The sequence below is a fragment of the Companilactobacillus bobalius genome, assembly GCF_002179915.1.
Taxonomy (GTDB): domain Bacteria; phylum Bacillota; class Bacilli; order Lactobacillales; family Lactobacillaceae; genus Companilactobacillus; species Companilactobacillus bobalius.
In genome coordinates this window covers 115,343-230,685 of record NZ_MYFM01000002.1, presented here as the reverse complement: position 1 = coordinate 230,685, position 115,343 = coordinate 115,343, and the positions used below count along the sequence as shown (strand labels likewise).

Sequence of the window (115,343 nt, the reverse complement as noted above, 5' to 3'; positions counted from 1 at the left end):
TGGCAAGGTGATGTTCTACCACTGAACTACTTCCGCATTATGACTATGCCGACTAGAGGATTCGAACCTCCGACCCCCTGTTTACAAGACAGATGCTCTGCCAACTGAGCTAAGTCGGCATTATGCCAAACGACATCTAACATAATACACAATAATTAATCCTTTTGCAAGACCAATTATCAATACGGGTGAAAGGACTTGAACCTTCATGTCCACTGGACACTAGAACCTAAATCTAGCGCGTCTGCCAATTCCGCCACACCCGCAAAAAACTAAATGATTTCCACTAAGCATTTTGCTTAATGGAGGATACAGGGTTCGAACCTGTGACCTCCTGCTTGTAAGGCAGATGCTCTCCCAGCTGAGCTAATCCTCCATAGTGTTCCTTGCTTGAAACAACTATATTATTATACCTATTGACCACAAAAATTGTCAACGAAAATTTTAAAAAAAATCCGATATAAAATTCTTACGAATTTATATCGGATTTTCTCGATTTTGGGGTTATAGCATTTTCTAGAAATTATTTAATATCGTTAGCACTGAGCCATTCATTTGTAGCAACACGATACATTGTTTGACCATCGATTGTGGCTGATTGGTCAGTTAACCAAGCTGTGTTATTACCTAAGACACGGTTAGTAATAAGTTTACCTTTTCCAGTGTATAGGTGCGCTTGTTTATTAGTAGTAATAGTTTGTTTAAGGGGATTAACTTCCAAACCATTATCTAACTTAACCCATTCGTTTGTAGCAACGCGTAAATAATTAACACCATCAAGTGACATTAATTTGTCAGCACGCCATAATGAATTACCGCCAAGAACACGATTAGTTAATTTACTTCCATTACCATCAAATAGAGTTACAGGATTATTTGGTAAGACATAGAAAGTTGTGACATGATCAGAAACTGACTTGTTTGGTGTTGTTTCTGTATTTGTATTGGTATCTGGTTTGGTAGAGTTATTATTGCTACTATTGTTGGTATTAGTATTTGTATTTGAAAGTGGCTCATTAGTATTCTTTACAGAATCAGGACCATTAAAACTACTTAATCCAACTGAAGCTATCAACTTAGTATTAGACTTTACCTTATTACCATTTTTATCAGTTACTTCGGCTGATACTAGTTTTGTAGCATCTTCGTTATACTTAACAGTTATAAATTCATTTCTGAATCTAAAGGTAACTGATCCACCTTTTAAGGCAGGAACACCAAATTGAGCTGTTGTTTCACTAAGGGTAATATCATTAGTATATTTATCAACGACAGATTTGGCTTCATCGCTTAAAGTATGTAGCGTCTTGGCATCGACATTTTCAGCAGAAACCTTATTTTGAATGGTTGTTAATTCTTGTTTATAACTATTATTAAGTTTAGCTAATTCATCTTTTTTATCAGAGCTTGTGTAGACAGTAGAAAGATATAAATCTTCATCAATATCTTTTTTCAAACTAGCTGGAGTAATAGTATCAACTACAGTTAAATTATTATTTTTATCTACATCACCGCTGAAAGTAACCTTTCCATCATTACTTACTGATACTTTTACCTCAGCCGAAATTCCTTTAGGTTGACTAACTGGAGCATAACCATTAGGCAACTCAACATAATTAGTTTGAGTCTCTCCAGCATACACAACAACTGATTTGGCTGGAATCACAACCTTTTCTTTTGTACCACTGACAATAGCATTAGTAGGCAATTCTACTGTATAGGCAATGTTATCATTATTTACTATTGAACTAGCAAGGTCATCATAAATGGCTTGTCTATCTTGATCATTTTTTGCGGTGGCTGCTTTCTTCGTATACTCTTCTTTTGCATTCTTAAGAGTAGTAATTTGTTCGGCTTTATAATTGCCGGATGAAATCATATCATCAATAGAAGCAATCTCTTGATTCAATTCTTTTTGAATATCACTTTCAACAGAAGTTTCGATTTGTTCTCCTTTATCCTCTGTCGTTCCCTCACTTTTGGCTGGAGTACCCACTTGTGTTCCTTCGTCGCTATTATCTTCAGCGTGTGCTGTCACTTGTGTTGTAGCAGCCCCGAGAGTCAATGCGGCTAAGCCCAAAACAATTGGTCCATAATACTTTTTCATATTTAAATCCCCTTATCAAATTATTTTAAATACAAATTTATCTTAGCGAACGCTAACGACAATAAATGTCGTTTACGTACTAAGTGGGAATTTTTTAAAAAAAGTCTTAAACTAAGATAACTTTATAGATCATCGTCGTCATCATTGTATAAACAATAAGTATCATAAAGTGTCTTTTTAATATCATCAGCGATAGCTTGGGGTTTCACAACGCGCAATATCGTAGTCTCACCCAGTAACCATAATTTAACTCCATCTGAATAATTAACTTCAATCTCAATTAAATTAACTGAAAAAGGAAATCTATTAGGTTTATCAAGTCGTTTAATTACGCGACAATTTGGAAATTTATCCTTGATATAACCAATATATCCGTAATATTCAAAATAAATATGTGTTCTCTTCCCCATGTATCCGTAAAGATTATGTTCAGCCTCTTTCCCATGATCCAATCGCTCACGATGTTCAATATTTAACCTTACTCTAATCGGTTCTATTTTATCCATCCAGTCAATTCTATAGGTCACATATTGATGCGTCTGCTTTTCCATTCCAGTCAAGAAGAAGTAGTAATTATCAAAGAAAGTGTGCACAGGTAAGATTTCAAACTTTTTAGTTTCAGCTTTTTCCAATCGTTCATGGTCAGTGTATTCAAATTCAATTTTCTCGCGATTAAAAATATATTGTTCCAATTCCCACAACTTTTTCTGTCGATCACTTTTATCATCAATATAGATATCAGACAGTAACTCACTAGTAACCGATGCCTTAACAAGTTTACGATTTTCAATTCCAGACATATTGACCATTTTATCAATCAAATGAGATAGTTCCCTTTTATTCAATGATCGACTAGAAACTAATATCTTAATAAGTAACAGAATCTCGTCTTCTTTTAAAAACAAATTCTGACTGACGGTATGATAACGTCCATCTTTTTTAAAATTGAAATAGTTGCTTAAAGAAATATTCTGATCAAAAGCCGATTCAATTTTTTCAATCGAACGTTGGACATTGCGAATGTTAGTATCCAATCTTTCTGCAATCTCGCGATTCAACATTGGCCTATTTTCCAAAAGTAAAAAGAATATCTCTAGTGTTAAATTCATATTCGATCCCCTCAAAACATATTTCTTAGCTATATTCTATACATCAAAGACGTCAAAATATGTCGTTTTCCTATAAACAATAATATCAACAAAAAAATACCAGTGCAGCAGCCTCTCTTTGAGATTGTTACACTGGTATTTTTATTAAGTAGATATTCATAAATAGATAACCATTGTTCTATATTGAATAGTGGAAACGAGTTACGCAGACCAGATTCCTGTGCTTTGCCTGACTTCACGAACCGTCTGCTACGCAGCCAATTCGCAAATTCCTGCAAATGCTCAGAATCTAAACGGATCTGCTTCACTCTCTATTGAAACGAGCTATGCAGGCCAATTTCTTCCGGTTTGCTACAGTACTGAAATTGCGCGCAAGGTACGCGTGCGATTCCAGTACTTAGGCAAATCCTCGGAAATTCCCAGGCCTGCTTCACTCTCTATTCTTCGCTATTGTCTTCGGGTCTCATTGTTGGGAACAAGATAACATCACGAATTGATGGTGCATCTGTTAGCAACATTACTAGTCTATCAATACCAATTCCTAGTCCACCTGTTGGTGGCATACCATATTCCATAGCTTCAACGAAGTCGTTATCAATATGTTCGGCTTCATCATTACCTTTTTCACGTTCGGCAGCTTGTGCTTCAAAACGTTCTTTTTGATCAATAGGATCATTTAGTTCAGTAAAGGCATTACCGAATTCATGGCCTAAAATGTAAACTTCGAAACGATCTGTGAAGTTAGGGTTTTCTTTGCTCTTCTTAGCAAGTGGTGAAACTTCCAAAGGATATTCGTAAACGAATGTAGGTTCCTTTAGAGTGTCTTCAACGAATTCTTCAAAGAATTCAGCAATGATATGACCAACGCCCCAGAAGTCTTCGTACTTAACACCCTTTTCATCGGCTAATTTACGAGCTTGTTCAAGATCCATATCTTGGCTGAAATCAATTCCTGTTTGTTCTTTGATTGCATCAACCATCTTGATACGTTTGAACGGCTTGCTCAAATCAATTTCTTCACCTTGATAAGTAACTTGTTGTGTACCATTGGCTTTTTGAGCAGCATGTCTGAAGAGTCCTTCGACTTCTTTCATAACATCTGTCATATCCCAATATGCAGCATATGTCTCTAGTGAAGTATATTCAGGGTTGTGTTGTGTATCCAAACCTTCGTTACGGAAAGCACGTCCAATTTCATAAACTCGTTCGAAGCCACCAACGATTAATCTCTTAAGTGGTAGTTCAAGAGCAATACGGAGATACATTTGCATATCCAAAGCATTGTGATGTGTGATGAATGGTCTAGCACTAGCACCACCAGCTTGTGTATTTAGGACAGGAGTTTCAACTGACATGAAGCCTTCACCATCTAAGTATTCACGAACAGCTGAAATAATCTTAGTACGTTTCTTGAAACGTTCAAAACTATCTTGGTTAGCAATTAGATCCAAATATCTTTGACGATAAATTTGTTCAACGTTTGTTAAACCATGGAATTTATCAGGTAATGGACGCAATGACTTAGATAGCATTGTTATATGAGTGGCTTTAACAGTTAATTCACCCATGTCTGTCTTCATGATTTCACCATGGATACCTAAATGGTCACCAATATCGGCACGTTTGAAGATATGATAGTTCTCTTCACCAACAACATCTTTACGAACATAAATTTGAATTCTGCCACTTCTATCACGGATATCAGCAAAACCAACTTTACCTTTACCACGTTTTGACATCATACGACCGGCAATAACAACTGGTAAGTCTTGTTCTTCAAGAACTTCCTTATCTTCATCACCGTACTTGTCATGAATTTCTTGAGCCAATGCAGTTCTTTCAAATCTTGAACCGAATGGATCAACACCTTCATCATAAAGTTCTTGTAGTTTTTCACGTCTGACCCTTAGTTGGTCATTCATGACTCTAGTCTTTTTTATTTCTTCTTTCGTTGGTTGCTTTTTCTTATTCTCGTTACTCAAAATTTTTCCCCCTGTCTACGAAATTCTTGAAGATCTCGCTTCTCTCTTCTCGTAACTTTCAACAAATTGATCTAATGTATCGAACACTTCCTGCATGGAATCTTCTTCCACTACTTTAGCACGTGTTCTTACTGCATGGGGAATCCCCCTTAGATAATATGCTGCCTGTTGACGAAATTCTGGAACACCAACATGCTCACCTTTTAAGTCTACCAGACGTTGGAGTTGAAGTTTAGCTATATTAATTTTTTCTGGAACGCTTGGTTCTGGTAATAATTCTCCAGTTTCTAAATAATGGTTCATCGCATTCAATCTCCATAGATTACCAAGTACGGCTCGACCTACCATGGCAGCATCTGCACCCACGTCTTCGATCATTGTCTTAGCATCTTGAGGAGTTTTAATATCACCATTACCCATAAACGGAATGGAAACACTTTGTGCTACTTCATGTAAGATATCCCAATTGGCATGTCCCATGTACATCTGGGCTTTCGTGCGACCATGCATAGCAATTGCGGAAGCTCCGCCTTCTTGTGCTGCTAGAGCATTCTCAACTGCCAAAATATGATCGTCATCCCAACCAGTTCTCATCTTCACTGTTAGAGGCTTGCTGATAGCTGAACTAACAGCCTTCACCGCTTCATATAGATGATCTGGATCTCTCAACCAACAAGAACCTGCACCAGTCTTGGTAACCTTCTTAACTGGGCATCCCATGTTGATATCGATAATGTCAGCACTAGTATTATCATCAACAAATTTAGCTGCTTGAACTAATGACTCAACACTGCCACCGAAAATCTGAATACTGACTGGATGTTCTTTAGGATCAACAAACATCATACCCAGTGTCTTTTCATTTCGATATTTAATACCTTGATCACTGATCATTTCGCAAACAGTTAAGCCAGCTCCAAACTCTCTTGCCGTAACCCGAAAAGCTGAATTGGTTATTCCAGCCATTGGAGCAACCACAATTTGATTAGGAATCGTTACATTGCCTATTTTCCATTCCATACTTTTTACCTCAAATTATTAACTACAACTTGCAATAATAACAAATTTTCTATTCATATGGCAAACATGATTAATCTTTAGTTGCAATAATTTCCTTTAATTCAGCTTCACTAAATTGATATTTATTACCACAGAACTTGCAGACTGCCTCAGCACCATGATCTTCATCAATCATAGCTTGTAGATTGGCAGTAGATAAAGTAGCTAGTGATTTAGAGAAACGTTCTTTAGAACAATCACATTGGAATTGAACTGGCATTTCATCCAAGACTTTCATCTCAACGCCATTCATAATCTTATCCAAGATTTCATTATTACTTAAGCCTTCGTTGAGTAAGGTTGATAGATTAGGGACAATCTTCAAATTAGCTTCAATTTTAGAAATATCTTTGTCGGTAGCTCCCGGCAAAGTTTGGACTAAGAATCCACCTGCAGCACCAACTTTTTCATTGGGCTCTACAAACACTGAAACACCTATAGCTGAAGGAATTTGTTCTGATTTGGCCATATAATAGGCAAAATCCATTCCGATTTCACCAGAAACTAATGGAACTTCACCAGTAAATGGTTTCTTCATATGCAAATCCTTAGTAATACTTAAAGTTCCTTTATTACCAACAGCAGCTTGAACATCAATATGACCATCTTCACGAGCCTTTAGACTCACATGTGGATTAGTAATGTAACCTTTAGTATTTCCTTTAGCATCAGCATCAACCACGATAGCGCCAACTGGGCCACCACCTTGAATTCTAGTTGTTAAAACTTCATCCTCTTTAAGAGTCGAAGTAGCAACTAGGATAGAACCAATCATCGTTCTACCTAATGCGGCACTGGAATTTCTCCAAGTGTCATGTCTCTTTTGTGCCTCTTGAATAGTTTGGGTAGCATTAACAACATAAACCCTAAACTTTCCGTCTTTAGAAACTGATTTAGTTAAAGTATCAGTCATAGTTTCCTCCGTTCAAAAAAGCGACTCATACGAGTCGCTCTTTTTTATTGATTATCATTATTGTTATTATCTTTGTCACTATTGTCAGTAGTATCTGTTGAATCTTTATCGGACTTATTCTCAGTAGATGATGGTGTAGTTTCATTAGAACTATTTGTGTCATCTGACTTAGTTTCGTCTTTTTCTGAAGGATAAACAGTTTCATCAATATTCTCATCTGACTTAGCTGTTTCATCTTTTGTTGAACCCTCAGTCTTTTGCTTTTCAGCATCCTTAGCTTCAACAGCCTTCTTTGATTCTTCAAAAGTAGCAGCACTTTCACTTGGGAATTCTTGGTTAGCATCATTAGCTGGCATCTTACCTGTATTATACAAACTCAAGATTTCCTTTTCATCAAGTGTTTCATACTTCAATAGAGCTTCGGCAATAATCTTATGTTGTTCACGATGTGTTTCAAGAATTTCTCTAGCACGTTCGTGATCTTCATCAATAATACGTTTAACTTCTTGATCAATTGCTTTAGCAGTATCTTCTGAGTAAGAAGGTAATTGACGATAATTACCACCACTAAATGGTTGACCATTCTTTTCAAGTTGAACAGTACCTAAACGATCTGTCATACCATATTCAGTAACCATTGTACGAGCAATTTGTGTTGCTTGTTCAAAGTCATTTGAAGCACCTGATGAAGGTTGGCCGACGATAATTTCTTCGGCAGTACGTCCACCAAGTAAACCAGTAATTTGTTCGTTTAGTTCCTTCTTAGTTGCAAGGTTTTGATCATCCTTAGGTAACATGATAGCGTAACCGCCGGCACGTCCACGAGGAACGATAGTAACCTTTCTAACAACACGAGAGTCACTCAAAACCAAACCAATCAAAGCATGTCCTGCTTCATGGTAGGCAACTGTGTGACGTTCTTGTTCAGGAACAACATGATTTCTCTTAGCTGGGCCGGCAATAACACGATCTTCAGCTTCATCAAGATCACTTGGATCAATCTTTTGCTTACCACGACGAGCAGCAACTAAGGCGGCTTCGTTAAGTAAGTTTTCTAGATCAGCACCAGCAAACCCTGGTGTTTGTTGTGCAATAGCTTTCAAATCAACATCATCTGTAAATGGTTTATTTCTAGCATGAACTTTAAGAATGGCTTCACGACCCTTAACATCAGGACGACCAACCAAAATCTTACGGTCAAAACGACCAGGACGTAACAACGCTGGATCAAGGACATCAGAACGGTTAGTAGCAGCCATAACGATAACACCTTCATTACCAGTAAATCCATCCATCTCAATCAACAATTGGTTAAGTGTTTGTTCACGTTCGTCGTTACCGCCACCGGTACCTGAACCACGTTGACGACCAACGGCATCAATTTCATCGATAAAGATAATTGATGGGGCATCTTTTTTAGCATTCTCGAACAAGTCACGAACACGTGAGGCACCGACACCAACGAACATTTCAACGAAATCTGAACCAGAAATTGAATAGAAAGGAACTTTAGCTTCACCAGCAACAGCCTTAGCTAGTAAAGTTTTACCAGTCCCGGGAGGACCCTCTAACAAGACACCCGCCGGTATTCTGGCACCCAAGGAAACAAACTTCCTTGGATCTTTTAAGAATTCAACAACTTCAACAAGTTCTTGTTTTTCTTCTTCAGCACCAGCAACGTCAGAGAATCTAACTTTATTTTTCTTAGGATCCTCTGGTTTGACCTTAGATTTACCAAAGTTCATGACACGGTTTGCGCCACCACCTTGGCCTCCACGGCCCATCATTGCAAAGATTACAAAGAAGAATAATGCAAATGGAACAACGACCGTCAATATCAAGGAAATCCATTGACCGGATTGTGACTTAGGAGCAGCAGTAGTCTTAACTCCCTTTGCCATAGCGGCGTTATTGATTCTCTTTAACGTATCATTGTTAGGCAAAACAGTCGAACTAAATGAAGTTACCTCACTAGAACCGCTAGATTGGGCACGGCTAAATAATGACACGGAACGTGTTGTATTAGCTTTTTGAGCTTTCTTGTATTCACCAGTTACTTGATAAGCTCCCCCAATAGGCTCTAGTTTGAAACTCTTCACTTTGCCTTGCTTCAATTGTGTAATGAATTGGTCTTGGCTTAGTGTTTTAGATTGATCTGAGGATTGACCACCAGCAAACCAACTTGCTGCCAGAACCAAAACAACAAAGAGCAAGATGTAAAACAGGCTATTATTAATTAACCTATTTCGATTATTTTTCATACATTTCCTCCTAAATTACTTAGACGTTACATATTGTAACATTGGTGAACAGTAACACAATAATAATTGTAACTCTATCTTAATTATTTTGTACTATATACCTCTGGTTTTAATACACCAACATAAGGTAAATTACGATAATGCTCATCATAATCCATTCCATAACCAACTACAAATTCATCAGGAATCTCCACTCCGATGTAATCAACCTTGACATGCTTAATTCTACGAGCTGGCTTATCCAAGAATGAAACCAATTTAATTGATTTAGCATGACGCGATTCAAATAGTTCTACCAAACGATCTAATGTATATCCAGTATCGATAATATCCTCAACAATTACTACATCACGATCACGTACTGATGTATCCAAATCTTTAATAATACGAACATCCCCGGTTGTAACGGTATTTTCCCCACCATAACTAGAAACATCCATAAAATCATATTCCATTTTGAAATCTAAACTCTTCACGAGATCCATCATGAACATAGCGGCTCCACGTAAAATACAAACGAACAAAGGATTCTTGCCTTTATATTCTTCCGTTAACTGTTTACCCAAACGTTGAATAGTTTCATTAATCTCCTCTTCAGAGACTAATACCTCTTTAATATCTGAATTCATGCTTTTACCTCAATCAAGTTTTATTTTGTAATGCTTACTGCCTTTTTTTAAATAATCACTCATATTATAAATTTTTTCAACCCATACTATCTGATTATCAAATAATAAAATTAAATAATTATCACGTTGATATTCAGGTATCTTTTCATTTATAAATCGCTTACTCAATTTTTGATGTTGACCATTCGACAAGAGTAACTTATCACCACTTCTACGAGTTCGTAAGGTTATTTTATGAGGAACATTTTCCACAGTCAACGTGAAATTCTTTTCATCTTCTAAAAGACTAAATTTCCTGTGATTAATTATTTGAGTTTGACCTATTTCAACGGTGGCAACTTGCAAATTCTGATCTTGTACTCGTTGAATCAAAAATTGATCATAGCTTTTAATGAATTGCCATGAATCCGCTAAATCAATTGAGGCATTAGCATGACCACTTGCGATAATTTCAATGATCTGTTCAATTTGACGATTGCTGATCGAAATACCCAAATTACTCTTAGTGAAAAAACTACCCCAGAAAAGTGTCTGTTGTTCTGAATTTAAAGTTTTAACTGGTTCTATCAATCCCGTTATCTTCTCAGGTGTCTTCACTAATTTCATTGAATCCTCAATTCGTGAGAATTCCTTTTGAGCCAAATCGAGTAACGCCATAATTTGTTGTTCAAAGAAATTAAAATGTGTCAGTAGTTGACCATTCTCTTTTTGTAATTCTGGAAAAATATTATTACGCAAGCGATTGCGCATAGTTATATTATCAAAATTAGTTTTATCCTGAACATGATGAATATCATGGATATCCGCAAAAACTGTGATATCCGATTTAGCAAATTTCAACAATGGACGTACGATTTGACCACTTGCGAATGGACGTTGTTCTTTCAAACTAACCACTTCGTAGGCATTGCCTGAACGAACCAGCTTCATCAAAATATTTTCAGCCAAGTCGTTAGCATGATGTGCCGTCAGTAATGTATCAAAATTATTATCCTGCATAATTTTTTTGAAAAAATCATATCTGAATGATCGAGCAGCTGCTTCCATTCCAATATCATCTTGCGGTTTATTCAACCATTTAGTCGTAAAAAATTGATAACCATTAGCCACACAGAAATTCTGAACAAATTCAACTTCTTTAGCACTTTCTGGACGTAAATCATGATCAACATTAACCACACCGAAAGATTCTTTAGGGAGAATTTCACCAACCACATTTAATAGGACCATCGAATCGACGCCGCCGGAAACGGCTACTAGAACTTTTTTAGAATGATACTTTTTCAAAACACTTTTAACAGTATTTATGATTCTATTATCTAACTCCATTACTCCTCCAAACACTTGAAACTAAAAAGGTTGAGACATTGTCTCAACCTTAAATTTTATTAACTGCGACGACCGCCACGGCCACCACGTTTTCCTTCTGTGTTCTTCTTAATAGTACTTAAACGCTCTTCACTTTCTTTCATAAAGCCTGACATCATATCATCAAAACTCTCAGGTTTATGTGGACGTGATTTATGTTCATTACGTTCATGAGAATGATGTGCATGATACTTTGGCTTAGGCTTATCAGAAGCCTGTTTGATTGAAAGTGCAATCTTATGATCTCTTTCATTAAGAACTAAAACCTTTACGGTATCACCGACACTCAAAACATCGTGAATATCTTTAACGTAACCATCAGCAACTTCACTGATATGTACCATTCCGCTTTGTCCTTCTCCAAGGTCAACGAACGCCCCAAAGTTTGTAATTCCAGTAACTTTACCTTCTGTTTTAGCTCCTACTTCGACTGTCATCTAATTAAAAATAATTCCTTTCCCTATTTTTGAATCGTAGTGGTCTTGACGTCACTAGGCAAATTATATATTTGTTCACCCGGTTTACTATACATATATTTTTCCCGAATATATTTTTCTAAATAATTCGTATCATGAAGTTGTGCAACTTCGAGTTTCAAATCGCTTTGAACAGCTTTTTGCTTACTTAACTTTGTCTTACTAACTTCAATCTGTCCCATTGTATTGGCATATGTTCGATGTGCATTAAAAATCTGAACACCAAATACAACCAGAATAATTGCAAAAACAATACCGATCACTGCCATACGCCGACGATGTACCTTTTTGGCATAATTATGAGGGCCTGGTTTTGGAGGCATTTGCGATTGTTTAGGTTTCAATACAGAAACATTGGAATTTAATTTATGTACTTCCATACCACTACTCCCCTAGAAATGATTACCTTGAGTATAACAAGTTTAAGCAATTATTTGAACAATAAAATTGCCAATTTTAATCTAATTCTAATTATTTACTAAATCTCTTCATACATATCTTCTGATTCATTCTTCTTGGTAGTTTCCTTAATATTAAGGACCTTTACCTTCATTGTTTTCTCACCAAAATGTAATTCAATCACATCACCGATAGACACGTCACTAGACGATTTGGCTACACGACCATTGATACTGGCACGACCATTATCGGTAAACTCTTTAGCCACCGTTCTTCTTTTGATAATTCTGGTAACTTTTAAATATTTGTCTAATCTCATTTTTTATCCTCTATCTTCATAAATCTCGTAATATATTTTCCCATGGGTAATATTTCCCATTCTTCTTTAGTCAATATATGCCAGCGTTTAGTTAATTTTAAATACACTAAAGCACCAATTGGTATCGTTATAACATTCAACAGAATACTCTTTGATCTAGTCATAACAAAACCTGATGACAAAATAATGACTGCTAGTTTAACAACGATTGCCATCACTAAACCAGCTTTAATTAATGCTTTGATAAAACCTTTATCCAATGATAAGAAGCTTCGATTGAAACCATATATAGTCATGATTCCAAATAAAATTACGCATTCACTGAGCACAGTTGCCAAAGCAGCCCCAGCAATTCCAAATTTTGGCACTAAAATAACATTTAAAGCAATCTTAGCTATCAAAGACATCCCAAACAGTATCAATTTGTGCAAGTTCTTTTCATCATCACCACTTGTTACCGCAATTAATAAATTAATGAAGGAAACAATAATAATTGAAAACATGTAAATACTCAAGGTTCTTGAACCATTAGTATTAGTGAACAGCATTGTGTTGATCTGTGGCATCAAAGCAATCAAACCCGCTGTTTCGGCACCTGACAACCACAAACAGACTCGCACCATTTTAGAAATAGTTCTCTTATTCTGTTCTAAACGATTACTTTCCTTCAATTGCGGCATTATCGTTGAAACGAATGAAAGTGAAATCACAATACCCAATTGCAACAAAGGTTGCCCTCGATCAAAAACACCCTTTTGAATCTCGGCTTGATCTAAAGAAATCCCTGAATGCATTAATAATCGAATCATTGAGAAAGAATCGATGAATTGATAAAAAATAGTTATTCCCGTAAATACAACGATCAAAACAATTTCCAGAGCTAATCCATGCTCCAATTTAATTGTGCCATCATCTCGATCAGCTGCTAGAAAACTATTCTTGTTTCTCACAAAGGTAATTATCAAAAGGCCAACTGCCAATAATCCACCAATAAAAGCACCGGCATTAGCCAATGTTCCCATATGGTAAACATCAATTACTCCGTGACCAAATAACAAGGCGCTACCAATAATAATCACAATTCTCAAAAACTGTTCTGAAACTTGTGAAATAGCACTAGGTGTCATCAATAAATCACTTTGAAAGTACCCTCTCAAACTGGCTTCAAAGGGTATCAATAGGAATGTTAAAGAAACTGCTCGAACTTCTAAATAAAGTCTCGGATCACCCATTAAAATAGCTAAGTATCTTGAAGACATCCACAGCAAAATTGTAACCACGCAACTAGCAATCATTAAGAGAATAAAAGTTCTCTTTAATAAATTATTTTTGGCGGCATTATTTTTTTGCTGTGCAAAAGCCTTCGATAGCACGACTGGTAAGCCTGACAAAGCTAGTACAGAGAATATTCCATAAATTGGATAAACCTGTTGGTAGATGAAGTATCCCCGATCATCTACGATGTTTTGCAGTGGAATTCGATAAATTGCACTCAAGAGTTCTGAGAACAGTGAAGCAATCGTCAAAACCCAAGTCCCCCTAATCGCCCTTGACACTTCTTTTTGCATATTAGTTTTTTATTTTTTCTTTCTTCAAATTATCAAAGTCATCGGCCATTTTTTCTGCGAATACCTTCAATTGATCGAACCATTCATCTTTTTTGACACTAGCTGAATCTAAAGTAATCGTGAATCCGCCATTCTTATTATTTACCTTAGCCTTCATAGTTGTGTTAGCTAGGAACTTGAAGACTAAATCTCCTGTTAAATAATCACCAGCTTTAGGTGAAAATTTAATTGTGATCTTCTTATCTCGCATAACTACGCTATTAACCAAGGACTCATCAAACGAGTTCTTTAACAAACTGACGTCTAACAAATTAGCAACTTCCTGTGGGTAATCGCCAAAACGATCCAACAGTTCTGATTTAACTTCTTGGTAATTCTCCAAGGAATCAATTTGACGAATCCGCTTGTAAAGCTCAACCTTTTGACGTTGATCACTAATATAATCCTCTGGCAGATATGCCTCTAAAGCTAAATTAATTTCTGAATTAGTCTTCTCAGCTTTAGTGTGACCACGTTTTTTAGCAACTGCATCATTTAACATTTGCGTATATAAGTCAAAACCAACTGAATCAATGAAACCGTGTTGTTGTTTACCCAAAAGGTTACCGGCTCCACGAATCGACAAGTCACGCATCGCAATCTTGAAACCAGAACCTAACTCAGTAAAGTTCTTAATAGCTTCCAAACGTTGTTCACCAACTTCGGTCAAAACTTTATTAGGGCGATACATCAAGTAGGCGTAGGCCACTCGATTTGATCTACCAACACGACCACGGATTTGATAAAGTTGTGATAACCCATAACGATCAGCATTCTCTACCACTAAAGTATTGGTATTGGGCATATCAACACCTGTTTCAATAATTGTCGTCGTAACTAGCACATCATAATCACCGGCCAAATAATCGGAAATGACACCTTCCATTTGAGTCTCATTCATTCGCCCATGAGCTGTTGCAATTCGGGCATCTGGTACTAAGGACTGCAATTGATCCGCTACTTGATCCATATCTTCCACTCGATTGTGCAAGTAAAAGACTTGACCACCACGAGCCATTTCTCGTTTAATTGCACCAGCAATCACCTGATAATTCTGTTCCATAACATAAGTCTGAACCGGGTAACGGTTGCTAGGAGCTGTTTCAATCAAAGAAAGATCACGAACACCTAACATCGACATGTTCAGTGTTCTTGGAATTGGTGTTGCTGTCAAAGTTAAAACATCAACGTTGCTCTTTAACTGCTTAATCTTTTCCTTGTGCTTAACGCCAAAACGCTGTTCCTCATCAATTATCAACAATCCGATATCGTGGAATTTAACATCCTTCGAAAGTAAACGATGTGTTCCCACAACAATATCAACCGAACCGTCTTCTAATTTCTCAATAATCTCTTTACTCTGTTTACGAGTTTGGAAACGTGATAACATCCCAATTTCTACTGGGAAACCATCGAAACGTTCTTTCATAGTTTCATAATGTTGTTGAGCTAGCAATGTCGTCGGTACTAAAAAGACTACTTGCTTACCTGCTTCAACGGCTTTAAAGGCTGCTCTTAATGCCACTTCGGTTTTACCGAATCCAACATCACCAACTAAAAGTCGATCCATCGGATGTGGTTTTTCCATATCACGCTTAATTTCGTCGACAGATCTCAATTGATCAGGTGTTTCCGGATATGGGAAGGCATTGTCAAAATCATTTTGCATCGAATCATCTTTAGGAAATGCAAAGCCCTTCTCAGCTTCACGCTTGGCGTAGAGATCAATCAAATCATCAGCAATATCTTCAATATTGGATTGAACTCGACGTTTAGTCTTTTGCCACTCATTACCACCTAGTTTGTTAATCTTAGGCGATTTACCTTCAGCTGAAACGTATTTCTGAACCATATCCAATTGGGTAACCGGAATAAACAAACGACCATCATCACGATACTCAATCGTAATGTAATCTTGATGTTTACCATCGACTTCCATTGTTTGCATACCGATAAACTTACCAATACCATGATTGACATGAACAACATAATCGCCTGGCTTTAGTTCGTTATAACTCTTTAATCTTTCAGCATTAGCCAAAGTTTGATGACGTCGTTTCTTCGGTTGCTTGTTGAAAAGTTCTTTTTCAGTAATAACGGCTAATTTTTGTTCGGGCATTTCAAAACCAGAACTCAATGTAGCATTCATAATTTGTGTCTGATCTTCAATAACTTTATCAGCAGTCGTCAACGTTGCCTTAATTCCAAAGTCAATCAAGGTATTATTGATTGCTGCAATTCGTTTTTCATTGCTAATAGTTAACAGAACAGTATATTTTTGCTTTTGCCAACGTTCAACTTCCGACTTTAACAACGGCATCTGACTGAAGAATTGTTGCATTGTTCGAACAGGCACATTTTGCAATTGATTCAAACGAATATGGCCCATTCCTTGTTGGAAGGCTGATAAATAAATTTGAGCCAACTTATTATCCTTGATCAAATCAGCAAAGCTCTGACGAATCTTCTGTTCTGGCAAAGCTTTACCAAATTCCAATTGACTAGCCAACCAAGACTGATTTTCAGCTTGACTATCATTTGATTGTTCAATTAAACGATTATATTCATTAAAGATGATGACATCATCAGAATCTAAATAATCTAATAAACTCTTTGGTTGCTCAAAAAGGTAATCAGCTATGCGACCAATATTTTCTGGACGAATCCCTTCTGATAATTCTTCAATTGTTTGACCAAAGTTTGTCCGCAAGTTTTCCTTTATATCTTTATCATCAGATGATTTCAATTGACGGTCGTAGCTCTTCTGTAACTTAGCTAAACCTGTTTCAACTTGTTCATCGGTAACAATTCGATCTTGCGCTGGCAAAATTTGAATTTCTTTTAACTCTTCAATACTTCTTTGTGTTTCAGTATCGAAGTACTTAATTTTTTCAACTTGATTTCCGAAGAAATCGATTCGTACTGGGTTATCAACATTCAGTGGATAAATATCGACAATATCACCACGAATGGCAAAATCACCTGGTTTGGCAACTAACTTATCTTTTACATATCCCATCTGAACAAATTGTTGATTCAAATCTTCTAGATCGTATTCTTCATTTACTTCAATTTTTAATTGGGCAGACTTAAAGAGCTCTTTTGCTGACAATTCATACTCTAATCCGGCAATTGAAGTTACAACTATGCCAGGTTTATCGTCCGCCAAAAAGCTTAAGGTATCTAATCGTTGACTCAGTTCATCTGGTGAACTGGTTGCTATTTCGGTTGAAATTGATTCTTCAACGGGAAAAATATGAACAGCTTCACTGTTCAATAAATTTAAGTCGTCATATAGCTTATTTGCATGAAAATTAGTGTTCTCAACAATCAAAATCTTCTTATTTAATTGTCTTAAAGTATCCAATGCAAAAAGGGAAATTGTTGATCCCGTCAAACCTGTTAATAAATTCTTTGTTTCAGGCTTAACTTGACTAATAAATTCCCCTAAGTCCAACTTATTTGTAATGAAATTTATTAAATTCAATTTTTGCCCCCTTTTAATCTTCTAATTATATTTATTCATTAATTGATCAATGCTACTACCGGCAACCCAATCTTTAACCATATCAACTGCCTGATCGATACCTGATAAAGCTACTGGTTCTTGATCTTTACTGAATGGTGTCAACACCCAATTGACTACTGTTTGACGATCAGGATGTTGTATACCAATCTTAATTCGTTTGAAATCTTTAGTACCCACAGCAGAGATTATACTCTTAATACCATTGTGACCACCAGCAGAACCCTTTGTCCGTAATCTGACTTTTCCGATAGGCATATCTAAGTCATCTTGAATTACCATCATTTCCTCAGGTTTAATCTGATAATATCCCATTAAAAAGTTAACAGCGCGACCAGATTCATTCATAAATGTGAGCGGTTTAACTAGAAAAACCGTTTCTCCATCGACTTTGAATTTGCAGTATTCAGCCTCAAAATCCTTTTTCATTTGTGTTTGACCATATTCATCCATCAATCTATCGATGGTCATAAAGCCCATATTATGCTTTGTACGATCGTATTTCTTTCCTGGATTTCCTAAGCCAACAATTAGTTTCATATTTAATATACCTCATTTCGAACTTACATTATATCATGTCAAAAATACTATTTTTTCACTTTTTTCACAATCAGCTTGTTTATTTACCTTAATTATTTGTATAATGGGTCAGGAACATATTATTTTCGAAGGGATGATATTTTATAATGACAACTCCAACAAACGAAAAGAACCACCAAAAAGTACTTCTAGTTGGTGACGGTGCTGTAGGTTCAACATTCGCCTATGCTATGACACTTCAAGGTATTGCTCAAGAACTAGTTATCTGTGATATCGCTAAAGACAAGATTAAGGGTGACGCAATGGACCTTGCTGATGCAATTCCATTCTCATTCCCAAAGAATATTCACGCTGGTGAATATTCAGATGCTAAGGATGCTGATATCGTTGTTATCACAGCCGGCGCTCCACAAAAACCAGGTGAAACAAGACTTGACCTTGTTAACAAGAACTTGAACATCTTGAAGACAATCGTTGATCCTATCGTTGAATCAGGATTCAATGGTATCTTCGTAGTTGCTGCTAACCCAGTTGATATCTTGACATACGCTACTTGGAAACTTTCAGGCTTCCCTAAGGAACGTGTAATTGGTTCAGGTACATCACTTGATACTGCTAGATTACAAAAATTCGTTGGTGAAGAATTAGATCTTGACCCTCGTTCAGTTCATGGTTACATCATGGGTGAACACGGTGATTCAGAATTCGCTGCATGGTCACATCTAACAATCGGTGGCGTTACAATGGCCGAATGGATGGAAAGCCACCCAGAAATTACTAAAGACACACTTGACAAGATCTACAAGAAGACTGTTAACGCAGCTTACGACATTATCAATACTAAGGGTGCTACATTCTACGGTATCGGTACTGCTCTTGCAAGAATCTGCAAGGCTTTGCTAAGCGACGAAAACACTGTTCTTCCATTATCAAACATGATGAGTGGTCAATATGGCGTTTCAGACATCTATATCGGTTCACCTGCTATTGTTAACCGTAAGGGTCTAAAACAAATTATCGAAGTTCCATTGAATGATGAAGAATCAGCACAAATGAAGAAATCAGCTAAGGAACTTGAAAAGATCCTTAAAGATGGCTTCGAAGCTACAGGTATCAAGGGTCGTCAATAATCCTTAATGCATGTATAAAAAAGACTGAAACAAATGAAAATTTGTTTCAGCTTTTTTTTTATTCTGAATTACTGTATTATTAATTCAATTATAGATAGATTGGATGTGAATATATATGTTAGTTAAGTCACTTGTACTAAAAAAGGACAAGCTTACGACAGTTAAAGAAACTGTCACACTAGAGGAAGCATTAAAAGTCCTAGAAGACTCAGGTTTTCGTTGTGTGCCAATTTTGGATGAAAGTGGACAAATATTTAGGGGTAACATTTACAAGATGCACATCTACCGTCACAAATCACGTGGCGGCGATATGAGCTTACCTGTAACTACACTTATGAAGAATGCTACTAAAACAATCAGCGTAGACTCACCTTTCTTCAAAGTATTCTTTAATATTAAGGATTTGCCTTACATTGCTGTTCTAGATGAAAATAATTTATTTTATGGAATCTTAACTCATGCAAGACTTCTCAGCATGTTATCAGATGCTTGGAACCTCGATATTAGTAGTTACGTTTTGACTGTTAGTTCTTCCGGCGACCGTGGCGACCTAGAAAAGATGTCAAAAATCTTTGCTAAATACGTTTCTGTAGCTGCTTGTATGACTTTGGATGCCAAATCAAACGAAGTTGTACGAAGAACTCTATTTACTTTACCATCAGGTACTGACATCGATACTTTAAAGGAAATTATCAAACGTCTTGAAAAGAAGAGTTTCGTAGTTTCAGAAATCGATGATTTGAAATCTGGTAAAATTCTAGATAAGAATACACTATAGTCCTTATCTAAAAAATATTTCTAAAACAAAACCTTTTCTAAAAACAAAACCTAAAAATCCGTTCTAGTTGAACTACGTCAACTTGAGCGGATTTTTTATAGTCTTTTGATTTTAAACGCTGGTTCAACACGATAGCGATTCAATTCTTCATCAACAGGGTGACTTTTGAAATACTGTAATTGATATTCCTCCATCAAGTCTCGTTGAAACCTGTCAACATAAGGTTTGTTACGATCAACAAGAATTTGATACCTCTTATACTCACCATTTTGCATGAATTTATACCATTCTTCATTAATCACGGTTGACACTTCTTTCCCTTTTTCTAAAATCTCAACCAGAGAATACTACTATTTTCATTTATGTAACAATTATTTGCGTTTAATTTTTATGGAATCCCATTAATCCTTTAACCTTTTCAACATTGTTTGCGTTGGTTAATCTCTCTAATAACCAAAAAGCCACATCTAAAGCCGTTGCAGGTGAAGATGAAGTCACAATATTATTATCCACAACTAATGGTTGGTCACGTACTACTGAAACTCCCATTTGAGCTAATTGATCTTGACGAGGATTTTCAGGATAAGAATAGGTTGTTGCTTTTCTGCCCTTCAAAATGCCACTATTACCGAGTGCCAAGGCCGCAACACAAATTGAAGCAATTGGTTTATTCTGAGAATCGAACTCACGAATCACATCACCAAACTCTGTACTGAAAGCATCTTGATAGAAACCTGCCTCCTCAAATCCTCCTGGTATAGCTAAAGCATCGTAATCCGCTAAATTGATTTCTGACAATTGACAATCAGGTATATTGGAGTATCCCCATGTACACTTCAATTGTGGATGCATCCCCACAGATACTAGTTCAGTCGTCTTATCACCTTCAAATAAGTTCCAACCTAATACATCGGTAAAGACACTGGCCTCATAAGATTCGAATCCGTCTGCTAGTAACAATAATGTTTTTGTGATGATGATTTCCCCCTCGTTATTTAATATTAAAGAATAAAGCACTAACAAAAAAATTCAAGTAGAAATTGTATTCTACTTGAATTTTTATTATTTTAATATTTATAAACTCGAGGTAATCTTTCACTCAAGCAGCAAAGAATTTCATAACTGATTGTTCCAGCATACTTTGATGCATCCGTTGCTGTAATCTCTTCATTGCCATCTTTACCAATCAAAGTAACCTTTGTACCAACTGGTAATTCCTTAGGCAAGCGAACCATGAACTGATCCATGCAAACACGACCAACACTCTGACAACGTTCTCCGTTGATCAAAACATCGCAGCCCTGCATTCTTCTCAACCAACCATCTGCATAGCCGATAGGAATTGTCCCGATCCACTCGTCTTCTTTACTAGTGTATGTAGCTCCATACCCAACGCTCTGTCCAGCTTTGATCTTTTTAACAAATGTGAGTTCTGAATACAAACTTAAGGCAGGTTCTAGTTCATATGGTAATTTCGTAATATCAGTTCCTGATGGATTCAAGCCATACAAGGCCAAACCATATCTCACCATATTGACAGCCAAATCTTTGTGCCACAAAGCTGTAGCGGAATTAGCACAATGAACATAAGTGAATTTAGTTGGTAAATCACTAGACATTTCTTTGAAATTCTTAACCTGTTTTTCAAAATAACTTTCATCAGGACTATCAGCAGTTGCAAAGTGTGTAAATAATCCTTCTGGGATAAATGCTTCTTTGTGCTCATTTAAATAGTTACATGCTTCAATCAAACTATCCTTATCTTGGAAACCAATTCGACCCATACCACTATCGACAGCAATATGAACTTTCAAATTAGTAACTCTTAATTCCACAGCTACCTTCAGCCAATCTAAACTACCGACTGTTAACGAAATATCGGCACGTGCGGCCACTTTAGCATATTCTACGGGAACTATACCCAAAACTAAAATAGGTGCTGTAACGCCACTATTTCGAATCTCTAGACCTTCATCTAATGAAGCCACACAAAGTCCAGATGCTCCAAATTCAATTTCAGACTGAGCGACTTTAACTAAACCATGACCGTAAGCGTTAGCTTTTACAACAGCAAAAACCTTTGTTCCTTCAGGAACAGCCTCTAGTTCATTTTGTAAATTTCTCTTTAACTTTGATAAGTCTACTTCAACATAGGCTGGACGATGAATTGATGGTAACATTTTACTTCTCCTCCTCTAGAATAACCTCAGTTATTACTAGTTCATCTGTATCTGATATTGATACATGAATATTACCTTTGAAAATTTCAGTTTTAATATAAGGTTGACCTGATTCATGATTCAAAACGCTCAAATCATGAAATCCTATTCCGCGAAGGCCAGTACCCATAGCTTTCGTAAAGGCTTCTTTTACAGAAAACCTTCCTGTTAAGTATGTCATCTTAGCCTTCTCAGTATTTAGGTTATTAAAGACTTCAACCTCATCTTCATTCAAAATTTTCTCTAAAAATCGAGGGTGACGACCATAAATCTTTCGTACACGGTCAATTTCTGCAATATCTATACCTAATCCTTTGATCATATTTTTTCTCGCAATCCATTTTTTTAATTAATAAATTGAAAAGTTTTCAATTGAAGTAAAGCATAGTTTTCAATTTTTTGCAGTTTCAATCAGCAATTAAATTAAAATTTGTTTGATTTAAGCTTAAATCATAGCATTTTTAGGCAACTTTTCAAGTTTATCGAGTTTCAACCATCTCGGCAGGTCTATTTTACTGTAAAAAAAAAGCCAAAGTAAAATAATTTACCCTGACCTCATTATTATAATTATATTTTCAATAATTATAATTCATATTCATTGATTATAGATTTGTTCTGATTTTGAATGACTTTTTGCTACGACCATTACGTTTGTTGTCATGTTCGCGGCGCTTGCCACCCTTGTCATCATGATGTCCATCACGACGATCACTATTACGACGTCTGCCATTACCACTGCCACCACGGTGATCTCCACCACCACGATGTCCGTTGAACTTACCACGACGACCGTGACCTGAGCGACTGTGACTTACCTTACGTGAAGGAAGTGGTCTTTCAGGAGCAATCTTAACAGGAACACTTTCAGCATCCTTGATTGATTCGCTTAAGAAAATACGAGCGATATCTTCGGCAGAATAATCTGCTAACAATTCTTGAACAGCTGAATCGAAACGATCCAAGTGTTTGTCATGTTCCAAAGTATCTTTAATATCTTGCTTAACTGATTCCAATTGTCCTTTAAGAACTTCTTTATCAGTAGGTTGAGCAAGTGGTTCCATACGCTTCTTAGTTAAGTTTTCAATTGTACGTAGGTAGCCCATTTCATTTGGTGTAACGAATGTTACAGAAACACCAGAATGTCCGGCACGACCTGTACGGCCAATACGGTGAACATAACTATCAGGATCTTGAGGAATATCATAGTTATAAACATGTGATACACCTGAAATATCCAATCCACGAGCAGCAACATCAGTTGCAACTAGGAAGTCCAACTTACCAGCTTTAAACTTACGTAAAACGCTAGTTCTCTTATCTTGTGACAAGTCACCATGAATACCTTCAGCATTGTAACCACGAGCTTGTAAGCCACGTGTAAGTTCATCAACACGACGCTTTGTACGACCAAAAATCAAAGCTAATTCTGGTGCTTGAACATCGAATAAACGAGTCATCAAATCAAATTTTTCAAATTCTTTGGCTTTAACAAAGTATTGATCAATCTTATCAGCAGTCAATTCTTTTGACTTGATCTTAACGATTTGAGGTTCTGTCATAAACTTATCAGCAATTTTCATGATAGGTTTTGGCATTGTAGCTGAGAATAACAATGTTTGATGTTTGTTTGGAACGTTTGAAAGGATACTTTCAATATCTTCAACGAATCCCATATCTAACATTTCATCAGCTTCATCAAGAACAACGGTATTAACGTTGCCAAGTTTCAAGGTATGACGGTTGATGTGGTCAAGCATTCTTCCGGGAGTACCAACCACGATCTGAGGGTGATTCTTCAAGGCACGGATCTGTCTTCTAATATCTGATCCACCATAAACACTTTGAACCTTAACCTTCTTGTCACTACCTAAGCGGTAAAGTTCTTCTTGTGTTTGAATAGCTAATTCTCTAGTTGGAGAGATAATCAATGCTTGAATGTTACTTGATTGAGTATCAACGGCATTTAAAATTGGTAAACCAAAGGCTGCCGTCTTTCCTGTACCAGTTTGAGCTTGGCCAATTACGTCGGCCCCACTCATAACTAGTGGAATAGTTTGAGCTTGGATGGGTGTTGTTTCTTCGAAACCGGCTTCATTAATAGCGCTCAGTAATCTGGGATCTAAATCTAATTCTTTAAATTTCACAAATGTCCTCCATTTTTTAAAACACGATAAAATAACAATCTATCTACTTTACCATGTTTTATAAACAATCACAATTGACAAGACTAAATTAGTTCATGTAAAACGTTTTCTAAATGAATTCCATGGCTACCCTTTAATAAAATCGTGTCATTGGGCTGTAATTCTTCTTTTAATTTTGTAGTTAATTCTTCTAACTGACTCTTTTCAAACCAGAAAAGATCGTTTGTATCATATTTAGCACTAAGTTTGTTGCGTAAATACTTCATATAATCGCCAACAAGATAAACTTTGGCAAAATCTTCTTTGTTAATATGACTTGCTAAAGACTCGTGAAGTGTTTCCGATGCTTGACCTAACTCTAGCATATCGCCTAAGACAATCAATTTACGACCTGTAGTCTTAATATCTTTCAAACTGTTAAGTACTTCGATGGCTGCAGTTGGATTAGAGTTATAAACATCACTCAAAATATCAGCGCCATTTTCAGCTTTCATCCATTCAGTACGGTTGGCTGTTACAAATAAATCCTTCAATGCTTGTTGCATAGCTTCTGGTTTAATATGGGACATTTTACCTACTAGCATTGCGGCTAAAGCATTATTGACATTGTACTCACCCATCATTGGTATTTCAAAATCTATTTCAGGCCACAAGTTAGTCTTAAAACTAGTTGTTGTTTTACCAGGATTAATTTCTGTCGCATACAAATCATTACTGTCATGATTACCAAAAGTTGCTTGTCTTTGACTTACCTTTTCAGCGCGCTCTAATAGCAGTGGTTCGTCCCCGTTATAAACGAAGGTTCCATCTTCATTAAGGTGATCGACGATTTCCATTTTTGCATCAGCAATTTTATCTCTAGTGCCAAAAAATTCAATGTGCGCTTCACCAATCATTGTAATAACGGAAATATCAGGGTTAGCAATATCGCTCAAATGGTCGATTTGACCAGGACGATCCATTCCCATTTCGACAACTAAAACTTCAGTATTAGTTGGCATATTCAAAATTGTGTATGGCACACCAATTTCATTATTGAAGTTTTGTGGAGTTTTAGCAACATTATTGCTTGTGCTTAAAATCTTAGCAATCATATCTTTAGTCGTTGTCTTACCGTTACTACCAGTCACAGCAACAACTTTAGGATTGACTTTCTTCAAATAATATTTAGCTAAATTCTCAAAAGCTTCTGAAACATTTTTTACAACAACGTAAGGTACTTCGTCGTTAGGAATTTCGTGATCACTTTGCCAAATAGTAGCACTGATGCCATTCTTAATTGCACTATTAATAAACTCATGTCCATCACGTTCCCCCTGCAATGGAAAAAACAAATCACCAGTTTTAGCTTTACGACTGTCAAAACAAACCCCTGTTATTTCAACGTCTTCAACGTTGTCACTTTCAATTTTTAATGCAGAGTAAACTTCCCTTAACTTCATCTTCATAGAAAAACTTCCTTAATTTGAAAAAATAATTTTATAATAAGATATAAACAAAAAAAGAGTATACTAAGATACTTAGAAAGGATTTGATGTATATGACATCTAGTACAAGTGATACTCCTGAACCGAATAATTATTGGAAAAAGAATCTAATAGTTTTATGGTTTAGTACTTTTGTATCAGGTATTGGCTTTAGTATGATTACACCTTTTATGCCATTATACATTAACCAGTTAGGTAATTTCACAAAAAGTCAACTTGTGATCTGGAATGGTATTGCCTTTTCATCGACCTTTTTAGTCATGGCAATTATTTCTCCTATTTGGGGTAAGATTGCTGACCGTCGTGGTCGAAAATTAATGCTAATTCGAGCTTCACTTGGCATGGCGATTGTTATTTTCCTACAGGCCTTCGTAACTGCACCCTGGCAATTAGTTGTTCTAAGACTCCTTCAAGGTGTCTTTTCTGGATTCGTTAGCAATTCCAACACATTAATTGCTTCAACAGCTCCTAGATCTGAAAGTGGAAAAGCCTTGGGTACTTTAAATACCGGTGTTATCTCCGGTACTTTATTAGGGCCACTGGTCGGCGGTGTAATTGCACAATATTTTGGTTATCGAATTCCCTTTATGATAACCGGTTCTCTACTTTTCATTGCTTTCATCTTGGTTACTATCTTCATCAAAGAAGATTTCAAACCTATTCCCAAAGGTGAAGAGGAATCAACGAAGGAAATTTTCCACAAGTTGAAAAATCCTAATCTCATTTTGGCAATGTTTGTCACAACCATGATTATTCAGACCTCTAACAACTCAATTAACCCGATCATTAGTTTGTACGTTAAACAATTAATGCACAATTCTAGTCAGGTCACGTTGGTAGCTGGAGTCGTTGCGGCGATGCCAGGTATTGCTAATATTATTGCTGCGCCTAGATTTGGTGCTCTAGGTGACAAAATTGGGACGGGGAAAATTTTAGTTGGTGGATTAATTTTTGCCATCTTAGTTTACATTCCACAAGCCTTTGTCACTAACGTTTGGCAGTTGGCTGCTTTGAGATTCTTAGTTGGTGTTTCCGATGCCTGCTTAGTTCCTCAGGTTCAGACAATTCTGGCCAAATATACTGATCCAAAGTACACTGGTAGAATCTTCGGATATAATCAGTCATTCCAATCAGTTGGTAATGTCTGTGGACCACTCTTAGGTTCTTATATCACCAGTGCCTTAAGTTATTCTGCTGTCTTTATCAGTACTAGCGGTTTAGCCTTAATCAACTTCATTTGGGTTTATACACACTTGAAATCAAAGAAAAGCAAAGTCAAAATATAAAGCTTTGCAAAAAAAATAAGCCATCCATTCGGATGACTTTTTTTACTTGTTTGACAAGCCATATTTCTTGTTGAAACGGTCGATACGTCCATCTGCTTGAGCAAACTTTTGTTTACCAGTGTAGAAAGGATGTGAATCTGATGAGATTTCAACACGAATTAATGGATATTCGTTACCTTCGAAATCAGTTGTTTCTTTTGATTCAACAGTTGAACCAGCTAAGAACTTCTTACCTGTTGATGAATCCATAAATACAACTTGATGGTAATCTGGGTGAATTCCTTGTTTCATTCTATGTCGCTCCTTTGCCATAAATCTTTTACAGAAATATAGATTAAATTACTAACAGTGTCTAATAATATCATGAGTTACACAATTATTCAATACCATTCTAATAATGTAAGTAAACCTTGGCACTAGAAACCGCATCAATTAGATCTTGATCGTGATCGATTAACAACATCGTTGGATGTTGTTTTTTTATTGCTTCAATAATTTGTTGACGAGTAATCACATCCAAGTAATTCAAAGGCTCGTCCCAGAAATAAAGATTAGCCTCTTCTGACAAACTAACTGCCAATGCGACTTTTCGACGTTGTCCCTGACTCATTTGTTCAATCGGTTGTTCAAAGAGATAGCGTTCAAAGCCTAACTTACGTAAATTGGAAAAAATTAATTCAGGCTCGATTTGTTTTTGTTCCGCCAATTGTCTGATAGTACCTTGCAATTCATTGTCTTGACGCAGATAAGAAATTTTTAACCTTTTAGCCAATTGGATATCTCCACTCTGTTCAAAAAAATGAGACAATCCTAAAATACTTTTGACGATTGAACTTTTTCCAATTCCATTGGGTCCCATTAGTGAAATAACTTGATTCACTTCTATTTTAAAATCAACTTTAGGAATCATTATTTTATCCCTTTTCAAGGATAAATCAACTACCCGTAGAGGGACCTTAGGATACTTTAATTCTTGATAATTAAATTTTAATGGATCTTCAATTTCAATATTCTTCAATAAAGACTGCTTCTCACTTACCGATTTATCAATTCGTTTCAGAACGTGTTGGGCCTTCTTCATCATCTTTCTAGCAGTACTATCAGGATTAACTTCCGATTCCAATGCCCAATTTTTTCGTTCATTAGCCGTGACTTTTAAACGATTAATATCTTTTTGCAACTGTCTCTTTTGAGATAATTCTCGTTCATCCTGATAATTCTTTTGCTGTTGCCAAGTATCAAAATTTCCCTTATAAACCGAAATTTCGTTTCGATCAATTGATATTACGTGATTAATCACTGGATTTAAAAAACTTTTATCATGACTTATAACTATAAATCCCTTTTTACCTTTTAAGTAATTAGCTACTGTTTTTCGACCTTCAATATCTAAATGATTCGTCGGTTCATCAAGCAATTGAAAACCTGATTCATCGAGAAATAGAATAGCCAACAACACTTTAGTTTGTTCACCAGGACTTAAATTAGAAAATTTTCGTTGCAAAACATCCGCATCAACTTGCAACTTTTCTAATTCAATTTCAATTTTCCAAAGATCGTAATCTTCTAAATGTGCTAAATTCTTAACTACTTCAACGGTTGGCACATTTTTATCAACAACCGTCTGTGGATAATAATAAAAGTTCAGATTAGAAATTATTTCCCCTGAAAAATTTAATTGTCCCATTATCATCTTTAATAATGTTGTCTTACCACGGCCATTACGTCCTATCAGTCCCAATTTCCAGGACTCGTCTATTTTCAAATTGATTTTGCTGAAAAGATCTGTTGCCATTTGATCATATCTAAAACTAGCATCTTTTATTTGTATTGTTCCCATAAGAAAAATACCTCCGATGTAGTCAAAGGATTACTTGGACTACATAAATTTATATGATGAATTAAAAAATTTTTTTCTCAACTTTAAAACTCCCTTTCGTTCCCACATGATTATTTATGTAGTTCAATTCTTTTACTAGAAACTGAATCAATTAGGTCCTGATCATGATCGATTAACAACATCGTTGGGTGTTGTTTTTTTATTGCCTCGATAATTTGTTGACGAGTAATTACATCTAAATAATTCAAGGGCTCGTCCCAGAAATAGAGATTGGCCTCTTCTGACAAACTAACTGCTAGTGCGACTTTTCTACGTTGTCCCTGACTCATTTGTTCAATCGGTTGTTCAAAGAGAGCGCGCTCAAATCCTAACTTACGTAAATTAGAAAAAATCAATTCTGGTTCAATTTGTTTTTGTTCCGCCAATTGTCTGATAGTACCTTGCAATTCATTGTCTTGACGCAGATACGAAATTTTTAAATTATTTGAAACATGAATTCGCCCAGTTTGTTCAAAAGGCTGTGATAAACCTAGAATTTGTTTAAAGATAGTTGTTTTGCCAATTCCATTAGGTCCAATTAAGGACACCACTTGATCTCGTTTCACTTTAAAATCAACTGTTGGCGTCACAATATTTTTATGTTGTAATGTTAAATTTTCTACCTGTACGAATACGTCAGGATGCGATAATTTTTCGTAATTTAGTTCGATAGGGGCTTCTATCTCGATATTTTTCAACAAAGTCTTCTTCTCATCGATAGCCGAGTTGACCCGATGTTCAGCTGTTTTAGCTTTTTTCATCATCTTGGCAGCCTTAGTACCAATGAATCCCTTATCCAAATGCACTTTTTCAGTGTAATGCTTTCTGTTCTTATGCGATTCAGTTTGTCTGGACCAATTCTCACGTTTAACCGCTGTTTCATGAAGTCGATTAATATCTTTCTTCAACTGCTCCTTTTCGGCTAACTCTGACTGATCTTGACGTTCTTTTTGTTCTTGCCAAGTATCGAAATTTCCTTTGTACACCACCACATCACTACGATCAATCGAAATGACATGATCAATTACTGGATTTAAGAAGCTCTTATCATGACTAATCACAATAAAGCCCTTCTTACTCTTAAGATAATCTGAAACAATCTTTCTACCCTCAATGTCTAGATGATTGGTTGGCTCATCAATTAATTGGAATCCCGATTCATCAATAAACAAGATTGCCAATAATACTTTAGTCCGTTCACCTGGACTCAAGGTTGAAAATTCTTGTTGCAAAACATCCGCATCAACTTGCAACTTTTCTAATTCAATTTCAATTTTCCAAAGATCGTAATCTTCTAAATGCGCTAAATTCTTAACTACTTCAACGGTTGGCACGTCTTTATCAACAACCGTCTGTGGATAATAATAAAAATTTAAATTGGAAACGATTTGTCCTTGATACTGTAACTGTCCTAACAACATCTTCATCAAAGTCGTTTTTCCACGACCATTACGGCCGATTAAACCTAGCTTCCAACTCTCATCAATCTTTAAATTTAAAGCACTGAATAAGTTATCCACCATTTGATCATATTTAAAACTGACATTTTCTATTTGAATTGTTCCCATAAAACAACACCCCACTTAAGGTGCGGGTCAGATCGACTTGGTTTGTTCATTTTTTTCGACAAAAAAAGAGAACGCTAAACAGCGTTCCCTAATTTACTTTTGGGAAGCACTGTTGAGAATTTAAGCCGAGCCAAACTACACACCATATATTTCTATACTTGTATAATTTTGAACTCTAGCTTATTTTCTCAACGGCGCACTTCCTCTCTTGTATTAAACTATCACTTAATTTACCAATTTAAATCTTTAAAGTCAAGACTAAACTAAATCATCTTCACCAATCAGCTTAACATCGGCATTTAAACAATGTAATTTCCAAACAACTTGATCATAACCACGTAGAATATTTTCAGCATGATCAATCACTGTTTGACCATCGGCCAATAAACCAGCAATCATCAAGCAAGCACCAGCTCTAATTTCATCAGCACTAACATTAGCGCCCTTCAATTGAGCCCCACCGTGAACAAAAATCAAATCATTTTCACTTGTGATATTGGCACCCATCTTAGTCAATTGAGAAATATGTTTTACTCGTTTGGGATAGATGGTGTCAACAATCATTGCTTCACCACTAGCTTTCATCAGTAATGGTGTAATTGGTTGTTGCAAATCTGTGGCAAAGCCAGGATATGGCATTGTCTTGATGTTAACAGCCTTTAGATTGGGAGATGGTTTCACGTAAATACTATCTTCACCAACTTCAAGGTTCACACCCATTTCATCTAATTTAGCTAAAAAGGCATCCAAATGTTCACTGATGATATTCTTTACCAAAATATCGCCACCATTTGCTGCAGCTAAACTAAGATAAGTCCCTGCTTCAATACGATCTGGAATAATAGTATGAGCATTATTCGAACGTAATGTATCGACACCTTCAATACGAATTGTTTCGGTACCTACGCCACGAATAGTTGCTCCCATATTGTTCAAGAACGTTGCTAGATCAATGATCTCGGGTTCCTTAGCAGCATTTTCAATTATAGTTGTTCCTTTAGCTTTAACAGCAGCAAGAATCACATTAATTGTTGCACCAACTGAAACCATATCTAAAAAGATCTTTGCTCCTTTAAGACCTTCTTCAGGAGCTGTAATAATGATTTGCCCGTGTCTGTTCTCAACGTGTGCACCTAGTGCTTCAAATCCTTTAATATGTTGATCAATTGGACGTGGTCCAATATCATCCCCACCTGGGAAACCAACAACAGCCTTACCAAAACGGCCTAGCATTGCTCCCATAAAGTAATATGAAGCTCGCAAACTACTAACTTTTCCACTAGGCAATTCAGCAAATTGGATATTAGTTGGATCAATTTTTAATACATCATTATTCATTTCAGAAGTAACGTTCATATCTTTTAAAATTGAACGCAAGTTTTTTACATCTCTAATTTGTGGTACTGAATCTAACACTACAGGTGTATTAGACAAAATAGCAGCTGGAATCAAGGCTACAGTACTATTCTTAGCCCCGCCAATTGTTACTTCACCTGATAATTTCTTTCCACCGTTGATTACAAGTTTTTGCATAAGCTTTTTCCTAACTATATTTGACTACTTCAAGAGAAGACTACATGTTGTCTTCTTCAAGGCCTGAAGCTGCACCGATAAAGCCTTTGAATAGGCCTTCTGGCTTAGTAGGTCTTGACAAGAATTCTGGATGGTATTGAGCAGCAATGAAGAACTTGTTTTCAGGAATTTCGATAACTTCAACCAAGTGGTTGTCTGGTGAAACACCTGAGAATACTAGTCCAAGATCTTCAAATTGTTTACGATATTCATTGTTAAATTCATATCTGTGACGATGTCTTTCTTGGATAACTGATTGATTATCATAGGCAGCAGCTGTCTTTGAACCTGGTTTTAACTTACATGGGTAAGCACCTAAACGTAATGTACCACCACGGTCTTCAACATCTTTCTTGTCTGCCATGATATCGATGATCTTGTGTGCTGCATCTGGATCAACTTCACCAGTTGTAGCATCCTTGATACCAGCAACATCTCTAGCAAATTCAATACTTGCCATTTGCATACCTAAACATAGTCCAAGATATGGCACATCATTTTCACGAGCATACTTAATAGCAGCAATCATACCTTCAAGGCCACGACTACCAAAACCACCTGGTACTAGAATACCATCAGAATCTTTAAGATAATCGGCTACATTGTCATCATTGATAAGGTCAGCTGAAATCTTTTCGATCTCTATCTCTGTATTATAAACATATCCAGCAGAACGAAGTGCTTCAGTAACAGAAATGTAAGCATCTTGTAATTTTGTATATTTACCAACTAGAGTGATCTTTGTCTTATGCTTCAAGTTGTTAACACGGTCAACCAATTTATGCCAGTCTGTCATGTCAGCTGGTTTTGTATCTAAGTGCAAGTAACGACATACAATGTCATCAAAGTTTTGAGCTTGTAAGTTCAATGGAACATCGTACAATGACTTAGCATCACGTGATTCGATAACGGCTTCAGAATCAACATCACAGAATGATGCAATCTTGTCTTTCATGCTTTGTGGCATTGGAAGTTCAGTTCTAACAACCAAGATATTAGGTTGAATACCGATACCACGTAATTCTTTAACACTGTGTTGTGTTGGCTTTGTCTTCATTTCGCCAGCTGCCTTCAAGTAAGGTACTAGTGATGTATGAATATAAACAACATTCTCTGAGCCAACTTCGGCCTTCATTTGACGCAATGCTTCTAGGTATGGTTGTGATTCAATATCACCAACAGTACCACCAACTTCAGTAATAATAACGTCTGAATCTGTTGTAGTTGCAGCACGCATAATTTTTTGTTTGATCATATCTGTAATATGTGGAATAACTTGAACAGTTGCACCGTTATAATCACCACGACGTTCGCGACGAATAACTTCTGAATAGATCTTACCTGTAGTAACGTTTGAATACTTGTTCAAATCGTTATCGATAAATCTCTCATAATGTCCAAGATCAAGGTCAGTTTCTGTACCATCGTTTGTAACAAAAACTTCACCGTGTTGATATGGGCTCATTGTTCCTGGGTCCACATTAATGTATGGATCAAATTTTTGCATTGTTACCTTAAGTCCGCGATTTTTTAGCAATCTACCAAGGGATGCGGCAACGATTCCCTTACCTAATGATGAAACGACTCCACCTGTAATAAAAATGTATTTAGTCATAACTTCCTCCACATATTAATTCTAGGGATTTCTTAACTCACAAAAATAAAAAAGTTCCCCATTCAGCATGAACAGGGAACTTAAAGTTGTCTATCTAATAGAGCCCGAACTATATAATACCGTGATATGTTCGAGTCGTCAAACTTTTAATTCAAAAAGTTCAACTTAATTTTCGTCATCATCGTCGTCGTCGTCATCGTCATCATCATCTTCGTCGTTAAGATCGATGTCTTCATCGTCATCATCGTCCGCGTCAAATTCAGATAATTGACCTTCGATACCGTCGTCTAATCCTTCATCATGGGGATCATCGTCGTCATCATCAACTGATGTTAAATCTGAGTTAGTAAATTTAGATAAGTCAGGGCCATTATCTGAACCATCGCTATCGTCATCATCGTCCATCTCATTAACATCCAAATCACTGTCATCGTCATAGTCGACAACATCATCATCTTCATCATCGTCACTCAAGAAGGCATTAACCTTTTGAGCAGCTTTATGAGCATTTTCTGTACCATTATCCTCAGGATGATTTACTTCTTCATCAACTGAATCATATGGATACCACTTACGTAAGCCCCATACATTCTCACCCAATGAAAGAAAACTACCATCATTATTTAAATCTGTGTAAAATTGTGGAAGTGATCTCTTGATGTCCTCATCCGACTTGCCTAAGTAGTCTTGTATTTCATTAACGATATCAGAAAAGTTCATGACTTTCTTGTTATTCTCGTTAAGAATCTCGTATGCAACCTCAATCAATGAGAGTTCGTCTTTATTTTGATCCTTGAATTTATCAAACTTCAAACGTGTACACGTCCTTTCGCAGCGTCTTACTTATAATCATATCTACCTATACGCCAAAAATCAATCTAAACTTATAATTACCTATTACATTATTGTCGTAAATCAAATCATAATCAATGTTTATTTTTCCTGAAAGTGGTTTACTTACGATTTCGACTTTTGAGTCTTTGGTAAATGTATCTAGTGGTAGAACACCATATTCTGTTTCCAATTGTCCATTATTATGCTTCTGATGTGTAAAATATAAAAGTGAAGACAAATTAGTCGATTTGGCAACACGTTTGATATGAATTTCACCGTCACCGCCAACTTTTACTAAGATGGATGCATTCGCACCATTTTCTAGACTTTCATTGAACCTTAGATAAATTGATTTACCCATTTGAGTGAACTTACCTGGTTCAGCAATCTTCGTTTTCGTTAAATTGCCTGACTGTAAAGTCTCAATACTCAAATTCACATTTACATCAATACTATTATTTTCCAATCCTTACCGCCTCTACATGATAAAATTATATTAATTAATTAAAAGAAGTGATTAAGTGAACAATACTATTATATTATACGACCAAAAAATAAGCTCTAGCAAAGATCTGCTTGTTCCTTTTTCAGATACTGGGGCTATTTTAAAATTTGTTTCCGAAAACAATCAACCCGTAATTCATTTTTGGGTTACGCCACCAACAGTTATTTTAGGTATGCAAGACAAACGTCTCAATAACTTGTCAGCCGGTCTTGAAATGTTATCAGAAAAAGAATATCTTTTCTACCTTCGTAATTCCGGTGGATTAGGTGTCGTCACCGATGCTGGCATTCTTAACTTCTCTATCTTCTTGCCAGACAAGGATAATCTATTGATTGATGATGCTTATGAAAAAATGTTCACTGTCCTCAAAGAAAGTTTTTCTTCCAAAATAAAAACTGGCGAGATCAGTGCCTCTTATTGTCCAGGAACATACGACCTCAGCATTGATCAAAAAAAATTTGCTGGTATCTCTCAACGAAGAGCCGGAAATGCTGTTGCTATTATGGCCTATATTAGCGTCAACGGGCAACAAAAAAATCGCAGTCAATTGATGAAAGATTTTTATGAAATTAGTAATTATCCTCTAAAAAATGGTTATCCGCAAATAGATATTCATTCGATGGAAAACCTTGATACTTTGTTGGGATACGATCTCTCAATTGAACAAGCCAAGCAAAAGATTTTAGCTACCATAGCTAAAATATATACTATTAGTAAAGAGGAATTCTTCATTATTCAGAATTCTCTACCATATCAGAAAGCCTACAATGCAACTTTAAAAGATTTAATCAAACGTAATCAACAAATACTGGGGGAAAAATAATGTCATACCATATCGAAATGTTACCACGTGAAAAAGTTTTCCGCGATCCAATTCACAATTATATTCACGTACAACACAAAGTAATTTTAGATCTAATCAATACTAAGGAATTTCAAAGACTTCGTCGAGTTAAACAACTTGGTACAGCCTCATTCACTTTCCACGGTGCAGAACATTCTCGTTTTGGCCACTGTATCGGTGTTTATGAAATAACCCGTCAAATCTGCGATAATTTTCAAAGAAATTATTCCACCAAAACTCCTGGAGATGGACTCTGGGATGACAACGAGCGAATCGTTGCTCTATGTGCTGCCCTTTTGCATGATGTTGGACACGGACCATATTCACACACCTTTGAACACATCTTCAATACCGATCATGAAATGTGGACTAGAAAGATCATCACGTCACCAGAAACTGAGATTAATCAGGTTTTAAAACAAGTTTCTGATGATTTTCCTGAAAAAGTCGCTAGTGTAATTTCTCATACTTATCCTAATCCTCAAGTTGTTCAAATGATTTCTAGTCAGATTGACGCTGACCGTATGGATTACCTACTTCGTGACGCCTATTTCACAGGTACTAAATATGGGATGTTCGATTTAACTAGAATCTTGCGAGTTATGCGTCCTTATAAAGATGGAATCGCCTTTGATTACGATGGGATGCATGCTGTTGAAGATTATGTTTTGAGCCGTTTTCAAATGTATCAACAAGTTTATTTCCACCCCGTTTCTCGTGGTATGGAAGTAGTTTTAACTAAACTGCTACAAAGAGCTAAAGATTTATACGAACATAACCACATGAATGGTTTTGAAATGCCTAGTCTCCTGATTCCTTTCTTTGAAAACAAAGTTAATATTGATGACTATTTACTTTTAGACGATGGCATTCTCAATACCTACTTTACTCTTTGGCAAAGTTATCCTGACGAAATTCTCAAAGATTTGTCTTACCGCTTCCTTGCACGTAAACCATTTAAATCAGCCAAGTACGATAAAAAGACTAAACACTTATTGCCAGAAATTGCTGATATCGTTGAAAGTGTCGGTTTCCAAAAAAAGTACTACACCGATACTAACACTAGTTACGATTTACCTTATGATGTTTACAACCCTAATTCCAACAAGAGTCGAACTCAGATTGAGATCATGCAAAATGATGGTTCACTAATTGAACTATCCACTATCAGTCGTTTAGTTAAAGCTTTGACCGGTAAAATTTCTGGAGATGAACGTTTCTACTTCCCTAAATCAATGTTGATGGAACATTCCGATGATATCTTCAGTAACGAATATGATGAATTTCAAAAGCATATTTACAACGATACGATTATTTAACTCATAGCGCTTTCATATTTTTGAAATTTTAATTAAAATAAATGTATTAAATCTCTATTTCACTCGTGCAATTCTTATTCAGTGAGATTATGATTATTTTGAATTCAATAATCAGCATCTATCGATTGGAGGACAACATGAAAGAATTTTCAAATAATACAAGAACCAAGAATCTACAAGATATGCAAGCTAATGAACTAGACCTACTTGTTATTGGTGGTGGTATCACTGGTAGCGGTATTGCTTTGGACGCTCAAAGCCGGCATATTCAAACCGGTTTAGTTGAAATGCGTGACTTTGCTTCCGGAACTTCAAGCCGTTCCACCAAATTAGTTCACGGTGGTTTAAGATATTTGAAACAAGCAGCTATCAAAGAGGTTCACGAAGTCGGCAGTGAACGTGCTATTGTTTATAACAATGCTCCTCAAATCACTACCCCATTGAAAATGATGTTGCCTTTCTACGATGGTGGAACTTTTGGTCCATTCACGACCGCTATCGGTTTAGATGTTTACGATCGATTGGCCGAAGTAAAATATTCTGAACGTAAATATATGTTGAAACCACGTGACACCATGGAACGTGAACCATATTTGAAATCAGAGAATCTCAAGGGTGCTGGTGTTTATGTTGAGTACCGAACTGATGATGCACGTCTAACTTTGGAAGTTTTAAAAAAGGCCAATGACCTAGGTGCTAAAATTGCTAACTACGTTAAAGTTACCGGCCTGCTTTACAATGACGACAAACGTGTTTGCGGTGTGACCTATGAAGATCAAATCAATGGTGAAATTGGTGAGATTCATGCTAAAAAAGTTGTTAATGCTTGTGGTCCTTGGGTTGATGAGATTAGACAAATGGACGATTCTAACAAAGGAAAACATCTCCATTTAACTAAGGGAGTTCACTTAGTTATTGATCACAACAAATTTCCAATTTCTAATTCAATCTATTTTGACACTCCATTCCATGACAATCGTATGATGTTCGCCATTCCTCGTGAGGGTAAAACTTATATTGGAACAACCGATACCACTTGGACTGAAGATCCTAAAGAACCAAATATCACAGCCACCGATGTAACTTACATTTTGGCCGCCGCTAATCAAATGTTCGACCTACCTCAATACCTAACACCAGATGACATCGAAAGTGGTTGGTCCGGTGTCAGACCATTAATTCAAGAAGAAGGCAAATCCCCTTCCGAAATATCACGTAAAGATGAAATTTTCCAATCTGACAGTGATTTATTATCAATTGCCGGTGGTAAATTGACTGGTTATCGTAAAATGGCTGAAAAAATCGTTGATCGAGTAGCTCAACAACTATCAGTCGAAACTAATTACGATTTTCAACCAGCACAAACCAAGAACCTAACACTTGGTGGAGGCGATGTTGGTGGTGAAGAACACTGGATGGACTTTTTCGATAAAGCTGTTCATGAAGGCATCACTAACTACAATCTAACACGAGATGAAGCTGAAAAGTTGGTTCAACGTTATGGTTCCAATGTCGATGCTATTTATCAATTGTTACCAGAAACCAAAACAAAAGCTCGCCTACCTAGAATTGATTGGGCAATGTTAAATTATGGTTTAGAACACGAAATGGTAGAACACCCCATCGATTACCTATTGCGTAGAAGTAGCCAAATGCTTTTTGATATAAAACATATGCGTTCTATCAAGACACCAGTCATCGAATGCATGGCTAAATATTACGATTGGGACGATAATACCAAACAAGCAATGACTGATGAAGTTGATACCAAGTTGGCCTTAACCGATTTAAGGGATATTAAGAAAAAGTATGCACAGTATATTAACAAATAAACTGAGTTATTCTTATTATGGTTAGCGTAGGATTCCGTCTTCCACAAAAATTAAAAATACTGGAACCAACAGAGTTCCCACTACCAATCGGATAATATCTTTTATTGCTTATCCAAATAATTCGAAAATTTAAAGCAGTATCCATTTAGAAACGTAACTACATACGTCTATTCTAAGTGGATACTGTTATTTTTATTTTAAAAATTTAGAAAAGAAATAATAAATAGAATTGCTCACTAGTCCGGAACAAAAGTTGAAAATGCGGTCAGCTGTGAAATCATTGTTAGTGGTTTTGCCACTTACAATGAGGCTGATCTTGAAGCTAATTATTTTACATAAAGTGTAAAATAATTAGCTTCAAGTCATGCCCACAGCGTTCCACCAGCATTTTCAACTTTTGTGGAGGGCGGCATATTTCCCCAGTAAAATAATAATCTCAATTAAAATTTCACTAAATATTTATGTCACCTCTTTTATTTTTTCAAAAATATAGTAGAGTGAGTCTTGTACTTTGAAAAAGGTAAAATCAATGAAGGAGATTTGGCGAAAATGTTTAAGGAATTCCAAGAGTTTATTTCCCGTGGTAGTGTTGTTGACTTGGCCGTCGGTGTTATCGTTGGTGCTGCTTTCAACAGTTTGGTATCAGCGCTAACTACCTACATTTTAAATCCGCTAATCGGTCTCATTATTGGGCAAATTGATTTATCAGATATGAAGTTCCAAGTTTTAGGTGCAAATTTCCTAATCGGTGACTTCATCAATGCTGTAATCAATTTCTTAATCATTATGTTCGTTGTTTTCATAATTGTTAAAATGATGAATAGAATGCGTCGTGACGGTTCACGTAGTAAGTTTGATAAAAATGGTGATGAAATCCCTGATCCACAAACTGAATACTTGCAACAAATTCGTGACCTATTGAGATATCAACAAAGAAATAACAACAATAACAATCGATACTAAAAAATAATCCGTACTAACTGCATTGGGACTATCCCTACAACAGTTAATACGGATTTTTTGTTTCAAAATTTTAATGTAGTGGTGTAACAACTTTCAAATCTAGAGCTTGTAAGAATCCACTTGGCCCATCAACTACCATTGGAATTACGTTGACACTTGGTGCTGCACTGGTTACATAGCTTTCATCTAGTGGCATCATTCCGTTGATACTGATATCCAATGATTTTGGCATACCTTCAATATGAATTTCGTTATCAATAGCAGGTGTTTTAACAATGTCATCACAAATTTTGTGTACATAAATCAAACTGACTTTAGCTTCACCATTGACCATGCCGCTCATTGTAAATTTGTGTCCATAAATGGTACCCTTCTTAACCGTTCCAAAAGTTGGATGCAAATCTTGTGGAGCTGTGTACCACTCATGATCAACTTTTACATCGTCAAACTTAATTCCTAGACGCTCACCCATTTCATAAACTCCTGAGATGTAGTATGAAGCAATTCCTAGTTTGAGTTTATCTTGTGGGAATTTGTCTGGATCCATGCCATAACCAAAGACTTTGACCCAACTTGAATAGTTGTGCTGATCATCTTCACCTGATTGAACAGTTATTTTATCAACATGTCCCATTAAGCCTGCCAAAACTGTTGGAATGTATGATGCATAGGCGCCTGGTAATAATCCAGTTGGCAAATACGAAACGCCATTTTCTTTAGCAGTATCATTGATCATCTTGTACAAATCTGGTGTTGTTACTTGTGAATAATAGATTGGTAACGTCGTAACAACATTCTTTTTAGATTTCAATACTCGACAAATATCGAGTGCACTAGGAGTAAAACCACCTTTTTCATCACGAACTAACGGTGTATAATCCAAAACTACATCTGCATCTAATTTCAATGCATCTTCAATATTATCAGTTACAGTAACACCTGTTTTAGGGAAATTAAATATTTCACCTGAATCACGGCCAATTTTCTTAGGGTCAACATCAACGGCAGCAACTAATTTTAATGATTGTTTTTCTTGAATCATTCTGATGGCTGCTCTGCCAACATTTCCAAGGCCCCAAACGATAACTTTATATTGTTTCATCCTATCACCTCAAAAGGTTTCAATGACCTTTTTCTATTGCTCATATTATCACGTGATTAACAGAGTTAATAATAATAACCCACGAAAAAAAGAGCCACTTTCTAAGAAGTGACTCTTTTTTATTTGAAGCCTATTTTTTATTCTTGAAACGCGTGTTGAACAATGGACTGACAGGTTCATTTTCATGGACACGTTGGATTGCTTCACCGATAAGTGGTCCAACTGAAACTTGAACCATCTTGTCGATAATTTTTTCTTTAGGAAGATTGATTGAGTCTGTAACAACTAAAGTCTTAATTGGTGATGCTTCAATTCTTTCGATAGCTGGGCCTGAAAGGATTGGATGTGTACAACATGCGTAAACTTCAGTAGCACCGGCATCAATAAGTGCTTGAGATGCTAGAGAAATTGTACCAGCAGTATCGATCATATCATCAATAATGATGGCACGTTTGCCTTTAACATTACCAATAATATTCATAACTTCGGCAACATTAGCACGAGGTCTACGTTTATCGATAATAGCAATTGGTGTCTTCAAGAATTCAGCTAGCTTTCTGGCACGAGTTACACCACCATGATCAGGTGAAACAACAACAGCGCCTTCTTCTAGATGGTTTGTTAGGAAGTAATCAGCTAACAATGGAGCACCCATCAAATGGTCAACTGGAATATCGAAGAAACCTTGGATTTGTGCAGCATGAAGGTCAAGTGCAAGTACACGATCTACACCAGCACGTTCCAACATATTAGCAACTAATTTAGCAGTAATAGGTTCACGTGAACGTGACTTACGATCTTGTCTAGCATAACCATAATAAGGAATTACAACATTGATAACACTAGCTGAAGCACGTCTTAAAGCATCAACCATGATCAATAATTCCATCAAATTATCGTTAACTGGTGCTGAAGTTGATTGAATCAAGAAGACTTCTGATCCACGAATACTTTCTTCAATATTAATTTGGATTTCACCATCACTGAAACGTGTAACTGATGACTTTCCAAGTGGTACTCCTACAACCTTAGCAATTTTTTCTGCTAAAGGTTTATTAGAGTTCAATGCAAAAATCTTCATTGGTTGTTCATTATTTTGACATGACATTAATTTATTCACCCTTATTTCCAATCTTCACTTTTTGATAGTGGTAATCTTTCCCAGAAATCTTCTTTATTAGTTTGTCTTTCACGTGCAATAGCCATTGCATGTTTAGGAATGTCGTTAGTAATTGTTGAACCAGCAGCAATAAATGAATGATCAGCCATTTCTACTGGGGCAATAATATTTGAATTGCTACCAATAAATGAATGGTCACCAATATTACTGTGCCACTTTTTAACACCATCATAGTTAACAAAGACTACTCCACAGCCAACATTGATATCAGTTCCAAGAGTTGCATCACCGACATAAGTCAAATGACCAACCTTAGTTCTGTCACCAATTTTAGCATTTTTAACTTCACAGAAATTACCAATATGGACATCACGGCCAATTTCAGCCTTTGGTCTTAGATGTGAGTTAGGTCCAACATTGCTACCCTTATGCATAATGGCACTTTCGATTGTTGAACTAATAACTTCAACATTATCTTGAATCTCAGAATCAGAAATTCTTGAACCAGAACCAATAACACATTCAGAGCCAATAGTTGTTTTACCAAAGATTTTTACGTTTGGTTCGATAACTGTATCGTTACCAATTTCAACATCAATGTCGATATATGTATTATCAGGATCAACGATTGTAACGCCATCGCGCATATGTGCTTCGTTGATTCTTCTTTGCATAATCTTTTCAGCTTGTGACAAAGCAACACGATCATTAACACCTAATGATTCGCTCAAGTCAGCCATTTCAAAAGCTGAAACTTTCTTGCCTTGTTCCTTAAGCAATGAAATTACGTCAGGTAAATAATATTCGCCTTGAGCATTGTCATTATTAACTTTATGCAAGTTTTCAAACAACAATTTATTGTCAAAGCACAATACACCAGTATTAATTTCTTGTATTTCTTGTTCACTTCTTGAAGCATCTTTTTGTTCAACTATTTTTTCAACGTTGCCACCATTATCACGGACAATACGACCGTAACCAAATGGATTATCAGCGTGCGCTGTCAAAATTGTAACGGCTGCTTCTTCTTTTTCATGATAATCTAATAGTTTTTCAAAGGTATCAGCAGTGAATAATGGTGTATCACCATTAACAATAAGCGTTATACCTTCTTTATTGCCTAGATCCTTTTCAGCTTGCATTACAGCATTTGCTGTTCCCAATTGTTCCTCTTGCAAAGCATAATTAGTTCTATCACCAAGTAGATCTCTAACTTTATCAGAACCATTTCCAATAACAGTGTCGATCAAGTCAGGTTTAATCTTTTCAACTTGTGTTAAAACATGATCAACCATCGCTCTACCAGCAACAGGATGCAATACTTTGTATAGTCTCGACTTCATTCTTGTACCTTTACCGGCAGCAAGAATTATTACATAACGATTCGACATCAGAAACTCCCTTCAGTCATTCAAATATCCTTATATATAATAGCATTATTATATATAACTGCTCAATCAAGAATTTATTCAAAATAACTGAAATCGGTATTTGCTAAATAATTTCCCGGTTCCACATTCAAAACTCGATTCTTGGTATCAATTTTTGTTACTTTGAAAATTGACGTTACGTCAGAATCACCAAATTGACTATTGATATTGATGTTTTCAGCAAAGACTGTTGCACCAACAAAAATAGCATTGAATTCAGAGATCAAACTACGCAAACCATTAATGGTTCCGCCGCCTTTCATAAAGTCATCAACAACTAGTACACGAGATCCTTCTTCCAAACTACGTTTGGACAATTCCATCTTTTCAACACGATCAGATGAACCTGATGCATAGTTGACACTAATAGTTGATCCTTCTGTGATCTTTGAATCACGACGAACAATCACAAATGGAATATTCAAGAAATTAGCCACACTTTGAGCAATTGGTATACCCTTAGTAGCTACCGTCATAACGACATCAATTGAGCTTTGTGAATATTGAGTAGCAATCATACGACCAACATTTCTCAATAATTCAGGATCAGCCAATAAATCAGTCAAATATAAATACCCACCGGGTAAAATACGGTTGGGTTCAACTAACTTTTTAGATGTTTCCTCAACAAATTCAGTTGCTTCTTTCTTAGAAATTCCGGGTGTAAAAATCACACCACCACCAGCACCAGGCAATGTTTCCAGAACACCGATCCCTCTGATCATAAATGTTCTTCTCAAAATACCCAAATCCTCAGATATTGACGACTTAGCTGATTCATAACGATCGGCAAAAAACGCTAGTGAAATCAGCGTATGTGGTCGTTCAAGTAAATAGCGAGTCATATCAATTAAACGTTCGCTTCTTCGTGTTTTCATCTTTTTTTCTCCTAAAACGTATCTCACTACAAGATTATAAAGCAAAACAATGAACAATTCATGTTTTTTTGAATGTAACCAGTATCATTTTACAAACTTTATAATTTTTTGTATAAAGTTTGAAACACTGTGGACAATTAGAAAACAAAAAAATAGGTCACAATAATCAAATTGATTATCACGACCTGTTATTTTATTGCTTGGAAATTAAACTCACTGTTCAACTATTCCAACTAACGAATTCTTATTATTCAGCCTCTGCCTCAGTGTCTGAGTCAGAATCAGTTTCAGCTACTTCTTCTTCATTGTCAAAATGAATATCGATTGATTTTGTTAATAGATCTGCATAACTGTATGAAACTCTTTCAAAAGAATTTTCATTTTGGTCCAAATCTACAACAAAAACTGAATGGAATGTTTCTGATAAAGTTCCGCGACGACGGATTACTTTCTTACGACCTGCTTGTGCGACAATAGTCAAATTCTCACCTAAGTGTGAATCTAAACGACTCTTGATTGTCTTCAATGATGTTGGCATTATAATAATCACTCCTTAGGAGTGAAATTTTACCACGTTTTACTAATTTTTTCAAGAAAAACTTTCACTTGGCATAAAATTATTTCTATGGTGCCGTCTTCCATAACAGATTTTCTATTCTATTTATCATGTCATTCTCTAAATGTTTGAAACAAAAATAGCAGTTCCACTCAGAGACGTTCATAAACTTTTTCTCCAAATGAATACTGCTTATTTTTATCTTTAAATTTAAAATGAGTGAAACACTTGCTAGTCTGGAACAAAAGTTGAAAATGCGGTCAGCTGTGAAATCATTGTTAGTGGCTCCGCCACTTACAATGAGGCCGGACTTGAAGCTAATTATTTTGCACGAAGTGTGAAATAATTAGCTTCAAGCCGCGCCCACAGCGTTCCAACAGCATTTTCAACTTTTGTGTAAGACGGAAGTTATACTCTATTTCGCAAACTCTATTGCCATTTGCTTGAATTGTTCGATTGAAACTTCTTCAGCACGAGCATTCTCACCAATATTGTATTTTTCAAAGACTGCTTTGATTTTTGCTCTATTTTCGTCAGTTCTTCCTTGCCAGTTCAACATATTGTTCATCAAACTCTTACGTTTGTGGGCAAAAGCAGAACGAACTACCTTGTTGAAGAACACTGGATCACTGATATCTACTTTTTCCTTTGGCAAACGATTCAAAACCGCAACGGCTGAATCGACCTTTGGACGTGGGATGAAAGAATTACGACCGACAATACGATCAATCTTTGCATCCATTTGTGTTTGCACTGCAATAGTTAAAGAACCATACTCACGATGCCCCGGATTGGCTGTGATTCTTTCGGCTACTTCTTTTTGCATCATCAAAACAAGTGACTGGAATGGATAATCACTATTGATCAAATTCAACATGATTGGTGTAGTGATGTAATAAGGTAAATTAGCTACAACCTTGATTGTTTTACCAACCAAATCATGTTCCTTGACGAACTCATCTAAATCAACTTTCAAAATATCTTGATTAATAACTTCGATATTGTCGTAATACTGCAACGTATCAGCTAATACGGGTATCAAGTTATCATCAATTTCAAAAGCATAAACCTTTTCAGCAACTTGCGCTAGTTTTTCAGTTAAAGCACCGATACCAGGCCCAATTTCGATAGCAATTTCATCTGACTTCAAACCACTAGCATCCACAATTCCGTCTAGAACTTTTTCATTCGTTAAAAAATTTTGCCCCAAACTTTTTTTGGCACGTAATTTATATTTACGCATTATGTCATTAGTACGAATAGGGTCAGCGATACTTAATCTATTTTGTGTCATGAGTACTTCCTTTATCAAATTTTTCAACTACGGCGACTAAATCTTGTGGTGCAATTTGGAACATGTTCAGACGATTCAAAAATTGTTTGGCATTAGTGTAACCTATCTTCAATTCTGACCCAACAAATTCTCGGCGCAAATGCGAATCACTTTTACCGACTAGACCAAGATCTACCATGTCATCATGGTCATAATCTTTAAAATCATTATCAGTTCTAGTATAAACGGCTGCTAAAGCTGTCTTGATATCGGCATCATTGGCGTGTTCGATTCCTAAGCTACCATCACTCTTTTTGGGAACGGCTTGGGCTCTCGGTAAAAAAGCCTGTTTAGCATCGGGAACAGCTTTTTGAATAATAGTTCGGAGACGATTCCCATTAAAATCGGGATCGGTGAAGACAATTACACCACGTTTTTCTTGAGCAATCTTGATACGTTCAATTGTCTCTTGGTTAAGTGCTGATCCTGTGGTCTCGATTGTATCGACATCACCAAAACAATCTTTTAACCGATTGGTATCAGACTTACCTTCTACTACTATAATTTCTTTTATTTTTTTCATGTTTATAAATTATACACTTTATGAGCATTTTTGAAGGTATGTTCAGCAACTTCAGCAGGTGAAATATCTTTATACTTAGCAATTGCATCAACCACATATCTTGTATATGCCGGTTGATTAGAATGACCACGATATGGTTCAGGGGTTAGATATGGTGCATCAGTTTCTACTAGCAAACGATCTAGCGGCGTATTCTTAGCTGACTCGTGAACCTCGGGTGCATTTTTAAATGAAACTACTCCACTATAAGAAATCCACAATCCAAGGTCTAAGAAGCGATTGAGCCACTTAACATCCCCATTAAAACTATGCATGATAATACCCGATTTAGACATATCATGATTCTTAAGAATTTCATACATATCATCAAAAGCATCACGACAGTGAATTGACACTGGCATGTTGTACTGCTTAGCCACATCCAATTGTTGAATCAAAACTTTTTGTTGAATCTTAGGATCAGGATCTTCTTCCCAATGATAATCCAAGCCAATTTCACCAATTCCTACAACTTCAGGCAATTTGATCTGGTTGACCAATTGCTCTTCATTGTACTCTTTAGCAAATTCAGGATGCCAACCAATTACAGCATGCAATGGTTGATAGTTTTGTGCTAAACGAATGGCTTCAATATTGAATTCTTCATTAGAACCAATAATAGCCATCTCAACAACATCTAATTCCTTAGCATTATCAATGAATTGTTGGGTCTTGCCAGCAAAAGCTTCATCATTTAAATGTGTATGTGTATCAAAGATTTTCATTAGCCTAAAATAGCTCCATTTTTATGTGAATTATCCACGATAGCAAGTTTTACTTCGTCACCTTTTTCAGTTGACAATAACATTCCGTTACTCCATTCGCCAACCATTCTACGAGGCTTCAAATTGACAACTGCTAGGACTTTCTTACCAATCAATTCTTTGTAGTTAGGATAGAATTTGTGCATTCCTGAAAGAATTTGACGATCAACACCTGAACCGTCATCCAATTTGAATTGAAGTAATTTGCTTGAGTTTTCAACTGGTTTAACATCAAGAATTTCAGTTACAACCATCTTAACTTTTTCAAAGTCATCGAATTCAATTTCCTTAGGATAACCGTCATCAGAAGCTTCTTGGGCTTTAGCCTTAGCTTGGGCAGACTTACTTAACTTACCAGCACCATGCTTAGCTTGTTCCTCGGCCATCTTACCCTTGATATAATTAACTTCTTCTTCAGCATCCAAACGTGGGAAGATTGGTTCTGGTTTAGCAGTAACAGTCTTACCTACCACTGTGTCACCAAAATCAAGTGACTTGTCACTACTATAATCAAGACCCAATTGAGAGAACATCTTAACTGGAGCCTGTGTCATAACAGGACTGATGAGTAAAGCAATCAAACGTAATGATTCAGCCAAGTGACCTAAGACAGCTTGTAGTTCAGCCTTCTTACTGTCATCTTTAGCAAGAACCCATGGTTGCGTCTCATCAATATACTTATTAGCACGACTGATGAATGACCAAACGCTAGCTAATGCATCAGGGAATTCAAATTTATCCATATGTTCTCTGTAAGCTGCCAAAGTGTCGGCATATGATTTTTCAAGATCTTTATCGAGGTCTGTCACAGCAGTAACTGAAACAACTTGACCATCGTCATACTTATTGATCATTGAAACAGTTCTGTTCAACAAGTTTCCTAAATCATTAGCTAAATCGTAGTTAATCTTGTCGATATAATCTTCAGGAGTAAAGGTACCATCACTACCAAATGGCATTGCACGCATCAAGTAGTAACGAAGTGAATCTAGTCCATATCTAGAAACTAACATTTCTGGATAAACAACGTTTCCTTTAGATTTAGACATTTTACCGTCTCTCATCAACAACCAACCGTGACCAAAGACTTGTTTAGGCAATTCAACACCTAAAGCCATCAAAATAATTGGCCAATAAATAGTATGGAAACGAACAATTTCCTTACCAACAAATTGAACATTAGCTGGCCAGTATTTCTTGAAAAGCGAATCGTCGTCGCTTTCGTAGCCAAGAGCTGTAATATAGTTCAAAAGTGCATCGATCCAAACATAAACAACGTGTTCTGGATTACTTGGAACTTTAACACCCCAGTTGAAAGTTGTTCTAGAAATAGCTAAGTCTTCTAGACCTGGTTTGATAAAGTTATTGATCATTTCATTCTTACGAATTTCTGGTTCGATGAAGGTTGGGTTGTCTTTGTAATATTGCAATAGACGATCAGCATATTTGCTCATCTTGAAGAAATAACATGGTTCTTTAACAAGTTGAACTTCATGACCTGAAGGAGCTTTACCACCGATGACCTTACCATTTTCATCATGATAAACTTCAGCCATTTGTGATTCAGTAAAGTATTCCTCATCATCAACTGAATACCAACCTGAGTATTCGCCTAAATAAATATCCCCTTGTTTAATTAGACGTTCAATAATTTTTTGAACAGCTTTAACGTGATAATCATCTGTTGTACGGATGAACTTGTCATTAGAGATATCGAGCTTCTTCCAAAGCTCCTTGATTCCTTTAGCCATCATATCAACATATTCTTGTGGTTCCATATGTTTTTCTTCGGCTTTTTGTTCAATTTTGAGACCATGTTCGTCAGTTCCTGTTAGGAAGAAAACGTCATAGCCTTCATTACGCTTGTAACGAGCCAAGGTGTCCGCTGCAATCGTTGTATATGAGTTCCCAATTGTTAATTTTCCTGATGGATAATAAATGGGTGTTGTAATGTAAAAAGTTTTTCTTTCTTCAGTCAATATATTAACCTCCACCGCTTTCAAATTGATATTAAGTATAGCATTCTTTTATATTTGTGAAAAAACGTTCGTTGCATCGTCATCGATAGCTAAAATCGACGAATCTATGTTTAAATCTTCTTTATTAATAACTACTAATTTGGCTTGTGGAGTGCTGTATTCTAGTAATCCTGCGAAAGGATATACTTTAAAACTAGTTCCTACTACCACTAACAAATCAGCTCTTTGAACTGCTAAAGCAGCATTTTGAAAGTTCTTTGAGTTAATATTTTCTCCGTATAGGACAGTTGTCCCTGGACGAATAATACCATTATCTTCGTGATGTCGATAATCCTTCAAATAATCCTTGTAATCAAACTCTTTGCCACATGTTAAGCAATGAATATTATCATACAAATTACCGTGAAACTCTACCACGTTTTTGGCTCCTGCTTTTGTGTGCAGTTTATCGACATTTTGGGTTACTATGGCACCTTTTTGATTACTGATCTGGGCCATTTTCTTATGAATGATATTGGGTTGTGCATCAGGAAAGTACATATTATGAACTACGAAATCATGGAAAACATCGGGATGTTCAACTAAATTGTCGTGACTCAACATATATTCTGGAGGAAAGTTATAATTCTTCCGCTTATACAATCCATTCTTAGAACGATAATCGGGAATCCCCGATGGCACAGAGACGCCTGCACCAGTTAGAAAAGTCACAAAATTAGCTTTGTCTAGTAATTCTTTAAACTCTTCAATTTTATCTTGCACACAAATCCCCTCTTATCTTGTTAAGTATTTAACTTCTTCCTTTTCAAATACATCGATAATTTTGTATTGATAAAAGGCCTTGTAAAATTCCGGTGTTACTTTACCAGGATCAATATCTAGAGTTGTAACACTTTGACCATCATTGATACCTAAAAGTACGAAGGCATCTTTTCCAGTCGCACGATTCTTAAATGAGGAATGCTTTACTTGATAAACTTGATTCAATGACAATCTCAATTGACGCTCTGATAACACTGGCGTTATATTCAAGAATTCATGATAACCAAGACCCTCATAGCCATTGGACAAAATAATTTCATTATATGTATCCAAGGCATTGACCAAAGCACGCCTGAAATGGAATGCATCTGACAAATCATTAGCTTCCGCAATCTTAACTAGCTTTTCAGCATACTTGTATGATGTTGGAAATTCATCTTTCCACTTATCATCTTGAGCATGTTCACTGAAGATCATTCCATCAAACATAATCAAAGTACGGTAGAAGCGCATGTTAGCTAAATCTAAAGAAACCTTAGGATTTAGGGCCACTTCAATTCCCTTGAGAAATGCATCTTTGACTTCAGCTGTATAAGTTCCATCAGCCTTTTGAGATTTCAAAACTGAGATATGCTCCAAAGTTTCGAAAATCGAATTAGCGATTGCCAAAATACGACCATCATAATCTGGCTTACCAGATGTTACAGCACAAGAGATACTTGGCTCATCAGATAATTCCAAAGCAATATGATAAAGTTCATGTGCTAGAACAAACTCACTGTATTTTTCATTAGTGATGATAACTTTTACAATATCACCTTTGATCTCATGACTAGCTTGATCTAATGTCAAAAATTCTTGTTCTGAATAGTCTGAGTATATCTCGACTTTTTTATTATATTCTTGCTCAATTTTTTGAACCTGCTCTACAATATTAGTAGATAGGTCGTTGTTATCTATTTGTTTCATTACTACACCTCATTTTAAAGGAGATTTTTTTATGGATGTTAATGTATCTTTACCGAATAACCTTTTGCCCGATAAATATGGCAAGCATGCTGCTCCTGAGGATATAAAAAATGGGAAACCTCTTATTAGTTTCCCAATTCAATTATCCAATCTACCGGCAGATACAAAAACTATTGCTTTGACTTTTACTGATCCTGATTCAATTCCCGTTTGTGGATTTGAATGGATTCACTGGACCATGGCAAATATTCCTAGTTCTCAACTAGAAATACCTGAAAACTTCAGTCGACTTGCTCAAAGTCCAATTGTTCAAGGAAAGAACAGCACAGCTAGTCCATTAACTGATGGCCCCAAAGATTTGGCCACTGGTTACAATGGACCATATCCACCAGATCAAACCCATGATTATATTCTCAAGGTGTTTGCTCTAGATGATAACCTTAACTTGGAAAATGGTTTTTGGATGAACGAATTATTGCACAAAATGGATGGACATATTCTTGACCAAACTCAAATAACCATCCCTAGTCGTGCATAATTGTTTATTCTTTTAAATGCATCTTGTGGAAATAATTAAAGACATAACCTTCTCTAACTCCGAAATTCGAAAAACGAATTTCTGTAGAGGGGGTCTTTTTTATTATCTCGGAGATTATCAATATTCCACCTAAAATGACTTCATATCTACCATCACTCAACTCTTTGATCTGACTGCGTTCTTCCATCGAAGCATGAATCAGTTGGTTAAATAGTTCATCAATTTGGTCAACGGTAATCACTGAATTGTGGAGTGTCTTTTTTCTCTTATTTTCACGATTCAAAATGCTAGTTACGGCTCTTAAAGTACCGCCTAAACCAACGAAGGTAGCTTTCGCATTCATCCATGTAAGTCGGTCTAAACGTTCACTAATATCTTTTCTTGCCGCTCTTAGTTGTTCACTTTTTATTGGATCACTTGCTAAATACAAATCCGAAATTGAAATAGCACCAATTGGAATACTGAGACCGTGTTTTAAGCGTCCTTTTTTTGCCAAACTGATTTCACTGCTACCACCACCAACGTCAACAATCAACGCATCCTTGATCCGCATTGTGCTACGTACGGCCACATAATCATAATAAGCTTCTTCTTGCTCATTGATGATTTCTAGTTGCAGACCAGTTTCTTTAAGTACGGCAAAAATCAATTGTTCTTGATTCTTAGCCATTCTGACTGCTGCAGTGGCAATTAAACTAGTTCGATCTACGTGATACCTTTCAATTCGAGTTTGAAATTTCTTTAGAACATCAATGGTCTCTTCTATTTGATCATTGGTTAAAAGACGGCTCTGAGCAATTGATTTGCCTAATCGAACCGGCTCGCGCCAACGATCCAAAGTTTTAAAGCGATTCTTTTTTGAAGATCGATACACTGATGTCCTAATGGAGTTAGATCCAATTTCAATAACTGCTAACTTCAAATTTACATCACATCCCATTGTATCAATTATATAAAAAAATAGGCCTATATAGTAGACCTATTTTTCACAAAGTTAAGAAATTAGTTCATTCTTTAACTGTTTTCTTTCATTAAAGAATTGGCGATAACCTAAATAACAAGAAATAATTGAACCGATACTAGTTGATGCTAGCAGCATAAAAGTAACCATGATCTGATATTTAATTGCCTTAACTGGATCAACACCGGCAAAAATCAATCCTGACATCATTCCCGGCAAACTAACCAAACCAAGGGTCTTAATCGAATCGATTGTGGGTTGCATACCACTCTTGATGCTATCTCGTAAAATATCGAGTGAAGCTAGTTTAATATCAGCACCTAAGGCTAATTTCTCCAGAATTTGTTGGTGACGGTCGGAAAAAGTCTGCTTCATATTGCGATAACAAAGTCCAATAGCGACCATAATATTGCTGGCAATCATTCCGGTAACAGGGACGATCTGTTCGGGTACAAATTTAATAGAACCAGTAAAAACTAGTGTTCCTAAAGTAATTGTCGTACCCACAAAGATAGCCAACAATGATGATTGAAAGACCTTAGGAATACCGTTTCCACGTTTACCTGCATTATAAGAGGCATTGATGACAATAATAATGAAGCAAGCCAAGGTTAACCAAATATCGTCGGCTTTAATAACGAATTTCAGCACATATCCGACAATCGACAATTGAATGATTGCTCGAATAACACCAATAATAATATCTTTATCAATATGTAACTTTTCAATGTAGCCAATTACTAATGCTACAATTACTAACACGAATCCCAACATTAAAGTTGAATTGGAAACTGTTAAATTAGACATTGTCCACTACCTCCCCATTTTTGATGGTAATTTTATCATGAGAGGCTTCAATTTCTGACTCATCATGCGTCACACGCAAAATCGTTAACCCTCGTTGATTAAATTCCGCCAACATCGAATGCACGATATTTTTGTTTTCCACATCCAAACCGGCAGTGACTTCATCAGTTATTAACACTTCCGGTGGAAAAATCAGATTACGTAAAAGAGCAATTCGTTGCTTTTCGCCCCCAGAAACATCGTTGACACTCTTATCAAGGTAACTTTCATCCAGATTGACCATCTTCAAATACTGTTTAACCTTGGATTCATCGAATTCTTCATTACGAACTTCAAAAGGAAAAGTTAAATTGTCACGCACGGTTTTGCCAAATAAAGTTGGTTGTTGAAAAGCATAAGAAACTCTTTGACGGTATTTTGTCGGTTCATAAGAATCAATTGCTTTACCTTCAAATAAAACTTTTCCCGATGTTTGACTGATCATCGAAGCTAGAATCCGCATGAAGGTACTCTTTCCACTTCCTGAAGGCCCCACTACTGTGATGTATTTACCTTTTTCAATTTTTACACTGATATGTTTCAAAATCTCTTTATTTCCAACTTGATAAGACAAGTCTTGAACATCAAAAATATTTTCCACAATCATCTCACCTCTCCCACTAATTTTACTGATAATTATCAACATGTTAATCTACAATACATAATAATCGGCTTATAAATAAAATCATAGATAAATACAAAATCTCGACCAATTAACCGTCAATTGATCGAGATTCTTTTTATTTAGGAAATTGAACATATTCTATCCCAGTTGATAAATTCGAATTCTATTATATCGAATTTGTTTTTGATTAAGCAAATACACGTTTGACACCGGCGATGTTCCCGCGTCCTGAATAGATTGAGTGTACTTGCACGGCGTATGGCCATGATTCAATCATCGTATCACGATTTAATAAAATTCCTACGTGCCAAATCAGGCCAGTCGATGGATCAGTATAGAAAATCAAATCGCCTCTTTGACGGTTATTGAAATTGATCCGTGGCATACGATCATCACTCCAAAGCATGCGACTATTCCACTCATTACCCACTTGAGCGTGTTGAATAGCCGAAACTGGAGCCGGATTGATACCTGAAGCATATAAAGCCTGCGTTACCAGTCCTGAACAATCAACTCCATACTGAGGTGAACTAGCAGCACCGGAGATCCAAGTTTGACCTAAGTACTTGTATGCCTGATTGATCATTGCTTCGATATGGTCTGACCTTGTACTTATCTGGTTAGTTTCCAGTGGTGCTACGTAAGAGTCGATATCATACCAAGAAGACTCTGAGAAGCCCATATTTTCCCATGTAGCTAAGTTTACTATTCCTGTTGCAGGTAATCCTCTGCGAGCTTGGAAGCTTCTAACACTGGCCGCAACCGAACCATCATAGATAGTATGAGCATTGGAATAGCCAAAGTATCTTCTTACTAAATAAACTTTGACACCTTCAACGCCGTTATAAAGATCGTATCCAACATTACCCACAGGTTTAATTTGAGTATTTTGAATCTGAAGCCAACCACTAGGATTTTGATAACCAACCGCCGTGGTTGCATCGTTACTATTGATCCAAATATTATTACCGATTCGATAATAAGTCAGTCCATCACTCTTATCGACACGATCATATTTCCAAAGCGAATTAGCTGAAAAATTCTTCTGACCATTCCGATAAAAACCATTGTCATCATGAGAAAAACTGACACCACCCCAGCCATTGATAACTATCGTTCCAGATTCTGCATGACCGTAACTGATAGTTACATCATTGGCTTCCAAATATTCATCCGTCGCCACACGATAGTAAGTCTGACCTTGATATGTCATTTTTTGATCAGTTACCCAGGCTGTATTAGCTCCTAATTTTCGATTCTGAATTAGTTCCCCGTTTTCTGTGTATAACTTTGTTATAGATTTTGTACTGACGATTGCTTGGGAATCAATTTTGGAAGTATTGGTCGAATCAGCTTTTACACTTTGGGGAGACATCATTAATAAAGCTAAACCACAAACAAAAGCAATTTTGAATTTTTTACTCATTTGTCTGTACCTCTTCCTTAAAAATAACGAGATTTATTAATTTATAACCTTATAATTTTTTCGTAATAAATTTAACATCATATTTAATATTACTTAAATATTTAGGCGTCATTTTGATAGACGTTTTGTCTCCGTGATGTTGTTCTACTGCTGCTGTTGCTGGGATAGGTGTTCTACTGCCGTCTTCCACAAAAATTGGGAATGCCTTGGAACGCCATGGGCACGATTTGAAACTAATAATCTTACACTTTGTGTAAGATTATGGATTTCCAAAGTCGGCCTCATTGTAAGTGGCATAGCCACTTACAATGATCTCATGGCTGAAGGTATTCCCAATTTTTGTTCCAGACTGAAGAGTATTTCAATTTTTTATCTGAGAAATATGATTTGGTTTGTTTCCTTTCAATTTATATGATTTTTTCTATATCGATATTTCCAAATTGAAGTTAATTTTATTACATGCACTTCAACTTGGATTGTTCCTCTATACTCTTTCCATTAACATCTCTATCATTTCTGAATTGCAAAAAAAGCAACGCCATTTCATTCTCAATTGTAATTAGTTTTCCACTTTATCTACACAAGATATGTACATTCACTCCAAACAGGACCGTTCACTAGTCTGGAGTAAAAGTTGAAAATGCGGTCAGCTGTGAAATCATTGTTAGCGGCTTTGCCGGTTACAATGAGGCCGGACTTGGAGATCCATTATTTTGCACGGAGTGTGAAATAATTAGCTTCAAGCCGTGCCCACAGCGTTCCACCAGCATTTTCAATTTTTACGGAAGACGGCACTTTACACCAACAAAAAAATAGCACCTACCGGAAACTACCCAATAGATGCCATTTATTTTGTCCCACAAAGGAACTTTATTTTTGATTCTTAATTTCTTGAATTAACTTAGCTTGTGCTTCGGCTTTAAATTCTTTTTGAGCTTGTTGAATAACTTTCTTTTGTTCGGCTGATGTCATAGTTGGATTTGCTTGCATTGCTTTGGCTACTGCTGCCTTCACGTAAGTTTGTCCTTCTTGTTTCATTTGAGCTTTGAAAGTTTTACTCTTCATTTTCTTTTGTAGTTGACTAGCTTGTGTTGTTGTCAAAACTAACCAATCATTACCGACTTTAAAGGTATTTGTTTGTTTAACAAATTCTTTGTTGTTATCGGAAATTCCAAAGAGGAATGAATAGAAACCGTTCTTGTACTCCCAACGTGTTGTTTTCTTTGTTAATGTAGCGGCTGAATAATTTCCAGTCTTTACTACGTTCTTAACATTTACATCAACTTTAGTTGTTTGTGGTTTCTTAGCTTTAGCAGTTTCAGGCGTGCGATAAACATAAACACTCTCTTTACCACTTGTACCCAACTTTTTCTCTAAAAGTAAGTTAGATCCCTTTTGAACGGATTGAATCTGATAAGTCTTTTCATTGGTTACTTTTTCCATTCCAAAATGACCATATTCATTTGAAATCAAGAGTACCAAACTTATGATGAATAAAGCGATAAATGTGAATGATAGTCCATATCCCACTTTTTTATTCTTTAAAAAGACAGCGAAGAAATATGCTAATCCTGCACAGATTAAAATTGTAATTAAAATCATTATTCTTCACCTGCCAATTCTGTTTTCCTCAATTGATCAGTATCGATTGTCTTTGATTTAGCACTGCCCTTAACCATAAATGTGATCAAGAATCCAATCAAACAAAAGACAATAGCAACGGCAAAGGCTGCGTGATATCCGCTCAATGTAGCATTGAAGAATTTATCTTTATATTCCAATGGTGATGCCTTAAGAATGGCATGTCCTGGTTTTAAGTTGTTTGTAACGTTAGTCAAGACACTGACCAAGATAGCTGTACCCATAGAACTGAAAACTTGTCTAACAGTATTATTAACGGCTGTACCATGACTCATCAAGTTGAATGGCAATGCATTCATACCATCAGTTGTAACGGGCATCAAGACCATTGAAATACCAAACATACGAATCATGTATAGCACCACGATATCTAAAACAGGTGTGCTCTTTGTTAAGAACAAGAATGGAATTGTACCGGCTGTTAATAAGAACATACCCATACGTGCCAAATCTTTTGGTCCATATTTATCAAAAGCGTTACCAGTAATTGGACTCATAACACCAATCATCAAGGCACCTGGTAACAAAGTTAATCCAGAATGGAAAGCTGACATGCCTTTAACGATTTGTAAGTACAATGGAAGCACCATTTCAACTCCGACCATGGCCATATTTGTAACTGATGACAAAGCGGCCGCAATCGCAAACTTCTTTTCTGTGAAAACACGTAATTCCAAGAATGGTGTATCCATATGTAATTGGCGATAACCAAATAATAGAATGAAAATAATACCAACAACGATTGAGCCAATAACCTTCATTGAACCCCAACCATCATCACCAACAGATGAGAAACCATAAAGAATGGCACCAAATCCAAGTGTTGATTCGATTAGTGAAAGTACATCTAATTTAGTACGACGTGTTTTGATAACAGGACGCATGAAAAAGAATGCCAAAATCAAAACGATGATGACAATAGGAATAATCATTCCGAAAAGTTGTCTCCATGAAGAGTTATCAATAATGAAACCTGAAAGTGTAGGTCCAATAGCTGGAGCAAGTCCAATAACTAAACCACCTAGACCCATGGCAGCACCACGTTGATTAGCTGGGAAAATTGATAACATAACCACTTGCATAAGTGGCATTGTAATACCAACACCGACAGCTTGAATCAAACGTCCGGCTAAAATAGTTCCGAAGTTTGGTGCTGTAAAACACATAATTGTACCGACTAAGAAAGTCGACATTGCAATAATATATAAAATCTTTGTACTAAAATTGTTACTTAACCAAGCAGTAACAGGAATCATAATTCCGTTAACCATCAAAAATCCAGTTGTTAACCATTGAACGTCGGAAGTAGTAACACTAAATTCCTTCATCAAGGTTGGAAAGGCGGTGGTTAAAATTGTACCGTTTAAAACAGTACAGAATGTACCAACAAGAAGCACTAAAACCAAAAGATTACGGTTAAAGGGTTTCCCGTGTGCATCCACAATTGCTTTATCATTATTCGCCATAATAACAAAATTCCTCTTCTCTATAATTATTTAGAAGGTATTTCGATGTCATCAAGGTTCTTGTAAACCTTCATCAAAATACTCTCTAATTCTGTTTGTTCCTCAGAAGTTATGCCTTTAAAGATTGCATCATTACTCTCACTGAAAGCCTTGCGCACTTCACCATAAAGCTCTGAACCTGCTTCAGTAATGCTAACAATCTTCTTACGACGATTATTAGGATCAGCATGCCGGGATACAAATCCGCGATCCTCAAGTTTTTTTAACGAACGGGCAATACTGGCACCATCAAACAATGTGATCTCACCAATTTTATCCTGACTACATTCACGTCTTTTATAGACAATAGCTAGTAAAATACTTTCAAAAGCATTTAAATCTTCTTTTTTCAAATAGCTAGCCGCGATTCGCTTCCTGATCATGGTGTATTTCATCACGAAACCAATCAAATTATAGTCATCCATAAATCTACCTCATTTTCTTCAAAAAAAACTTTAATTTTTTTAGAACAAAAAATATGCTACACCCGACTCTTGATAAAATCAAGAGTTAAGCATAGCATTTTTCTGTAAAAGTGTTTTTATTTTCAGAAACTAGTCGAAATAATTAACACCAATAGCTTTTCTTACTTCTGTTAAAGTTTGGTTAGCAACGATGTTAGCATTGTCGCTACCCTTTTTAAGAATATCGTAAACACCAGGAATATCCTTTTCGTATTCGGCACGGCGATTGCGGATTGGTTCTAGAATTTCTTGTAGGACATCATTCAAATAACGTTTTACTTTAACGTCACCTAAACCACCAGCCTGATATTGTGCCTTTAATTCAGCAATTTTTTCTGTATCTGTTCCGAAAGCATCTAAGTATGTAAAGACAGTGTTACCTTCAATTTTACCTGGGTCTTCAACATGAATGTGATCTGGATCAGTATACATAGACATAACTTTCTTAGTCACAACATCAGCAGGATCTGATAAGTAGATACAATTACCTAATGATTTACTCATCTTGGCGTTACCATCAATACCAGGTAATCTACCTTGGCCCTTAGGTGGGAAGACTCCTTGAGGCTCAACCAATGTGTCAACATTATAAGTGTTATTGAAGGTACGAACTATTTCACGAGCTTGTTCCATCATTGGTTCTTGATCATCACCAACAGGAACTGTGTCAGCTTTGAAAGCTGTAATATCAGCTGTTTGACTAACTGGATATGTTAAGAATCCAGCAGGAATACTTTGTCCAAAACTCTTTTGTTGAATTTCTGATTTAACAGTAGGATTTCTTTCCAAACGAGAAACAGAAACAAGATCAAGATAGTACATTGTCAATTCATTTAAAGCAGGAATTTGTGATTGTACTAAAATGTTAGTTTTGCTAGGATCAATTCCTACAGAAAGATAATCAAGGGCAACTTGAATTAAACTATTACGAACTTTTTCTGGATTTCTAGCATTGTCAGTGAAGGCTTGCATATCAGCAATCATGACAAACATTTTGTACTTGCCCTCGTTTTGAAGTTTCACACGATTCTTCAATGAACCTAAATAATGTCCAATGTGCAACTTACCTGTGGGACGATCCCCTGTCAAAATAGTATTTGTTTTCATATTTTTCCTCCTGGATTCATTAATGCAAAAACATTTTTGAGGTGGTATAATGGCTCTCCATAAAAAAAGCGTCCTATTATATTAATAATAGGACGCTTAAACGTGGTGCCACCTGTTTTGTAGAGTATACTCTACCACTCAAAGTTATAAGGTAACTAGCCATACCCATTTCCCAAAACAAGGTTGATAACTTTTTCAGCCATGAAGTTATTCTCTAAAAGCAACTACTTGAATTAGTACTCAAAAATGCTTATGCTTTAATGTACTCTAATTGCTATTAGCATAATTAAAAAATGACAAATTGTCAACGAGGGGTATTTTAATGACGATTAATCAATCTAAAGAATCAGAACAAAAGCGTGTCGACCAAGTCGCTGGAAAAATTGAACGACAGATTGAACGTGTTGATGCCAGTATTGCACAGGCACACAAGGAAACTAGCCGTATCGAACGTAATTACGGTGAAAATACCAAAGTTAATACCACTGAAGTCGATGACCAAATGGAAACTAACGCTTCCGTTCAACAACAGAAACAATTGGTTGCTTTGGCCGTTGAAAATGAAAATATTTTAAATGCTAATCGTCTCAAACTAGAAAATCTCCAAGGTTCTCCTTACTTTGGGCGAATTGATATTGTCGAAGATGGTGAAGAAGATACGCTTTACATAGGTACTTCTACACTTCAAGATGATGATGGCGAATTTCTAATTTACGATTGGCGAGCTCCCATTTCTGGTATCTACTATAACGGTACTTTAGGAAACGTTACGTATCCCACTCCCAACGGTACTGCTGAAGTCGAATTGAAAAAGAAACGTCAATTCCAGATTGTTCATAACAAAATTCGGAATATGTTTGATACCAATGAAACTGTTGGCGATGAAATTCTTCAATCAGTTTTAAGTGAATATAGCGATGAATATCTAAAAAGTATTGTCGCAACCATCCAACATGAACAAAACATCATTATTCGTGATACTCGCTCTGATGTCCTTCTAGTTCAAGGTGTAGCCGGTTCAGGTAAGACTTCAGCTATCTTACAACGTGTCGCTTACCTGCTTTATCATAGCCGCACAACGATGAATGCTGACAACATTGTTCTCTTCTCCCCTAATAAATTATTCAGTAATTATATTTCTGAAGTTCTTCCTAGTTTGGGTGAACGAAATATGCGACAGGTCACTCTCAACGAATTCATTTCGCTCCGTCTAACGGGTGTTCAAGTAGAAACACTCTTTGACCGTTACGAAAAAGATGAACGCAATCTGCCAGAAACAACTATTAAGATGCGTTTATACAAAGAAAGTGGCGATTTTCTAGAACATTTGGAACAATTGGAAAATGATCATCGTGAACACACACCATATTTCGAAGACATTATTTTTGAAGGTAAGCCATTCTTTACCGGTGATGAAATTGCTGAAATTTATCAAAGCACTAATCCGGCCTACCACATCCCTGACCGTTTTCTGAAAACTAAAAATGCTTTGATCAAACGTCTACAAGGAAGAATTCATAAAGACCGCAATGAAGATTGGGTTCAAGCTGAAATTGACAACTTGTCTGATGAAGATTTCCAACAAATCATTACAGACCACAATATTGAGGAATCAGCCAACCAACGAGAAATTATTGCCGAGGAATTCTTGCGTGAACGTTACGCTCCAATTTACAACGCTCTACTTAATAACTATTTCTTCAACCCTTACAAGGAATATCTTTACTTACTTAACAAGATGCAACAAAATTTAGTTTCTGACAGTATTTGGCAAACTATGATCGAATCAATTGATGATCAAATCGAGGCTCATAAATTAAATCTTAGTGATTCAGTTGCCATTCTTTATTTAAAAGATTTCGTTACCGATGGTGGTATTAACCATGCCATTCAACACATCTTTATTGATGAAGTTCAAGATTACACGATGGCACAGTTAAAATACATTTCTCATGCTTTCCCTAACGCTAAGATGACCTTGTTAGGCGACCGTTCACAAGATGTTTTGACTAGTTCCTATCGTAAAAATGATTTAGTCACTGAAGTTAATGAATTGTTCAAAAAGAAGCGTATTACTACAATCACTTTGAACCAGAGTTATCGTTCAACTGCTGAAATAACCAACTTTGCCAAAAAATTATTACCAAACGGCGATGAAGTTAAAGCCTTTTCTCGTCAAGGTGAAGATCCTGTTATCAAGATTTTCAAAGATGGTGACTACTATCAAGGTTTGAAAGAAACAGCTAAAGAACTGAACAAGAAGTATGATACAGTTGCAATTCTAGCTCGTAATCAGGCTCAAGCTGAACAGATTTACACCCACTTCAGCGATGAATCTATCGTTACATTAGTTGATGCTGACTTCCGTTCCATTCCTAAGGGGATTCTAATTTTACCAATCTATTTGGCTAAAGGATTGGAATTCGATGCTGTTATTGGTCATGATGTTTCAGCTAAAAACTATCCTGATCTTCGTAGTACTGATGTTTTGTACACAATTTGTACTCGAGCAATGCATAGTTTGACTTTGTGCGTTGACGGTGAATTGTCACCCTTGCTTCAAAAGGAACCTCAAAAATTAATTTCTGAAAACTAATCTTAAGTAATATAAAAAGTCGACCTTGGTTTGGTCGACTTTTTTGATGTTCTTTTTTTGGATAACCAATGTGCTTGGCAATATAGTGGAAACGAGTTACGTAGGCCAGATTCCTGTGCTTTGCCTGACTTCACAAACTGTCTGCTACGCAGCCAATTCGCAAAGTCCTGCAAATGCTCAGAATCTAAACAAGCCTACTGCACTCTCTATCAAAACGAGCTACGCAGGGGCAACCTCCTGTGGTTTGCTACAGAACTGAAATCATCCGCAAATTCAGCGGCTAATTCCAGTTCTTAGGCAAATCCTCAGAGGCTGACCGCCCCTGCTTCGCTCTCTCTATATAATTACAGTCCCTACTGCAGCACTGACCATGGCTACGAATATCGCCATTTTTTCATCTTTGGTATACAAATATGTTAATGCGTAACACCAACCTAGAGCCATCATCATTAAGAATTGTAAGATTGACCCTGGTAAACTTATAACTCCAGCTATAATTCCACTAAAAATAATTCCCATTACGGCGCTGTATGCTGAACTTTCTCTAAAGAAATAATTGAAGAAAAAGCCAGTTTGCACCAACTGCTGCTGAATCGCAACTACAAAGACGTTTGCAATCATATTAAACACAAATACTTTTTGATCGGAGCTAGCTATATCATCGTTTTGGAAGCTTGGCAGTTTCCCAGTTACTTGTAAATAACTAACCATGATTCTTAACAAGCAAACCATTACAATCATCAAACTAACTAAACCGATGTTAGAAACTAGTGAATAGGCAAAGCCCTCCGCTGTATCTGAAAATGATTTTTCTTCACGGACATATTTTCTAATCATTAAAAACAAGGTAAATAGTCCAATTAGGAAAAATATAACGGTAATCGGTATATTCAATCCCTTTTGGGTGGCAGCCGCGTTTTTAAACATCAGTGTAACAATAGAAAATACTATCCAAATTATATATCTGACAAAATCTGTACTTGGGGATTCTCCTACGCGCATAATAAATTCTTCCAATCAATAATTTTACTTTGCCATTATATCATACGCTAATACTTCATTTTAGAGGCGTTTTACATTATTATGGAGAGAGCTACTTAGGGGAGAATCTGCTCATGGATAAAAAACAACGGATTTTTTATTTAGATTTTATTCGTGTCATCGCTATTCTTTTAGTTATATTCATACACGTATCAACGATTGACACCACTAAACATATTGGAACTACCGACTGGCAAATCATAAAAATGCTTAACTATTTTGCCCACATCAGCGTTCCTATTTTTTTTATGATTTCTGGTACTTTAATTCTCAATAGTCCAAAAACTTTGTCTTTAAAGTACACTTGGCAAAAAAGAATTCCTCGAATCGTCATCCCTTTTGTTATCTGGTCGATAATCTTACCAACTGTTATCAGTTTGACGTCTAATTTATTATCAACTAATGATGTTTGGGGACGATTGAAATTCATTCTCAACAAACCCACCATACCGGTTTTTTGGTTTATGTATCCTTTAATCGGCGTCTATATTTTGTCTCCGATCATTAAAACTTTCGTTGATAACGCTAGTCTTAAAATGTTATTTTACGTCACTAGTGTTTGGTTAGTTACCTGTTCATTATTACCATCAGTTAACGTTATGATGGGAAAAGATATGAAACATGTTTTCCAATTATCACCAGTTTCAAACTTTTTATTAATTGGCGGTTTTACTGGTTATTTCATTCTAGGATATTTATTGAGTCAAATGGATTTCAGAAATATCAGTAGTTTTGCTTTGTTAACTCTATTTATTGGAATTGGTACTTTCGGGAACTTCTTTTCCGAATCAGTTCCTAAAACCTTTGACACGAACAATAGTTACTATGTGACTTCTCTTTTCATTCCTATTATGTCGATTGCAGCTTTCATTTTGCTGCAGAAATGGGGGAACAGTATACGTTCTCGAGGAGTGATTAATTTCTTTGAAAGTTTAGCACCATTAGTTTTCGGAATTTATTTATTACATTATTTAGTCATATTTTTCATTGAACCTTGGTTTTTCAAAAATACCAATCTACGTGGTATCCCCGCAACTTTTCTACGTTATATTGTTGTGGTTTTTATTACTATAGTGATTATTCGAGTAGTCAGTTTCATTCCTGGCATTAATTACTTACTCACCGGCCATACGAGGTCAAAAAAATAGGCGATTTCCAATTGGAATCGTCTATTTTTGTACACTAGTTTTTCTTAGTTTTTGTCGTCTTTAATAAAAAACCAAAAATAATTAAGAAAACTCCTGCAATAGTTGCAAAGATGCTTGAAGCTTCACCAGTCTGTGGCAATGTTCCAGCTTCGTCAGATGTACCAGTAGCTGGTGTTTCTGAATCACCTTTGTTACCAGAAGTATTTGGCAATAAGCCCTCTTCAGCATTGTTTTCAGATTGACTACCTTCAGAACCACCATTGATTAGATTTTGGTTGCCATCTTCACCAGTTGTTGTTTCCTCAGAATCAGAATCTTCTTCCTCTTCTTTGTCAGTACCTGGAGTTACGCCATTATCTTCTTCACCAGGTTTTTCTTCGTCAGGTGTTCCACCGTTTTCATCAGTACCTGTGGTGTCATCTTCGTCTTCATTATTATTGTTATTTTCTTCAGGATTTTCAGGATCTGTAGAATTGTCGCCGTCGTTATCGTCGCCATCTTCATTTCCGTTGTTATCCTCATTATTGTTCTCGTCAGGATTCTCGGGGTCTGTGGTATCACCACCATTATCCTCGTTGTTATTTTCATCAGGTTCCTCGACTAGATTACCATCTTCATCGATATCCATTTCTTCTTCGTCAGGTTCTTCAATATTAGAACCATCATTCTCATCTGGCTTTTCTTCATCGGGTTCTTCTACTTCATTAGGGAACCAATCTACTTCACCAGGAATAACAACTGGTTTTTCAAACTCAGTTTCAATATCTGAGTTGTCCTGTAGATCCCATCTATGAGTTTCACCACCGGCAACATTAACCTTATCAGCAACTATATTTCCATCTAAGTTTTGATGAATATTTATAGTAGCGTCAGGTGCTAAGATACTACCTTGGAATGGACGATTAATTTCAATATCACCCGCATATTGATTGTCTTCTGCACTGCTATCATAGAAGTTCCATAATAAGTGATTATCGTCAAAGAATTCTGTTTCCTGATTTGGACGTTCAACATTGTTACTGCCGTCACCATGGTTATAAACCAATTTAATTTGTGAATTAACATTAAGTGGATTTACACCTTTTCCATCAACATTGATAATAACGGTTGTTCCACCCTTATCAGAAGACAATCCCGCAATAATTAAAGGAGTATCCATATCCAATACATCTGAATCAAGATCAATCACAATTTGATTATTGGTAGGTTCATAGTTTTCCAAATTGATAACACGCTGATTACGATCTGGAAAATCACTATTCTTTATACTTACAGTAGTATGACTGTTAGCTAAATCAGAAGAAGCTTGTTCTAGCTCTTCAAAGTATTCCTTGAAATCAATATACTTATTTGTACCCTTATCTTGGTAGATTTCATCGTTATCTAGATGATCAATCTTTGTTCCATTAACTGACGGATTACTACCATTCTCACCTAGCTTAATATCATTATCGGCACCAAAGATAACCTTATTCGATCTACTATCAGTTTTATTAACAAACGAACTATTTGCTAAATTATGAACATTCTCAACATATGAAATATCCTTATCCACTAATTTATCTTCAGTAACATTAGTACCAAAGTTAACATTGCCATATAGATTTCCAACAGCAACATTACCGTTAGTATGCACATTTAAGGTTGCTTCATTAGCAAAAATATGGAATTTAGATGCATATCCTAGTTTATTGTTAGCAACATCTGGAAAATCGTCAGAAATATGTCCACCATTTTGAACGGCTGCATTTTCAGATTGTGTGACTACACCACTAGTAGAACTTTGAGTAGCAACTGGAGCCTGAGCTGTAGCTGAGCTTTGAGCAGATGCAGTTTGTGTTGAATTTGTTGAATCTGCTGTTTTTGTAGTATCTTGCACTGTACTTTGTGTAACTGCTCCCTTAGCAGTTTGTGCATTATTACCACTAGTCTGGTTTTGATCAGCCTGATTACCAGTACTTTGGGCTGTAGCAGTTGTGCTATCTGAAGTGTCATCAGCACTTACAGTTGTAGCACTCATCCCTGTTAGCACTACCGCACTTATAGCAACGCACGACAAAGCCCATTTTTTCCCTTTTCTCATTAACATAATCAACTAAATCTCCCTCATTGAATTTAGAATAACCATTATTATCTAATAAAACTGGTAATAATTATATTTATATCGATTATTACGCTACTATTTTTTATTGTCAAATAGCGATTTATTTAATGAGAATTAATCATTTCTTCAGTCTTATAGTTTCGATTATCGCGATTCCCAAAGCCATGATAGAGATTATCCCTAATCCCGTAAATCCAATCTTAGAATACAGAATTGCTCCAATTAATGAACCTAAGGTTAGTCCCAAGTATAGAAATGAGCTATTAAAGGACATCACCGTCGAACGTTTATCTGGAACAACTCCCACAATGTAAGTTGTTAAGGCAGTTACACCCAATCCTTGAACCAAGGCCAATAATATAAGAAAAATTATTATTCCCCATAACTGATTTTGCCAAATCACCAATCCTAAAATGAAAATCATTGATAAGAAACCATTGATGATGACATCTTTCATCGCTCCTAATTTTGATAGCAAATGACCGCCGCAAAAACTGGCAATGAAATTACTTAATCCATAGACGATAAAGATATTGCCCGTTTGAGCTGTATTGAAATGAAAGTTCTGATTCAAAAAGGTACCTAAGAAGGTATAAATCAAATAAAAACCAAACATCCAAACCAAATTGATCGACAGAGATAATAAAGCTCTCCTTGATTTGACCAACGTTTGGAAACTAGCTAAGTATTTCAGTTTACCCTGATTTCCTTTTAGACTGGGAACGACTAATAACAGTACTCCGAAGGCCATCAATGTTAGTATTATCGAACCCCAAAAGGCCATATGCCAATTGGACAACTGCGATAATAATGTACCTAAAGGTACACCGATAGCAATCGACAACGATAATGCTGACATTGTAATTCCCATTACGATATTCAACTTTTTCCCTGTAAAGTAACTACCAACAGTTGCCCAGACATTAGGCATTGTCACTGCTGCACCAATACCGGCTACAGCTCTACCAAAATAAAAGATTCCGATATTAGTAGCTTGTGCACAGATAAAACTACCTATTAAAAAAATCAATAATCCAGTTATTAAAAGTTTACGTTTATTAAACTTGTCTCCTAAAGGTCCGAAAAACGGACTACCCACGGCATAACACAAAGCGTAAATAGTGACTGCCAATGCTGCCTGCGAAGTTGTTACTGCGTAATCTTTTTCAATAGCTGGCAGCAATGGTGAGATTATGAATGAATCGGCTCCAATAACGAAAACGACTAAGAATAAACCGATGACCAACAAAATATCTTTAGATTTATAAGTATCATTTTGTTTCATAATCAATACTTCTTTCTAAATTTTATAAAAATTATTCTTAAGCATCTGCAATATAAATCCATAAATAAAAAAGTACAATATGGGAATTTAATGATACTGAGTATCAAAAATTTCCCGTATTGCACTTTCAAAATATTAGGTTCTCAACTGTTCTGATGATACAATTCAGCTGAATTTAATTACTGGAGGTCGATTATGGTTGCTGCTGATATGAGTACTAGACATGGTGAACGTTGCCCTTTGGACAGTACTCTCAAGATTCTTGATGGCAAATGGAAGTCCATTATTCTTTGTCGATTAATGCAACAAAAAGAGATGCGTTACAGCGAAATTCTTCAAACCTTGTCTGGGTGTACAAGACGTATGCTCTCCTTACAATTGTCCCAACTTGAAGCTGACCACATTATAAAAAAAGAGATCGACACGTCGTTTGTCCCCACTAAAACCAGTTATCACTTAACTGAGCTGGGACAATCACTTGTGCCGATCATTAAAGAAATGGACATCTGGGGTCAAATGTACCTAGATACCCTGTATAAAAATAAAGAATAACTAAATTAATTTTTTGATGTCACGATTCAAAATCATTAATTGTGAACCACAGAAAATTAAAACCAAGCCGGTTAATAAAATATCGATTCCACTCAAAACAATCAGAACCGTATTCCACATATCTCTCATCATATTCAAGGAAAAATAAAGATAGACGATAATAATTGGAATAATAATAACGAGATAGATAACCGTATAAACGTAACTCTTGTTGAAAATTAGATTCAAATCTAAATTGAATTTTTGCGTCTTCATATCCATCACATGAAAATGACGATCAATTAAATAAATTAGTCCTAAAGGATAGAAACCTAGAAACAAAGTGTACAAAAGTTGCATGCATATTCTCCAATGTATTTGATAGCTTAACATTATCGACTTCAAGTAAATGGCGCAAGCAATTCTAGCAATACTTTTATTTAGTTAGATTATTTATGAATATACTTATTGTCTAGCTTGAGTTCCTAATGCAAAAACAGCTACACAACCGAATCCAGTGTGACTAGAAATCGTCATTCCGATTGGATTAATTTGAATATCAGCTTTAGGAACTTTATTAATAATATGTCGTTTTACTGTTTCGGCAGCTTCCCAGTCACCACTAGTTGTGATGATAATTGGTTGATCAGGATCACTTTGAATCGCTGTTACTATCTTCTCTGCCAAAGTTAACAGTGATTTTTTTCGTGTTCTAATTTTTGAAACAAAACGTAATTTTCCTGCAGGATCAACATCTAACAATGGCTTTACTTTAAGTAGTGTTCCCAAAGTAGCTGAAGCGCGAGAGATACGTCCACCATGATAAAGATAAGTTAGATTATCAACCGTGAACCACTGTTGCAAGCGTAACTTGTTTTGATCAAACCAAGCAACTAAATCATCTAAACTAGCTCCGCTTTTTTGTAATCTGATTGCTTCTAAAACCAAGCGTCCCTCACCACCACTGGCGGCCAGCGTATCCACAATACGAATATTAGCATCAGGGAAGTCTTCTAATAGGATTTCTCTAGCCTGGTTAGCACTGGACATTGAACCACTTAAACCACCAGAAAAGCCTACATAAACAATTGCCATTCCTTGCTCTACATATTTCTTGAAGAACTCCAAGTATTCCCCAACATTAACCTGCGTCGTTGATGGCAAAACTCCCGCCTTGATTTGTTCATAAAACTTGTCTAATGGATAACTCTTACCGAAGTCATTGATAAGTTCTTTTCCATCGATTTCTGTATGAAAGTAAATTGCCTTAACATTATTTTCTTCCAAAAACTTTGCTGGCAAATCACATTCTGAGTCAGTTAAAATTTGATACATTTTATGTCCCCCTATAAAGGTTCCTCTAAATTCATTCCATAATAATACCATTTATCAAAATAATATACATTGCTTCTATACTTCTATCTGAATTCATAATAACAGTAAAAACAAATTAAAAATGTCATTTTGAAATTCTTTTTCCCACCACGACTATTTGTGATGGCAGCAAAGCTTGGGCAAACAAAAAATACCTAAACGCTGTCATACCAGCACTTAGATATTTTCAAATTTCAAGCCGTCTATCGGATTTGAACCGACGACCCCCACCTTACCATGGTGATGCTCTACCTATCTGAGCTAAGACGGCAATACATCTTCTACATTTTATCAAATTTATATCATGTAGAAAATGCTTTTAATTAAAATGCTTCAATAATTTCAGCGATACCTGTGGCAAAAAAGAAGAATGCCAACATGAAGACGATGAATCCGCCTGCTAGTACTGGGTTAAATAATAGGATGATCGCAAACAATAGATTCAAGCAAGCCAAAATCACGATGAAGATGTAGTACTTTTTGCCGAAGAAATGATAGAAACGAGATGTCAATATTTGTAAAACGGCATCTAGTAAGAACCAAATAGCGAACATGTAAACAATTGCTACAACTCCAACTTGCACGTGGGCAACAAAAATAATACCGATAATAATATCAACAACTGCTCCAAAAATGGTCCATCCGCTTCTGACACCTAAGAATTTAGTCATTTGAGAACCGAACCATAATTGATAAACTCCTCGTAAAATTGCGAAGAATCCAAATAATACGGCAATAGTCGACAAACTTCTTAATGGATACCATGTTACTAAATATCCGGCGTACAACGAAATTAAACCAATAATAAAACCAAACCAATCAAAACGTTTCTTTGGTTGACTCATATTTGTACCTCCCTTCCAAATACCAACAATTATTTTAACATTAAGAGTTATCAAAGTTGAGTGATATGCGCTATAATAGAATGGCTAATAAAATTTTTAGGCTAAACGAAAGGTTGAAAAATTGTCACCTAACAAAGAAAACTATTTAAAAACTATCTATGAACTAAACTATGATTTCACGAAAATCACTAATAAGCGTATTTCTGAAATCATGAATGTTTCCGCTCCATCTGTTACAGAAATGTTGAATGCTCTATCAGGCGAAGGCTACTTAACTCATTCACCTTACAATAAGATTGTACTTACTCCTAAGGGGAATAAAGTTTCTGAAAAACTAGTTAAGACTCATCGTCTTTGGGAAGTATTTTTGAACAAATGCTTGAAATACCCTGTTGATAACGTTCACCATAACGCTGATGCTTTGGAACATTCTTCAGATGACGATTTAATCGAACACTTGAATGACTTCTTGGGTCATCCTCAACGTTGTCCACATGGTGGGATTATTCCTGGTAATGGTCAAGGTGAAACAGATGCCGATGACAAATTGTTGAGCATGATTCCAGATAATACTAAAGTTCAAATTGTCAGAGTTTCTGATAATTACGACTTCTTACAATACTTCGGTAGCTTGAATCTCGAAATTGATGATACAATTACCGTTCTTAAACATGAAAAATTTGATAATTCCCTTGTTGTTGAAAAAGATGACGGATCAAAATTGACTATCGGTGCTAAAGCCATTGATTACATTTTCGTGGAATTACGTTAATAATTTCGTATAAAAAAGGACGAGAAAACCAAATTTGGCTTCTCGTCCTTTTTGCGTTGAATCTTTAATTATCCTTTTGCCTGATTTTGTTCATCACGTTCAAGCTCAATCAATTCACTCAAGTCATGACACTTTTTCAGAGCTTGACGATACTGTTCATGAATATCAGGATCTACTCGTCTTCCATCACCAGAAGGTACCATATGAATATCTTCAGTTTTAGCTTCAACAGATGTCTTAAAATACCACATCTTATAATGAAGAAAATCTAATTGATCCTGGAGGGTTTGAATCTGTTCTTCTACTGTCGTCGCTTCTTTCTCCAATAACTCATAACGATCCATCAACGTAACGTCACCCTGCATACATAAATCAATGAAGTGATGTATTTCAGTAATCGTCATTCCACATTTTTTCATGCATTCAATCACTTGCAAAAAGTTCAGATCATTATCCTTAAAACTTCTTCTACCTGCACTATCACGATCAACAAATGGTAATAGTCCCTTACGATCATAAAAACGTAAAGTTGAAGCTGGCAAATTCATTTCTTCCGCCACGTCTCCAATTGAATATCTCACTTTCAATTCCCCCTTGACTTGAACCATAGTTTAACTAGTAGTATAGCAGATGAGAATATGAATTTAACCATTACTGAAAGGAACTTAAAAAATGGAGAAAACAGAAATGCAAAAGTTATTAGACGGCGAATGGTATCGCCTTACTGATCCCGAAATTGCTGGTCGAAAAACAAGTTCGGCAGCTTTGTGCCAAGAATTTAACGCCATCCCCGAAAACGAACCAGAAAAACAAACTGCTAAAGCTCGTGAAATCTTTGGTTCTGCAGGTAAAAATTTAACAGTACATAGTCGTCTAACGGTTGATTATGGTAAAAATATTCACGTTGGTGACAACTTCTTATCTAACTATAATTTAACCATCTTAGACATTGCACCAGTCAACATGGGAGATAACGTCTGGATTGGTCCTGATACTGACATCTATACTGTCAATCATCCTTTAACTGCAAAGGGACGCCAACAAAGATTAGGAATCGGTAAAACTGTCAATATCGGTAACGATGTTTGGATTGGCGGACATTGTACAATCTGTCCCGGAGTTACAATTGGCAATGGCGTAGTAGTCGCCGCAGGAGCAGTCGTTACAAAAGATATTCCTGATAACGTATTGGTCGGTGGTCTTCCAGCCAAAGTAATCAAAAAAATTGAGCAGTAAAAAAGAGAATCGGATAACCGATTCTCTCTTTTTTCTACTATTTTTGTGTTTGTTGATTATTTTCAACGATTTTCTTATAGAAGACAGCCATAACTAATTGTTCGTATGGTTGTAACCAAACAGATAATAATTCATGTGTCATCGCATTAAGAATTTCCCAGAAGAAAAATTCAAAAATGATTGAAAAGTAAGTCCACTTATAACCACGCATCACGATAGTACTACGACTAAAACTCGAAAATGCCATGCGTAACGACCATTTTCCTTGGTCAGCTTGATCATCTTTGAAAACCAAGAATGACTGAGAAAAGATCACCAAGAACCAAATTCCGGGAAGTACATAAAGCATGAAGCCAGCTTCCAAAAATAGTCCTAATAACGCCGTTATGAAAAGTAGTGGAAAGAAATATCTACCACTAAATGCTTGTAAACTATCCTTAATAGCATTGATTTGATAATCAGGGTTTCTCAACTTATCAATCAAAGCATATGAAACACCGGCACAAACCATCATAAAGAAGAAAAAGAAAGCATATACTGCAACATTACTTTGTGGTGTTAAATTCAACATATATTGTGATGCTGAACCTGGATCATTTGCCATACTCATTGAAATCTCTGACAGACGACGGCTAGCCTGTTCTGGATCAGCTAAATTAACATTTATATTAGCCATCCAAGTTGTATAAATTTTCATTCCAAAATACACTGCTAGAAATCTCAACAGAATCGGAACGATATTAAGTGCAACATTCCCCTTAATATCCTTTCTAAAAGCACGATGTGCTTCACGTCTGACCTCAAAAGCAGATATTCGATTGTAATTAGCGTTATTCATTAAAATCCCTCACATTAGATAACGCCATTATAACAAAGATGGATTAACTAGACTAATTTACTTTATCGTGATTGGCGCCTTGGTAGTCTTGACCATTAATAAATTATTGGCATCAACCTTGTTCTGATAGGTGTTGCCATATTTTTTATCGAAGTATCGAACATAACCATGCTCACTCGTTAGATTCATTCCCTCAACACTAATTCCTGAACCAACGAAGTGACCGGCACCAAACATTCTAAAATCATTATGGTTCATCAAAGTTGTTTTAGAAATAGAAATTTTACTGTGGTTATTCAAAGACTTCAACGTATCCAAATTAGATTGTTTGATACTCATTTTAGACTCATCCAAATTAAAACTAGATTTTAAAATAGTTGAACCAGTAACCATAATTTCTGAATATGCACTAGCAACTAAATTAGCATTAGAAATTTTACTATTCTTCATTGTTAATTTGGCATCATACAAATTCATCTTCTCAATATTATTGATTGTAGCATCATTCATGTAAACATTAGAATCATAATCTAAGTCTTTAGCTGACTTGATAAAATTATCTATCGTTACATCATTTATTTTAATATTTCCTTCAGCAAGACGGACATTTACGTTGTCCAATGACTTATTCATAGGAATAGTTATCGTTACATTATTGTCATCCAGCAAATCAACACCGACATGATTCTTTCTATCCTGGCCCGTAACCGTTAAAGTATTATTTTTAATCTTGTAACTAGGCTCTGAGCCCTTTTCACCATCGATACGAATCTTATAACGGTCACCTAAACGGAAAGTGACATTAGTATTTTTACCTTCTACATAAACGTTTTTAAAATTATCTAGAGGGTAAGTTTCATCAATTTTTTGAACAACTTTAAATCCGTGATTCCAGACAACTGTTTTGTTTCCACCCATAATAAAACCGCCGAGTAATAATAAACCACCAACTATTAATAAATAAAACCCCGTCACAAAATACTTACGCATTTTCTTTTTCCCCCTTCATTGGAGTCTTTCTACCGTGAAGTAACTTCTTACCCAACCAACGGAAGAAAATGACAACTACACTAAAGAACCACTTCAACAAAGCAATCGTAATAGGAATCAAGAAGAAATCGATTCCTAAAACTGCTAGTCCCCCACCAATGTAGAAAATGGCTGTGGGAAATGACTGAAAAATAACCGATAGACCAATAAAAATTGCTCCAATACCACTAACTACTGAAACAGCGACCATAAACAAGAATATCAAAACAAACAATATCGCTAATCCAATTATCAAAGCCAGCATTAATATCACTACGAACGCAATTGGCAAAGCAATTGGTGATGCCATCAATGCTAACAAAACTAAACCAATCATCGTTAAATTCTTTTTAAAACGATCATTATTTGAAATATGTCCATTATCAATATTTTGATAATTCTGTTCTGACATTTTAATTGAGTAGTCCGCTAAAACCTTACGAGCCAAATTTTTAGGCGTTCCCAATTCATTAATAATTGCATCAGATGTACTCAATTTAGCATCAATTATATATTCTCGATAAAATTCAATCACATCTTGTTGTTCAGTCTCACTTAATTGATGCAGATATATTTTAAACTCATCAATATAAGAATCCATTGCTCTATTATTCATTATTCCCCTCCAAGATAGTATCAGTTGCCGTTTTTAATTCCTGCCAATTATTTCTGATTCTATCCAGTTGATCTCTACCTAAATCAGTAATTTTATAATAACGACGATTCCTACCTTCATAAGCCTCGTCATAAGTACTCAGCCAACCTTCTTTTTTTAACCGACGCAAAATCGGATACATGGTTGATTCAGAAATAGGAAATACCGTTTGGACTTTCCTAGTAATCGCGTACCCATAATAATCTTCACTTGTAAGCAGAGCTAAAACAGAACCCTCAAGTATCTCAGTTGAAACTTGAATTGCCATATTATCTCCTCATTTCTATCATACTATATGCCGTATAATATCGTTCAATCAATAATATTATTATAAAAAATAGTATAAGTCAATTTACCCCTTCATTTTGGATGATATAACATGCCGTCTTCCACAGAAAATTTTATTCTTTATTCCAATTAGTTTAGAAATCAGAAAGAATATCTATTAAGAATTCAATCAATCCATAGGAAATAAATTTGAATTTTTTCGAATAGATACTGTTATTTTTACTTTAAACATTTAGTAGACTGAATTGAAATAGAAACTCCAACTAATCCAGAACAACAATTAGGAATGCATTCAACCATGATATTATTGTTAATGGCTTTGCCATTTACAATAAGGCCGATCTTGGAGATCCATAATTTTGTCTACGGACAAAATTATTAGCTTCAAGTCGTGCCCATGGTGTTCCAATGCATTCCCAATTGTTGTGGAGGATGGCATATTTAACTTAAAAAACTTGACAATCTTTTTTCTACGTCGTACGATTATTGCAACATTTTAAAACAAATCTAAAAACGACGACAGAAGAGTAACTGAGCTAATTAGTCCAGAGAGTTAACATTGGTGCGAAGTTAACCTAATCCTCAGTGAAACACATCTGTAAGTTGAATGACTGAAACAAGTAAGTCATTTCGGTAGCACCGTTACAGCTGAAGTTATTGTAACTTCATGAGTCTAATATCGTGAGATATTAGAAATCAGAGGTGGTACCGCGAATATTCGCCCTCTTGGTCCTTTTGGATCAAGAGGTTTTTTTATTTGGGATAACCCTTATTTAGTGACAATAACTTCTTGAGGTTAATATCGTGAGGTATTAACAAATTAAGGTGGAACCACGTTAAAAACGTCCTTTAGCAAATTTGCTGAAGGACGTTTTTTTATGTCTTTAGTTAAAGGGGAAAAAGATTATGATGAATTATATTTTTGAAATTTTACCATCGCTTTTGAGCGGTACAGCCATGACTTTAAAAGTTTTCTTTTGGACATTGATTTGTTCACTACCACTAGGAGTTTTAGTTTCTCTGGGTCGTAGTTCAAAATTCAAACCACTAAGTTGGTTAGTTTCCTTCTACATCTGGGTTATGCGTGGAACACCTTTGCTACTACAACTAATTTTTGTTTTCTATGGCTTGCCTAATATGCCATTTGCTCATATCGTTTTTGAAAGATATGATGCCGCACTGTTTGCCTTCATTCTCAATTACACAGCTTATTTTGCTGAAATTTTCCGTGGTGGTTTCAGTACTGTCAGCAAAGGTCAGTTTGAAGGTGCTAAAGTTTTAGGCCTCAATTATTGGCAAACATTGAGAAAAATTATTATCCCACAAGTAGTTAAAATTGTACTGCCATCAATTGGTAACGAGGTTATCAATTTAGTTAAGGATTCATCCTTAGTTTACGTCATCGGTTTAGGCGATCTACTTCGTGCCGGAAACATTGCTAGTTCAAGAGACGTAACACTTCTACCATTAGTCTTGGTTGGTATCATTTACTTACTATTGACCTTGATCTGCACTTGGTTGTTAAAAGTTTTAGAAAAACATTTCAGTTATTACCGTTAGGAGAAAAATTATGTTGAAGTTAGAAAATATTACTAAAAGTTTTGATGGTAAAACCATCTTAGATAATTTAAACCTTGAAGTTAAAGACAACTCAATTCTCAGCATCGTTGGTCCTAGTGGTGCCGGTAAAACAACTCTTTTACGTTGTATTGCTGGTTTGGAAAAAGTTGATTCTGGAACTTTCATGCTCAATGACAAACCATTTGATCCTTTCGATGAATCAGTTAAAGAACGAGTTATTGGTGTCGTTTTCCAAGACTTCAATCTTTTCCCTCACTTATCAGTTATGGAAAACATATCTCTAGCACCTAAATTAGTTTTGAAACAAGATAAAACAATGGTGCAAAAGAATGTGGATAAGCTTTTGGAACAATTAGGTCTTACTTCTTTGAAGAATCAATATCCTTTTGAATTATCAGGTGGTCAAAAACAACGTGTTGCTATTGCTAGAGCTTTGGCAATGCAACCACAAATCCTTTGTTACGACGAACCAACTTCAGCACTTGATCCTAGTTTACGTGATACTGTAGCCCAAGTTATTTTGGATCTGAAAAAGACTGGCATCACACAAATCGTCATCACCCATGATCCCGATTTTGCCAAAAAGATTGCTGATCAATTACTAGAAGTTAAACCAATCAATGATTAATCTCTGGGGGAATAAAATATGAAGAAAAAATTATTAATATTCATGGCATTATTCTTACTTGCCTTGGGATTAAGTGGTTGTAGCGATAATCAAAAATCTGTTGCCCAAGAAGCCAACACTACCGATACTTGGAATCACATCAAAAAACGTGGCCGTGTCATCATTGGTTTAGACGATACTTTTGTTCCTATGGGATTCCGTGAGAAAAATGGAAAATTAGTTGGGTATGATATTGATTTAGCCAAAGCTGTTTTCAAGCAATATGGCATCAAAGCCGATTTTCAACCCATCGACTGGAATATGAAAGAAACGGAACTTCGTAATCAGACTATCGATTTAATTTGGAATGGTTACACCATCACTCCTGCCAGAAAGAAACAATTAGCTTTTTCACGTCCATACATGGCTAATCAACAAGTTCTAGTTACAAAAACTAATGAGAACATCACTTCATTTAAAGATATGCAAAATAAAATTCTAGGTGTTCAAACCAGCTCTTCTGGTGCCAGTCTTTTGGATGAGCATCCCACTAAGTTAAAAAATTATATCAAGCACAAGAATCCCGTCCTTTACGATTCCTTTAACAATGCTCTAATGGATCTGGACGACAAACGAATTCAAGGATTACTGATCGATAGTGTTTATGCCGGTTATTACATCAGTAAGGAAAAAGATCCTGCATCTTATCGAGTAACTCGTGGCGGATTTACCGGTGAAGATTTTGCTGTTGGTATGCGTAAAGGCGATAAAACTCTCAAACGTAAAATCGATAACGGCTTACAACATCTTGCTAATACTGGTGAACTTCAAAAGATAAATAAAAAATGGTTTGGTAATTCTGATAATTCTTTAATCCAACCCGAAAAATAAAAAGCTGATCAATTAATTTTGACCAGCTTTTTTCATATTTAATTAACTGTATTTCGACTCTTACCGCCTTCAATAATTTTCTTAGCATCATCTAAAGCAATTTCCATACTATTGCGAATTGCCAATTTAGTGAAGAATGCAATATGTGGTGTAACCAGAACATTAGGCATCGCATTCAAAACCTGATAATCCTCAGGTAACTCTTTAGGTTGTTTATTCATTCCGAAAAAGTCAATTTCATCTGCCAATGTATCTAATCCCGCCGCTCCAATTTCGTGATTCTGTAACGCATCAATCAAAGCTTTTGTATCGACCAATTCACCTCGAGCAACATTTATTAAAATTGCATTTGATTTCATCTTTTTAAATTCTTTTGCACCAATCATATTCCTTGTACTTGGGAAAAGTGGTGTGTGTAATGAGATAATATCGGATTGACTCAAAACAGTATCCAAGTCTGTATACGTTACATAAGGCTCTAACGATGCATCATAAGCTAAATCATAAGCCAAAACCTTAGCACCTAGGGCACTATAAATTTGAGCCGTTGCACCACCAATATGTCCTACACCAACTAAACCAATAGTACAGTTAAAAATTTCAGTGCTAATAGTAGATTCATCCCAAGTAAAATCTCCCTGAGACATACGATCTTGATAAACACCAATCTTTCTAAGCAAATACATAGCCTGAGTCACACCCATTTCAGCAATAGCTCTTGGAGAATAGGCAGCAACATTAGTAAGTGTGATTCCATGACGACGTGCAGCATCTAAATCTTGATTATCGACACCAACTTGGCGAATAGCTAGTTGCTTAATCCCAAATTTTTCGAATTCAGCATATACCGACTCATCAACCGGAGTGATTCCTTCTGAAGAAACACCATCGTATCCTTCTGCCAAATGTGCATTTTTACTACTTAATTCAGCTTCAATCATTTTCACTTCAACATTGTTCTTCTTAGCCCAATTAAGAACATAAGGTTCTTCCAACTTAGAAACTGCGTAACAAAATATTTTCATAATGCATATCCTCCTGATTATTTACTCAAATCTACTTTCCAATCATTCTCGTCATATAGCTTAGGAATCTTTTTAAAGATTAGATAAACCACTATTGAATACAAAATAGGTAATACAAAATAAATGAGTGCAAGTAATAAAATATTCAATCCGACTGAACCATGCATATAAGTAAATGAATTGATTGGTCCTACAGGTTGACCAAATCCTGCATAGGCTGAACCATTTTTTACTTGAATAAATGAATCTGTAAATCCAACTAAAGCCCCTACTACAGCAATCGGCAACAACATACGAGGATGTTTAACAAAGTTAGCAAGCATCATTTTTACCGATCCCCAGAACATTGCGAACGAAACACCTTTTCCATTTACTTTGTAAGTGGCAACTGCAACCATCATGAAACAAGCAGTAGCTCCGACTGAGGCCGCACCACCTGCAATGCCACTAATGCCAATTGCATATGCTAATCCAACTGTTGAAAGTGGAGTTGCGATAATCACGGCAAAAGACATAGCAATTAAGGTACATAATAATACCGGTTGTAGATCCGTGAAGGAGTTCAAAATATTTCCGACAGTCATGGAAATCATATGTACATAAGTGTAAGACCACATACCGAAGGCCCCAACTACTGATGCACATAAAATTGGTTCCCAAATAATCGAGAAACTTCCTACGTAATTTCTAACTAGGAAGATTAAAACAATAGCAATAGCGATAACTAAAATTGTATTAATTAAATCTCCCATTCCCACAAGTGTCCAAGTACCCTTTGAATAAACAGCAGCTCCACTTCCGGCAAAAGCTGCTAAAGCTACACTAGCTTTTTCAATCATCGTAAAGCCAAATTGATTTGCGGCTAAAATAGCTGCAGCAACGGGAACAATATAAGTCCCCATATTGGTCGTATTATAAACAGTCATCCAAAAATCACTGTGTTGAGCTAATCCTGTAATAAATGGTGCAATGATAGCTCCTGGTGTCACGGCAACAACAATTGCCATCGCAACTCCAGAAAGCAATTTGTTCCAAAAATCCCCTATGGTATATTGCCTTAACTCATTCATATATATCACTCCTAAAGAGATGAATTTGAAAATGGAACGATGTTCCATTTAATAAAAATCATTGTATTCCTTTGTGAATATTTTTTCAATAGGTTGTAAAAAATATAAAAAAAATCTCATAATGAATTAAAATAATTCACTACGAGATATACATTTCTACTATTTATAATGTGTTGTTAATTGATTCACCAAATTCAATAATACTTTGCTTAATATTATCCCAACCACGAACTTTTAAACGTGACGTTGGACCAGATACACTAGCGGCAGCAATTATTTTTCCCGATTCAATAATTGGAACTGCAATACAAGTCAAGCCATATTCATATTCTTCATTATCATATGAAACTTTACCTTTTCTAACTACATCCAATTCTTGCTTTAACTTCTCTGGCGTATCCAAAGTATTAATCGTTCGACGTTTTAAATCTGTTTTATTTAAATAATGTTCAAGCTCTGCTTCTGAAAATTGACTCAAAAATATTTTGCCCATGCTACTGCAATAAAGAGGTGCGACGGGGAAAAGATTAACTTGTAAATTAAAGTGATCTCCCTCTTCTGAATCCAGGTACACCACTTGATTATCATAAAGTATACCTATATTAATATTCTCATGATTCTCTTCAACATATTTCTTCATATATGGTTTAGCAACTTGTACTAAGCTATTCTGACGTGATGCACTCTTCGAGTATTCAAATATTTTCGGACCAATTTTATACTGTTGAATTGAATTCACATCAACAATACCAAGATGTTCCAACGTCGTTAATAGACGAAAAACAGTTGTCTTAGGTAATTGAGTCGCTCTAGTCAGTTCACTAACCCCCTGTGGAGATTCAGAAGCATTGATTGCATCCAAAATCTTAAAAACATGAACTACCGTTTTATTCAAATTCATTTCTTCTGCCATTTGATCACCTCTTCTATCTTAATGGAACAACCACATTGTAAAATTTTACCACCAGCACAAACATTTGTAGAGGTGCAATGTAAGCGTATTAGAGATTATTTTTCACAAATGGATCAATAATACTATCCAATAGTTTCTTATTCTGTAATTGTGCCACCCATTCAGGATTAACAGTTTCTGTTTGATATGCACAGCTGGCTAATGTCCCGGTGATGCTAGCAATTGTATCTGTATCTTCACCTAAATTAACCGCCAATAAAATTGCTTCATCAATCGATTTAGAATTCAATACGCACCAAACACAAGCCAGTAATGTATCAACGTCATAACCAGTTGATTTGATATTTTTCCTATCGGTATCTTTAAACCCAAGTGCAAAAATATCCTTATAATAGACAAATTCTGCCCATTCATCTGGTTCATTTTGAAGTGCCGTTTTTAATTGTTGAGGCAAATCGGTTAAAATATCAGTTAAATTCCTACCATTCAATAATTCATGTAAAATTTCTAAATAGATATAACTTCCCATAATGGCTCGCGCATGACGATGTGTTAGACTGGTATAATTCTTAGTCAACTTCAATCTCTTAGCCAAATCAGGTTCCGTTTTTAAATGAATTGCTAGAGGTGCCAATCTCATCAAAGCACCATTGCCATTCGCATATTCACTAAGGTCGCCGCACTCCAAAGCTGGATAATGATTGATTGACCAGTTACGCACAGCTTTTGCACAGGTACCGCCAATCCCAAAAGCAATTCCTTTAGGCGTGTATTCGTTATGAAACATATAATTCTCAAATTTTTGCATTAACTCTTCATAATCACTTTTTTCGGTTAGATTCTCAATCAAAGGTAAAGTAAAAGAGGTATCATCTGACCAACTACCAGCATCTTGCTCCCAAGTTCCACCGGAAATCATTGAATCAACATAATAAGTATCACGTTTCTTGAATTCCACAGGGACACCCAGAGCATCACCCACAATCCCTGAATATAAAATATTCTTTATTAGACTAGCTTCCATAATTACATCTCCGATCAAAAAAACTGGGACCGAAATGAATTCAGTCTCAGTTATCATTTATATTTTAGAGTATCCTATCCCATCTATAGCACGTATAATCCTAAAAGATCAATAAAATAAACGTCAGAAAAATGCCAAATACTGCTAGCATGCTAACCTTCTTCTTATCGTCATGAATTTTTCGCAATCCATTTTTATCCATAAGCATCATTCCTCCGTGCCATCTTCGTTATATCATCTAATCTCCACCATGAAAAGGCTTTTTTGAAAAATTAATAATTAATATTTCCTCGTTTTTTAATTAAACTACATTTTAACCGCAAAAATATTTAATCTCAATATTATTTTTCACTTATTAAGCAAATATTTAAGTATAATTAATATATAAACACAAAGGAGCTACTGACTTAACCATGAATAAGAAGAATCGAGTATATTTGGCTGGACCTTTCTTTAGTGAGAATCAAATAAAACGTTTAGATGAGGTTCAAAAATTATTAGAGGCCAACCCTACAATTGGCGATGTATTCAGACCCGGGGATGACGAATACACAGCGGCTGAATTTGGATCATTTGAATGGCAAACTGCTGTTTACAAGCATGATATCAACAACATCAATAATTCTGATGTTGTTGTCGCAATGTTAGACTATAAGATAGAAGAAAACGAATTAGAACCAGATTCTGGTACAATGTGGGAATGCGGTTATGCAGTAGCTAATAACGTTCCTGTTATCGGAGTTAGAAATATTAAAGACGAACCTCTTAACCTAATGCTTGCCGGCAGTTTGACAGCTTTCTTCAACGGAGCTGACAATATCAAAGAAATTAAGAATTATGACTTTAATAAATTAATGACAAGATATGAAAATGTAAAGGTACTTTAGGAGGGCAACATGTCACAAGTAACAAAAAGAACAGAGAAATCAATTATCACAGCAATGGTTTCACTGCTTCAAAAGAAACCATTTGAAAAAATCACTGTTGGCGATATCTGTGATGAGGCTTTGATCAACCACAGTACTTTTTACCGTTACTTCAACGACAAATACTCCCTTTTGCATGCTGTTTTTTCATATTTATTAGATGATTTATTAAACAACACTTCCAATGCTAAGACTATCGTTTATCAGATAGCTGATTTTATGGAAAAAAATAGCAAATTCATGCATCATATTTCTCCGCAATATCAGACTAAAGCTAACCTTTATCCTGAATTTAGAAGTATTTTACGTGACATTGTTAAAAATAAAAGTAAAGATCCCGGTAGTCAAAACGATCCTTTAATCAAGATGATTACTGAATCCGATACACCAGAGTTGATGATCAGTTTCATCGTCGGTGGACTGATTGGTTTGGTTGAATATCTAGAAGATAATGACTTCAATGTTTCATACGATAAGTTTATTGAATTCACTGAAGGATTCTTCACCAAATGGTCAAAATAGTAAAGAAAAAAGCCGGAAACTTAAGTAGCATCTATTTAGAACACACATCTCACATAAGATCTAATTATGTGTCTGTATTTCTAAATGGATGTTTTTCTTTATTCCTAAATAACAAGAAAATTGGCACAATTCTTTTTCTGTTCTAAAATAGTAATATTGTGTTCATCTTTGAGGGGGAATTTCAAATGCAAACTACCAAATCCAAAAAATATTTTCTATTAAGTATGATGTTGATTGCTGCTAATCTGCGTTTGCCAATTATGATCATCCCTCCACTGATTAAAACAATTGAAGGTCAATTAGGATTGCCCAAGTCTACAGCTGGTTTGATTACTTCAATTCCATTGATTACCTTTGCTTTACTCTCTCCTATTATTGTCAAAGTTGCTAAAAAATTGGGAAATGAGCTAACAATCTTTGTCTTCTTCCTACTATTAATAATTGGAAGTTATTTACGAATCATTCCTACAATTGCAGCATTGATGTTTGGTACTTTTTTAGTTGGTATCGGTATTGATAGTGGAAATGTCCTTGTACCAGCTATTATCAAGGATCATATGCCTAATGAAATTCCTTTAGGCACTAGTTTGTACACTCTTTCAATGCTATTGATTGGTGCCATTGGGACGGCTTTGTCAGGAATTCTAATCACTAAAACAAGTCTTCAAATGACTCTAGCCATACTTTCAATTATGGGTATTATCGCAACTATTTTTTGGTTACCTAATCTCAAAAGCAATCAAAAAGATAGCACCCAACAAACACAATCTAAGGTTTATCGAAGTGTTTGGAATCAATCCTTAGGTTGGTTAATTACCGCTTTCTTCGGACTACAATCAATTGTTTATTACTCTTTCATCACTTGGTTGCCTTCAATCCTCGAAAGTAATGGTATTGCTAGTATCACTGCCAGTAATTTACTTACCTTATTACAACTGAGCGGTTTACCTTGTTCATTCATCGTTCCCTTCCTTTCAGTTAGAAAAGGTGGATTGAAAAAGCTTTTAGTAATGTTATTCATTGGTTATGCGATTGCTCCACTAGGATACTTGATTTCTACTAGTAGCCTAGTCTTCCTAACTATTGTGACCGTGGTAACTGGTTTTGGATCAGGTTTGGCTTTTAACATGGCTGTGGTCTTCTTTACTGAAAAAACTACCAATCCAATTCAGACCGCCGAAGTATCCGGCATGGCTCAATCAGCAGGTTACTTGTTAGCTGCCATTGGTCCAACACTTTTTGGTTTTCTACAAAGCAGCACTCAATCATGGAACTTAATTATTATTATTTTAATCTTATTATCAATTTTACTAACACTATCAGGAATTTTTATTGCGCATCATAAACCTATTAAAGAATGAGGATTTTAAAAATGAAATATATCTTTTTCGATTTTGACGGTACAATCGCCGATACTAAAGTTGGAACTATTAAAGCACTTCAATACATGTCCCAAAAGTTGAATATCACTGACTTGGGAGCTGACACTTATCAAAAATTTATTGGTCCTGCTATTACTGAAAGTTTTGGCAAATACTATCCTGATCTTCCTAAAGAACGTTATTCTGAAGCCATTGCTGCCTACGACGAATATTACAAAAACGACGGTCTTTATCAATTGACTCTTTATCCACAAATCGAAGATGTCTTATCAGCCTTGAAAGATGATGGTTATCAACTCTATATCTCATCCGCCAAAACTGAATCACTTATTAAGAAATTAATTACTTACCTCAAACTGGATCAATATTTTACTGGACTTTACGGTGCTTCAGAAGATGAAGTTACACGCTCAAGTAAAGCTGATATTCTTAAATATGCACTTGAAAATGCCAAAGCTACGGCCGACGAATCTGTTATTATCGGTGATCGTTCAACCGATATTCAAGGTGGCATTGCCAACCATGTCCACACTTTAGGTATCACCTATGGATTCGGAGATTACGCTGAATTGCGTGATGCAGGCGCCGAATCAATCTTAGAAGATCCAACTGAGGTACCTTCTGAAATTCGAGCAATGTAGCTGTAAAACTTTTTTTTAAAAAATCGAGCTTTTCCCTTGATATGAAACGGGTTCGATAAAGTAACATAATAATTGTAAAGAGAGTAAGACATGTCGAAGCTCCTTCGTTAAATAATGACAGAGGAGATACAATATTATGCTATTCAAAATTTTTAGAAAAAACCATACTACTGCTAACGTCGAACTAAAGGACAACAATCAATTGAGTGCTTTGAAACTAGCTGCTGAAAAGACTGCGGATGAATTCGGTTTGGATGCTCAAACTGTGCAAAGTAGTTTATTTGCTAGTGCCGCCCAGGAACCAACTATTCTAAATGACTGTGTCGTTTATATGTTTGTAACTAGTGACAAGAAGCACAAGGCACATTCAATGACTTTAACTTTCAAAAATCCTATTGTTTGGGGTAATGATAGAATTCCTGTTGACTACATGATCGTTGGTGTATTGCCTGACGGTGCTGGTCAAGAGGACGCCGATCAGCTAAGAGAACATATTACTGATAAAGTTAATGAGAATGCTGATAAATTGGATGATATTAGATTCAACGATTCTGAACTAAATAAATTAAATCAATCATTTACAGAATAGATGAAGTCGACCAATGGCCGGCTTTTTTGCTGCAAAAATAAATACTTTGAAACTTTTCTATAGTCAGATTGAGGATTTTGCTTAATAATAGTAGACAGTAAGTCCATATTGAGGGGGACAGCTATGAAACTCTATCATAAGGTGATTCTTATTACCCTAGGTATTTTGGGGATAATTATTTTTTCTACTATGATTTGGTACCAATATAGCGATATTATTCAGAACTTCTTTAGCTATACTTTCGATCGTGAAAATTTAATTGATCTTTTAAGACATCAAGGTCGACATAATGCCATTTTGTTTATCGCCGTAATCGCTATTGGTTCAGCCATCCCTGGAGTTCCTATTGCTGCGGTCGCAATTCTTTCCGGCGTGTGCTTTGGTCGTTGGCTTGGTTTCGGGGTTAACGTAATTGGTGCCGTCATTGGAAACATGCTAGCGATAAACATTCTAGGTGCCTTTCCTCACAAAGTCCGTCCAAGTCGTTTTAGACCATTAGCCGATAAACTCAAGAATATGCATCATCCCAGATTAGGGTTAAGTATCGGTTACGCTGTACCAATGTTGCCAACCCTACTAGTCAACTACGCTGCAATTGAAATGAAGTTGTCTTGGCGTAATAAACTTATTTGTATATTCTTAGGTTCTTTACCAGTATCATTTTTATATGCCTTTGGTGGTGATGAATTGATTTTTGGTAATATCAAAGTTACTATAGTAGCCATTTTATTAGTCATTTTGATGTTTGCTTTGTATGACTTCATTCGTCGCGATCAAAGAATCAAACAAAATATTTAAGTAAATAAAAAGCCGACCAAATGGTCGACTTTTTATTTACTTAAGTTTTGCTTCCATTACCTTTGAACCATTTTTTAAGTCAGCATTATTTTCCACTGACAGACTACTACTATCAATCTTGTCCGCAGTATTAGTTATGATGGTTAAAATAATGGTATCCTTTTTGGCAAGTCTCACTTGCTCTAAATCCATCTTAGCAATTGGCGTCTGAACTTTAACTTTATCTCCTTCTTCAACTAAGATTTCAAAAGGTTTTCCCGCAAGTTCAACTGTATCTAGTCCCATATGGACCATAACTTCTAGACCGTTCGAGGTTTTTAATCCTAAAGCATGTTTAGTTTTAAAAACTGAAGTAATGATTCCTTCCACTGGAGAATAAATATTTCCTTGGGCCGGTACAACTCCGAAACCATCTCCCATTAACTTCTGCGCAAATACTGGATCATTAACATTTTCTAAAGTCTTTAATTTACCATTTACTGGAGCATATATTGTTTCAGTAATCTTTTTCTTTCCTAATCCGAATAATCCCATTTAATTTACCTCTATTCATCGGTTCCTAAAATACCGTTAATTTCTTGACTGTATAAATCAGCTTTTCCGCCATAGACGGCTTGTAAACCTCCACTAACATCTAATACAGCTGTAGCTCCTAAATCTTTTAATACTTTTTTATCAACCTTTGTATTATCTGCAACAGCAATACGTAATCTTGTAGCACAAGCTTCAACACTTTGAATATTTTCTACTCCGCCTAGTGCTCCAATAATCTGTTGTGATTGATCATGCAAGCTAGAATTTTTATCAACTGATGAGTCATTTGCTGAAGATGTAGTATCATCATCTTCTTCCATACCTGGAATTGCTACATGGAATTTTGTAATACAGAATCTAAATACTACGTAATAGATAACAGCCCAAATCAATCCAAACCAAAGTACAGTAGGCCAGTTTGTTTTATCTTTACCTTGTAAAACACCAAACAATAAATAATCAATCAGTCCACCTGAGAAAGAGTTACCAATTCTAATATTAAGAATATCTGCAAAATAGAATGATAAACCATCAAGAAAAGCATGAATCACATAGAGCCATGGAGCAACAAATAAGAAAGTATATTCAAGTGGTTCAGTGATACCTGTTAGAAATGATGTCAATCCACCACTTAGGTAAAGTCCACCATCCTTTTTTCTATTTTTCTTTGGTAAACAATGATACATAGCCAGAGCTGCAGCTGGTAGACCAAACATCATCGTAGCAAATCGACCGGCAAAAAAACGTGTTCCATATGTAAATAATCCGACGTGATTAGCATCAGCTAATTGTGCAAAGAAAATATTTTGAGCACCGACCACTGTATGTCCAGCAACCGTTGCAGTACCACCAAGTGATGTATACCAGAATAATGGATAAATTGTATGATGCAAGCCAACAGCACCTAACAATCGCAATAGGAAACCATAGAAGAAGGTACCGATACTACCCATTTTGGCAATATCATGACCTATTATTACTAGCCATCCCTGAATTGGTGGCCAAATCATAAAGAATAATGCTCCAATAAAAATTGCTGTAAAAGAAGTAATAATAGGAATAAATCTCGAACCACCGAAAAAGCCTAAAAATTGTGGCAATTCTATTTTACGATATCGATTATGAAGGTATGCAACCATACCACCAATTACAATTGAACCAACTACACCAGTATCAATTGTCGTTCCTTTTGGAGAAAACATTTGAATAAAACCTGCTATGGTGGCTGTATAAACTAAGAAGGAAACACCAGCGGCCAAACCAGCAGTCCCTTTATCACCATTCGCCAGTCCCACCGCAATACCAATAGCAAATATTAATGCAATATTATTAAAAACGGCACTACCCGCAAAATTCATAATTTTCAAAATTGTTTGTAACCAAGGCATTGACAAAAACGGATATGCTTTAACGGCAGCATCATTAGTCAATGCACCACCTAAACCTAGCAAGAGACCAGCTGCCGGTAAAATAGCTATCGGTAGCATGAAAGCTCTTCCTAACTGTGAGAATTTTTTAAACATTTTTATTTACCCCTTATTTTTAATTAAGTGCTGTAATAAATCTTTGAGCAATTTCCATTGGTCTTGTAATTGCCCCACCAACTACAATTCCTGTTGCCCCCATGTCTTGTATTTTTCTAGCTTGTTCTGGAGTATGAATCTTACCTTCGGCTATCACAGGCATCTTGGCATCAACATATGCTTTTATTAGATCTATATCAGGACCATCTTTCTTTTCACTTTCTTCTGTATAACCACTTAATGTTGTCCCCACAAAATCAACTCCGGCTTTATATGCATTCTTACCTTCTTCAAAAGTTGAAGTATCGGCCATTAATAATTGTTCTGGATATTTTTCCTTAATTTCTTTGATAAATTCATCAACAGTTTTACCATCATGTCGCTTGCGTAAAGTGCAATCCAAAGCAATTACCGCTACTCCTGTTTCATGTAACTCATCAATTTCTTTCATAGTAGCTGTGATAAATGGTTTCTCGGGCAGGTAATCTTTTTTTATGATTCCTATAATCGGCAAGTCAACCGCTTCTTGAATCTCTTTAATATCACGAACCGAGTTTGCTCTAATACCGACGGCTCCCGCACGTTTAGCTGCAATTGCCATTAAGGGCATGACCCCACCATTTTTCGTATAAAGTGGTTCTCCGGGAAGTGCTTGACAGGAAACAATCAAGCCACCTTTAATCTGTTTTATAAAATCTTCTTTTTTCATTCTTCATTTTCCCTCCAAAATTAATCAGTTTGGATTATATTCTCCAGAAAGAAATATAAAACATTATTCACACTTTGTAAACCCTTTCTTTTTTAAGATTCTAAATAATCCTCAGAAAATGTATAATTATCAAGAGAAATACAATTGGAGAATTTTCAAAATGAATATTGATAATTTAATTAAAGACAAATACGAAACACTAACTAAATCAGAAAAGAAAATCGCCCAATATATTATGAATAACAAGAAATCTATTATTTATGGGACAATGGAAACAATTAAAAAAAACGTATCTGTGGGAGATGCCACAATAGTACGTTTTTCAAGAAAACTAGGTTTCTCCGGTTTTAACGATTTAAAGATTGATTTGGCTAAAACTGAATTGGAAGAAAATAATATTGATTCCAGTCATGATTATTACGACGACATAGCTGACCGTTTAATTTCAACAATCAAGGATACCGCATCCCTTATAAATCCCAGTGATTTAAACAAAGCAATACAGCTAATTACAAATTGCCACAAACTTTATATTTTTGGAGTTGGACATAGTGGTGAAATTGGAAAAGATTTTTCAAAGATGTTGTTAAGAATTGGATTAATTGTTCAGTCCGAAACAGATCCACACTTTCAATCACAAATGGCCGCTATGATGACGAATAACGATCTTGTTATTGGCATATCCTTATCCGGAGAAACTAAAGATACTTATGATTCACTCCAAATGGCTAAAAAAAGTGGTGCAAACATCATTTCTATTACTAACAACAACCTTTCTTCTATTGCACAAATCAGCGATATAACGCTACGTACTTCAATTGAAGAATTCCTCAATGGTGGCTCCTTAGCCGGTCAACTATCACAATTATATGTTTGTGAAGTTTTAATCCGTGGCTACGAAAGACAAAATGGAGTAGATGCCGTTTCCCTCCGTGAAAAAGCATTACGTTCAATTATGGATAAAAGATTAAATAACTAAAAAAGCCGACCAAATGGTCGACTTTTTATTTATTAACATCAAAAACATATCCCTGTGGATAGAATTCCAAACGATAAGCTCGATAAACATAAGCTTTTGAAGAAGCATTCTTAACTGTCACATTGAACACCTGATTACCACTTGAATCAACTTCAATTACATTACTTTCGGCACCATTATTTTTATAGCCAAAATCGATTAACGTATTTTCATTACTCTCACGTTCAGCGTAACCAATAATATTTGTAAAATTAGTTTTTCCCAGTGATTTTCCATATGCCCAGGTTTGATCTATTGTCATCTTCTTAGTATCAATGTGATATTGAACTGCCTGTGAATACTTACCGGACGTTTTCTTATTACCGCTAGTAACATCAACATTATTGTCATAAAGTAAAATATTCTCACCATTCTTATCTTTACTCAATTGATAAAGTCCATGTTGCCCACCAGTTATTGTTGTACCCTTAGTTGGCGTTAATAATTTACTGCGATACTTCTTAGGCCAGCTCTTCTTTGATTTTCCACTGTAAATCCAAATTATCTTATCAGTCTTATAATCCAGTTTCATAATCATATCCTGATTACGTCCCGAAATCATAATCGTATTATCTGACTTATCATAATCAACGGCATTTTGATGGAACCAATCGATTTTTCCATCTGATCCGGCTTTATAATTCTTGTACATTGAACTAGGTAAAATCTTCTTCAAATCTATCACTTTAACTATTTTCCCAGTTTTATGTGAAATTTGAACCATCACATCTTCTTTATACTTAGAACCGTCATTTACGGTCGCTAAAATATCTTTATTAGGTAACTCCAAAAGATCATGATGGATTACTGTTGTTTCGTCTTTAGCATTGCCACTGTCATTGGATTTGACCTTATTATTAAAACTATATTCACGGTAAACTCGGCCCAAAGCATCTGTCTCAATCAAGTCATTATAGACTGTTGAATCGACATTCTTCTTAGTTAAAATCAAAAAGTGCCCATCATCAGTTTGTTCAATTGTATGTTGTGAGTAATTAGTTGAATACCATCTAACTTCTCCATCTGCATCAATGGCGAATGGTTCTTTAGTTGTACGATTCATCAAAGTCAATTTATTGTCGCCAATATCCATTTTTGATTTATTATTTTTAGAAACTACAATCTTGGCATTCTTAATATACTTGGGTAATTCTTCAGTCTGTAAATGTAAAACCTTCTGTTCCGTACTGCCATCTTTATAAGTTATAGTTATTGTCACAGTATTATTATAATCAGCATATAAACCAGCTATCGGAACCTGATGAGTCTTTTGATAGCCTTTCACTTGGTTAGTAATACTTGTTTTATCAGTCTTTCCTGAAACGGTATAACTTATTTTGGCTGCTTTGTCAGTTTTGAAAATAACCAAAGCAGTCAACGGCGAATCCTTATAAGGGTTCACTTTCACATATGGATCACTCAACGTATACGATTTATTTTTAGTTGCGCTCTGATATTCCTTAGTTAATTTCTTCTGAGCATCCTCTCTCGTTGAAATCAGCTTAGAACCAATATTCTTTTTAATCTGTGCAGTCGATAAAACTTCTGAATCTTTAGAACTACTGGAACATCCCACTAATACTAGTAACATCAGTGGAATCAATCCTAATAAAAATAATTTCTTTCTCCTCATTTATAACTCCTCAAAAAAAAATCAATTTTCTCAACCTTTTTAGCGTATTAAAAAAATGTTGACATTCCGTCAACATTTTTTGAAGATTTTGTGAAAGCCTTATGACAGAACTTGCCAATGAGGATACTCGGTATCTTTAGTTTCAAATCTTTCTGTCAAAAGATACTCCTTTGCTTTAAGAACTAGAGGAGAACTATTACTAATACTCAATTTAGACAACGGTATCCAGACAGCACCCAATGAGTCTTGACCAATAAATTGCGTAACTGTAGCTTTTACTTCACCTTGATATTCTTCAATTAAATTAAAAACACAAATATGTTCATTCCACGTATATTTTTGATACTTCCAAGGAAATCTGAAACTAACTGTACCCAATTGATGTGAGTCTGTAACTCTTAATCCAGTTTCTTCAGCAATTTCTCTAATAGCGGTATTTTCTAAGGGTTCACCCTCATCCATACTTCCACCCGGCAGATCATAGCGATTAATATATGGACCACCATTTTTTTTAATCACCAACAATTTCTCTGATTCGTGGATAATCCCGTATGATCCGAATGCAAAATGAAAAGTTTTACTGCTCATTTGCCCAAACCTCCCCTATCATTGAATAGAAAGTATTATTATAATAGTCATAATAATATTAAATTAATTAAAATCTTATTCAAGGGGTAGATATTATGGCAGATATTTCATCAGACGACTATTTCAAAATTGTAAAAAAAGTATGGGCAGGCGGAAAATTCAAGGACATGGGTGTTACAACTGGTAAGAAGTACATTCAAATGTACAATGAATTCATGCAAAATGTCGGTAACGGTCAAACAACTGAAATTGAAGAAAAATTCCATCCCGATGACTGTGAACTAATCGCTTCTACAAATGTTGACGAAGGACAAATGGTTATCATGTGTTCACAAGAAAAAAATGGTAAAACTTATCTAGAAACATTTTCAGCCATCACCGATGTTGATTTTTCAAATATGACACCCGTTGAAAGTGATTTTTATCGTGAAATGATCCGTGCAGATACAGAAGGACGTATTAAAGAGATTTAGAGAATAAAACACACTATTTAATCCAGTAACAATGAAAAAAATAAGTTACTGGATATTTTTGTTTAAAGTAGTGGACTTTGTCCACTACTATGCTATACTATTCTCAATCCAAATCAGGAGGTTCCTTCACTTGTTAGATCAAAATGAGATCACATCAATCCGTAGTTTCAACCGTAACTACACTAAATTACTGGGTATTCTTAATAAAAAGGTTTTAGATACGCCCCTTAGTTGGACTGAAGGTCGTACCATTCTAGAGATCTATTTCAATCAAGACAAAACTCCAATTGAAGTTGCCAATCACTTGAATCTTGATAAAAGCTACACTAGCCGTATTCTTAAACGTTTTGAAAAAAACGAATTACTCTATAAATCACCTTCATCTACCGATCTTCGTTCCAAAAAGATTCATTTAACCACTAAAGGAACAAAACTCGCCCAACAATTAGATGAACGTTCGGATCAACAAATAAAAGATTTATTAATCAATTTATCCCCTCAACAGCAACAAGAATTCTATGAAGCTGTCAAAACAATAGACAAATTACTATTCAATAGAAAGTAGGCCTTTTCAATGTGGTATTCTAAAAGTTTTTCAGAATTGAGCACCAATGAACTTTTTGAAATTTTATATTTACGTACAAGAGTTTTCGTAGTTGATCAAAAGAGAGTTTATCAAGAAGTCGACGAACATGATCCCGAATCCATTCACGTATTTGATTTAGAAGATGGTCAAATTGTAGCTTATGCTAGAGTCTTTAATCAGAATGGAAAAGTTACTTTCGGCCGAGTCCTCACTAATCCAGACTATCGTGGTCAAGGATTGGGAAATGAACTGATGCAACATGTTTTTACTACAATTCAAAAGGACTTTCCAAAAAAAGAAGTCGAAATTGAAGCTCAAGTCCAAGTAGAAAAATTCTACCAAAAATTTCATTTCCAAACGCAAGGTGCACCTTTTTTGTTCAACCATACACCTCATTTAAAAATGACCCATGAAATAATTGATTAAAAAAATTCACTCATCAATTTGAGTGAATTTTTTTTCGTTTAAACGTTTATTAATGAGACAGCTTTTTTCCATCCCTGAACTTTTTCATTGCATTCATTGACCGCCATTTTTGGTTCAAAACAACGATACTCAATAGCCTCCTGTAAAACATTTTCATCATAAAGATCCAATTGTAGGCCCGCTAAGAAGACTGCCCCTAAAACACTTAACTCTTCTACATTAGGAATCTTTAATACCGACTGTAACAGGTCACATTGAAATTGCATCAAATAATTATTAGAGGTGGCTCCACCATCGACTTTCAAAATATTGATTTGACCACCAGTATCTTTTTTCATTAATTGCAAAATATCATTAATTTGATAAGCAATGCTTTCCAACCCTGCTTTAACAACTTCATTCTTACGTGTCTTACGAGTCATACCAACAATGGTTCCTGTAGCATCATCATTCCAGTAAGGTGCACCTAATCCAGTAAATGCTGGTACCAAATAAGTCTTGTCACTCTTATTAGCATGGTAGGCCATCTCTTCAGTTTCAGCACTATGCTCAATCAACCCTAAATCATCCTTCAGCCATTTGATAACTGCTCCAGAATAGTTAACATTTCCTTCCAACACATAATTCGATTGACCATTGATTTTCCAAGCAACAGATGTGATCAAGCCGTTTGACGACATAACTGGTTTAGAACCAATATTCATCATAATTGACGAACCCGTTCCGTATGTGGATTTAACATCTCCGAATTTAGTGCATCTTTGACCAAACAAAGCCGCTTGGGAATCACCTAATACTCCATAAATTGGGATTTGATGATTCAAGATTCCTTCAAAATCGGTCATTCCAAATTTATCATTTGAATCAACAATTTTGGCTAAATATGATCTCTTTAAATCAAAAATTCTTAATAGATCATCATCCCAATCACCACTCTTTAAATTCATAAGTTGTGTTCTGGAGGCATTAGAAGGTTCAGTCTTAAAACTTTGGCCCCTAGTTAATTGATAAATTAACCAACTATCAACCGTTCCCAGACACAAGTCACCCTTTTGAGCAGCTTCTTGAACTTCTGGAATATTCTCCAGTAGCCAAGTAAATTTAGATGCCGTGAAATATGGTGATAAAGGCATACCTGTCTTTTGATAAATAGATTGTCCGACACCAGTTTTTTCAATTCTTTCACAGACATCTTTAGCACGTGAACATTGCCAAACAACTGATTCTGATAGAGGCTTTCGCGTAGATTTTGACCACGCTGTAGCCGTTTCTCTTTGATTTGTGATTCCCAAACCGACAATCTTTGCTGAATCAACTTGAGGATCATCCAAAATTTTTCTTACTAAAAATAAAATATTTTGATAAATCTCACGTAAATCGTGGCTGACCCAACCTTGTTTATTAATAATCTGGCGATGATTTCGTGTTACTTTTCTTAAAATCTGACCATCTTTATCGACCAAAACCACTTTGGTACCTTGCGTGCTCTGATCAATTCCCAACAAATATTTCATAATAATTTCTCCTCAAATTAAGAAATTGATTTTTCAACATTTTGGGCAATTCCGGCACCATCCAGACCATAGTAACCAAAGACTTCATCTTGAGTACCAGCAATTGCAGGTGCATCTGGGAATCCTAAAATATGAAGTTTAGCACTGCCTGATGTAGCAACTACTTCAGCCACTGCTGAACCAATACCGTTGTAAATACTGTGTTCTTCGATTGTATAAATATCGGAGAACTCATTACTGATCTTACTTAATAGTTCTGTATCTAATGGTTTCAAGCTGACTAAATCAATGACTGTAGCTTTAATACCTTCTTTTTCAAGTAAATCAGCGGCCTTCAAAGCTTCAGGAACTGTTTCTCCCATAGCTACTAAAGCAACATCCTTACCATTTCTCAAAACGTTTGCTTTACCTGGCTTTACAAAGGCTTCTTCAGGATTACTGTAACAATTGCTCAAAGCCTTCTTACCAATTCTGATATAAGCAGGTTTATCTGATTTAACTAAATACTTAAACAAACCAATTGTTTGATATTGATCACAAGGCATATAAACTTCCAAATTTGGAATAGCTCTTGTGATTGCCAAATCTTGCAAAGAATGGTGAGTGCTTCCCAAGACACTATAAGAATTACCACCACTGATACCTAGCAATTTAACATTAGTATTAGAGTAGGAAACATCCACTTTGACTTGTTCGATACTTCTCATTGTTAAAAAGGCGGCTGGTGATACTGCAAATGGACGCTTACCACTGTGAGCTAATCCAGCACTAATTGTGACAAGATCTTGTTCAGCAATACCAACTTCTACAATTTGTTTAGGTAATTCTTTTGCAAAAGGAACTAAAGAACCTGAACCTCTAGAATCGCTGGTTAGAACAACAATATCAGAATCATTCTTTCCGGCGTCTACTAATTGTTCACAAATTACTTCTCCAACTTTACGAGCTTTTTCTTCTGACATTATTTTCTTTCCTCCAATTCCTTATCAAATACATCTAAGGCTTCTTTATATTGTTCTTCAGTTGGTACTTTATGATGCCATTCTGCCTTGTTCTCAGCAAATGAAACGCCACAGCCTTTAACCGTGTCAGCCAAAATCAAAGTAGGTTTATTTTGAACTGATTTCATGTCAAAAGCATCAACTAATTGAGACATATCATTACCATCAATTTCAATAACGTTCCAACCAAAAGCTTCATATTTGGCTTTCAAAGGTTCGCTGTTCATAACATCTTTTGTCTTACCAGTAATCTGAAGGCCATTATGATCAATGATAGCTGTTAAATTATCAAGCTTGAAATTTCCGGCTGCCATTGCTGCTTCCCAAACGGAACCTTCTGCTTGTTCACCATCTCCCATTAAAACGTAGGTATGATAATCTTTATCATCCATCTTGGCTGCTTTAGCAATTCCGACACTTAAGGCTAAGCCATGTCCAAGTGAACCAGTATTCATTTCAATTCCCTTAATGTGATTATTAGGGTGACCAATATATGGTGATTTAAATTGTGAATATGTTAGAAGATCATCTTTAGGAAAATATCCACGATCAGCTAAGACATTCAAAAGAATTTCTACCGCATGACCTTTCGATTGAACGTAACGATCACGATTCTCACTCTTAAATGTTTCTGGAGTTTGATTTAGTACCTTATAGTAGAGGGCAACTAAAATATCAGTACATGAAAGATCTGAACCGGTATGTCCAGTCTTGGCACGATAAATCATTTCCCATGTTGCTTTTCTCATTTCAATAGCCTTTTTCTCTAATTGTTCAACATCCATAGTAATTTCTCCTTACAATCAATTTCAGCAACCGCTTTCAAAATTTATACTAAACTGTTTACCTAAATTTTTCAATAGTTTAGTTAGAATAAATCACAATCAAGCAACAACTATTTTTATTTTATATAGTCAATAGTGCTGTTACATCAACAATAAGCAGTAACAAGCACATTTATGTTTAGTGATTAGTTTTAATAAACTATTGAATATTAGTTAAATCAGTTTTATAGTTTAGTCATGGAAACGCTTTCTAAATAATTATTTTATTAAACTAAGGGAGTAATTAATTTATGAGTGTAGATAAAATCAAATTAGGTTTCGCACCTACTAGAAGAAATATCTTCTCAGCTGACGCCGCTATTGAGTTCGCTAATTACACACGTAAGAGGTTAGACGATATGGATGTCGACTACGTTGATATTAAAGATGTTAATGATGATGGTCTGCTTTATGATGATGAAGGCATGAACAAGATTGCTAAGAAATTCCAAGATGCTAAAATTGACGGTTTATTCTTAGCTAATGAAAACTTCGGTACTGAATATGAATGTGCCCGTTTGGCAAAGAAATTGAACGTTCCTGTTCTACTTTGGGGACCAAAAGATGAAGCACCTGCAGCAGATGGTTCACGTTTAAGAGATACTCAATGTGGTCTATTTGCTATTGGAAAAGTTTTACGTCGTTTCCAAATTCCATTCACTTATGTCAAAAACTGTGATCTTGACGACCCTGCTTTTGAACAAGGCATTAATGACTTCATCAAAGTATGTAATGTTGTTAAAACTTTCAAGAATACTCGTATCCTACAAATCGGACCTCGTCCTTTCGACTTTTGGAGCACAATGGTTAATGAAGGTGAATTGTTAGAGAAGTTCAACATCTCACTCTCACCTATTCCAATTACAGAATTGGTAGAAAAGATTCATGAATTGATCGACAAAAAGGATCCTGAAATTGCAGAAACTGAAAAGGCCTTGAATTCTATCGCTGATATTCAAATTTCTGATAAAGATTTGCAAATGGTTGCTGCGCTTAAAGTTGCCATCAAGAGATTGGCTAAAACCTATGGATGTAACTCTGCCGCAATCCAATGTTGGACTGCTCTTCAAGACGAAATCGGTATTCTTCCATATGCTTCTGAATCATTACTTCAAGATGAAGGTTTGCCTGTAACTTGTGAAACTGATATTCATGGCGTTATTTCTGAACTATTGGTTGAAGCCGCAACTATGGGTGATCATCGAGCTATCTTTGCTGATGTTAACTGTCGTCATCCAGAAAATCCTAATGGTGAATTACTACAACACTTGGGTGTCTTCCCATATTCAACCGCCAAAAACAAGCCTATTTTGCCAAAGTCACACTTTGTTTTTGACTACCCAGGGTCAGTAGGATTCCAAGCCCAAGATGGTAACTATACTCTTTGCCGTTTCGATGGCGATAATGGTAAGTACTCAATGTTAATGGGTAATGCTAAAACTTGTGAAGGACCATATGAACAAGGGACTTATATCTGGTTACAATTTGCTAACCTCAACCGTTTCGAAACTAAACTAGTTTATGGACCTTATATCCACCACATGGCTGCTGTTCGTGACGACGTTGTGCCTGTTCTCTACGAAGCCTGTAAGTATTTAGGCGTTACACCTGATTTCTATGATCCTATTGAAGATGATGTTAAAGCTTATCTTCGTGGTGACACCTCTTCAATTATTAAATAATTCAGTACGCAAAAAGGTGATGTATTCTATTAAAAATACATCACCTTTTTATTTTGAAAAAAAGACCAAACCATTTCTGATTTGATCTTTTCAAATAAATTAATTACAATTCTTGACCATTTGATTCAATAACTTTTTGATACCAGTAGAATGACTTCTTCTTGTATCTGTCCATATTTCCATTACCATCATCATCTAAGTCAACATAGATAAAACCATAACGTTTGGACATTTCACCTGTAGAAGCACTGACCAAATCAATACAGCCCCATGGAGTGTAACCCATCAAATCGACACCATCGTCAATTGCACCGGCCATTGCTTGAATATGTTGTTTCAAGTAATCGATACGGTAATCATCTTCAATGTTGTGGTTTGCATCTGGTTTATCGATAGCACCCAAACCATTTTCAACGATGAACAATGGTTTTTGATAACGATCGTACAATTGGTTCAAAGCAATTCTCAAACCAGTTGGATCAATTTGCCAGCCCCAATCACTTGCCTTAAGGAATGGATTCTTAACACCACCTAGCAAGTTTCCACTAACTTTGTCGTTATCCTTCTTAGTAGTTTCAACTGCTGAAGACATATAGTAACTGAAACCAATATAATCAACAGGATACTTTTTGATCAATTCCAATTCTTCATCAGTTCTGTCTAAATCAGAAAGTTTCAAACCATATTCAGCCAACAATCTCTTTGTATAGCTTGGATATTGACCACGAACTTGAACATCGCCGCAGAAGAAGTTGAAATCTTGATTTTGTTGCAAGGTAGCCAATTGGTTAACTGGATTGGCATCATAACTATAAGTTGTAGCGTAAAGAATCATACAACCAATCTGTAAATTTGGATCCAATTCATGACCAATTTTAACAGCCTTAGAACTAGAAACAAATTGATTATGCCATGCTTGGAAGACATTTTTCTTGTCGTTAGCACCGTTGGAAGGAACCAAACCTTGACCCATAACTGGGAAGTGAGCAGCACTGTTGATTTCGTTGAAAGTCATCCAGTACTTAACTTTCTTGTAGTAACGTGTCAAAACAACTTTGGCAAATCTTTCGAAGAATGAAATTAACTTCTTATTTTTCCAGCCACCATAATTTTTGGCCAAATTTAATGGCAACTCATAATGAGAAATAGTAATCACTGGTTCAATATTGTACTTCAAACATTCATCGATTACTTGATCATAAAATTCCAATCCCTTTTCATTTGGTTCTGTTTCATCACCATTTGGAAAAATTCTTGACCAAGCAATAGAGAAACGATAGCACTTAAAGCCCATTTCTGAGAATAATTTGATATCTTCTTTGAAACGATGATAGTAATCGATACCGACATGATTAGGATATTTATATTTACTTTCATCAATCGTCCAATCAAAGTCAGGATTTTGAACAATTTGGAATCTCTCTTTGCCACCGGGTAATGCGTCAGCAATAGATAGACCACGTCCATCTTCCTTATAGCCACCCTCTAATTGGTTAGCAGCTGTAGCGCCACCCCACAAGAAATTCTTTGGAAATTCTGTCATTAGATTCACCTCAAAATAAATTATTTAATTAAATGATACCGCATATTAATCAGCATTGTAAACGTTTTACTAAACAAATTACATTATTTTACATAAAAAATACAATAAATTTTGCAATACTGATTTTAATTTAGTATTATTTTATGTGATAGGAGGTCATCTCATGACAGTAAAAATGGATGACATAGCACGTCTCGCCAATGTTTCTAAATCGGCCGTATCCTTAGCCCTTAATGGTAAAGACGGTGTGAGTCAAGAAACTAGAGATAAAATTTTTGATGTAGTAAATAAATATGGATATAAGCCACTCCGGAAAAACAAAAAAAATACTGATAAAGTTCTTACTAGTGTTAACTTCTTAGTTGTTAAAACAGCTGGTTTAGTTAGTGGAAACTATCGTTCTCTTCCCTTCTTTGATAGCTTAATTTCTTCATTATCGGAAAAAGTCAGCGAAACTGGTGGTAGTTTGAAGATAATTACTACTGATAGTGAATCACTTCCTCAAACTTTGGATGAGATCAGAAAAGATCAGAACGATGGTACGATTGTTTTAGGTACTGATTTGAATGCAACCCAAGCAGAATTAATTAATAACAAATTAGACAGTGTGATATTTGTTGATACATATTTCGACAATATAACGGCTGATTTTGTAACGATGGATAATTATCAAGGAGCTATGCTAGCGGGCAATTATATCTTAAACAAAGGCTATAAAGATATTGGTTATTTTGCCTCTGATAAAATCATTTCTAACTTTATTGAACGAAGACGTGGTTTTCGTGATGCTCTTAAACTAGCTAATATAAAAATCAATAATGATCATTTTTATTCAGTTTCTCCTACAGAAGTTAATCCAAAGGGATTGGATATCGAAAATATAACCAAGAAGGAATTGCCCGAAGTAATTTTTTGTGAAGATGATTATATCGCAATTAGATTAATAAAGGCTGCCCAACAAAAGAATATCAAAATTCCTAAACAATTAGCCGTTATTGGTTTTGATGATATTTATGAAAGTTCTCTAATAAGTCCTGAATTGACCACCATTCACGTACCTGTTGATCAAATGGCTGAACAAGCACTATTTCAACTGCAAAAGCGCTTATTTACTCCAAATTGGTCACCACAAAAAACACTCATCTCAACTAAATTAATTAAACGTAATTCTATTTAAGTCGAAACAAAAAAGTTTCGGCTTTTTTTATTGTCTAAAAATTCGATTGAATCAACGTTTTTATAAAATAGTTAATTTATTTTAGTACTATTTTAGTAAAATACTCTTGATGTTTAATAATCTATGTGGTAATTTAGAGCTGTTAAAAGAAAGCGGATACATTCCGTGAACTTATGCATAAGTTAATTTTATTTGTTAGGAGAATTAATAATAATGTCAGATACGAAAAAAGTTAATAAAACGTTTTTAAAAATTGCTATTCTAGCAATTTCCGTCATGTTACAAGCAGCCAGTGCAATATCAGTTGCTGTAACAGGAATGATCAAATCATTTCCAGATCAAAGTGCAACTTCAATTCAATCACTAGTAACTATTCCCTCTTTTTCTATCATGCTATTTATTCTTTGTGGTAATTGGATAATTAAAGCTATTGGTAAACGTAATACCGTTATTCTAGGATTATTTGTTGCAATGATCGGTGGTGTAGGTCCTGCATTTGTAACAAACATTACAATGATTAAGGTTTTACGTTTCTTATTCGGTGCTGGTACTGGTATCTATACTTCCTTAGCTGTCAGTTTAATTGGTGATTACTTTACCGGTGATGAACAACGTAACCTTCTTGGCATTCAATCCGCAGTTTCTGCTCTAGGTTCAAGTTTATCCACATTCTTAGCGGGTATTCTTGTAGGGATTAATTGGCAAAGTACCTATCTAGTTTACTTAATTCTTTTACCAGTTCTTATCGTATTCATGATTGGTTTTCCAAAGAAAGATTCTACAGATTCTCAAAAGACCGTTACTGTAGAAAATGAATCCTCCGGTAAACAATCTAAAAAGCTTCCTATTTTCGTTATTATTGGTATTTTAGTTTTATTCGTTTATTTCAATGCCGTAATGGCAATGTACACAAACTCCGGCTTGGCTTTGCAACAAATGCAAGTTAAGAATCAAGGTATGCTGGGCACCGCATTAGCATTTGCTGGAATTATTGGTAGTTTAATTACCATGCTTTATGGACCCATTTTTAAGGCCTTGAAGCACTTTACACCTATTATTGCTTGTGGAATTGGCGCTGTTGGTTTCTTTGGAATGGCACATTCATCAAATATGATTTTATTTACTATTTCAATGATTTTAGTAAGTTCTACAACAATTTTGATTCCTTATGTTTATGGAACTGTTATGGACAGTGTTCCTGAAGCATCGAAGAATTTTGCAATTTCAGTTGCCATGATTTTTAACAATTTAGGTGCTTACTTCTCACCATACTCACTTTCATTTATTGGAAAAGCATCAGGTATGACAGATCCAACTTCATCATTTGTTATCTGTGCTGTAGTGATGATTGTACTTGCTGTAGTATTCGTATTTATGCAATTAAATAGAAATAAGAATGTAAATACTTCAATGGCTAAATAACAATATTAGAAAGGAATTTTAAAATGGATAAATGTGAAAAATGGGGTTCATATGAACTCACTCTAAATGGACCATCTGATGGTAATCCATTTATTGACAATAATTTATTTGCTACTTTTACTCATGATAATTTTTCAATTAAAATCCGCGGATTTTACGATGGAAACGGAATATATAAAGTCAGATATATGCCTGAATTAATTGGAACATGGAAAGTCACAACTGAATCTAACGTAGAAGTATTATCAAATAAAACAACTGAATTTGAATGTACATCTCCTTCTGAAGATAATCATGGACCTGTTCGCGTAAGTGGTAAAACTCACTTTGCCTACGCTGATGGTACTTCTTATATGCCTTTTGGAACTACCGCTTATGCTTGGGTATTTCAAAGTAACGAACGTCAAAAGCAAACTCTAAAGACACTATCTGAAAATAAATTTAATAAACTACGTATGTTGACTTTCCCTAAGAACTATAATTACAACACCATAGAACCAGATATCTATCCATATGAGGGAGCCCCAAAAAAAGTATCAGATACTTTCGATTTTAATAGCTGGAGTCTAAAACCAGAGGATATTGGTTTTGACTTTTCTAAAATCAATCCTACCTACTTCCAACATTTGGAAAATAGAATTAAGGATTTAGATAATCTTGGTGTTGAAGCTGATTTAATTCTATTTCATCCTTATGACCACTGGGGATTTGCTCGTATGGGGGAAAAGTACGATAAATTATATCTTAAATATATTATTGCTAGATTAGCCAGTTATAAAAATATTTGGTGGTCACTAGCAAATGAATATGATTTGTTAGCAATGGCCGGTCAAAAACCACTCGAAGCTTGGGATAAATTAGGAGAACTAGTTAAAGAAGAAGATCCTAGTGAACATCTAATATCGATACATAATTGGTATGATCCGCCTACAAATAAAGGCACTAGAAAAAACTGGTTTGATTATACAAAACCATGGATAACACATCTAAGCGTCCAAACTGATGAACTATTCTTTGTACCTCAGTGGTTAGAAAAGTATCAAAAACCAGTAGTCGTAGATGAATGTCGGTATGAAGGGAACATTGAGTTGGGCTGGGGTGACAATACTGCCCATGGTATGATGGATTGCTTCTACAGAACAGTTTTACGCGGAGGTTACGCCACACATGGTGAAACCTATATTGACAAACCAAATACTAAACGTTCAATTTGGTGGGCACATGGTGGGATTCTATATGGTCAAAGTCAAAAGAGAATCAACTTCTTTAAGGATCTACTAGACAATAACGGTTTCAACTATGTAAAACCAATGGCAACTGAAGGTCCACACTGGGAATTGGCTGTTGGACAGTCACCTGATGATAGTAAAATCATTGCCTATTTCGGAGCTAACCAACCTGAATTTGAACAATTTGATTTTCTACCAAAGGATAAAAAATATTCTGCCAAACTAATTGATACTTGGAATATGACAACAAAGGATTTGAATATTGAAATTAACAATACAGATATGTTCCAGCTTCCACGTTCCGAATATCAAGCATTACTTTTAACTGAAAAGAAATAAAATAAACGCTTGGCTTAATCCCATGGCCAAGCGTTTAATATTTAAAGGGAGAAAAATCATGAGTAACTATCTAAGTATCGACATCGGCGGTACCAATTTAAAATATGGTATATTAAATAATTCAGGTAACCTGATTAGCCATGATAAGCTGCAAACACCTGCAAAAAACATTATAGAATTCACTAATGCCATCTTTAGCATAATTGATAAGTACCAATCAAGTATTAAAGGAATTGCCATTTCGGTTCCTGGAAAAATAGATGATACTGGGACTATCCATCATGGCGGTTCTCTTCCTTTCTTAGATAAAGTAAATCTGAAAAAGATAATTGAAGACAAATACAGAATTTATACAAGTATCGAAAACGATGGTAAATCCGCCGCTTTAGCAGAGCTCTGGCTAGGTAATTTAAATAATATCGACAATTCGGCTGCTATTGTTCTAGGTACAGGGGTCGGAGGTGGTATCGTTATTAATGGTCAATTATTATATGGTGAACACTTTCAGGCCGGTGAATTTAGTTTCATGTTAAATAACTTTACTAAAGATGATTTTCTAAAAGCTGCTGTAGGAGCCAATACTTCTGCTGTCGGTATGATTAAAAAAATCGGTTCATTAAAAAAGCTAAGCAACATAAGTGATGGAATTGAAGTATTCAATTTTATCAATAAAAAGGACCCCGAGGCCTTTCCAATATTTAAAGAATTCTGTAGTTATGTTGCAAAGTTAATCCTTAATATTCAATCAGTAGTCGATTTAAAAAGATTCGTTATCGGTGGTGGTATAAGTGCACAACCAATTGTCACTGACACAATTAATGAAGAATATGATAAAATATTGAACTCAACGCCAATAATTAAAGATTCGTTAACTCGACCTGAAATTTTAAACGCCAAATTTCAAAATAACGCAAATTTATATGGAGCACTTTATGGTTTACTTATTAAAGTAGACGATAAAAAAGATTACATTGCTCAATAAAAAAGAGACTCCCAACCGGAAGTCTCTTTTTTATATAAATCCCAATATTTTAATTACCACCATAGCCAAAACAATACTAATAATGGCATGAAACATAAACAGAATTGAAAATGCTACAAAATAAATTGCCCCAGTCATAACAACTGTTCTCAAATTAAGCAAATAAAGTATTGATCCCAAAACCAACAGAACTACGACCCATGGCAAAATTCCTTTATTGACGGTAATAAAATCATTCTTACTCAAATCATATCCAGTACTAGCTATCATGATAGTCAACAATACATACACTAGAATCATCCACCACGAAGCATTAGCAAAGCTAGATTTCATATTATCCAAAACAGAATCAAAGATCACGCTAATTGAAACACTCTTGTTAACATTCAAGCTCTGAATCAATGTACTAAAGCTGAATTGAGCTTTCAACAGAAATCTTTGCAATAAATACAATGCCAACGAGCACATGTAATAAGGCGCCAGACCAATGAAGAAGTTCCCCAACATCTGATAAACATTGCGATCATTCCACTTATGATCCACAGACCCTAATGAGCCCGATTGACGATAATTCAAATTTAACAATTGAACGTTAGTTACTTTATGTCCAAACAAATAGGCAAAAATAGCATGTCCTAACTCATGAATAATAACGCCCACTCCACCAACGATTAGCTGACTATTGTTTCCCAAATTATTAACTAAAATAATTTTTGACAGATGTCCCAGCCAAGAAGTCACCAGTGATGTTAAGTAAGGAATTAAAGTAAAAATAGCTACGAAAATTAACACGAAATCAAAATAATTATTCCACAAAACTAATCTCTCCTTAGTGCAATTTTGTAAATTATATAACTATTTTACTTTTTCTATTCCATTTAGCCTGCGATTTGTATCATTCTTAAGTAATTGATAAATAGTTGCGGCTACAGGCACTCCTAACAGCATCCCCACAATACCGCCGAGTCCGCCACCAACAGTAATTGAAGCTAGAACCCAGATTCCTGGTAAGCCAATTGAAGTTCCGACAACTCGTGGATAAATAACGTTACTTTCAAACTGTTGTAGAACCAATAGGAAAATAATGAAGAAAACTGCTTCTATCGGTGATTTAACGGCAATCAATAAGAATCCGACAATCCCTCCTAACCAAGCTCCTAAAATAGGAATCAGGGCTGTAATACTAACAAATGCACCAACTGATAGTGCATATGGGAATCTGAATATCAGCATTCCTAATGAACACAAACTTCCCAAGATGATAGCTTCCGTAACTTGTCCGGCAATGAAATGACTAAACATATCATCCGCAATATCAACTACATACTTAACCTTTTTAATATGTTCTTTCTTCATATAAGCTTGGGCCATCTTCTTAACCTGGCAACCCAACTTTTCCTTAGTTGCCAAAATATAGATAGCAAATGTTAAAGCTAGAATGAAATTAATAAAACCTTTAGTAATACCCGTTACAATCTTGAAAGTTGAACCAAAGATTCCTCCCATTCCACTCGTTAAATACTTCATCACTTTACTCTGTACCGATGACCAATCAATATTCATTGACTCCAGTTGATTGGAAACAACCGAATTATGATTTATCTTTTCTAGCAACGCTGACAATCCTTCAACAAATGAAGGAATATTTTTAAAGAAATCGGCCAAAGCATTGAAGAACTGGGGTAAAACCAATCTAAATACTCCCACCATCACCAAAGTGACAATGACCAAAGTAGTTAAAATAACTAATGCTCGACGACTCTTCTGTAAAATTTTAATTTTAGTATTAGGAAAGAAATATTTTTCCAACTTAACACATAAAATATTTAAGACGTATGCCAATACAGCGCCCAAAATAAGTGGCATCGCAACGCCCAAAACATTCAGAAAAATATTATAGATCTGCACTGGATATATGAGGATAAACAATACTAAAATCGCAATTATTCCATATTGGATCAACTTTTTTCGACTTAGATTCATAGACTACTCCCTAATTTACTTGTCTAACCAATATATCATAAAAGAGGATGCCATAAATACCATGACATCCTCTTTCTGTTAAAGATTATTTGCTTTAACCCATCTTTTAATAACTTCGATCTCTTTTTTGTTACCATTAAACTCTGAAAAAACCAGTGCTTTATCAATGTATCCTTGCACTTTTTCATTGTTTCCATTAACTCGATTTTCATTCATTGCTAGCTGAGCATAAATTCGAGCAATGTAATACGTAACGTGATTCTCGGCACAGACCTTAACGCCATAATTCAATAACGCATTAGCCGTTTCTAAATCCTGCTTCTCTGAATAGTAAATCGCACAATAGAAAATGATATTGATATAACGCCAAATCTTACTTACATCATCAATCGACATTGTATAAATGTTATTGAATACCTTGCTGAAGTAGTATTCACTCTTCGTATCATCGCCCTGCTTGGCATAAACCATACCCATACCTACGAATGATAGAAAAGTGAAAATTGTTTCCCCACGGGTATCTAATTCCGATAAAATACGATTGAAATCAAAAACTGCATCAAATAAATCTCCATCGTCCAAAACATTCAAGTAGCCTCTTAAATAATAATATTGCATCAAAAGATTCTTATCATTATTCAAACTATCTGAATCAATCTTATTAATGATTGTCCAAGCATCATCATATTCTTGAATAATTAAATTGAATTCTGCTTGACTCATTTCCTTAGCAACCTTCTTACTGCTGCTATCATTTACACCAATAATACTATCTAAGGATAGACCGAGACGATTACATAATTTAATTAAAATTTTCAATGATGGAATTTTACCGTTATTCTCAAACTTGCTTAATGTAGCTTGAGTACAGATACCATTGCTCAATTCCTTTTGTGAGAGTCCTAATTCTTTTCTTTTATCAATAAACGCCTGTATATCCACGCCATCGCCCCTGTATAATAAATTTATATATAATTAATATAATTATATACCCATAATTAAAACGTGTCATTGGTATAAAGTTGTCATATTGTCTAGTCCACTTAGTGAAATATTATTTTATATAATTAATACCGTAGTAAACAAGAAATTTTATTCCATTTATATATTTAAAATCTATTTAAAGCAAAAAAAAATTGGAATCTCTTCCAATTTCAGTGAATTATTTATTTTTTAGATCATCAATGGAATTAATATTAGTCATATATTTTGGAACGGCTAATCCAACTTTGGCACCTTCTAAGTTAGCACCGAGGTCTTCAAACTTACCTTTGTAATCAGAATAGAACTTAGCTGATGTCTTAGGTAACCAAGCACTGACAGTTGCGTCAGCAGCTTTGGTAGAGATTGAAGCCCAAACTGGTTGCATCTCCATAGCCTGAATAGTTACTTTATAACCTTGATCTCGTAATACTTGAGCAATCACATTAGTTGAAGCAATTTCTGAATCCCATGCAACATAAGTGATCTTCAAGGATTGACCATGAACCTTCTTAACACCCTTAGTCCATTTTTGAACTAATTTCGGATTCTTCTTGATCCATTGTTTGGCAGCTTTATCTGGATCCATACCACCATTAACCTTCAACATAACACTCGACATCTGCTTAGGTGTCCAATGGAAACGATCCAAAATAGTATATGCTTCGGGTTTATCCTTTTTCAAACCTTTACGAACGATAGTGTTGATATGTTCTGCTTTACCATAAACGTTTTTAGGATCTTTTAAGAATTTCAGTTTATACTTTGTAAACATCCAATGTGGTTGCCAACCAGTAATCACAATTGGTTGTTTATTTTTATATGATTTATCCAAAGTACTTGTCATGGCCGAAGTTGAACTAGGTTGTAATTGCCAGTTGTTCTTCTCTAGACCATAATCCTTCAAAGCTGTTTGGGTAGAGGCCATTACACCAGCACCAGCATCAATACCTGTGATTGTGTAATTAATTTGTGGGCCCAACTTTTCCTTACTTTTGTACGGAGCTGTTTGGGAACTACATGCGGAAATAATTGGGATGATTAATATTGCTAATAAGAAAAGTTTAATAAACTTTTGTTTTTTCAAAAAATCCCTCCTATTTCTTTCTGCGTGTTCTTGTTAATGATTGTGTCAATCTATCTAGAATAATAGCTAAGATAACAATAGCTAAACCGGCTGAGAAACCATTACCAGCATCATTTCTACCAACGGCGAAGTAAACTTTAGTACCAAGTCCCATCGCACCGATCATAGAAGCAATAACAACCATTGATAGTGAAAGCATCATACTTTGGTTAACACCGGCCATTAAACTAGTTTTGGCAATTGGTAATTCAACTTTAAATAATTTTTGCCATTCAGTTGAACCAAATGAATCAGCGGCTTCGATCAATTCATCAGGAACCTCACGAATACCCATATTTGTCATACGAACTGTTGGTGGCATAGCGAAAATAACTGAAGCTACGATACCAGGAACCATACCGATACCAAACAAGGCAACCGCTGGAATCAAGTAAACAAAGGCTGGCATTGTTTGCATGAAATCAAGAATTGGTTTCAAAATAACTTCGGCAGTGTGACTCTTTGCCATTAAAATTCCTAATGGAATACCAATAACTAAGGCAATCAAACTTGAAGTTAATACTAAGGTCAAAGTTTGTGTCATATCACGCCAGTAATTCAAGTTCCAGATCAACAAGAGACCCAAGAATTCGAAAATCAATAGACCCCAATTTTGTTGATCCCGATTAACGTAATATGTTAGAGCAATAACTAAAACAATAAAGAGCCAAATGGGAATAATATCGAATACCCATTGAAAGGCATTATTGATTGAACCAATAAAGTTAGTGATGGCATTGAAAAATCCGGTAAACTGTACTAACCAATCAACAAAACCATCGATCCAATGTGCTAATGGAACTTCTGGAATACTACCTAATAAAAGACTATTCAAAATCACTCACCTCATTTCCGGCCAAGGCACCTAGAACGGCACCACGAACGATAATTCCTTTCAATTGCTTCTTATCATTGATAACAGCAAATGGAATACCTGTTTGAGAAATATCATCCATTAAATCAGAAATTGGTGTATCTTCTGTGGTTGTTGGAACTTTAGTTTGAATAATAGGTGTAATATCCCCTTTCTTCTCACGAACTAACTTGATAACATCGTTGGCATCAACTACTCCGAGTAGTTTACGTTCAGCGTTGACAATATAAGCTGTTGAAACTTCGTTAGCCTTCATCATCTTCAAGGTCAAACGAGGACCAGCTTTTTCAATGTTGACTGTCATTGGACGAATCATTACGTTACCAGCAGTCAAGACTTTACTTCTATCGACATTCTCAATAAATTCTTCAACATATTCATCAGCAGGATGTGTCAAGATATCTTCTGGCGTACCAGTTTGAATAACTCGAGCATCTTTCATGATCATAATACGATCACCGATCTTCAAGGCTTCGTTCAAATCATGACTAATAAAGATAATTGTCTTATGCAATCGCTCTTGGATATCCAAAAGTTGATCTTGCATATCAGTTCTATTCAATGGATCAAGAGCTGAGAAAGCCTCATCCATTAATAGGATCTCTGGATCATTGGCTAACGCACGGGCTAAACCAACACGTTGTTGCATACCACCTGATAATTGATCAGGATACTCATCATTGTAACCAGTGATACCAACGGTTTCCAAAGCTTCCTTAGCTTTTTGTTCACGTGTATCTTTATCTACACCTTGAATCTCCAAGCCGTATTCAGCATTTTCCAAAATAGTTCGATTAGGTAATAATCCAAAACTTTGGAAAACCATACTCATTTTCTTACGACGAACCTCACGAAGTTCTTTTTTATCCATCTTCATTAAGTTCTCGCCATCAATCAATATTTCCCCTTCTGTAGGGTCGATAAGACGATTGATCATTCTTACCAATGTTGACTTACCACTACCAGATAGACCCATGATAACGAAAATTTCGCCATCATAAATTTTAAAGTTTGCTCGGTCTACACCAAGTGTGGCACCTGTTTCCTTGAGAATTTCCGATTTATCTTTTCCCTGTCTGCTCAACTCTTTGGCCTTATTGATATGCTTACCAAAGATCTTAGTTAAGTCTTTGACTTCTACTTTTGTACTCTTATTAGTACTCATTAAATCCCCCATTCTTGGAATTGAAATAAACATACTTTCCTATGCTCATTAATTAGAAATAAAAAAGCTATTATTAAATTTATAAATAACAGCGACCTTTATAACCCTAACAAATATTTTGAGCTTGTGCAAATATTTGAACCCTTTGTAAGCAGTTTAAACACGTAAAAAGTCCCAAATTTCGGCATTTTCAAGCACCATTCAATCTCACTTATAGTATAGACTTAAGAGCTTTCACAAACTCGTCTGAAATATTTTTTTGAAAATATTACTAATTTTTTAAAAAAAATAGACCCATTTTACTAGGGCCTATCTAAATGCATTTCATTTTTAACGTATTTTTCTGTACCATCGACTTTAGCTTGTCCATAATATTTACATTTAAAATCAATTGTATTAAGTGTATTTTGCATAGCTTCCATTTGCTTCATTACTGATACACGTAACTCTTGAAACATTTGATAACGTTTTTCTAAACTGGCATCCCCTTCAAGGGTCCATTGCATAAACTGTTTAATATCACGAATAGGCATTCCGGCATTCTTTAAACACTCAATCATTTGTAAAGAACCGATATTATCATCCGTAAAACGTCTCACACCAGCTTCATTTTTATTAAGATTAGGAATTAATCCTTCCTTATCATAATAACGAATTGTTGGTAAACTCAATCCAAATTTTTCCGCTACTTCTCCAATTGAATAAGTAGTCATCATCTCTTGCATAAAAAGCCTCCATATGCTTTAACCTAAAGTTAAGTTTAGGCACTTGAGCTTTATAATAACATCAAAATAAAAAAGATGCAGAATTCTGCATCTTTTTTTATTTTGTAACATTCTTAGTTTGTGCCCATTCGTTAGATAAGAAGTAATCATCCATCTTATACTGTGTATTTTCAGGATTTGCTTTCTTATCCTTATAATAATACTTCAAATGGTGATCTAGCATTAACCAGCCACGCCAGCCCATATGGATAGTATCTTCAGCAATATAGTTGGAATTCTTAACATTAGAAAGATCTACTATATTGTTAAAGCCTTGAGTTCTCAATTGATACTTGATCTTCTTATCAAAGTTAGTGATTGAACTCTTTGGCATTCCAGTATATTTAACCCAATGTGGATTAATAGGTTGAATTACAAACATCACTTCTACTTTATTTCTAGCAAACATGTAAAGTAATGCTTGGAAATCATTATATTCTGGTGAACTAGTATATTTAACGTGACGGTGAGTATTTTTATAGGTTCTAATTCTCTTTCTCAATTGACGCTTATAGAAAGAGTCACCAATTTGCATATCATTATCACGTGAATTATGCTTGGCCATCTTAGTAGCTAGTTTATTTAAATCTTTATAATTGTAACTATCGGGTAGCTTGCTTGCAGCATCATCAATCATCTTTTCATGATCATTCATTGATAATGATCCAAAGAGATTATCTTGACTTTGCAAGCTTGAA

The 115,343-nt window shown here is 35.6% G+C and carries 109 protein-coding genes, 5 tRNA genes and 1 other annotated feature (2 of these 115 running past the window's edge); of the genes, 31 read left to right on the top strand and 83 right to left on the bottom strand.

What is annotated here, in order from left to right; translation table 11 throughout:
* The 18 genes from LKACC16343_RS04135 to pth form a co-directional block, all read right to left on the bottom strand.
* Window positions 1–36 (bottom strand) — tRNA-Gly (locus LKACC16343_RS04135) (it extends 36 nt beyond the left edge of the window).
* Window positions 37–46: 10 nt separating this feature from the next.
* A tRNA-Thr gene (locus LKACC16343_RS04130) sits at window positions 47–119 on the bottom strand.
* 64 nt (window positions 120–183) lie between these two features.
* A tRNA-Leu gene (locus tag LKACC16343_RS04125) sits at window positions 184–266 on the bottom strand.
* A 37-nt stretch (window positions 267–303) separates the two neighbouring features.
* Window positions 304–376, bottom strand: a tRNA-Val gene (locus tag LKACC16343_RS04120).
* Window positions 377–523: 147 nt separating this feature from the next.
* Complete coding sequence (locus tag LKACC16343_RS04115) at window positions 524–2,107, bottom strand: SLAP domain-containing protein (RefSeq protein WP_056954409.1); 1,584 nt, start codon at window positions 2,105–2,107, stop codon at window positions 524–526.
* A gap of 122 nt (window positions 2,108–2,229) precedes the next feature.
* Window positions 2,230–3,216 carry a helix-turn-helix transcriptional regulator gene (locus tag LKACC16343_RS04110; protein WP_056954407.1) on the bottom strand — a complete coding sequence of 329 codons (987 nt, stop codon included), beginning with the start codon at window positions 3,214–3,216 and terminating at the stop codon, window positions 2,230–2,232.
* A gap of 437 nt (window positions 3,217–3,653) precedes the next feature.
* Window positions 3,654–5,138 carry a lysine--tRNA ligase gene (gene lysS, locus LKACC16343_RS04105; protein WP_056954682.1) on the bottom strand — a complete coding sequence of 495 codons (1,485 nt, stop codon included), beginning with the start codon at window positions 5,136–5,138 and terminating at the stop codon, window positions 3,654–3,656.
* 75 nt (window positions 5,139–5,213) lie between these two features.
* Window positions 5,214–6,218 (bottom strand): tRNA dihydrouridine synthase DusB, encoded by a 1,005-nt coding sequence (gene dusB, locus LKACC16343_RS04100; RefSeq protein ID WP_056954406.1) that lies wholly within the window; start codon window positions 6,216–6,218, stop codon window positions 5,214–5,216.
* A 70-nt stretch (window positions 6,219–6,288) separates the two neighbouring features.
* Window positions 6,289–7,170, bottom strand: coding sequence for an Hsp33 family molecular chaperone HslO (gene hslO / locus LKACC16343_RS04095; RefSeq protein ID WP_056954405.1), 882 nt, complete (start codon window positions 7,168–7,170; stop codon window positions 6,289–6,291).
* Window positions 7,171–7,214: 44 nt separating this feature from the next.
* A complete protein-coding gene (gene ftsH, locus LKACC16343_RS04090) occupies window positions 7,215–9,431 on the bottom strand; it encodes an ATP-dependent zinc metalloprotease FtsH (protein WP_056954404.1) in 2,217 nt (738 codons plus the stop codon).
* A gap of 83 nt (window positions 9,432–9,514) precedes the next feature.
* Window positions 9,515–10,060: a hypoxanthine phosphoribosyltransferase gene (gene hpt, locus LKACC16343_RS04085; RefSeq protein WP_056954403.1), complete on the bottom strand. Its 546-nt coding sequence runs from the start codon at window positions 10,058–10,060 to the stop codon at window positions 9,515–9,517.
* Between the two features lie 9 nt (window positions 10,061–10,069).
* Window positions 10,070–11,389: a tRNA lysidine(34) synthetase TilS gene (gene tilS / locus LKACC16343_RS04080; RefSeq protein WP_056954402.1), complete on the bottom strand. Its 1,320-nt coding sequence runs from the start codon at window positions 11,387–11,389 to the stop codon at window positions 10,070–10,072.
* A 59-nt stretch (window positions 11,390–11,448) separates the two neighbouring features.
* Window positions 11,449–11,865: a S1 domain-containing RNA-binding protein gene (locus tag LKACC16343_RS04075; protein WP_056954400.1), complete on the bottom strand. Its 417-nt coding sequence runs from the start codon at window positions 11,863–11,865 to the stop codon at window positions 11,449–11,451.
* Window positions 11,866–11,888: 23 nt separating this feature from the next.
* Window positions 11,889–12,284: an FtsB family cell division protein gene (locus tag LKACC16343_RS04070; protein WP_056954399.1), complete on the bottom strand. Its 396-nt coding sequence runs from the start codon at window positions 12,282–12,284 to the stop codon at window positions 11,889–11,891.
* 98 nt (window positions 12,285–12,382) lie between these two features.
* Entirely contained in the window at window positions 12,383–12,622 is a 240-nt protein-coding gene (locus LKACC16343_RS04065) for an RNA-binding S4 domain-containing protein (protein WP_025084395.1), read from the bottom strand.
* A complete protein-coding gene (locus LKACC16343_RS04060; RefSeq protein ID WP_082604594.1) occupies window positions 12,619–14,190 on the bottom strand; it encodes a putative polysaccharide biosynthesis protein in 1,572 nt (523 codons plus the stop codon). Before LKACC16343_RS04060 ends, LKACC16343_RS04065 begins: the two co-directional genes overlap by 4 nt.
* A 1-nt stretch (window position 14,191) precedes the next feature.
* The gene (mfd, locus tag LKACC16343_RS04055) at window positions 14,192–17,716 is read right to left on the bottom strand and encodes a transcription-repair coupling factor (RefSeq protein WP_056954397.1); all 3,525 of its coding nucleotides are present in this window, start codon (window positions 17,714–17,716) and stop codon (window positions 14,192–14,194) included.
* 21 nt (window positions 17,717–17,737) lie between these two features.
* Window positions 17,738–18,295, bottom strand: coding sequence for an aminoacyl-tRNA hydrolase (pth, locus tag LKACC16343_RS04050; RefSeq protein WP_056954395.1), 558 nt, complete (start codon window positions 18,293–18,295; stop codon window positions 17,738–17,740).
* A gap of 146 nt (window positions 18,296–18,441) precedes the next feature.
* Between pth and LKACC16343_RS04045 the strand changes: the two genes are divergently transcribed.
* A complete protein-coding gene (locus tag LKACC16343_RS04045) occupies window positions 18,442–19,425 on the top strand; it encodes an L-lactate dehydrogenase (RefSeq protein ID WP_054642429.1) in 984 nt (327 codons plus the stop codon).
* Window positions 19,426–19,540: 115 nt separating this feature from the next.
* The gene (gene cbpA, locus LKACC16343_RS04040; RefSeq protein ID WP_025084391.1) at window positions 19,541–20,203 is read left to right on the top strand and encodes a cyclic di-AMP binding protein CbpA; all 663 of its coding nucleotides are present in this window, start codon (window positions 19,541–19,543) and stop codon (window positions 20,201–20,203) included.
* Between the two features lie 95 nt (window positions 20,204–20,298).
* On the opposite strand, the gene LKACC16343_RS04035 is transcribed toward cbpA, so the two are convergent.
* The 6 genes from LKACC16343_RS04035 to LKACC16343_RS04010 form a co-directional block, all read right to left on the bottom strand.
* A complete protein-coding gene (locus LKACC16343_RS04035; RefSeq protein WP_087721262.1) occupies window positions 20,299–20,514 on the bottom strand; it encodes a hypothetical protein in 216 nt (71 codons plus the stop codon).
* Between the two features lie 70 nt (window positions 20,515–20,584).
* The gene (locus tag LKACC16343_RS04030) at window positions 20,585–21,220 is read right to left on the bottom strand and encodes a DJ-1/PfpI family protein (protein ID WP_256970552.1); all 636 of its coding nucleotides are present in this window, start codon (window positions 21,218–21,220) and stop codon (window positions 20,585–20,587) included.
* Window positions 21,221–21,270: 50 nt separating this feature from the next.
* Window positions 21,271–22,383: an alanine racemase gene (gene alr, locus LKACC16343_RS04025; RefSeq protein WP_056954393.1), complete on the bottom strand. Its 1,113-nt coding sequence runs from the start codon at window positions 22,381–22,383 to the stop codon at window positions 21,271–21,273.
* A 1-nt stretch (window position 22,384) separates the two neighbouring features.
* On the bottom strand, window positions 22,385–22,744 hold the full coding sequence (acpS, locus tag LKACC16343_RS04020) for a holo-ACP synthase (protein ID WP_056954392.1): 360 nt from the start codon (window positions 22,742–22,744) through the stop codon (window positions 22,385–22,387).
* A gap of 280 nt (window positions 22,745–23,024) precedes the next feature.
* Complete coding sequence (gene cshA, locus LKACC16343_RS04015; RefSeq protein ID WP_056954391.1) at window positions 23,025–24,566, bottom strand: degradosome RNA helicase CshA; 1,542 nt, start codon at window positions 24,564–24,566, stop codon at window positions 23,025–23,027.
* Window positions 24,567–24,649: 83 nt separating this feature from the next.
* A complete protein-coding gene (locus tag LKACC16343_RS04010; protein WP_056954390.1) occupies window positions 24,650–26,014 on the bottom strand; it encodes a UDP-N-acetylmuramoyl-tripeptide--D-alanyl-D-alanine ligase in 1,365 nt (454 codons plus the stop codon).
* A 92-nt stretch (window positions 26,015–26,106) separates the two neighbouring features.
* Here LKACC16343_RS04010 and LKACC16343_RS04005 point away from each other — a divergent pair, with 92 nt between their 5' ends.
* On the top strand, window positions 26,107–27,339 hold the full coding sequence (locus tag LKACC16343_RS04005) for a multidrug efflux MFS transporter (RefSeq protein WP_056954679.1): 1,233 nt from the start codon (window positions 26,107–26,109) through the stop codon (window positions 27,337–27,339).
* A gap of 42 nt (window positions 27,340–27,381) precedes the next feature.
* Here the strand turns inward: LKACC16343_RS04005 and LKACC16343_RS04000 are convergent, their stop codons facing one another.
* From LKACC16343_RS04000 to LKACC16343_RS03970, 7 genes are all read right to left on the bottom strand, one after another.
* Window positions 27,382–27,630 carry a type B 50S ribosomal protein L31 gene (locus LKACC16343_RS04000; protein ID WP_056954389.1) on the bottom strand — a complete coding sequence of 83 codons (249 nt, stop codon included), beginning with the start codon at window positions 27,628–27,630 and terminating at the stop codon, window positions 27,382–27,384.
* 100 nt (window positions 27,631–27,730) lie between these two features.
* Complete coding sequence (gene abc-f, locus LKACC16343_RS03995) at window positions 27,731–29,179, bottom strand: ribosomal protection-like ABC-F family protein (RefSeq protein WP_087721261.1); 1,449 nt, start codon at window positions 29,177–29,179, stop codon at window positions 27,731–27,733.
* A 110-nt stretch (window positions 29,180–29,289) separates the two neighbouring features.
* Complete coding sequence (abc-f, locus tag LKACC16343_RS03990; RefSeq protein WP_056954388.1) at window positions 29,290–30,786, bottom strand: ribosomal protection-like ABC-F family protein; 1,497 nt, start codon at window positions 30,784–30,786, stop codon at window positions 29,290–29,292.
* Window positions 30,787–31,044: 258 nt separating this feature from the next.
* Window positions 31,045–32,319, bottom strand: a complete 1,275-nt coding sequence (locus tag LKACC16343_RS03985) for a UDP-N-acetylglucosamine 1-carboxyvinyltransferase (RefSeq protein WP_054642421.1) — start codon at window positions 32,317–32,319, stop codon at window positions 31,045–31,047.
* Between the two features lie 40 nt (window positions 32,320–32,359).
* Entirely contained in the window at window positions 32,360–33,973 is a 1,614-nt protein-coding gene (locus LKACC16343_RS03980) for a CTP synthase (protein WP_056954386.1), read from the bottom strand.
* A 165-nt stretch (window positions 33,974–34,138) separates the two neighbouring features.
* Entirely contained in the window at window positions 34,139–34,786 is a 648-nt protein-coding gene (gene rpoE / locus LKACC16343_RS03975) for a DNA-directed RNA polymerase subunit delta (RefSeq protein ID WP_056954385.1), read from the bottom strand.
* A 46-nt stretch (window positions 34,787–34,832) separates the two neighbouring features.
* Window positions 34,833–35,273 (bottom strand): YwiB family protein, encoded by a 441-nt coding sequence (locus tag LKACC16343_RS03970; protein WP_056954384.1) that lies wholly within the window; start codon window positions 35,271–35,273, stop codon window positions 34,833–34,835.
* Window positions 35,274–35,328: 55 nt separating this feature from the next.
* Between LKACC16343_RS03970 and LKACC16343_RS03965 the strand changes: the two genes are divergently transcribed.
* From LKACC16343_RS03965 to mscL, 4 genes are all read left to right on the top strand, one after another.
* A complete protein-coding gene (locus LKACC16343_RS03965) occupies window positions 35,329–36,135 on the top strand; it encodes a lipoate--protein ligase family protein (protein ID WP_056954382.1) in 807 nt (268 codons plus the stop codon).
* Entirely contained in the window at window positions 36,135–37,475 is a 1,341-nt protein-coding gene (locus tag LKACC16343_RS03960; protein ID WP_056954381.1) for an HD domain-containing protein, read from the top strand. Before LKACC16343_RS03965 ends, LKACC16343_RS03960 begins: the two co-directional genes overlap by 1 nt.
* A gap of 137 nt (window positions 37,476–37,612) precedes the next feature.
* A complete protein-coding gene (locus tag LKACC16343_RS03955; RefSeq protein ID WP_056954379.1) occupies window positions 37,613–39,307 on the top strand; it encodes a glycerol-3-phosphate dehydrogenase/oxidase in 1,695 nt (564 codons plus the stop codon).
* A 549-nt stretch (window positions 39,308–39,856) separates the two neighbouring features.
* The gene (mscL, locus tag LKACC16343_RS03950) at window positions 39,857–40,270 is read left to right on the top strand and encodes a large conductance mechanosensitive channel protein MscL (protein WP_056954377.1); all 414 of its coding nucleotides are present in this window, start codon (window positions 39,857–39,859) and stop codon (window positions 40,268–40,270) included.
* A gap of 70 nt (window positions 40,271–40,340) precedes the next feature.
* Here the strand turns inward: mscL and LKACC16343_RS03945 are convergent, their stop codons facing one another.
* From LKACC16343_RS03945 to LKACC16343_RS03895, 11 genes are all read right to left on the bottom strand, one after another.
* On the bottom strand, window positions 40,341–41,372 hold the full coding sequence (locus LKACC16343_RS03945; RefSeq protein ID WP_056954375.1) for a hypothetical protein: 1,032 nt from the start codon (window positions 41,370–41,372) through the stop codon (window positions 40,341–40,343).
* Between the two features lie 130 nt (window positions 41,373–41,502).
* Window positions 41,503–42,480: a ribose-phosphate diphosphokinase gene (locus LKACC16343_RS03940; RefSeq protein ID WP_056954373.1), complete on the bottom strand. Its 978-nt coding sequence runs from the start codon at window positions 42,478–42,480 to the stop codon at window positions 41,503–41,505.
* Window positions 42,481–42,494: 14 nt separating this feature from the next.
* Window positions 42,495–43,883, bottom strand: coding sequence for a bifunctional UDP-N-acetylglucosamine diphosphorylase/glucosamine-1-phosphate N-acetyltransferase GlmU (glmU, locus tag LKACC16343_RS03935; protein ID WP_056954371.1), 1,389 nt, complete (start codon window positions 43,881–43,883; stop codon window positions 42,495–42,497).
* Between the two features lie 74 nt (window positions 43,884–43,957).
* A complete protein-coding gene (gene purR, locus LKACC16343_RS03930; RefSeq protein ID WP_056954369.1) occupies window positions 43,958–44,800 on the bottom strand; it encodes a pur operon repressor in 843 nt (280 codons plus the stop codon).
* Window positions 44,801–45,047: 247 nt separating this feature from the next.
* Window positions 45,048–45,338, bottom strand: a complete 291-nt coding sequence (locus LKACC16343_RS03925) for a Veg family protein (RefSeq protein ID WP_025084371.1) — start codon at window positions 45,336–45,338, stop codon at window positions 45,048–45,050.
* 433 nt (window positions 45,339–45,771) lie between these two features.
* Window positions 45,772–46,650 (bottom strand): 16S rRNA (adenine(1518)-N(6)/adenine(1519)-N(6))-dimethyltransferase RsmA, encoded by an 879-nt coding sequence (gene rsmA / locus LKACC16343_RS03920; protein WP_056954368.1) that lies wholly within the window; start codon window positions 46,648–46,650, stop codon window positions 45,772–45,774.
* Window positions 46,637–47,212, bottom strand: a complete 576-nt coding sequence (rnmV, locus tag LKACC16343_RS03915; RefSeq protein WP_056954366.1) for a ribonuclease M5 — start codon at window positions 47,210–47,212, stop codon at window positions 46,637–46,639. Before rnmV ends, rsmA begins: the two co-directional genes overlap by 14 nt.
* 2 nt (window positions 47,213–47,214) lie before the next feature.
* Window positions 47,215–47,976 (bottom strand): TatD family hydrolase, encoded by a 762-nt coding sequence (locus tag LKACC16343_RS03910; RefSeq protein WP_056954364.1) that lies wholly within the window; start codon window positions 47,974–47,976, stop codon window positions 47,215–47,217.
* Complete coding sequence (gene metG / locus LKACC16343_RS03905; RefSeq protein ID WP_056954362.1) at window positions 47,976–49,994, bottom strand: methionine--tRNA ligase; 2,019 nt, start codon at window positions 49,992–49,994, stop codon at window positions 47,976–47,978. Before metG ends, LKACC16343_RS03910 begins: the two co-directional genes overlap by 1 nt.
* 48 nt (window positions 49,995–50,042) lie before the next feature.
* Window positions 50,043–50,744, bottom strand: coding sequence for an NAD-dependent protein deacylase (locus LKACC16343_RS03900; protein ID WP_056954677.1), 702 nt, complete (start codon window positions 50,742–50,744; stop codon window positions 50,043–50,045).
* Window positions 50,745–50,768: 24 nt separating this feature from the next.
* The gene (locus LKACC16343_RS03895; protein WP_056954360.1) at window positions 50,769–51,725 is read right to left on the bottom strand and encodes a hypothetical protein; all 957 of its coding nucleotides are present in this window, start codon (window positions 51,723–51,725) and stop codon (window positions 50,769–50,771) included.
* 31 nt (window positions 51,726–51,756) lie between these two features.
* On the opposite strand from LKACC16343_RS03895, the gene LKACC16343_RS03890 reads away from it, so the two are divergent.
* Window positions 51,757–52,263 (top strand): YbhB/YbcL family Raf kinase inhibitor-like protein, encoded by a 507-nt coding sequence (locus LKACC16343_RS03890; RefSeq protein ID WP_056954358.1) that lies wholly within the window; start codon window positions 51,757–51,759, stop codon window positions 52,261–52,263.
* A gap of 4 nt (window positions 52,264–52,267) precedes the next feature.
* Here LKACC16343_RS03890 and LKACC16343_RS03885 read toward each other — a convergent pair whose 3' ends face one another.
* From LKACC16343_RS03885 to trpS, 8 genes are all read right to left on the bottom strand, one after another.
* Window positions 52,268–53,185 (bottom strand): Ppx/GppA phosphatase family protein, encoded by a 918-nt coding sequence (locus LKACC16343_RS03885; protein ID WP_056954356.1) that lies wholly within the window; start codon window positions 53,183–53,185, stop codon window positions 52,268–52,270.
* Window positions 53,186–53,257: 72 nt separating this feature from the next.
* Window positions 53,258–54,031 carry an ABC transporter permease gene (locus tag LKACC16343_RS03880; RefSeq protein WP_056954354.1) on the bottom strand — a complete coding sequence of 258 codons (774 nt, stop codon included), beginning with the start codon at window positions 54,029–54,031 and terminating at the stop codon, window positions 53,258–53,260.
* Window positions 54,024–54,671, bottom strand: coding sequence for an ABC transporter ATP-binding protein (locus tag LKACC16343_RS03875; protein WP_179207681.1), 648 nt, complete (start codon window positions 54,669–54,671; stop codon window positions 54,024–54,026). Before LKACC16343_RS03875 ends, LKACC16343_RS03880 begins: the two co-directional genes overlap by 8 nt.
* Before the next feature lie 211 nt (window positions 54,672–54,882).
* Window positions 54,883–56,121, bottom strand: a complete 1,239-nt coding sequence (locus tag LKACC16343_RS03870; protein ID WP_056954350.1) for a C40 family peptidase — start codon at window positions 56,119–56,121, stop codon at window positions 54,883–54,885.
* An 870-nt stretch (window positions 56,122–56,991) separates the two neighbouring features.
* On the bottom strand, window positions 56,992–57,723 hold the full coding sequence (locus LKACC16343_RS03865) for a DUF4811 domain-containing protein (RefSeq protein WP_056954348.1): 732 nt from the start codon (window positions 57,721–57,723) through the stop codon (window positions 56,992–56,994).
* Window positions 57,723–59,228 carry an MDR family MFS transporter gene (locus LKACC16343_RS03860; RefSeq protein WP_056954346.1) on the bottom strand — a complete coding sequence of 502 codons (1,506 nt, stop codon included), beginning with the start codon at window positions 59,226–59,228 and terminating at the stop codon, window positions 57,723–57,725. Before LKACC16343_RS03860 ends, LKACC16343_RS03865 begins: the two co-directional genes overlap by 1 nt.
* Window positions 59,229–59,254: 26 nt before the next feature.
* On the bottom strand, window positions 59,255–59,692 hold the full coding sequence (locus LKACC16343_RS03855) for a MarR family winged helix-turn-helix transcriptional regulator (RefSeq protein WP_056954344.1): 438 nt from the start codon (window positions 59,690–59,692) through the stop codon (window positions 59,255–59,257).
* 129 nt (window positions 59,693–59,821) lie between these two features.
* Entirely contained in the window at window positions 59,822–60,838 is a 1,017-nt protein-coding gene (trpS, locus tag LKACC16343_RS03850; protein ID WP_056954342.1) for a tryptophan--tRNA ligase, read from the bottom strand.
* A 322-nt stretch (window positions 60,839–61,160) separates the two neighbouring features.
* Between trpS and helD the strand changes: the two genes are divergently transcribed.
* The gene (helD, locus tag LKACC16343_RS03845; protein WP_056954340.1) at window positions 61,161–63,434 is read left to right on the top strand and encodes an RNA polymerase recycling motor HelD; all 2,274 of its coding nucleotides are present in this window, start codon (window positions 61,161–61,163) and stop codon (window positions 63,432–63,434) included.
* 336 nt (window positions 63,435–63,770) lie between these two features.
* On the opposite strand, the gene LKACC16343_RS03840 is transcribed toward helD, so the two are convergent.
* Window positions 63,771–64,436, bottom strand: coding sequence for a CPBP family glutamic-type intramembrane protease (locus LKACC16343_RS03840; RefSeq protein ID WP_056954338.1), 666 nt, complete (start codon window positions 64,434–64,436; stop codon window positions 63,771–63,773).
* Window positions 64,437–64,549: 113 nt separating this feature from the next.
* On the opposite strand from LKACC16343_RS03840, the gene LKACC16343_RS03835 reads away from it, so the two are divergent.
* Complete coding sequence (locus LKACC16343_RS03835; protein WP_056954336.1) at window positions 64,550–65,623, top strand: acyltransferase; 1,074 nt, start codon at window positions 64,550–64,552, stop codon at window positions 65,621–65,623.
* 34 nt (window positions 65,624–65,657) lie between these two features.
* Here the strand turns inward: LKACC16343_RS03835 and LKACC16343_RS03830 are convergent, their stop codons facing one another.
* Both LKACC16343_RS03830 and LKACC16343_RS03825 read right to left on the bottom strand, forming a co-directional pair.
* On the bottom strand, window positions 65,658–67,712 hold the full coding sequence (locus LKACC16343_RS03830; RefSeq protein ID WP_056954334.1) for a collagen-binding domain-containing protein: 2,055 nt from the start codon (window positions 67,710–67,712) through the stop codon (window positions 65,658–65,660).
* 133 nt (window positions 67,713–67,845) lie between these two features.
* Window positions 67,846–69,012 carry an MFS transporter gene (locus tag LKACC16343_RS03825; RefSeq protein ID WP_056954332.1) on the bottom strand — a complete coding sequence of 389 codons (1,167 nt, stop codon included), beginning with the start codon at window positions 69,010–69,012 and terminating at the stop codon, window positions 67,846–67,848.
* Window positions 69,013–69,207: 195 nt separating this feature from the next.
* On the opposite strand from LKACC16343_RS03825, the gene LKACC16343_RS03820 reads away from it, so the two are divergent.
* Window positions 69,208–69,564 (top strand): winged helix-turn-helix transcriptional regulator, encoded by a 357-nt coding sequence (locus LKACC16343_RS03820; protein WP_056954330.1) that lies wholly within the window; start codon window positions 69,208–69,210, stop codon window positions 69,562–69,564.
* Here LKACC16343_RS03820 and LKACC16343_RS03815 read toward each other — a convergent pair whose 3' ends face one another.
* From LKACC16343_RS03815 to LKACC16343_RS03800, 4 genes are all read right to left on the bottom strand, one after another.
* Window positions 69,565–69,903, bottom strand: a complete 339-nt coding sequence (locus LKACC16343_RS03815; RefSeq protein WP_056954328.1) for a hypothetical protein — start codon at window positions 69,901–69,903, stop codon at window positions 69,565–69,567.
* A gap of 105 nt (window positions 69,904–70,008) precedes the next feature.
* Entirely contained in the window at window positions 70,009–70,878 is an 870-nt protein-coding gene (locus tag LKACC16343_RS03810) for a DegV family protein (RefSeq protein WP_056954326.1), read from the bottom strand.
* Window positions 70,879–71,114: 236 nt separating this feature from the next.
* Window positions 71,115–71,188 (bottom strand) — tRNA-Thr (locus LKACC16343_RS03805).
* Between the two features lie 52 nt (window positions 71,189–71,240).
* Window positions 71,241–71,762 carry an HdeD family acid-resistance protein gene (locus LKACC16343_RS03800; RefSeq protein WP_056954324.1) on the bottom strand — a complete coding sequence of 174 codons (522 nt, stop codon included), beginning with the start codon at window positions 71,760–71,762 and terminating at the stop codon, window positions 71,241–71,243.
* A gap of 121 nt (window positions 71,763–71,883) precedes the next feature.
* Here LKACC16343_RS03800 and LKACC16343_RS03795 point away from each other — a divergent pair, with 121 nt between their 5' ends.
* Window positions 71,884–72,534 carry a metal-dependent transcriptional regulator gene (locus tag LKACC16343_RS03795; RefSeq protein ID WP_056954323.1) on the top strand — a complete coding sequence of 217 codons (651 nt, stop codon included), beginning with the start codon at window positions 71,884–71,886 and terminating at the stop codon, window positions 72,532–72,534.
* 68 nt (window positions 72,535–72,602) lie between these two features.
* Here LKACC16343_RS03795 and LKACC16343_RS03790 read toward each other — a convergent pair whose 3' ends face one another.
* Complete coding sequence (locus LKACC16343_RS03790) at window positions 72,603–73,115, bottom strand: MerR family transcriptional regulator (protein ID WP_179207680.1); 513 nt, start codon at window positions 73,113–73,115, stop codon at window positions 72,603–72,605.
* Between the two features lie 91 nt (window positions 73,116–73,206).
* Between LKACC16343_RS03790 and LKACC16343_RS03785 the strand changes: the two genes are divergently transcribed.
* Window positions 73,207–73,770 carry a sugar O-acetyltransferase gene (locus tag LKACC16343_RS03785; RefSeq protein WP_056954321.1) on the top strand — a complete coding sequence of 188 codons (564 nt, stop codon included), beginning with the start codon at window positions 73,207–73,209 and terminating at the stop codon, window positions 73,768–73,770.
* 37 nt (window positions 73,771–73,807) lie between these two features.
* On the opposite strand, the gene LKACC16343_RS03780 is transcribed toward LKACC16343_RS03785, so the two are convergent.
* Genes LKACC16343_RS03780 through LKACC16343_RS03765 form a run of 4 tightly spaced genes read right to left on the bottom strand, consistent with a single transcriptional unit; the run spans window position 73,808 to window position 76,560 of the window.
* On the bottom strand, window positions 73,808–74,608 hold the full coding sequence (locus LKACC16343_RS03780) for a DUF975 family protein (RefSeq protein WP_056954319.1): 801 nt from the start codon (window positions 74,606–74,608) through the stop codon (window positions 73,808–73,810).
* A 57-nt stretch (window positions 74,609–74,665) separates the two neighbouring features.
* A complete protein-coding gene (locus LKACC16343_RS03775) occupies window positions 74,666–75,598 on the bottom strand; it encodes a DUF4097 family beta strand repeat-containing protein (RefSeq protein WP_056954317.1) in 933 nt (310 codons plus the stop codon).
* Window positions 75,591–76,253: a DUF1700 domain-containing protein gene (locus tag LKACC16343_RS03770; protein ID WP_056954315.1), complete on the bottom strand. Its 663-nt coding sequence runs from the start codon at window positions 76,251–76,253 to the stop codon at window positions 75,591–75,593. The genes LKACC16343_RS03775 and LKACC16343_RS03770 overlap by 8 nt, the downstream gene beginning before the upstream one ends.
* Window positions 76,246–76,560, bottom strand: a complete 315-nt coding sequence (locus LKACC16343_RS03765; RefSeq protein WP_056954312.1) for a PadR family transcriptional regulator — start codon at window positions 76,558–76,560, stop codon at window positions 76,246–76,248. The genes LKACC16343_RS03770 and LKACC16343_RS03765 overlap by 8 nt, the downstream gene beginning before the upstream one ends.
* A 527-nt stretch (window positions 76,561–77,087) precedes the next feature.
* Window positions 77,088–77,309 (top strand) — a binding site (T-box leader).
* Window positions 77,310–77,486: 177 nt separating this feature from the next.
* Here LKACC16343_RS03765 and LKACC16343_RS03760 point away from each other — a divergent pair.
* From LKACC16343_RS03760 to LKACC16343_RS03750, 3 genes are read left to right on the top strand one after another with little or no spacing between them, the layout of a single operon-like run.
* Entirely contained in the window at window positions 77,487–78,140 is a 654-nt protein-coding gene (locus LKACC16343_RS03760; RefSeq protein ID WP_054642386.1) for an amino acid ABC transporter permease, read from the top strand.
* 10 nt (window positions 78,141–78,150) lie between these two features.
* Window positions 78,151–78,789, top strand: coding sequence for an amino acid ABC transporter ATP-binding protein (locus tag LKACC16343_RS03755; protein WP_056954310.1), 639 nt, complete (start codon window positions 78,151–78,153; stop codon window positions 78,787–78,789).
* Window positions 78,790–78,807: 18 nt separating this feature from the next.
* On the top strand, window positions 78,808–79,659 hold the full coding sequence (locus tag LKACC16343_RS03750; RefSeq protein ID WP_056954308.1) for a transporter substrate-binding domain-containing protein: 852 nt from the start codon (window positions 78,808–78,810) through the stop codon (window positions 79,657–79,659).
* A gap of 38 nt (window positions 79,660–79,697) precedes the next feature.
* Here the strand turns inward: LKACC16343_RS03750 and LKACC16343_RS03745 are convergent, their stop codons facing one another.
* The 4 genes from LKACC16343_RS03745 to LKACC16343_RS03730 all read right to left on the bottom strand — a co-directional run bounded on the left by LKACC16343_RS03745 (window position 79,698) and on the right by LKACC16343_RS03730 (window position 83,691).
* Entirely contained in the window at window positions 79,698–80,684 is a 987-nt protein-coding gene (locus LKACC16343_RS03745; protein ID WP_056954306.1) for a D-2-hydroxyacid dehydrogenase, read from the bottom strand.
* Window positions 80,685–80,701: 17 nt separating this feature from the next.
* Window positions 80,702–81,754, bottom strand: coding sequence for a PTS sugar transporter subunit IIC (locus LKACC16343_RS03740; protein ID WP_056954304.1), 1,053 nt, complete (start codon window positions 81,752–81,754; stop codon window positions 80,702–80,704).
* Between the two features lie 163 nt (window positions 81,755–81,917).
* Window positions 81,918–82,667 (bottom strand): IclR family transcriptional regulator, encoded by a 750-nt coding sequence (locus tag LKACC16343_RS03735; protein ID WP_056954302.1) that lies wholly within the window; start codon window positions 82,665–82,667, stop codon window positions 81,918–81,920.
* A gap of 88 nt (window positions 82,668–82,755) precedes the next feature.
* The gene (locus tag LKACC16343_RS03730) at window positions 82,756–83,691 is read right to left on the bottom strand and encodes an ADP-ribosylglycohydrolase family protein (protein WP_056954300.1); all 936 of its coding nucleotides are present in this window, start codon (window positions 83,689–83,691) and stop codon (window positions 82,756–82,758) included.
* Between the two features lie 413 nt (window positions 83,692–84,104).
* On the opposite strand from LKACC16343_RS03730, the gene LKACC16343_RS03725 reads away from it, so the two are divergent.
* From LKACC16343_RS03725 to LKACC16343_RS03700, 6 genes are all read left to right on the top strand, one after another.
* A complete protein-coding gene (locus LKACC16343_RS03725) occupies window positions 84,105–84,578 on the top strand; it encodes a nucleoside 2-deoxyribosyltransferase (protein ID WP_056954299.1) in 474 nt (157 codons plus the stop codon).
* A 9-nt stretch (window positions 84,579–84,587) separates the two neighbouring features.
* Complete coding sequence (locus LKACC16343_RS03720) at window positions 84,588–85,139, top strand: TetR/AcrR family transcriptional regulator (RefSeq protein WP_056954297.1); 552 nt, start codon at window positions 84,588–84,590, stop codon at window positions 85,137–85,139.
* 185 nt (window positions 85,140–85,324) lie between these two features.
* Entirely contained in the window at window positions 85,325–86,500 is a 1,176-nt protein-coding gene (locus tag LKACC16343_RS03715) for an MFS transporter (RefSeq protein ID WP_056954295.1), read from the top strand.
* 11 nt (window positions 86,501–86,511) lie between these two features.
* Window positions 86,512–87,162, top strand: coding sequence for an HAD hydrolase-like protein (locus tag LKACC16343_RS03710; RefSeq protein ID WP_056954294.1), 651 nt, complete (start codon window positions 86,512–86,514; stop codon window positions 87,160–87,162).
* 136 nt (window positions 87,163–87,298) lie between these two features.
* Window positions 87,299–87,751 (top strand): PTS sugar transporter subunit IIA, encoded by a 453-nt coding sequence (locus LKACC16343_RS03705; RefSeq protein WP_056954292.1) that lies wholly within the window; start codon window positions 87,299–87,301, stop codon window positions 87,749–87,751.
* 123 nt (window positions 87,752–87,874) lie between these two features.
* Entirely contained in the window at window positions 87,875–88,549 is a 675-nt protein-coding gene (locus LKACC16343_RS03700; protein ID WP_056954290.1) for a TVP38/TMEM64 family protein, read from the top strand.
* 36 nt (window positions 88,550–88,585) lie between these two features.
* Here LKACC16343_RS03700 and LKACC16343_RS03695 read toward each other — a convergent pair whose 3' ends face one another.
* From LKACC16343_RS03695 to LKACC16343_RS03685, 3 genes are read right to left on the bottom strand one after another with little or no spacing between them, the layout of a single operon-like run.
* Complete coding sequence (locus LKACC16343_RS03695; RefSeq protein ID WP_056954288.1) at window positions 88,586–89,083, bottom strand: PTS sugar transporter subunit IIA; 498 nt, start codon at window positions 89,081–89,083, stop codon at window positions 88,586–88,588.
* Window positions 89,084–89,094: 11 nt separating this feature from the next.
* Window positions 89,095–90,606 (bottom strand): PTS transporter subunit EIIC, encoded by a 1,512-nt coding sequence (locus LKACC16343_RS03690; protein WP_056954287.1) that lies wholly within the window; start codon window positions 90,604–90,606, stop codon window positions 89,095–89,097.
* Between the two features lie 19 nt (window positions 90,607–90,625).
* The gene (locus LKACC16343_RS03685; RefSeq protein WP_056954285.1) at window positions 90,626–91,315 is read right to left on the bottom strand and encodes an N-acetylmannosamine-6-phosphate 2-epimerase; all 690 of its coding nucleotides are present in this window, start codon (window positions 91,313–91,315) and stop codon (window positions 90,626–90,628) included.
* 160 nt (window positions 91,316–91,475) lie between these two features.
* Between LKACC16343_RS03685 and LKACC16343_RS03680 the strand changes: the two genes are divergently transcribed.
* Window positions 91,476–92,294 carry a MurR/RpiR family transcriptional regulator gene (locus LKACC16343_RS03680; RefSeq protein ID WP_056954284.1) on the top strand — a complete coding sequence of 273 codons (819 nt, stop codon included), beginning with the start codon at window positions 91,476–91,478 and terminating at the stop codon, window positions 92,292–92,294.
* Between the two features lie 25 nt (window positions 92,295–92,319).
* Here LKACC16343_RS03680 and LKACC16343_RS03675 read toward each other — a convergent pair whose 3' ends face one another.
* Window positions 92,320–93,966 carry an aryl-sulfate sulfotransferase gene (locus LKACC16343_RS03675; RefSeq protein WP_143444170.1) on the bottom strand — a complete coding sequence of 549 codons (1,647 nt, stop codon included), beginning with the start codon at window positions 93,964–93,966 and terminating at the stop codon, window positions 92,320–92,322.
* A gap of 99 nt (window positions 93,967–94,065) precedes the next feature.
* Window positions 94,066–94,554 (bottom strand): NUDIX hydrolase, encoded by a 489-nt coding sequence (locus LKACC16343_RS03670; protein ID WP_056954282.1) that lies wholly within the window; start codon window positions 94,552–94,554, stop codon window positions 94,066–94,068.
* A 95-nt stretch (window positions 94,555–94,649) separates the two neighbouring features.
* On the opposite strand from LKACC16343_RS03670, the gene LKACC16343_RS03665 reads away from it, so the two are divergent.
* The 3 genes from LKACC16343_RS03665 (at window position 94,650) to LKACC16343_RS03655 (ending at window position 96,039) form a co-directional block, all read left to right on the top strand.
* Entirely contained in the window at window positions 94,650–95,027 is a 378-nt protein-coding gene (locus LKACC16343_RS03665) for a hypothetical protein (protein ID WP_056954280.1), read from the top strand.
* Window positions 95,028–95,157: 130 nt separating this feature from the next.
* Entirely contained in the window at window positions 95,158–95,592 is a 435-nt protein-coding gene (locus tag LKACC16343_RS03660) for a MarR family winged helix-turn-helix transcriptional regulator (RefSeq protein ID WP_056954278.1), read from the top strand.
* Between the two features lie 9 nt (window positions 95,593–95,601).
* The gene (locus LKACC16343_RS03655) at window positions 95,602–96,039 is read left to right on the top strand and encodes a GNAT family N-acetyltransferase (protein ID WP_056954276.1); all 438 of its coding nucleotides are present in this window, start codon (window positions 95,602–95,604) and stop codon (window positions 96,037–96,039) included.
* 38 nt (window positions 96,040–96,077) lie between these two features.
* Here the strand turns inward: LKACC16343_RS03655 and LKACC16343_RS03650 are convergent, their stop codons facing one another.
* From LKACC16343_RS03650 to LKACC16343_RS03640, 3 genes are read right to left on the bottom strand one after another with little or no spacing between them, the layout of a single operon-like run.
* A complete protein-coding gene (locus LKACC16343_RS03650; protein WP_056954274.1) occupies window positions 96,078–97,553 on the bottom strand; it encodes an FGGY-family carbohydrate kinase in 1,476 nt (491 codons plus the stop codon).
* Between the two features lie 17 nt (window positions 97,554–97,570).
* Entirely contained in the window at window positions 97,571–98,515 is a 945-nt protein-coding gene (locus LKACC16343_RS03645; protein WP_056954272.1) for a transketolase family protein, read from the bottom strand.
* Window positions 98,515–99,339: a transketolase gene (locus LKACC16343_RS03640; protein ID WP_056954269.1), complete on the bottom strand. Its 825-nt coding sequence runs from the start codon at window positions 99,337–99,339 to the stop codon at window positions 98,515–98,517. Before LKACC16343_RS03640 ends, LKACC16343_RS03645 begins: the two co-directional genes overlap by 1 nt.
* 290 nt (window positions 99,340–99,629) lie before the next feature.
* Between LKACC16343_RS03640 and LKACC16343_RS03635 the strand changes: the two genes are divergently transcribed.
* Entirely contained in the window at window positions 99,630–101,060 is a 1,431-nt protein-coding gene (locus tag LKACC16343_RS03635; RefSeq protein ID WP_056954267.1) for an L-fucose/L-arabinose isomerase family protein, read from the top strand.
* 103 nt (window positions 101,061–101,163) lie between these two features.
* Here the strand turns inward: LKACC16343_RS03635 and LKACC16343_RS03630 are convergent, their stop codons facing one another.
* Window positions 101,164–102,603, bottom strand: coding sequence for a glycoside hydrolase family 1 protein (locus tag LKACC16343_RS03630; RefSeq protein ID WP_056954265.1), 1,440 nt, complete (start codon window positions 102,601–102,603; stop codon window positions 101,164–101,166).
* Between the two features lie 163 nt (window positions 102,604–102,766).
* Here LKACC16343_RS03630 and LKACC16343_RS03625 point away from each other — a divergent pair, with 163 nt between their 5' ends.
* The 4 genes from LKACC16343_RS03625 (at window position 102,767) to LKACC16343_RS03610 (ending at window position 107,752) form a co-directional block, all read left to right on the top strand.
* Window positions 102,767–103,780, top strand: a complete 1,014-nt coding sequence (locus LKACC16343_RS03625; RefSeq protein WP_056954263.1) for a LacI family DNA-binding transcriptional regulator — start codon at window positions 102,767–102,769, stop codon at window positions 103,778–103,780.
* A 213-nt stretch (window positions 103,781–103,993) separates the two neighbouring features.
* Complete coding sequence (locus tag LKACC16343_RS03620; protein ID WP_082604589.1) at window positions 103,994–105,202, top strand: MFS transporter; 1,209 nt, start codon at window positions 103,994–103,996, stop codon at window positions 105,200–105,202.
* 23 nt (window positions 105,203–105,225) lie between these two features.
* The gene (locus LKACC16343_RS03615; protein ID WP_056954261.1) at window positions 105,226–106,770 is read left to right on the top strand and encodes a DUF5060 domain-containing protein; all 1,545 of its coding nucleotides are present in this window, start codon (window positions 105,226–105,228) and stop codon (window positions 106,768–106,770) included.
* 58 nt (window positions 106,771–106,828) lie between these two features.
* Window positions 106,829–107,752, top strand: a complete 924-nt coding sequence (locus LKACC16343_RS03610) for an ROK family protein (protein ID WP_056954259.1) — start codon at window positions 106,829–106,831, stop codon at window positions 107,750–107,752.
* A gap of 30 nt (window positions 107,753–107,782) precedes the next feature.
* On the opposite strand, the gene LKACC16343_RS03605 is transcribed toward LKACC16343_RS03610, so the two are convergent.
* The 8 genes from LKACC16343_RS03605 to dltD all read right to left on the bottom strand — a co-directional run.
* Window positions 107,783–108,568 (bottom strand): hypothetical protein, encoded by a 786-nt coding sequence (locus tag LKACC16343_RS03605; protein ID WP_056954257.1) that lies wholly within the window; start codon window positions 108,566–108,568, stop codon window positions 107,783–107,785.
* A gap of 39 nt (window positions 108,569–108,607) precedes the next feature.
* Complete coding sequence (locus tag LKACC16343_RS03600; RefSeq protein WP_056954255.1) at window positions 108,608–109,735, bottom strand: AI-2E family transporter; 1,128 nt, start codon at window positions 109,733–109,735, stop codon at window positions 108,608–108,610.
* Between the two features lie 78 nt (window positions 109,736–109,813).
* Window positions 109,814–110,677 carry a helix-turn-helix domain-containing protein gene (locus LKACC16343_RS03595; RefSeq protein ID WP_082604588.1) on the bottom strand — a complete coding sequence of 288 codons (864 nt, stop codon included), beginning with the start codon at window positions 110,675–110,677 and terminating at the stop codon, window positions 109,814–109,816.
* Window positions 110,678–110,897: 220 nt separating this feature from the next.
* Entirely contained in the window at window positions 110,898–111,803 is a 906-nt protein-coding gene (locus tag LKACC16343_RS03590; RefSeq protein ID WP_056954253.1) for a glycine betaine ABC transporter substrate-binding protein, read from the bottom strand.
* A 10-nt stretch (window positions 111,804–111,813) separates the two neighbouring features.
* Window positions 111,814–112,677 (bottom strand): ABC transporter permease, encoded by an 864-nt coding sequence (locus LKACC16343_RS03585; protein WP_056954251.1) that lies wholly within the window; start codon window positions 112,675–112,677, stop codon window positions 111,814–111,816.
* Entirely contained in the window at window positions 112,670–113,881 is a 1,212-nt protein-coding gene (locus LKACC16343_RS03580) for a quaternary amine ABC transporter ATP-binding protein (protein WP_056954249.1), read from the bottom strand. The genes LKACC16343_RS03585 and LKACC16343_RS03580 overlap by 8 nt, the downstream gene beginning before the upstream one ends.
* A gap of 302 nt (window positions 113,882–114,183) precedes the next feature.
* The gene (locus LKACC16343_RS03575) at window positions 114,184–114,597 is read right to left on the bottom strand and encodes a MerR family transcriptional regulator (RefSeq protein ID WP_056954667.1); all 414 of its coding nucleotides are present in this window, start codon (window positions 114,595–114,597) and stop codon (window positions 114,184–114,186) included.
* Between the two features lie 106 nt (window positions 114,598–114,703).
* Window positions 114,704–115,343, bottom strand: partial view of a D-alanyl-lipoteichoic acid biosynthesis protein DltD gene (gene dltD / locus LKACC16343_RS03570; RefSeq protein WP_056954247.1) — the 3' portion only. 623 nt of this gene lie beyond the right edge of the window; only the last 640 of its 1,263 coding nucleotides appear in the window; the start codon falls outside the window, past its right edge; the stop codon is at window positions 114,704–114,706.

Excerpts from the sequence above, each read along its gene's own strand:
- LKACC16343_RS04115 (WP_056954409.1), bottom strand. The coding sequence starts at position 2,107 with ATGAAAAAGTATTATGGACCAATTGTTTTGGGCTTAGCCGCATTGACT.
- LKACC16343_RS04110 (WP_056954407.1), bottom strand. The coding sequence starts at position 3,216 with ATGAATTTAACACTAGAGATATTCTTTTTACTTTTGGAAAATAGGCCA.
- lysS (WP_056954682.1), bottom strand. The coding sequence starts at position 5,138 with ATGAATGACCAACTAAGGGTCAGACGTGAAAAACTACAAGAACTTTAT.
- dusB (WP_056954406.1), bottom strand. The coding sequence starts at position 6,218 with ATGGAATGGAAAATAGGCAATGTAACGATTCCTAATCAAATTGTGGTT.
- hslO (WP_056954405.1), bottom strand. The coding sequence starts at position 7,170 with ATGACTGATACTTTAACTAAATCAGTTTCTAAAGACGGAAAGTTTAGG.
- ftsH (WP_056954404.1), bottom strand. The coding sequence starts at position 9,431 with ATGAAAAATAATCGAAATAGGTTAATTAATAATAGCCTGTTTTACATC.
- hpt (WP_056954403.1), bottom strand. The coding sequence starts at position 10,060 with ATGAATTCAGATATTAAAGAGGTATTAGTCTCTGAAGAGGAGATTAAT.
- tilS (WP_056954402.1), bottom strand. The coding sequence starts at position 11,389 with ATGGAGTTAGATAATAGAATCATAAATACTGTTAAAAGTGTTTTGAAA.
- LKACC16343_RS04075 (WP_056954400.1), bottom strand. The coding sequence starts at position 11,865 with ATGACAGTCGAAGTAGGAGCTAAAACAGAAGGTAAAGTTACTGGAATT.
- LKACC16343_RS04070 (WP_056954399.1), bottom strand. The coding sequence starts at position 12,284 with ATGGAAGTACATAAATTAAATTCCAATGTTTCTGTATTGAAACCTAAA.
- LKACC16343_RS04065 (WP_025084395.1), bottom strand. The coding sequence starts at position 12,622 with ATGAGATTAGACAAATATTTAAAAGTTACCAGAATTATCAAAAGAAGA.
- LKACC16343_RS04060 (WP_082604594.1), bottom strand. The coding sequence starts at position 14,190 with ATGCAAAAAGAAGTGTCAAGGGCGATTAGGGGGACTTGGGTTTTGACG.
- pth (WP_056954395.1), bottom strand. The coding sequence starts at position 18,295 with ATGAAACTAATTGTTGGCTTAGGAAATCCAGGAAAGAAATACGATCGT.
- LKACC16343_RS04045 (WP_054642429.1), top strand. The coding sequence starts at position 18,442 with ATGACAACTCCAACAAACGAAAAGAACCACCAAAAAGTACTTCTAGTT.
- cbpA (WP_025084391.1), top strand. The coding sequence starts at position 19,541 with ATGTTAGTTAAGTCACTTGTACTAAAAAAGGACAAGCTTACGACAGTT.
- alr (WP_056954393.1), bottom strand. The coding sequence starts at position 22,383 with ATGTTACCATCAATTCATCGTCCAGCCTATGTTGAAGTAGACTTATCA.
- acpS (WP_056954392.1), bottom strand. The coding sequence starts at position 22,744 with ATGATCAAAGGATTAGGTATAGATATTGCAGAAATTGACCGTGTACGA.
- LKACC16343_RS04010 (WP_056954390.1), bottom strand. The coding sequence starts at position 26,014 with ATGAAGATGAAGTTAAGGGAAGTTTACTCTGCATTAAAAATTGAAAGT.
- LKACC16343_RS04005 (WP_056954679.1), top strand. The coding sequence starts at position 26,107 with ATGACATCTAGTACAAGTGATACTCCTGAACCGAATAATTATTGGAAA.
- LKACC16343_RS04000 (WP_056954389.1), bottom strand. The coding sequence starts at position 27,630 with ATGAAACAAGGAATTCACCCAGATTACCATCAAGTTGTATTTATGGAT.
- abc-f (WP_087721261.1), bottom strand. The coding sequence starts at position 29,179 with ATGGGAACAATACAAATAAAAGATGCTAGTTTTAGATATGATCAAATG.
- abc-f (WP_056954388.1), bottom strand. The coding sequence starts at position 30,786 with ATGGGAACAATTCAAATAGAAAATGTCAGTTTTAAATATGATCAAATG.
- LKACC16343_RS03985 (WP_054642421.1), bottom strand. The coding sequence starts at position 32,319 with ATGCAAAAACTTGTAATCAACGGTGGAAAGAAATTATCAGGTGAAGTA.
- LKACC16343_RS03980 (WP_056954386.1), bottom strand. The coding sequence starts at position 33,973 with ATGACTAAATACATTTTTATTACAGGTGGAGTCGTTTCATCATTAGGT.
- LKACC16343_RS03960 (WP_056954381.1), top strand. The coding sequence starts at position 36,135 with ATGTCATACCATATCGAAATGTTACCACGTGAAAAAGTTTTCCGCGAT.
- LKACC16343_RS03955 (WP_056954379.1), top strand. The coding sequence starts at position 37,613 with ATGAAAGAATTTTCAAATAATACAAGAACCAAGAATCTACAAGATATG.
- mscL (WP_056954377.1), top strand. The coding sequence starts at position 39,857 with ATGTTTAAGGAATTCCAAGAGTTTATTTCCCGTGGTAGTGTTGTTGAC.
- LKACC16343_RS03945 (WP_056954375.1), bottom strand. The coding sequence starts at position 41,372 with ATGAAACAATATAAAGTTATCGTTTGGGGCCTTGGAAATGTTGGCAGA.
- LKACC16343_RS03940 (WP_056954373.1), bottom strand. The coding sequence starts at position 42,480 with ATGTCATGTCAAAATAATGAACAACCAATGAAGATTTTTGCATTGAAC.
- glmU (WP_056954371.1), bottom strand. The coding sequence starts at position 43,883 with ATGTCGAATCGTTATGTAATAATTCTTGCTGCCGGTAAAGGTACAAGA.
- purR (WP_056954369.1), bottom strand. The coding sequence starts at position 44,800 with ATGAAAACACGAAGAAGCGAACGTTTAATTGATATGACTCGCTATTTA.
- LKACC16343_RS03925 (WP_025084371.1), bottom strand. The coding sequence starts at position 45,338 with ATGCCAACATCATTGAAGACAATCAAGAGTCGTTTAGATTCACACTTA.
- rsmA (WP_056954368.1), bottom strand. The coding sequence starts at position 46,650 with ATGACACAAAATAGATTAAGTATCGCTGACCCTATTCGTACTAATGAC.
- rnmV (WP_056954366.1), bottom strand. The coding sequence starts at position 47,212 with ATGAAAAAAATAAAAGAAATTATAGTAGTAGAAGGTAAGTCTGATACC.
- LKACC16343_RS03910 (WP_056954364.1), bottom strand. The coding sequence starts at position 47,976 with ATGAAAATCTTTGATACACATACACATTTAAATGATGAAGCTTTTGCT.
- LKACC16343_RS03895 (WP_056954360.1), bottom strand. The coding sequence starts at position 51,725 with ATGAAACAAATAGATAACAACGACCTATCTACTAATATTGTAGAGCAG.
- LKACC16343_RS03890 (WP_056954358.1), top strand. The coding sequence starts at position 51,757 with ATGGATGTTAATGTATCTTTACCGAATAACCTTTTGCCCGATAAATAT.
- LKACC16343_RS03880 (WP_056954354.1), bottom strand. The coding sequence starts at position 54,031 with ATGTCTAATTTAACAGTTTCCAATTCAACTTTAATGTTGGGATTCGTG.
- LKACC16343_RS03870 (WP_056954350.1), bottom strand. The coding sequence starts at position 56,121 with ATGAGTAAAAAATTCAAAATTGCTTTTGTTTGTGGTTTAGCTTTATTA.
- LKACC16343_RS03865 (WP_056954348.1), bottom strand. The coding sequence starts at position 57,723 with ATGATTTTAATTACAATTTTAATCTGTGCAGGATTAGCATATTTCTTC.
- LKACC16343_RS03860 (WP_056954346.1), bottom strand. The coding sequence starts at position 59,228 with ATGGCGAATAATGATAAAGCAATTGTGGATGCACACGGGAAACCCTTT.
- LKACC16343_RS03855 (WP_056954344.1), bottom strand. The coding sequence starts at position 59,692 with ATGGATGACTATAATTTGATTGGTTTCGTGATGAAATACACCATGATC.
- trpS (WP_056954342.1), bottom strand. The coding sequence starts at position 60,838 with ATGAAAACAAATACTATTTTGACAGGGGATCGTCCCACAGGTAAGTTG.
- helD (WP_056954340.1), top strand. The coding sequence starts at position 61,161 with ATGACGATTAATCAATCTAAAGAATCAGAACAAAAGCGTGTCGACCAA.
- LKACC16343_RS03840 (WP_056954338.1), bottom strand. The coding sequence starts at position 64,436 with ATGCGCGTAGGAGAATCCCCAAGTACAGATTTTGTCAGATATATAATT.
- LKACC16343_RS03835 (WP_056954336.1), top strand. The coding sequence starts at position 64,550 with ATGGATAAAAAACAACGGATTTTTTATTTAGATTTTATTCGTGTCATC.
- LKACC16343_RS03830 (WP_056954334.1), bottom strand. The coding sequence starts at position 67,712 with ATGTTAATGAGAAAAGGGAAAAAATGGGCTTTGTCGTGCGTTGCTATA.
- LKACC16343_RS03825 (WP_056954332.1), bottom strand. The coding sequence starts at position 69,012 with ATGAAACAAAATGATACTTATAAATCTAAAGATATTTTGTTGGTCATC.
- LKACC16343_RS03820 (WP_056954330.1), top strand. The coding sequence starts at position 69,208 with ATGGTTGCTGCTGATATGAGTACTAGACATGGTGAACGTTGCCCTTTG.
- LKACC16343_RS03815 (WP_056954328.1), bottom strand. The coding sequence starts at position 69,903 with ATGCAACTTTTGTACACTTTGTTTCTAGGTTTCTATCCTTTAGGACTA.
- LKACC16343_RS03810 (WP_056954326.1), bottom strand. The coding sequence starts at position 70,878 with ATGTATCAAATTTTAACTGACTCAGAATGTGATTTGCCAGCAAAGTTT.
- LKACC16343_RS03800 (WP_056954324.1), bottom strand. The coding sequence starts at position 71,762 with ATGAGTCAACCAAAGAAACGTTTTGATTGGTTTGGTTTTATTATTGGT.
- LKACC16343_RS03785 (WP_056954321.1), top strand. The coding sequence starts at position 73,207 with ATGGAGAAAACAGAAATGCAAAAGTTATTAGACGGCGAATGGTATCGC.
- LKACC16343_RS03780 (WP_056954319.1), bottom strand. The coding sequence starts at position 74,608 with ATGAATAACGCTAATTACAATCGAATATCTGCTTTTGAGGTCAGACGT.
- LKACC16343_RS03775 (WP_056954317.1), bottom strand. The coding sequence starts at position 75,598 with ATGCGTAAGTATTTTGTGACGGGGTTTTATTTATTAATAGTTGGTGGT.
- LKACC16343_RS03770 (WP_056954315.1), bottom strand. The coding sequence starts at position 76,253 with ATGAATAATAGAGCAATGGATTCTTATATTGATGAGTTTAAAATATAT.
- LKACC16343_RS03765 (WP_056954312.1), bottom strand. The coding sequence starts at position 76,560 with ATGGCAATTCAAGTTTCAACTGAGATACTTGAGGGTTCTGTTTTAGCT.
- LKACC16343_RS03760 (WP_054642386.1), top strand. The coding sequence starts at position 77,487 with ATGATGAATTATATTTTTGAAATTTTACCATCGCTTTTGAGCGGTACA.
- LKACC16343_RS03755 (WP_056954310.1), top strand. The coding sequence starts at position 78,151 with ATGTTGAAGTTAGAAAATATTACTAAAAGTTTTGATGGTAAAACCATC.
- LKACC16343_RS03750 (WP_056954308.1), top strand. The coding sequence starts at position 78,808 with ATGAAGAAAAAATTATTAATATTCATGGCATTATTCTTACTTGCCTTG.
- LKACC16343_RS03745 (WP_056954306.1), bottom strand. The coding sequence starts at position 80,684 with ATGAAAATATTTTGTTACGCAGTTTCTAAGTTGGAAGAACCTTATGTT.
- LKACC16343_RS03740 (WP_056954304.1), bottom strand. The coding sequence starts at position 81,754 with ATGAATGAGTTAAGGCAATATACCATAGGGGATTTTTGGAACAAATTG.
- LKACC16343_RS03735 (WP_056954302.1), bottom strand. The coding sequence starts at position 82,667 with ATGGCAGAAGAAATGAATTTGAATAAAACGGTAGTTCATGTTTTTAAG.
- LKACC16343_RS03730 (WP_056954300.1), bottom strand. The coding sequence starts at position 83,691 with ATGGAAGCTAGTCTAATAAAGAATATTTTATATTCAGGGATTGTGGGT.
- LKACC16343_RS03725 (WP_056954299.1), top strand. The coding sequence starts at position 84,105 with ATGAATAAGAAGAATCGAGTATATTTGGCTGGACCTTTCTTTAGTGAG.
- LKACC16343_RS03720 (WP_056954297.1), top strand. The coding sequence starts at position 84,588 with ATGTCACAAGTAACAAAAAGAACAGAGAAATCAATTATCACAGCAATG.
- LKACC16343_RS03715 (WP_056954295.1), top strand. The coding sequence starts at position 85,325 with ATGCAAACTACCAAATCCAAAAAATATTTTCTATTAAGTATGATGTTG.
- LKACC16343_RS03710 (WP_056954294.1), top strand. The coding sequence starts at position 86,512 with ATGAAATATATCTTTTTCGATTTTGACGGTACAATCGCCGATACTAAA.
- LKACC16343_RS03705 (WP_056954292.1), top strand. The coding sequence starts at position 87,299 with ATGCTATTCAAAATTTTTAGAAAAAACCATACTACTGCTAACGTCGAA.
- LKACC16343_RS03700 (WP_056954290.1), top strand. The coding sequence starts at position 87,875 with ATGAAACTCTATCATAAGGTGATTCTTATTACCCTAGGTATTTTGGGG.
- LKACC16343_RS03695 (WP_056954288.1), bottom strand. The coding sequence starts at position 89,083 with ATGGGATTATTCGGATTAGGAAAGAAAAAGATTACTGAAACAATATAT.
- LKACC16343_RS03690 (WP_056954287.1), bottom strand. The coding sequence starts at position 90,606 with ATGTTTAAAAAATTCTCACAGTTAGGAAGAGCTTTCATGCTACCGATA.
- LKACC16343_RS03685 (WP_056954285.1), bottom strand. The coding sequence starts at position 91,315 with ATGAAAAAAGAAGATTTTATAAAACAGATTAAAGGTGGCTTGATTGTT.
- LKACC16343_RS03680 (WP_056954284.1), top strand. The coding sequence starts at position 91,476 with ATGAATATTGATAATTTAATTAAAGACAAATACGAAACACTAACTAAA.
- LKACC16343_RS03675 (WP_143444170.1), bottom strand. The coding sequence starts at position 93,966 with ATGAGGAGAAAGAAATTATTTTTATTAGGATTGATTCCACTGATGTTA.
- LKACC16343_RS03670 (WP_056954282.1), bottom strand. The coding sequence starts at position 94,554 with ATGAGCAGTAAAACTTTTCATTTTGCATTCGGATCATACGGGATTATC.
- LKACC16343_RS03665 (WP_056954280.1), top strand. The coding sequence starts at position 94,650 with ATGGCAGATATTTCATCAGACGACTATTTCAAAATTGTAAAAAAAGTA.
- LKACC16343_RS03655 (WP_056954276.1), top strand. The coding sequence starts at position 95,602 with ATGTGGTATTCTAAAAGTTTTTCAGAATTGAGCACCAATGAACTTTTT.
- LKACC16343_RS03650 (WP_056954274.1), bottom strand. The coding sequence starts at position 97,553 with ATGAAATATTTGTTGGGAATTGATCAGAGCACGCAAGGTACCAAAGTG.
- LKACC16343_RS03645 (WP_056954272.1), bottom strand. The coding sequence starts at position 98,515 with ATGTCAGAAGAAAAAGCTCGTAAAGTTGGAGAAGTAATTTGTGAACAA.
- LKACC16343_RS03640 (WP_056954269.1), bottom strand. The coding sequence starts at position 99,339 with ATGGATGTTGAACAATTAGAGAAAAAGGCTATTGAAATGAGAAAAGCA.
- LKACC16343_RS03635 (WP_056954267.1), top strand. The coding sequence starts at position 99,630 with ATGAGTGTAGATAAAATCAAATTAGGTTTCGCACCTACTAGAAGAAAT.
- LKACC16343_RS03630 (WP_056954265.1), bottom strand. The coding sequence starts at position 102,603 with ATGACAGAATTTCCAAAGAATTTCTTGTGGGGTGGCGCTACAGCTGCT.
- LKACC16343_RS03625 (WP_056954263.1), top strand. The coding sequence starts at position 102,767 with ATGACAGTAAAAATGGATGACATAGCACGTCTCGCCAATGTTTCTAAA.
- LKACC16343_RS03620 (WP_082604589.1), top strand. The coding sequence starts at position 103,994 with ATGTCAGATACGAAAAAAGTTAATAAAACGTTTTTAAAAATTGCTATT.
- LKACC16343_RS03615 (WP_056954261.1), top strand. The coding sequence starts at position 105,226 with ATGGATAAATGTGAAAAATGGGGTTCATATGAACTCACTCTAAATGGA.
- LKACC16343_RS03610 (WP_056954259.1), top strand. The coding sequence starts at position 106,829 with ATGAGTAACTATCTAAGTATCGACATCGGCGGTACCAATTTAAAATAT.
- LKACC16343_RS03600 (WP_056954255.1), bottom strand. The coding sequence starts at position 109,735 with ATGAATCTAAGTCGAAAAAAGTTGATCCAATATGGAATAATTGCGATT.
- LKACC16343_RS03580 (WP_056954249.1), bottom strand. The coding sequence starts at position 113,881 with ATGAGTACTAATAAGAGTACAAAAGTAGAAGTCAAAGACTTAACTAAG.
- LKACC16343_RS03575 (WP_056954667.1), bottom strand. The coding sequence starts at position 114,597 with ATGATGACTACTTATTCAATTGGAGAAGTAGCGGAAAAATTTGGATTG.